The organism is Alicyclobacillus fructus, assembly GCF_017329605.1.
GTDB lineage: Bacteria > Bacillota > Bacilli > Alicyclobacillales > Alicyclobacillaceae > Alicyclobacillus > Alicyclobacillus fructus.
Genome location: NZ_JAFMTY010000006.1, coordinates 1 through 115343 on the forward strand (window position 1 = coordinate 1; position 115343 = coordinate 115343).

The window sequence follows — 115343 nt, forward strand, 5'->3', positions numbered from 1 at the left end:
AGGGGCCTGTCGGGCCTCCGCCAGGCACCAGACTCACTACGCCAGGGGTGGTCAACTTTTCGATTAGCAAAGTGGTCAACTTTTCGCTTGACAAACACAACAGTGTCGGCGTCGTTTCGAAATCAATTAGTCAGGAACACATTCATGTCGATTCTATCGTGGCCAGCTACAAGTGGATGACAAGTGCCCCGATTCGACATAGGGGCGGGGAATGCATCCCAACGATCAAGAATGGAGGCCGATGATTTTGAGGAACTCCCATCCGATGTTGTTGGGGATTTTACGACGGATGTTGACAACAAAGATTGTTTAAAACGGAAAGGAAAAAAGGAACGAGAGGATTTGTGTTATCTGTCCTATGGGCAACTACGATGTCAAAGTTGATGTCACAATCCACGATTCTTAGAACCTTAACGTTCTTAAAATGGTGCACTGGAATCTGCGAAAATAAAAAGCCCACCCCTTTCCCGGCGCCAACCATGTAAATCCCGGTTTGGGTGTCTCGCACATAGAGGGTTATATTAGGAGAAAAACCATTTCTCAGGCAAAGGTCTACGACGTAGTCAACGATCAAGGGAGCTGCACTGCGCTCCAGCATAATAAAGTTCTCGCTTGCAAGCTCACGAATGCAAACGGCATCTTGATTGGCGAGGAAATGTTCCGATGGCACGACAACTTGCAATGTGTTGTCTTGGACTCTTGTCCATTCGATGTTTGGCATGGAGTGCAAGCACACCGCAGACGTGAAGATGACGTCGACATCCCCCTCCATCAGAAGACGGTTGAGCTCACCGAAGTTACAGTTGACTAGTGAAAAGTCGAGATAGGGATGCCTTGATGATAGCGCTTTCAGAGCGTCGCCAAGCAATGAATTGTCAAACGAACCATGATAGCCAATGCGCAATGTACCTCTCACGTCCAGTTTGGTTTGTCGTATCCTCTCGGTCAAACTGTCACAGCGCTTAAGAATTTCGTGGCCCTCGTCAAGCAGAATGCGACCCGCTTCAGTCAATACAACTGCGTTTTTATTGCGTTGAAAGAGTTGAACACCAAGTTCATCCTCTAGGCTCGCAATTTGCCGACTCAAAGTCGGCTGTGAAACAAACAAACGTTCGGCAGCCTTCGTGAAGCTGCCACTCTCAGCAACAGCGATAAAGTATTTTAGGCTTAGTAAGTTCATTCGGATCACCCCTTGGTGCGCCCTTCCCTTGGGCTCATCCCATCCCTATCACCATCATCATACGCCCATGCTTGTTGCACTTCGAACTTGAATTTGGTTTCTCCATTTTCGAAGATTTGTACATCGATATCTACACGAAAACGCTGCTGTCAACACGGGGTGAAGTCTTTCTTGATGCTCAACAAGCCCATGCCGCACAAGGGCTCGTGATGGTGCAAAAGGCTTCTTTCGCAAAAACCGTCCCATCCGTCCTCGCAGAACCGAATGCCACACGCTTCGATGCATTCAAAAGCGGCTCGCCGTAAGGGACGATGTATCACGGCTGACCCCTCACGTGGTCCCCAACGCCCCCGAACCATCCTTTCGAATCGAATCTCGTTCGAAGACAAACCACGGTCCCTCAACAGCAAAATCCCTTGTGGCACAAGGGATTTCGGAACTTGCAGTATGATGGGCGTTGACGGACTCGAACCGCCGACCCCCTGCTTGTAAGGCAGATGCTCTCCCAACTGAGCTAAACGCCCTCTGGAGCTCCCAACCAGGCTTGAACTGGTGACCTCATCCTTACCATGGATGCGCTCTACCAACTGAGCTATGGGAGCATGAGCATATGGAGGGGAAGTTGGCAGGGGCGGCAGGATTCGAACCCACGACATGCGGTTTTGGAGACCGCCGTTCTACCAGCTGAACTACGCCCCTGCGCGGAAACTCGTGGAGGATGAACACAGTGCCACCCTCCACCGTCTGGAGCCAGCGACAGGAATCGAACCTGCGACCCACTGATTACAAGTCAGTTGCTCTACCTACTGAGCTACGCTGGCATTGTCGCGGCGAGGACTAATATAGCACGGGGCACCCCGGATTGTCAACCACCATTCGGCGCCAAATCCATCGCGGCCGACGCGCAGCATATTCCTCGCCTTTCCCCGCCTCACTCCGCCGATGCATCAGCCTCCGGGGCCGACTCCGGTTGCACCAGCGACACCGGACGCATCGGCGCAAATGTGGAAATCGCGTGCTTGTAAATCAATTGCTGCTTGCCGTCTGTCTCCACCACAATGGTGAAGTTGTCGAATGCGCGGACCAAGCCGCGGATTTGAAAGCCGTTCACAAGGTACACAATGACCGGGATGCGCTCCTTGCGCACCTGATTGAGAAATGTGTCCTGAATGTTGACCGACGACTTCGACATGCTACGATTCACTCTCCAATCTGCAGGTGCTGGATCTATTCGCACTCCACCACCCGATATCCTGCAAAAAGTGGTCGATAGATGCCCACAAACGCGCGATCTCGTCCTTTGGAAATTGCCCGTCCTCACCCTTGGCAAACCAGCGCACCCGCGGGTCGTGCCGGAACCAAGACCACTGGCGCTTGGCGAAGCGCCTCGTGCTCTGTTGTATGATGCGAATTGCTTCTTCCTCCGATACCGAACCGTTCAAATACGCAACCACTTCCTTGTACCCGATGGCCTGCATCGCAGTTCCTTCCACAGGCACGCCCGCTTGCAGCAGCCGCCTCACCTCATCCGCCAACCCACGCCGCCACATCGTCTCCACCCGCGCATCGATGCGTTTGTACAGCGCCTCGCGCGGCATGGTGATTCCCAACACCAGCGCCTCATATCGCCCCTGACGCGGCGTCCAATCGTAGTCGGCGGACATCCCGCGTCCGCGAAGCAGGGCTACCTCCAGTGCGCGAACAATCCGCTTGCGATCGTGAGGGTGGATCATCTTCGCCCGTTCCGGATCCCTCGCGCAGAGTTCCTCATAGAGCCGCTGCAATCCCTCTTCGTTCGCCCGGCGATCGAGGGCCGCGCGCAGCTCTGCATCCTCCGGCGTCTGCGAAAAGTCGAGATCGTCCAAGAGCGCGCGGACATACAGTCCCGTGCCGCCACACACCACGGGAAGCCGGCCTCGCGCGAGGATGTCGTCGATGACGCGATCGGCCTGCCGCTTCCACTCCGCAACCGTAAACTTCTCCGACGGGTCCGCGATGTCGAGAAGGTGATGCGGGACGCCGCACATCTCCTCTGGCCGAAGCTTCGCAGTGCCGATGTCCATGCCTCTGTAGATCTGCATGGAGTCCGCCGAGACGACCTCCCCACCGTACTTGAGCGCGATCTCGACACTGAGTTCGCTCTTTCCCACGCCCGTCGGCCCGACCACGCAGATCATCGGTTGTTTTTCGATCATCCCGGCCTCCTCCATACACCGTACGCGAATCGCCCGGTCGTGCGGTCGGGCTCGAGGCCAAGCGCCTCAAACACGCCGGACTTCGGGCGCTCCTTGACGATCACGGCTCGCCGCGCAACCCGCTTGGCTTCCTCCAATGCTTCTCGCGCAAGGGAAGCTTCCCAGGCGACGGGTCGAATGGGCCGCATGTGCGTGGATTCGCGGACAGGCTCGCGGAACATAGGGTCGAAGTAGACGACGTCCACGCTTTGGTCGGGCTGCGATCGCAGCCAGTCGAGGTGATCGCCATGAATCAGGTGGACCCTCTGCAAGAGACGAGCTTCGCGCGGGTGCGCTTCTGAACCGTAGGCCTGTACGGCGCGCAGGAGCCCGTACAGCACGGGAGAACGCTCGATCCCGACCATCCGCCCTTCCGGCCCCACCGCCGCCGCGAAGACCAGGGCGTCGGTGCCGAGCCCGATGGTTGCATCGACGACGGCGTCGCCCGGCCCGATCTCGGCGAGCGCGATGAGGCGATCGGATTCGCCTTGTTCGAGCCGCTTGAGCCGTTGGTGCGCCATGCTCGGATGAAAAAACAGTGGGTGCTCGACGCCCCGCACGTGGATCACGGCGGGATCGGCCGCCACGACGACCGCGTCCGCGTCTTGCAACAACTGGGCGAGGCTCCTTCCGCCACGGGGCACGAACGTGGCGCCAAACCATGTCGCCATCTCGGAAGCGCGAGAAACCTGAATGGGCGTGGGGCGCAACGAGGTGGTGACGACGATGCGCATCTGGGTTTCCTCCGCCTCTTTCAAAGGATCCTCCGAAACGACTTGGCCAAGTCCCGCTCCGTCATCCGCACGAAGATGGGGCGCCCGTGAGGGCAGTGGTACGGATCGCGGGCCCGCGCCAAACGGCGGCACAGCGCCTCCATCTCCGGCATGGTGAGGGGATCGTGCGCCTTGACGGCAGCCTTGCAAGCTCGGGTCGCCAGGCGATGCATGACGTCGCGCACGGTCCCGCGAGGGCCCATCGACGCGAGATCGTCGAGCGCGTCGCGCAGGAGAGCGGCGTAGTCCAATCCCTGCCACGAATCGGGAATGGTACGAACGACGACCGTGTGGGACCCGAATGGGTCAATCTCGAAACCGAGGGCTCCGAGCTCATCCCGGCGCGCCATGACGTCCTCGAAAGCGGACGGCGCGAGCGAGATCTCGAGCGGCGTGAGAAGCGGCATGGGTTGAGCCGCCCCTTGCTGCCAGGCGTCGAGCAGATCCTCATAGAGCACGCGCTCGTGTGCCGCATGCTGATCGATGATGTACAGGTGGTGCCCGTCCTCTGCCAGGATATACGTGCGCAGGGCCTGCCCAATGGGCCGAAGCCGCCAGTCCACGGGCCGCTCCTCTTGCTCGCCCGATGGGCAAGGGTCTGAGGCCACCTGAGGGTTCGCGCCGGTGTCCGCCTGTGCGGCCGAGGATTCGCGCACCGCGAGCGCGCGGTCCCATGCCTCCTTCGGCGGGACGGACCGGTCTTCGCGTTCACGCCAAGACTCCGAGCGATTCATCCGTTCGAATGAGCGCCCTTCGGCTCCAATGGGTGATCTGGTGCGGCCTTCACCCTGCGGGCGCACACCGTCTTCAGGAAGGTCCAAGGGCAGAGCGGCGCCCTGCGGCGCGCTCGCGCGCAAGCGCGGCGCGGCGGTGAGCATGGCGCGGTCCAAGGACGCGCGCACCGCGGATTCGACGAGATCGCACACGTCGCGCTCCTCGCTCAAGCGGACTTCCCACTTTTGCGGATGAACGTTCGGATCGACCAGGGTAGGATCCATCTCGAGGTACAGCGCGTAGACCGGGTATCGTCCCACCATGAGGCGCTCCCCGTAGGCGCGCTCGACCGCCTGCTGCACGGCGGGATTGCGTACTGGGCGACCGTTGATGAACAGGTACCCGTGTTGACGCGAGGACCTGGCCTGCGTTGGCCGCCCCACATACCCCCGCAGGGCGTAGTCGTCTGTGGCGCCCTGAACCTCGAGCAACATCCGCGCTTCGCCTACGCCGTAGAGCGCCGCCCACACGTCCCGCGCGTCGCCGCGCCCCGGCGTCTGGAACAGGACCTGGCGCTCCGTGCGGCACACGAACGCCACCTCGGGATGGGCGAGGCTTTCGCGCTGTACGACTTCCACGGATCGAGCCTGTTCGGTCTGTGCGCTGCGCAGATACTTGAGGCGAGCCGGCGTGTTGAAAAACAGGTCCCGCACTTCGAGCGTCGTGCCGAAGGGCGCGCCGACGGGCTCCGGCGGATGAATCTCGCCGCCTTCCACGCGTACCAGGACGCCGCTTTCTTCCCCACGCGCCCGCGTGACCAGCCGAACGCGCGCGACCGAGGCAATGGCCGCGAGGGCCTCGCCGCGGAAACCGAGCGTGCGAATGCGGGCGAGATCGCGGGGTTCGTGCACCTTGCTGGTGGCGTGGCGGTGAAAGGCCAGGACGGCATCGTCGGGCGACATGCCCTCCCCGTCGTCGACCACCGTGATGCTGGCGATCCCGCCTTCCGCGAGCGACACCTCAATCCGGCTCGCGCCGGCGTCGAGGCTGTTTTCCACGAGCTCCTTGACGCACGATGCGGGGCGCGCCACCACCTCCCCCGCGGCGATCTGATCCGCCATGACCTTTGGCATCACCTGGATCTTGCCCATCCGACGAGATCCCTCGCTTTCTCGGTGGCCTCGTGCAAGACCTGCATCGCCTCGAGCGGTGTCATGCGCATCACGTCGTAGCGCGCGAGCCAATCGACGAGATCGCGGTAAGGGCCCGCAAACAGGTCGAGCGCGACGGGCTCATGCTCGCGCACTGGAGTCTCCTGGCGGCGCATGTCGTTTGTGTTGGCCTTCGCGACGGCCACCTCGGGCTCGGCCTCTCTCGCGGCGAGCAGCTCCATGGCGCGCCGGATGACGCGATCCGGCAGTCCCGCGAGCCGCGCCACCTGAATCCCGTAGCTTCGGTCCGAAGGGCGCATCACCACCGTGTGCAGGAACCGAATGCCCTGCTCCGTCTCCTCCACGGCCATGGACTGGTTGCGGACGCAGGAGAATCGCTCCGAAAACGAGATGAGTTCGTGATAGTGCGTCGCAAACAGCGTCAGAGGTTTGTCCCGCCGCTCAGCCAGATCCTCCAGCACGGCCTCCGCGATGGAGAGCCCGTCGTAGGTCGACGTACCTCGCCCAATTTCGTCCAACAACACGAGACTTCTTCCGCTCGCCGCGCGCAAAATCTCGGCCAACTCCGTCATCTCGACCATGAAGGTGCTCTGGCCGCGGCTGAGATCGTCCGACGCGCCGATGCGGGTGAAGACGCGATCGACAATGCCTATCCGAGCCGACCGAGCTGGCACGTACGAGCCCATCTGCGCGAGGATAGCAATGAGCGCCGCCTGGCGCATGTACGTGCTCTTGCCGCCCATGTTGGGTCCGGTGAGGAGGATGATGGGCGTGTCCTGAGTGAGCACAAGGTCGTTCGGCACAAACGCTGAACCGATGGCCGCCTCCACCACCGGGTGTCGGCCTTCGCGGATTTCGATCCCGACCTCCTCCGTCAACTTGGGCCGGACATAGCCGCGCTTGACGGCCAGTTCCGCCAAGCCGGCGAGCACGTCGATGGTGCTCACGACCTCCGCGAACCGCTGCAGTTCGCCCGCCTGCTCCCGGACGCGATCGACCAACGACTCAAAGCGCGCGCGCTCGAGCTCCACCACCCGCTCGGCGGCCGTGAGCATGTCCGCCTCCCGCGCCTTCAGCTCCGGATGGGTGAAGCGTTCCCCTGCGGCGAGCGTCTGCTTTCGCTCGTAGTCCTCGGGCACAAGCGACAAATTCGCCTTGGACACCTCGATGTAGTATCCGAACACCTTGTTGTACCCGATTTTGAGCGACTTGATGCCCGTCCGTTCCCGCTCGTGCGCCTCAAACTCGCGCAACCATCTCCGCCCGTCCGACTGCAAGGACCGCAATCGATCGATCTCGGGATCGACGCCGTCCCGGAAGATGCCGCCCTCCGCCGCCGAAGCGGGCGGATCGTCCACCAATTCGCCACGGATGTGATCCGCGAACGGGCGAAAGTCGGGCAAGCCGCCGACGAGGTGTTCGAACAGTGAGGGCCCGCCCTTCGGCAACAGAGCGACAGCCGTTTGGCCCTTCTCAATGGCGTGGGCCAGTGCGAGGAGATCGCGAGGCGTGGCGCGGCCGATGGAACACTTGGCGAGCAGGCGCGACAGGTCGTGCATCCCCTTGAGCGATTCGCGGATCTCGGTCCGAAGCAGCAGATCGTCGGCGAGCGCCGCAACCGCGTCGAGCCGCTCCTCAATGGCTGCCCGGTCCACAAGCGGCCTGAGAAGCCACGTCCGCAACAAGCGCGATCCGGCCGCCGTCACCGTCTCGCGGATGACGTCGTACAGCGACATCCTTCGGTCGCGGCCGCTCCCCGCCGGAACCAGCTCCAGATGCTCGACGGTCCGCTCGGACAGCCACATGCGCCCCGGTTCCGAGAGCGGGCGCGGCGGCGCGAGATGCGTGAGCGGCGCCATCTGCGTATCGCGAAGGTATTGGAAGGCCATGTTGCACGCGGCCAGCGCGGGCGATCCCGCCCTCACGCCGAGCGCCTCCGGCGACGACACGCCGTAATGCACGAGAAACGCGTCTCCGGACGGACCGGGGACGCGCGTCACAACGGCTCCATGGCGATTCACCGATTCTTCGAGCCACGGCGGACAATCGCAGCCTGATGCGAGCAGAATCTCGCGCGGCCGGAACCTGGCGACGTGATCGCGCATGTCCTCCGCGCTTCCCGCCCCAAACCACACATCGCCCGCGCCGACATCGACGAGCGCAAGGCCGACTTCGTCACCCTCGAACGCGAGCGCCGCAAGATAGCGAGCGTCCGCTTGCTCGGTGACCGCCGTACCCGGCGTCACGATGCGCACAATCTCGCGGCGCACCAAACCCTTTGCGGTCTTCGGATCTTCGACCTGATCGCAAATGGCGACCCGAAACCCCTGCTCGATGAGCCGCTCGAGATACCCTTCGAGTGCGTGGTGCGGCACGCCGCACATCGGAACGCGCCCTGCTTCTCCCGCATCGCGCCCTGTGAGCGTAATGTCGAGCGCCTGGCTCGCGATCACGGCGTCCTCAAAAAACAACTCGTAAAAGTCACCCAGGCGGAACATCAAGAGCGTATCGTGCAGCTTCGACTTGATCTCGCGGTATTGCCGCATCATCGGCGTCAGGCTCACGAGTCGACCTCCTCATGCTCCGGCGCCCGCATGGCAGGAGCCTCCGCATCCGCCCGAACACCCGCCGCTGCCACAGACGCGCGGTCCCTGCTCGACGGGGAGCGTCCGGTGCAGTTCCGCCAGCATCACCAGAACGACCTCCTGCACGAGCCCGTTCAGTTCGTCCTGAGCCGCCTTGTATTGAAGGGCGACGGGGATGCCGTACAGGCGCTCCCACAGGGCGTCGATCTCCTGTTTCATCCGTTGATATTTCTCGTGGGATTCCCCGAGCCTGTCCCGCAGCGTCCACAGTCCGTTCGTCTTCTTCTTGAGCTCATCCAGCAGACGCTGTGCCCCTGTGTGGCGCTCCATTTTCGCACGCGCAGCCCAATAAGAGCGACACTCGTCCGACTGCCTTATCATCTCGGCAAGCTGGTCGGCCGCGGCCAAGATGGCGTCCGTGTCGACATGCGATTCCAGCGCAATCACGAGACCACCTCTTCCACCTCTGCGATCTCGCCCTTCAGGAGGAATGTCTGCGGCTCTGTCACGCGCACGTGGATGCGGCGCCCGATGAGCGACTTATCCCCGCGAAACAGCACGAGCTTGTTCGTCCGCGTGCGACCCGAGAGCACATCCGGATTCGTCTTGCTCTCCCCGTCCACGAGCACCTCGACCAGGGCACCGCGGAGCTTCTCGTTGTGCCGCCGGCTGATCTCGTTCTGGACCTCGTTCAGCCGCATGAGGCGCTCTTTCTTCTCCTCCATGGGCGTCTCGTCCTGCCAGCGCGCGGCCGGCGTGTTCTCCCGCGGCGAATAGATGAAGGTGAACGCGTTGTCGAATTCGACCTCCTGCACGAGCCGCAGCGTGTCCTGGAAATGCGCCTCCGTCTCTCCCGGGAAGCCGACGATGAGATCCGTCGTGATGGAGACGCCCGGAATCCTGTTGCGGATTTTTTCCACCAAGCGCAGGTAATACTCGCGCGTGTGGGACCGATTCATCCGCCGCAAGATCTCGTTGTTCCCCGATTGCACGGGCAGGTGGATGTGCTCCACGACATGCTCCGAGTCGGCAATCGCATCGATCAGTTCGTCGGTGAAGTTCCACGGATTCGACGTCGTGAAGCGGATCCACCCGATTCCAGGCACGCGGTTCACCTGCCGCAGGAGCTTCGCGAAGTTCGTGGTGCCGAGATCGACGCCGTAGTCGTTCACGTTCTGCCCGAGCAGCGTGATGTCCTGATATCCGTCGCGGACCAGTTCCGCCACCTCGCGCAACACATCCTCCGGGAGCCGGCTGCGCTCCACGCCGCGCGTGTAGGGCACGATACAGTAGGTGCAAAACTTGTTGCATCCATACTGAATGTTGACCCAGGCGCGCACGCGGTCCTTTCGCAATTTCGGCCAATCCTCGACCGTCTCCGGGGCGGTCTCCCACACCTCCATCACCGTCTCCTGGGACGCTCGGGCAGCCGACAGGAGCGCCGGCAGGCGATGAATGTTGTGCGTGCCGAAGACGAGGTCGATCCACGGATACTTCTCGCGAACCAGCCGCTGAACGCCCTTCTCCTGCGCCATGCAGCCGCACAGGCCGAAAACGAGCTCGGGGTTCTGCCGCTTGAGCGGCCGCAGCCGCCCGATCTCGCCGAACACCTTTTCTTCCGCGTTCTCGCGGACCGCGCAGGTGTTGAACAGGATGAAGTCCGCTTCCTCGGCCTCGGACGTCGGTTCATAGCCCATCGCCACGAGAAGGCCCGCCATGACCTCCGTGTCGTGTTCGTTCATCTGGCAACCGTAGGTCCTGATCAAAAACCGATACGGTTCCCCGTTCTTCTTGCGACCCACTCGGTGATCGCGCGTGAGCGCCTCGGCATCCAACGAGACGCGCACGGCTTGGTTTGGGCGGTGCGTCTGCCCAAACACCAGGCCCAGGCCCTTCTCGAGCCTGCCCTCACGCGCGAGGCGAATCAAATTCTCCATATTTCAACACTCCGTCGTCTGGAATGATGGTTTGCTTGTCTTGCACATCTAATCTTACATGATACCATAAGCAGTAAAGTGTATAAACGTGGTGAGGAGATTGCCGTGTCGGATAAAGTGAACGTTCCCACCTTTGAAGTGCACGTGGCATTTCGCGATCACCCGCTGGACGGCGCCGTGGTGGCGCCCAATAAAAAATCGTACGCCAGCGACTTCCCGGAGATCGACGAAATTCTCCAATCTCATCGGGCTCTGCTGGTGTACGACAGCAAATGGCATTATATTCCGATCCACCAAATCCAATATGTTACAAAAGGGAAACAACGGTTCTTGCTGCCATGGCCGCTGGTTTAGCGGGAGAGGCGGGCGAGATCGCACAAAATCTCGATCACGCCCGCGCTCGCTCCACGCGCGATGTCGGGCTCGTCAAATCGCATGGGCTTCGCGTTCGCTTCAAACAACCAAGGATGGCCCTCTTCGTCCAGTCCCACGTCGATGGACATCTCGCGGACGTGGCCTGGCATGGCGCGCTCTATCGCAGCTGCGGCGGCGCGGCTGAAGGAGACGAGCCTGCCGTCCACCTCGTCGCTGCGTGTGCCAAACACCTGGCGGAGAACGGTCCATCGGTCGGCGATATGGCCGCCATTGGGGACGTGACTCGTGATGCTCGTTTCACCGCTCACGCGGATGCCGTAACCCACGACTCTCCAGTGAGTCCCCGGGCGCTGCAGCAGCACGCGGGCGTCACAAGGCCGCCCGTGAAAACGGATGACAGGCACAGCCGCTTGGATCACGTACGCGCCCGGGAACCGCGCCCGACGGAGCGCATCCTCCAAGTCCTGAAGCGTGTCGGCGGTAAAATGTTCCGCTCGTTCCGCGCGTTGCGCCCACACGTCGTACGCGTTACCGCGGCGGTCCACTCGCACGATGCCGCGCCCAATGCTTCCGCCCACGGGTTTCAGATACACGGACGAGTGATGGCGCAAGAGTTCGAGCACCGACTCCAGACCCGTGAACCTGCGCGTTTCCGGAAGATGCCGGTCGAGCCCTGCGCGCTGCACGGCCTCGTACACCTTCGCCTTGTTGAAATATTGGTGGTTGAAAAACGGAATCCCCATCGCTTGCAGAGCCGCGCGAGCGCGTTGCACCGCCGCGCTCGCTTCGAGCGCCCGGTTGGGAATCCGGTTGTACACCGCGAGCGGCCGGGGCAACCACGCCGATTTCCAATTGCGGTAACCCAAGCGCACGTATCCATGCCAGGAAGCGCTGTCGGTCACAGATCGCGGCGTGATCACGTACACCAGGATCCCCTTTTTTTGTCCAGCCGCAATGATATCCCGAAAATACAGCCGCGATCCGGCAAACCCGGATGGGTGTTCGGCGGTGAGAATGGCAAAGGCAGGTTCAAGATGACGTTCACCGGTGACTTCTCCCCCCGCCTCGCACAGCAGGACATCCCCATGATATCGCTGACGCATGACCCACACCTCACGTGACGTGCCTGACTAGAGGCTTCGAACCGCCGAGGAAGCCACCCGCTTGGAACCCTGCGTGCGCCTGAGGGGCACGCCCCACTCCTGCCGAACATCCACCATCTCATCCCACGTCTCCCCGCGCTCGATCATGTTGAACAGCGGCTCGATGGCCTGCTGATACTGGGGATAGGCCGGATGTGCGCGGACGGCCTCGAGATTGCGAAGCAGGATGGGACGGAGCGTCTCCCGGTCGGCGTTGTAAAACGCAATTTGAAGCTGCGGCGAATAGATGTCGTAGAGCGGCAGCTCGCGGTAGTGACGGGCCACCAGGTGCGCCAAATGGAACGCGGCGCGAGTCGCCACTTGGCTGCACACGAAACTTGCGGGCGTCCGATACTCGAATCCTCCGTGCGATTTCTGGCGAACATCCCCGAGGAAACCGTACTTGGGGCGCCGCCACTGCGCGCGCACGGGATCCTCGACGGCCATGAGCGGCAGTCCGACGTAGTGATCGAGCGCACGCACCAACCGGGCACAAAGCGGAGGGCCGGAGAAATGAATGTGACCGCCGGTGCAATACGGGCGAAAGGGCGCGCTTCCGGCCCTCCACTCGACCCCCGGTCGATTGATGGTCTCGCTCGCCTCTTGCATCAACGCGCGCAGATTCTGAACCAGCCCATCGGGCGATGGATCGGGCGAAGGCCGAAGTTCCATCAAGGGCAGGCGTCGGCCATCGAAGTTGACGCTGCGGTCGTCGCAACCGATGTGGCCTTTGCGCGGAAAATACTTGCTCGCGAGCACCATCTTCCCCTGTGGATTTCTCAACATCAGCTCCACGTCCGCCCCCAGGGTGACAGACGGCGGGCCCGCTCTGCGCCACTCCTCTTCTCGCTCGACGAACCGCTGGATGGCGTCACGGTACAACTCCAGCAGACGCCCCTCGAGGATGGGCGCGGCGCTGACGTCCAGCACCTGGAGAAAGCCGCGATCGGACACGCCGATGGAGACGAGGCCGAAGTCAAGCCCCAAGGCGTGTAACGTGCGTGTGGCGAGGTACGTCGCTCGCCGCGTCTGCCCGTCGCCGTCCAGCGGCACTTCCTCGAATGAATCGTGAATCCGCGCAATGCGAGAGGACGTCCAGTCCACGCCCGAGTCGGAACGGAAGCAGCCAATCGGCACGAAGTCAAAAATGGGGATCCGGTATTGGCGGCTAAAGGAGGTCGGCATTCCTTCCCGGTTGACGCGCGGCGCGACGCGCACGCCGATTCGCCGAAGAAACTTGGCCATTTGCGCCCGGGACGCAACGCGGCGCTGGGCTTCGCTTCCGTTCAATACCGTCCCCTGAGCCGGATCGCTTTCCTCCATCATCCCCCATCGGACCAACACGTCTCGATCCGTCATCCGATTGCTCGCCGTGTACCTGGAGAGGCGAGGCACGCTTGCCATGAGCCGTCTGGCCGATGGCTGGTTCTTGAACAAAAGGTAGTACGCCATCTGCACTCCCCCCTGGTCCGGCGCGGGCTCACGACGGTTTCCGCGCGAGAAACAGCGCGTATTCGATCGGCCGCCGGAACGAGAGTTCGACCAAATCGTCGCGGCCGCTCGCCGACGCAGGTGCCTTGCGCGGCTTGGAATTGACCTCAATGACCCACACGAATCCGCGCCGGTCCACGCCGAGGTCGATACCGAGCTCCCCGAAGGTGCGGCCCGCCCCGGCCTCCACGGCCTCGGCGACAGCTTCGCCGAGCCGTCGAATCGAAGCCCGCACGCGCTTTTTCGCGTCGTCGGGGAGCGACCCGAGGGCGCGCTCCAGCGGCATCGCCCCCCCGCCGGTCGTGAGGTTGGACGTAAAGTCCCCTGATTTCGCGACGCGCGCGAACATCTTGGTGCGCTTCCATGCGCCGGTCCCGTCGCGCTGGAGCAGGATGCGGACATCGACCGGCCTTCCGTCCAACGCGACGAGATCGATACCCTGCTGCCAAATATACGGCCGCCGGCGCAATTGCGTGCGGAACATCTGCACGGCGTCGGCTGGCGAATGCGCCGCACCGCGGACCACGACTTCGCGCGATCGCTTCCACTCATACGACACGGAACCGTCCTTCTCGAGCTCGAAGCGGACGATGCCGAGGCCGAGGCTCCCGTGCAGAGGCTTCAGGAAGGTGACGGGATGACGGGCGATGAAGGCCGCGCCTTGCGCGAGGGACCGATGGCGGATGGTCTCGGGCAGGTGCGATCGCACAGGCGAACGCCGCAGCCACTCGTAGATCTGCCATTTGTCAAAAAATCCGTCGTTGAAGAACCGATCGCCGTACGCCGAAGATAGCGCTTGGCGAATGGATCGATAGGACTCGTTCCGCTCCAGTTTTCGGGAGACGAGCTGATCATAAATGACGTCCGGGAACGGATAGACCCGATCCACCCACCGGTTGTCGTGTCGCGTGAATCCGCGGATCCGCGACGCCTTGAGGTCCACGTCCGCAAGTCCGAACACGAACGCGTCCGCCCCGAGCGACTGCGCGATCTCGACCATGCGCCGAATGCCTGCCATCTGATCGGACTCTCGGAGCGTCTCCCGGCGATCGTCCCAACGAGGGTTATCGAGAATGCCAATGAGCGGCCGCTGCGCCATCTTCATCACCCCTCGCGCTTATCCGCCGCGGCGCTGTTGAACCTGGATAGCATATTCCAGTAGGGCCTCCAGTGACAGACGGTGCAAGCCCAGATCGAGTCGGCGCAACATCTTCCTCCCCGGGGTGGGATTCAGCTCGATGAAGTAGACGGCCCCCTCCTCATCGACCGCGAGATCCACGCCGACCTCGGCATACGAACCGAAGCGCTCGTACGCGAGGCGCGCGACCTCGAGGGCGACGTCATCCAATTGCTGCACCAGATCGCTCGCCGCACGCGCCCCGAACGCATCCGTCAGCGCGGATTGAGCGGTGCAAGGCTCGCTGCCCGTGTGAATGTTGGTCGTGACGGCGTGCGGCCTGCCGACGCGCGCGACCCTCGCAACGATGCGCGGATGCCTGGCGTCGCAGATGAGCCAGCGCAGATCAAACGGCCGGTCTCCCATGCGGGCCAGAGCGATGGTCTCCTGCGCGACGGACGGCAGCCAGGTTCCCGGCCACACGCGCGCGAGTTCAGACGCCATGTTTGCGAAGACGGGGTCCCCGCCCGTCGCCGGCCAAATTTCGATCCTGCCCTCCCGTCGGCGGACATGGTGAATCCCTTGGCCCTGACTCCCGTTCAGCGGCTTGATATACAGATCGCTTTGGCGGGAGAGGAGCGCGATCACGTCCTCGATGCGAGCGCACAGCCAGGTCCGCGGCAAGTGTGGTTTCAGCCGCTCGTGCTGGCGCAACCAGGTGTAGACCTTCCATTTATGCCCGCTCTGAAGCGGCAGTGTATGTAGAAGCCCTTGGCGGCGAAGCGCAACGAGTTCCCGCGCGGCCAACGCAGGCTGGCGGCGAAATACGCCCGAACGGCGGAGGACCACGCCGAGATCGGCGCACGCAGCCAGCGACCATCCTGTGCCCGTATGGACGTGGGCGCGTCCGGCCGAGAGATCGCCCGGCGTCAGAACCTGCACATCCACGCCGCGATCGCGTCCCAGGCGGGCGAGATCGGCGAACAACTGCGTCTGTTCGCCAAACTTACGGGACCCCGCATACGGACCGTCCACGTAGACGGTGAGCCGCGTGCCTGTGTTGTCGTCCATGCGCGCACCTCCTTTGGACACAAAGGGAGGGGGCGTCGGCCCCCTCGAACGAGCTCGCTTCTTCAGTCTTCGATCTCGACTTCCTCGACCTGGCTTTCCTCTTCGAAGAAGTCCACGTCCTTCTTCTCCGCGAGATCGACGGTCACGACACACAGCTTCGTTTGACCGATGACTTCGACGCCGAGCTCTTTCTCGACGCGCACCAAAACCTCGGAACCGTTGCCCGTAAGCGTGGCGTCAAGGCAATTGGGGCTCTGAACGACGTTCACGCGGACCTCGCGGCTGTCTCGGACGCATGCGTCGTCGATGTCGCGCAGGGCGATCTGTTCCGTGTACGTGACGGTCTCTTTGGCGATGGCCGTGTCGGTGTTGCCATTGTACGAGTACCATACATTGATATCGAACCGGCCCCGGACCTCCACGTAGTCGCCAACCAACTCCGCCTCGTACACGTGGTTCATGACCCAGCAGCCCCCGATCGTGCTCGGGCGGTGCGCCGGGCGAACCGTGTAGGTGGTTTGAGAATACTTGTTCCCGCGCCCGCACACTGCGTTGGCCATGATTTCCCGGTAGCTGAGGTCTTTGCTGGACAGCACCATGCGGCTACCTCCTCTGTGCAGAATCGAGCGGACCTGCGCTCGCAGGGATCGAACCGATTGCGAGGCAAGGAGCCAGGCGGGCGAAATGCCCGAAGGCTTCTGCCCAGTCGCGCTCACAGCACATCGTATGCATGGGCGAATGGAGGTGCGCCGCGGCAGAGGGTGGTGTGGAAAAATTGGGCGATGGCCCACGGAAGAGGGGTCAAGGGGCGACTCGAAGCGGAGTGGCCATGGACTGTCGCGATCAAAAAAGCCGCCTTTCGGCGGCGCGTCTGGTCAACACGGCGAGGTCGCCGGCAACTGGCGCATGAGGAAGGCTTCAAAGTTTCCAAAGAGGAAGGCCCGCGCGAGCTCTTCGCCGTACCGATCGCGGAGTCGCTCCGCGAACTCGCGATAATCGCGGCTCGCAGCCAATCCAGGGATGTCCGCCGACGTGCCGTCGAAGTCCGACCCGAAGCCCACGTGACGGTGTCCACCCAGATCGAGCACGTGATCCAGGTGGCGGAACACGTCTTCGATCCCGACGGGATCGGGCGCAACAAAGGAAGGCTGAAAGGTCAGCCCCAGCCAACCGTCTCGGCGAATGATCTCGCGAATCACGTCGTCCGTCAAATTCCGGCGGTGCGGATGAACCGCTCGCGCATTGGCATGCGACGCCATGACGGGCCCGTCCGTGAGTCGCAGAATGTCGCGCACGCCGGCGTCGTGCAGATGGGCGAGATCGATCCACATCGACAAGTGCTGCATCTCCCGGAGCACATCGCGCCCAGCGCGCGTCAGCCCTGCGCCGCGCAGTTCGCCGCAGCCGTCGGCGAGCTCATTGGCGTCGTTCCAGGTCAACCCCACGCCGCGGACGCCAAGTCGATGGAGCACGCGGAGGATCTCGACACTGCCGCGCAGACAGCCGCCGCCTTCGAGGGATAGAATGGCCGCCATCTGACCCTGCTGGCGGGCGGCTCGCAGTTCCTCCTTCGAACGCACCGCCCGCACATCCGCCAGGACGGCGATCTGTTGGTAGAATGCATCGATTTGTCTCAAAACCACCGCCAATTGCGTGTACGAATCAAGGGACGGATCGACGTACAGCGCGAACACTTGTGTGGCGACACCGCCCTCGCGCAGAGAGTGATAATTCGCCCGAAGTTCCGGCGTGTCGTCCAAAAAACCGACGCGGCCCTCCGCCAGCTTCATCAAAACATCGACATGCGCATCGGCCACAAGCATTCGCGCCACCGTTCGTCATCCTTTCTCAACGAGGCTCTACGAGCAGGCGAATGGCGGTTCGGTCTTCGCCGTCAATTTTGATGTCGGTAAAGGCGGGCACACAGATCAGGTCGATGCCGCTCGGAGCGACAAACCCTCGCGCAATGGCAACTGCCTTCACGGCCTGGTTCAGCGCCCCTGCTCCAATGGCCTGAATTTCTGCCGAACCTTGCTCGCGCACGACCCCCGCCAAGGCGCCCGCGACTGAATTGGGATTCGACTTTGCCGAGACTTTTAACACATCCACGGTGAAATGACCTCCTCTGTTCCGTCGGCAGTAGGACACTATACGATATTCGCCTCCAATCCCATTATGCCAACGGACAGGGGAGGTTCTCGGCGGGCGGCGAATCGCGCGCACGCGCCGCGAATTCGCCGTGTTCCCAGATGAATAAAAATAGGGCCAGCGCTCGGCTGCCCTATTTTGCGTATTCAACGGCTCTAGTTTCTCGAATTACCGTCACTTTGATCTGGCCGGGATAGTCGAGTTCATTCTCGATCTTCTTCGAGATCTCCTTCGCAACCAGCGCAGACTCAGCATCGTCGACCAATTCAGGTTTTACGATAATGCGGATCTCGCGACCCGCCTGAATGGCATAGCTCTTTTCGACACCTGCAAACGAATCCGCGATGTGTTCGAGTTTTTCCAGGCGTTTCATGTACACCTCGAGTGTCTCACGCCGCGCACCAGGGCGAGCGGCCGAAATGGCATCGGCTGCCGCGACAATCACCGAGATAGGCGACGTGAACTCCACATCGCCGTGGTGTGCGGCGATGCAGTTGATCACGACGGGATGCTCCTTGTACCGGCGTGCGAGATCGACGCCGATCTCCACATGGGATCCCTCCACCTCGTGCGTGACCGCCTTCCCGATGTCGTGCAACAGTCCCCCTCGGCGCGCAAGGGCAGCGTCCAAGCCGAGCTCGGAAGCCATCATTCCCGCGAGGTGCGCCACCTCGATAGAATGTTTCAGGACGTTTTGACCGTAACTGGTGCGGAAACGCAGCCGACCAAGAAGTTTCACCAGATCCGGATGCAGGCCGTGCACATTCGCGTCGAACGTCGCCTGCTCGCCCTGCTCGCGGATCACGTCTTCGATTTCGCGCCGCGCCCGCTCGACCATTTCCTCGATGCGCGCAGGGTGAATGCGCCCATCGGCCACCAGCCGTTCGAGCGCGATTTTCGCGATCTCGCGGCGAATGGGATCGAAACCAGACAGGATGACGGCTTCCGGCGTGTCGTCAATAATCAGGTCCACACCCGTGAGCGACTCCAGGGTTCGGATATTGCGCCCTTCCCGCCCGATGATGCGCCCCTTCATCTCGTCGTTCGGCAGATTGACCACCGTCACGGTGATCTCGGAGGCGTGATCCGCGGCGCACCGCTGGATGGCATTGGCGACAATGTCCCTCGCCCTGCGGTCTGCCTCTCGCTTCGCCTCCTGCTCAATCTGCTTGACCAACAGCGCCGCATCATGGCGGGTCTCGCGCTCGACTTGTTCGAGGATGAGCTGCCGAGCGCTCTCCCGCGTCAAACCGGAAATCCGCTCAAGTTCCCGGACCTGTTCTTGGCGCAGAGCCTCGGCCTCCTCCTTCAGCGCCTGAATGGCCATTTCTTCCCGGCGGAGCTCCTCGGTCTTCTGCTCCAGAACTTCGAGCTTCTTATCGAGCGCCTCCTCCTTTTGCAGGATGCGGCGCTCCATTCGCTGAATCTCGTTGCGTCGTTCGCGCAGCTCCTTCTCGGCCTCCTGCCGAATGCGGTGAGCCTCTTCCTTGGCCTCCAGCACCGCTTCCTTGCGGCGAGCCTCGACGTCCCGCTGCGCGGCCTCTATGATTTCCAACGCGCGCGCTTCCGCGGCGCCAATCTTGGCCTCGGCGACCATGCGCCGGACCACGTACCCCACACCTAAACCAATTCCCAAACAGACAAGCGAAACCACAATCAACAGCCAGACTGCGACTTCCAATGAGGCGCCTCCTTGCTCCGGTCGACGATCACCTGTTCGAAACCGAACCATGACGTCTTCGAGCTAGAGGCCGTAGGTGATACGCACTTTTATTCTACGTGTTGTTTCAAAACGGTGTCAAGAAAAGGCGATTAAGCCCATTCGCCGCCCGAGTCAGCCGCGAGGCGCTCGACGGCGCGCCGCACCGCCTGCCGCGCCACACCAGGCGAAAATCCCTTTCGCACCAGATGCGCCAGCGCCCGACGCTCAACCGCGTCCGCTTGGGGCACGTCGGTCTGGCGGCCTGCTGTGCGCCGCAGGTACTTTTCCGCCACCCTCAACGCGGCCTCCTTCTCGCGCTCGTCATCCACGCACGCCGCAAGCGATTGTTCCACCAACGCGGCGGGGGCTCCTCGCGCCCTCAGCTTGGCGCGCATTTCGCGCCGGCTTCGCGCGCCGGTCCAAGCTTCAACGCGATCGCGCACGAGCGTTTCATCGTCCACCAGGCCTTTGTCCCGCAACCGAGCCAGCGCCCCATCGACGATCTCAGGCTCCCAGCCTTTTCGCGCCAACGCCCGCCTCAACTCGCCTTCGAAACGCGGCCGGACTTCGAGCAACCTCAGCGCTTCGCGAAACGCTTGCGACACCCGTGCTCTCGATGCGATTTCGGCGTACTGCCCCGGCGACATCCTCATCCCCATCTTGAGGCCGCAATCCACCCAGTCCTCGGGCGTCAAATAGAGCGACGGCGCGCCTTCGAATTCGACGCAGAGGAAGGGCCGCCATTTACCGGTGGCCTCGCTGCGGCGGACGAGGACAATCGCTTCCTCATCAGAAGGCGTCCAATTCGTCGAATGCGTCATCATCCGCATCCTCCGCAGCAGCGGCGACCAGCGGCTTCGCCGGATTCACATGGAAGTATTCGCGAACCGCGGACTCAATCTGCTCGGCGATTTCCGGATGTTCCTTCAGGAATTGCTTGGCGTTCTCTCGCCCCTGTCCGAGCCGCTCCTCGCCGAAGGAGTACCAGGCGCCACTCTTCTGGACGACATCGATCTCCGTGGCGATGTCGATCAAGCTGCCTTCGCGGGAAATTCCCTCTCCAAACATGATGTCCACGTCGCATTGGCGGAAAGGCGGCGCCACCTTGTTCTTGACCACTTTGATCCGCGTCCGCGATCCCACCACGTCATTGCCCTGTTTGATGGCCTCGACGCGACGGACCTCGAGCCGAACGGAAGCGTAGAATTTCAGCGCGCGGCCGCCGGTTGTCGTTTCGGGATTGCCGAACATGACACCGACTTTTTCGCGAATTTGGTTGATGAAAATGGCAATGGTCTTGGATTTGCTGATGGCGCCCGCCAGCTTGCGCAAGGCCTGCGACATCAGCCGCGCCTGCAGGCCCACGTGCGAGTCGCCCATGTCGCCCTCGAGTTCGTTTTTGGGAACCAAAGCCGCGACGGAATCGACCACGATCACGTCCACGGCGCCGCTTCGCACGAGAGCTTCCGCAATTTCCAGCGCCTGTTCCCCCGTGTCGGGCTGAGAAATGAGAAGTTCATCGATGTTCACGCCAAGCTTCTGCGCATAGACAGGGTCCAGAGCGTGTTCAGCGTCGATGAACGCCGCCTGCCCCCCCAATTTCTGAACCTCAGCGACAACATGCAGCGCCACCGTGGTCTTGCCGGACGACTCCGGCCCGTAAATCTCCACGATACGGCCGCGCGGAAGTCCGCCGACCCCGAGCGCGATGTCGAGCGCGATGGATCCGGTCGGGACGGTCTCCACCGTCATCGCCGCGGCCTCGCCGAGCCGCATGATGGAACCCTTGCCGAATTGTTTCTCAATCTGCCTCAAGGCTTGTTCCAAAGCCGCCTTTTTGTCTCCCATGACCCACCATCCTTCAAGATCTCGGAAACGCGCTGCGCGAGCGCATGCCGCGCGGCGCTCGAACATCGAAGGTATTCGAGAACGCGTGCAGGAATCCTTCGATCAGATTGTACACGTTTCCGAGAAAAAAGCAAACAAATGTTCGCATCCATGAACGAACATCTGTCCCAAGCGCGACAAGAGCCGGCCAGTCGATGCTGTCCGGCTCCGATATCGCGCCTTCCGCGTCAGCGGCGCGAAGAACGCGGCTTCGCGGGCTCCAGGTTCACCCGCGTGCCGTTGATGCGGCTCTGGCGGAGCGCCTCGTAAACGAACGGCGCGCTCTCCTCTTCGACCTCAATGAAGGTGAACTTCTCGAACATATCGATGCGCCCAACGGCGTCACCCGGCACGCCAGCCTCTTCGGAAATGGCGCGGACGAAGTCCTGCGGGCTCATCCGGGCCGTGCGGCCGACGTTGACGAAAAACCGCACCATTCCGGGGCGTGCGCCCGTGTCGCCAAAATCGTATTCGTCGGACTCGCTGCGGCTGCCGTCCCCGGACGAAGCGAGCTTCAACAGAGCGGAAGCGATGTCGATGGGATCGTGTTCATCGACGAGACCACTCAGAATCGCGCGATAGGGGGCGAGGCCACCCTCGCGGATCACGTCGACGATTTTGCTCCTCCACATCTCCGCCTGCCGCTCCGCGACGTCCTCGAGGGACGGCACTTCGCGGACGGTAATCTTCTGCTTGATTTCGCGCTCAATCTGCTTCAGCAACTTGTATTCGCGCGGTGTCACCAGCGTGATGGCGAGCCCGCGCTTGCCCGCGCGCCCAGTGCGGCCGATGCGGTGCACGTACGACTCGGGGTCCTGCGGAACGTCGTAATTGATCACGTGCGTCACGTCGTCGACGTCCAGGCCGCGAGCGGCGACGTCCGTCGCGACCAGCAGCTCGATCTCGTTCTTGCGGAACTTCCGCATGACGCGATCGCGCTGAGCCTGGCTCAGGTCGCCATGCAACCCGTCGGCGAGATACCCGCGCGCGAGCAGCGCCTCGACGAGATCGTCCACGCCGCGCTTCGTGCGGCAGAAGATGATGCCAAGTTGAATGTCTTCGCTGTCCACAATGCGGCACAGGCTGTCCAGCTTATTGCGTTCCAGCACCTTGTAGCACACCTGGTCGATCTGCGGCACCGTCACCTCGCCGCGGTTGACCGTGATGTGCTGCGGGTCCCGCATGTAGCGAAGCGCAAGCCGCTTCACCTCGTTCGGGAAGGTGGCCGAAAACAGCATCGTCTGCCGATCGGTCGGCGTCTCGCGCAAAATGGCCTCGATGTCGTCAATAAAGCCCATGTCCAGCATCTCGTCGGCTTCGTCGAGCACCACCATGCGCACGCTGTTGAGCGACAAGGTGCCGCGGTGAATGTGATCGAGCACGCGTCCCGGGGTGCCGATCACGATCTGCACCCCCTGCTTGAGCGCCCGGATCTGGTGGACAATGGACTGACCTCCGTAAATCGGTACGGACCGAACCCGCTTGTACTTCGCGATCTTGCGGATCTCACCGGCCACCTGAATCGCCAGCTCGCGCGTCGGCGTGAGCACGATGGCCTGCACGTGCGGTTCGGTCGACACCCGTTCCACGAGCGGGATGCCAAACGCGGCCGTCTTGCCCGTGCCCGTCTGGGCTTGGCCGATCACGTCCCGGCCCTCGAGCACGACGGGAATACAAGCCGCCTGAATCGGCGACGGCTCCTCAAACCCCATATCGTGAATCGCCTGCAACACGCGGCGGTTCAAACCAAAAGACTCGAAAGATGACATACTCTCAACCTTTCTCTCCTCTGCCTGTCTTGTCTCTTCCCACATCAGAATCTCCATTCAACTCCTGCCACAGTCGCCAGAGCGCCTGTTTGCAGCTTCGAATCCGAATCTGCGCACGCGAGCCGCGAAGCCGAAGTTCGTAGACGCGCGAACCGCGAGGTCCTGCCACGCCCACGTACACGAGGCCCACCGGCTTTTCCGGCGTACCGCCTCCAGGTCCCGCGATACCCGTCACCCCGATGCCGTACGTCGCGCCAAGCCTCGCTCGCACGCCTTCCGCGAGTTCTCGCGCCGTCTGTTCCGACACGGCTCCGTACCGCGCCAAGGTCTCGGGCCGCACGCCGACCATCGACTCCTTCACCCGGTTGTCGTACGCGATCACGCCGCCGAGAAATGCGGCCGAACTGCCCGGCACATCCGTGATCATCTCGGCCAGCATGCCTCCGGTGCAGCTTTCCGCGACAGCCAACGTCGATCCACGCTCGGCGAGCCGCCTCAATACGACCGACGCCAGCGAATCGTCGTCCACGCCGTAGATGTACGGCCCGAATCGCCTGCGCAACTCGTCTTCCACCGGGCGAATGAGCTCCAGACACGCCTCTTCCGTCGGGCCAGACGCCGTGATCCGAAGAACCATCTCGCCCTCGCCGGCGTACGGAGCCACGGTCGGGTTGTCCTTGCATGTCAGATCGGCGATGCTCGCATCCACATCCGACTCGCCGATGCCGCAGAAATGGAGAATCCGGGAAACCAACTTGCGTGTGCCGCCAAAGTGGTCAACCAGGCGAGGAATCACGTAATTTTGCAGCATAGGACGCATTTCGAGGGGCGGACCCGGAAGAAGAAAGTAGTGCACGCCGTTGTCGAACACATACTGTCCCGGTGCGGTCCCGTTTGGATTCGGAAGCCATTCTCCGCCTTCAATGACGAGGGCCTGCTTCCGATTCTGCTCCGGCATGGGCCTGCCTCTTCGTTTGAAATAGGCCTCGACTTCCGCGAGCGCTTCCTGGGAAAGCAACAGCCGCCTGCCCAGAAACTTCGCCAGCGCTTCCTTCGTCAAGTCATCCTGCGTCGGGCCCAGTCCTCCCGTGGCGATCACGACGTTCGACCGCCGAGCCGCTATGGAGAACGTCTCGATAATCCGCGCCTCGTTGTCTCCCACCGCACTGTGATAGTACACGTACATTCCGTGCTTCGCAAGTTCCTGCGAAATCTCCCGCGCATGCCCGTTGTGGATCTGCCCTATCACGATTTCTGTGCCCACCGCAATCAACTCAGCCCGGCACGTCTCTGCCACGGCCAACGCCACCATCCCCATCCTGACAAGCGCGTCAAGAGGCGCGCGACAAGATCATCTCTCGGTTTTTCAGAAAGTAGTCGATCGCCGACACGACGGTCATGACGACCATCACATAGATCATGACCTGCGCGATCGGCACATTGATCACCGAAAAAGGGAAATTATTCAGCATCAAGAGAACAATGCCGACCATCTGCGCGGTCGTCTTCCACTTGCCCCACTGGCTCGCCGCCACCACGACGCCGTCGCCAGCCGCAATCAGGCGAAGCCCTGTCACCGCGAACTCGCGGCTCACGATCACAATGGCGACCCAGGCCGGCATCCGCTGCATCTGCACCAGAATGATCAGCACCGCCGAGACCAACAGCTTATCCGCGAGCGGATCGAGAAATTTGCCGAAGTTGGTGATCATCTTTCTTTTCCGCGCGATCCGGCCGTCGAGCGCGTCCGTGGCTGCCGCCGCGATAAAGACGAGCGCAGCCAGAACCTCGTTCAACGTCGTGGTCTGTCCGTGGAACGTCACAGAACCGACGTGAAATGGCACCAACAAGATCACGCAGACGACAGGCACCAGCAGAATTCTGGCCAGCGTAATCCGATTCGCCAGATTCAACGGCCCACGCCCCTCTTATCCGATTCGCACACTGGTCGCCAGTCACGAACGGTAGTTCGTAAATTGCAGCGGAACGTCCAAGTCCGCGTTCCGCAGCATCTGAATCACGGCCTGCAGGTCGTCGCGGCTCTTGCCGGAGACGCGGATTTGATCCCCCTGAATCTGCGCCTGCACCTTGATCTTGGAGTCCTTAATGAGTTTGGTGATCTGCTTGGCGTGGTCCGCGTCGAGGCCGTTCACAAGTTCCACCACCTGCCGCACCGTGCCCCCCGCCGCAGGTTCCACCTTGCCAGGCCGCAGCGCCTTGAGCGATACGTTCCGCTTGACAAGCTTGGTCTTCAAGACATCCATGAGCTGTTCGAGCTTGTACTCGTCGTCCGAAATCAACGTCAGCTTCTCGCCTTCCAGGCGAATCTCGCTCTTCGATCCCTTGAAGTCAAACCTCGTCTCGATCTCCCGGCGAGCCTGCTGAACCGCGTTGGACACCTCCTGCAGGTCCACCTTCGAAACAATGTCGAACGACGCCTCTTTGGCCATACTCCCGCTCCTCTACCACCAGTCTACGCTGAACCTTCTTCCTCGTCACCCTCGTTCGATCACGACGACGGGCGCCCACGTGATATTCGGCAACTGCACAGGCTGTCCATCGACCGTGATGGACACGCCCTGGACGTGACCCAGATGGAACGTCACGCTGTTTTGCGCCGAAAACGTCTTCGACTGGCCTTGATTGAGGATGACGTTCGGCGCCACAGCCTGCCCGTCCGCGGTCGCGCTGAACCACAGCTCACCTGAATTCACCGACACCACCACGCGGAGGTTTGCAGCGTGAAGCACCTTGTACGTATACATGCCATTGGCATACGGCAGGGCCACCACCGCCACCGATTGCGCCTGGCTGGCTGGCTTTGATGGCGGCTTCGACGTCGTCACCCGCTGGCCGGAAGGCTGGGTTGCGTGCGTCTTTGGCGGACTCGACGTGGTGGTGTTCGTCTCGTGCGCCCCGTGCGCGTGATGATGAAGCAGGACGTACAACCCGCCAACCACCACCAGAGCGCCGACGATGAGAAGCCCTTGTCCCACCCAGGATCCGACCGAGCGAACGGGCCGGTCGTACACTTCCCGCCGCGCAGATCCAGAGCGTTCCGAAGCCCGGGATCTGGTTCGCTCCATCTCGTTGAGAGACCTCGGCTCCACCATCCTGGCCGCCGGTTTGCGATCCGAGATCCGGCTGTCCGAGGTCAAAGGCGATTGCTCGCTTCGCGCTCCCTGCGGCGATCCCACGTCCTCGCCGCCGTCCACGTACTTTTCCAAGAGCTCACTTCCATCGAGACCCAAAACCTCGGCATAACTCCGCACAAAGCCACGCGCATACACGCGGCCGGGAAGCACGTCCCACTGTCCCGCCTCCAGCGCCTCGATGTAGCGCTTGCGGATTTTCGTCCGCTCTTCAATATCTTCGACGGTGAGTCCGAGCGATTCGCGCCTGGCGCGCAGAATTTGGCCCAACTGCTCGTGCACGCGTCGCCCTCCCTTGTCCAGTGACGTATCTATTCCTGAGCCCACGCGGTCGCTTCGTCTTCGAACATATCATAGCGAATTTCTTCCTGCGGATCTCGGCGCAATTCGATCAGCATGTCGAACAAGTCCCATGTGTAACGGGTTCGCCGCACGAAAATGTCCGGATGCTCGATCACGACCGGCGCTTTCATGCGCAGGATCTCATCCACGCATCGCATGTGCTCTTCGCCGCCCCGCATCACCGAGACGGCTCCATCGATGATGTAGACGAACGGCTCGGCTCGAAACGTGGCGGAAGGCAGTTCGCGCATGATGGTCTGTTTCAGAAGGGTGGAGGAGACAAACAGCCACCGCTTGTTTGCGTACACGCTCGCCGCCACCACCGCCTCCGTCTTGCCGACACGCGGCTGTCCTCGCACCCCGATGACCTGCCGCCCCGGCCGCTTCAGGATCTCGCCCAAAAAGTCGACCAAGACACCCAGTTCGTCGCGAACAAACCGGTACGTGCGTTTCTCTGTGTCGCTTCGTTCGATAAATCGCCCATGGCGAAGCGCCAATCGATCCCGCAACGTCGGCTCTCTCAGCGCCGTCACCTCGATGTCCTCCATGGACTCCAACATCGTCCTCAGGACGTCGAGGATATCCGGGCGATCCACGTCGATCAGGAATCCCCTTCCATACTCCGACACTCCTGATAATTGTACGATGTTGACCCCGAGCATGCCAAGCAACGAGGCGATGTCTCCCAACAAACCGGGGCGATCCCGGCGTATATGATACTGGAAATAGTATTCGGCCACGCCGTCTCAACCTTTCTCCACATCCTAGGACAGATGAAACGTGTTCTCGAGGTACGACCGCACGGTGTCAGGCAACGCCGCGAAGAGGGCATTCGCCTGTTGCGATTGTGCCTCCGCTCGCACCTGAAGCCCTGCCCACGCCGTCAGCACGGAAGCCGGCACCTGCTTGTCGTCCAGGGCGATGGACGACAGATCGAGCACAAGGTGTTCTCCGGGCTGCCACGAGCTCGAAGAGACCAGCCAACGGAACGCCCGCAGCACTTCGCTTTGAGCGAGATGGCCCGGCGCAATCGCACACCCGGACGCGCCGGCCGACCCGAAACAAACCCAGTTCGGCGCCACGCCGCGCAACATCTGCATCTCCGCAGGCGGCGCGCTCCCTCCGATGGCCCCAAGCTCCACCGCATACCCGTAGCTCGCCAGATTCTGCGATCCGGCCTCCGGCAACGCCATCACTCGAACCTCGGCGTTCGCCTGATACAGACCCGCAAAGAAAGCCTTTTGTTCAGTGGCGTTCGCACCACGTGGAACGTACACGAGCGTCGGCGCGCCGCCGTACACCGACGCGTTTGTCGAAGCAGACGTCACCGCCGTCATCCATTCGCCGCACAGCGCGCCGATGCTGTACGCGATGCCGACGGGATCCTGAGCGATTTCCGCCACGTTGTCCGAGGTCGACAGAGGGGCGGGATCGTCGCTGACCACGGCGAATCGCACCGAAGGATTCGCCGACGCGAGTTCATCGACGCCCGAAGCGACGGCGCTTGCGTCGTCGCAGACCAACATCACGCCTGTCAGGTGGCCCTTGGACAGCACCGCTTCCGCCTTCGAACGCCACGCGCTCGTCGGAACGTGCATCACGTCGACCGAAGTGGCGCCCGCGGTTGCCAATTCGGAAGCGGACGGTGCAAACGGAGGAGAACCCAGGATTTCCACAAGCACCGCAGGCTTGTCGACTGTCGGGCGCAAGGCCGCGAGATCAGGAGCGCCACAGCCCGCGACACCGGCCGCGGCGGCGCAAGTCGCCATGGCGATCCCCCACTGTCTTTTCACGATTGGCACCCAACTCCTTTGTACGAACTCCCGCAGACTTGGCTTCATCCTATTGTAAACCTTCCATCTGGGGTTGTCTCACTCAAGTGCGATCTCCACTCTTGCCTTTCAGGCTTCTCTCTTACATGATAAGGGTATACGAAAGGATGATGGAGCCGTGGGGGATCTGAACGGAGACCACGTGTCCGTTGCGAAGGCGTTGTATCAGCTCGACTTTTACTTGGAGCAGATCGACGCGCCGTTTGATATTTACGATCTATACGAAGAGGCATACCGCGAACAGCGCGGGAAGTACTACGACGAGAGCTGGCTCGACCATTTGGACGACCACCCGCACGTGCGCGAATCGCTCGACGAGAACTTCACGCTGCAGACCATCGTGGATGCGCTGCTCAGAACCGGCCACGAGCCCGTGGTTCGTGCGCTGATGCGTTCGTTTCGTCGAGAGCAGATCTCCGTCACGCAGCGGTTTATCGACGGCGCAAGCCGACAAAAGGGACGCCCATAGGCGTCCCTTTTGTCGTTCCGCATCTCGGCCATCCTCAGTTCGCCAAGGGTTTCAGTTCAATCCAGCAGGCGTCCTCCACTCCGCTGTCGTCTTGAGGCGAACTCTGCATAGCGTCCGCCAGGTCCTCACCCGCCGCCCGAGCGGCCAAATGCTCGTAAGCTTCCTTCCCGAGGCCTGCGGTCCCCACGATATTTCCGCCCTCCGTGAACGTAACCTCCGCCTCCGCAATGGGCTCGTTCAACATGTACAAATCGCCCAGATAGGCATCGGTGTCGGCGCGCATGTCGCGAAAAGCAGCGGTCGGACTGGGCACGCCGCCCGTCCCCGCCTCGACCTCCACCATGGCCGAAACCACATACTGGCCGTCTCCGCGGCCATCGGGCAAGACAGCGAGATCGTACAGGCCCGGGACGTCGGCCAGGCTCGCCGCTATCGTGTCGATCGCGGCATTGGATAACGCAGCATCGGCCACGGACGCGACCGCCCGCTGCCCCGCGCCGGCGCTCACGCGGGCAAGTTCCTTCTGCGAAAGCGCGTGTTGCAAACCCATGTACCCACAAACCGCGAGAAAGGCTACAGCCATGAGAGCCATCGACGATTTCTGGCGTGCCACCCGTCGTCCTCTCCTTGCGTTGAACTAGGACATGTATACGGAGTGGCGTGCACATCTATGCTTCATTCGGCCTGGTGTTGTCGCACGAACGACGCTTTGGCCTGCAGCCATTGATCTTTCGTGATGAGAACCTCTCGCGGCTTGCTGCCCTCGTAGGGGCCCACAATTCCGCTCTGCTCCATTTGATCGATGATTCGCGCGGCGCGCGAGTACCCGATGCGAAACCTCCGCTGCAACAGGGACACGGACGCCTGGCCCATGTCGACGACGAGATCGACCGCGTCCATGAACAGGCTGTCGAGCTCCGGCCCGTCCTCATCCTCAGGCTCGTCCTCGATGGCGGTGCTCAAATCCATGGTGTAGACCGCATGTTGCTGCGTCTTGACGTACTCCACCAAGCGTTCGATCTCGCGCTCCGACACGTACGCCCCCTGCACACGGGTGGGCTTGGCCGCGCCCACCGGGTAGTAGAGCATGTCTCCCCGGCCGAGCAGCTTCTCGGCGCCTCCCATGTCGAGAATGGTGCGGGAGTCCGCCATCGACGAGACCGCAAAGGCGATGCGGCTCGGAATGTTGGCCTTGATCAGTCCCGTGATGACGTCCACCGACGGCCGCTGCGTGGCCACGATGAGATGAATGCCCGCTGCGCGAGCCATCTGAGCCAATCGGCAGATGGCGTCCTCCACGTCGTGCGGCGCCACCATCATCAGATCCGCAAGCTCGTCGACGATCACGACGATGTACGGCAGCGGCTCGAGCCCCTCTTCGCGCATGATCTCGTTGAATCGGTCGACGTCCCGCGCTCCTCGCTCCGCCATCAGACGATAGCGGTTCTCCATCTCCTGCACAATCTTCTTCAAGGCGCCCGCCGCAAGCCGGGCGTCCGTCACGACGGGCGTCAACAAGTGAGGAATGCCGTTGTAGATGCTGAGCTCGACCATCTTGGGATCGATCATCATCAGTTTGACCTCATGAGGCTTCGCCCGCACCAGGATGGACGCGATCATCCCGTTGATGCATACGCTCTTGCCCGAACCCGTGGCGCCCGCCACCAACAGGTGGGGCATCTTTTGCAGATCCCCGACGATGGGCGCACCGGTGATATCTCGGCCGAGCGCAAGCGCCAGCTTCGCCGGGGAGGATTGAAACTCGGGCGACTCGAGCACTTCGCGCAGCGTCACGACGGCAATCTCGTCGTTCGGAATCTCGATGCCGATCACCGACTTTCCCGGCACTGGCGCCTCAATCCGGATGTCCCTGGCGGCCAGGGCAAGCGCGATGTCATCCTGCAGAGACAAGACGCGCGCCACCTTGACGCCGGCCGCAGGCTGGATTTCATAGCGCGTGACCGTAGGTCCGCGGTGAATCTCCACGACTCGCGCCTGCACGTTGAACGACTGCAGGGTCGATTGCAGCTTCTGCGCGTTTTCCTGCACGTTCGCAGCCGCCACAGGCGCGTGCTTGCCGGACGGCGGGTCAAACAGCGTCAGCGGAGGAAGCTGGTACGACTCGTCGTGAACCATCGGTCCCACTTCGTACTCGGGTACCACCGCCGCGCTTCGCTCATCCTCGCGGACAGGGGCAGCTTTTTTCCGCTCGCCTTTTGAAGGAAAGCGGACGACGAGCCCCTTCGCGTCCGGTTCCACGACGGGTTCCGTCGGATCATCCCACGGGGGAACGTCATTCTGGGGTTCGGAACGACTCGCCCGCGCCGCAAAATCGTGAATAATCGGCTCCGCCTCCACGGACGACTCTGCGGACTCCGCCTCTTCCAACACATCACCGTCGATCACGACCGAAGGCCGCGTGGCCCGCGGTGCGTCCTCCACCACCTCGGGTTCAGGATCTCTCTCCCGCCGGAACACCTGTCCGGCCTGCCGGCGGAGGTTCGACCACATCCGATCGAGCGCCTGCTCCGTGTAACGGGATCCGCGGCGCACGACGCTCACGAGCGACACCTGGAAGACCAGCGCGATTCCAATCAAGCCACCTGCGACAATGACGAGGCGCGGCCCCAACTCATACGTCTGGGGCGAATTAAACAAGAGATGCAAAAGTTGAAAGATCAAAAAGCCGATAAGGCCGCCGCCCGCGCTCGGGGGCGCCCCCGACGTCGGGTGAAAGACGTAGTTGCGCAGCGCCTGCAGAGCATTCCACTCGCTCGACCAGAAGTACGATTGAAGGCCTTGATCCGCGAGATTCGAGTAGAAGTTCATCTCAATGAGCGCCAGCATGCACAAAAGGAGGATCAGAAGCCCCAGATGGCGGCCGTCCCACACGAAGCGGCTTCTGCGCACCATCATGTAGACCGCCGCATACCCGACGAGAATCGGTATGAGGAAATACCAACTCCCGGCGAGATAGATGCTCACAACCGCCAAAAACTGGCCCACGAGGCCGAGACGCCCCAGAGCCAGCGCACATGCCGTGAGCATGGCCAGACCGGTGACTTCGTATTTGAGCACGTTCTTCTGCTGTTGTTTGCGAGCCAAGCCTCACCAGTCCCTTCGTTAGACTGATGATTCGACCCTTCTGTTGAAACTCCTGCCGCCGCTTAGCGAAGCGCCGCGCCCGGTTGCCACTCCGGCCTCAGGTAGTCGCTCACAACCGGGCTGATCAGCCGCACCACCCTCGGCGTCCCGTATTCGTCCCTCGCCACAATCAGTGTGCGATGCCCGTCCTTCCACTCCTCGAACCGAGGGCCCGGCCCCCACCAACCATTGTAAATCTCGTGTTCGGCCAACGGCGTCCAAAGCATCACTGGATCACCCCACTCTGCGTTACGGGCGCGATCCCTACGCCTTGCCTCGAATCCTTGCGTTCGCGAATCAAATCTTTCAATTTCCGCATCGCCTGACCCAGGCCGCCCACTTCATCGCACAGGCCGTACTTGACGGCGTCTCGGCCGACCACCGTGGTCCCGATGTCTTTCGCCATCTCGCCTGTGTTCAGCATCAGATGCCGAAACATGTCTTCCGAGATCCGAGAGTGTTCGACGACGAAACGGATCACGCGATCCTGCATCTTCTCGAGATACTCAAACGACTGTTGCACGCCGATGACAAGGCCGTTCAAGCGAATGGGATGGATGGTCATGCTGGCTGACTCCGCAATGAACGTGTAATCCGCCGCCACAGCGATGGGCACACCGATGGAGTGGCCTCCGCCGAGCACGATGGACACCGTCGGTTTCGACATCGATGCCACGAGTTCCGCGATGGCCAGGCCAGCTTCGACGTCGCCGCCGACCGTGTTCAGAATGATGAGCAGTCCGTCGATCTTGTCGCTTTCTTCGACCGCCACGAGCTGCGGAATGACGTGTTCGTACTTGGTGGTCTTGTTCTGAGGCGGCAGCACCATGTGTCCCTCGATCTGGCCGATCACGGTCAAACAATAGATGTCGCTCGTGACGACCGCCGCCGGTTCGCTCACGCCGAGGGATTCGATGGACGCCTGGGCGTCCTTCGCCTCTTGGCCATCCGCCGAGCCCGCGGCCCCGCCTTTCATCACGGCATCGTATGCTGACTTTGCGTCCATATTGGCATCCGCCTCCCGCCGTCCAAAGTATCGGCAAAGGCCGGCCAGTCCATACGCAGAGCGCTGTCGCAGGCGGGCGGCGTCCATCCGGGCGCCGCGAGCAAAGCAAAAACGGGGCTATCTCTGTCCCCGCCTAAGGAGCGGGTCATGGAGATAGCCCCGTGCTCGCATGCCAAACTCCCGGACGATCACGCCTCCATGATGATAGGCAGGATCATCGGGCGGCGGCGCGTCTGTTCGTACAAGTAACGGCCCAGCGTATCCCGCACCGCTGTCTTAAGGGAAGACCACTCGCTCACGTTGTCGGAGACCAGCTTGCTGAGCGTGCTCTCCACGAGGCGATTCGCCTCGTCGAGCAAGGCCTCCGACTCGCGCACGTAGACAAACCCGCGCGAGATGATATCGGGCCCAGACAAGATGTGTCCGGTCGTCTTGGACAGCGTGACGACCACCACCAAAATGCCATCCTGAGACAAAAGCTTCCGGTCTCGCAACACGATGTTGCCGACATCGCCCACACCGAGGCCGTCGATCATCACCGAACCGGCGGGCACCTTCCCGCCGAGGCGCGCGCGCCCATCCTCAAACTCGACGACATCCCCGATTTCCGTGATGAAGATGTGATCTGGCTGGATGCCGAGCTGAATGGCGAGATCGGCGTGAATGCGCTGCATGCGAAATTCGCCGTGAACCGGGAGGAAGTATTTCGGCCGGACGAGCTGCAACATCCATTTGAGCTCTTCCTGGCTCCCGTGTCCTGAGGCGTGTACACCGCGGTAAATGACATGAGCCCCTGCTCGGAACAGCTGATCGATGGTCCTGGCGACAAACTTTTCGTTGCCGGGAATCGGCGAACTCGCCAATACCACCGTGTCGCCAGGGACAATTTCGATCTTCCTGTGCGCGGCCCTCGCCATGCGCGTGAGCGCTGACATGGGCTCGCCTTGACTGCCCGTAGATAACACCACGACCTTCTCGGGGGGAAGCTTGTTGACCTCGTCTGGGTCGATCAGCGTGTCGGGCTGCGCCTCCAGGTACCCCAACTGCAGCGACGTCTGCACATTGTTCACCATGCTCCGCCCGACGATGGCGACCTTGCGCCCATGCCGCTCCGCCGCCCGAATCATGAGTTGCAACCTGTGAATATTGGACGCAAAGGTGGACAAAATCACCCGCCCGGGCGCTTGGCCGATGATCTCGTCGATCTTGACGCCGACCGTCATCTCCGACGGCGTGTAGCCGGGACGCTCCGCATTGGTGCTGTCGCCGACGAGCGCCAAAACGCCTCGCGCACCCCACTGCGCCAGCTTGTGAATGTCTGCATGCCGACCGTCGATGGGGGTCTGATCGAACTTGTAGTCGCCCGTGTGAATGACAATGCCTTCCGGGGTCTCGATGGCGAACCCGACGGTGTCCGGAATGCTGTGATTCACGTAGAACGGCGACACCGCAAATTGACCAGCCTGCACGCGCGACTTGCCGTCCATCACGACGAGCTTCACATCGTGTACGCCCGCCTCGCGCAACTTGTTCTCCACAAGTCCGAGGGTCAGCCGCGTGCCGTACACGGGCACGTTGATCTCTCGAAGAACGTATGGGAGCCCACCGATGTGATCTTCGTGTCCGTGCGTCAAAAAGATACCGCGAATTTTCTCGCGATTCTCGACCAAAAACGTGATATCCGGGATGACGATGTCGATGCCGAGCATGTCTTCGTCGGGAAACTTCAGCCCCGCATCGACCACGATCATGTCCTGCCCGTACCAATACAGGGTCATATTCTTTCCGATCTCCCCGACTCCGCCGAGCGGGATGATGGAAAGCCTCGATCTCGACCTTGGCATTTTGCACCTCCGTTACCATTCATATGGAATTCAGCGACACGATCACGACCCGCCCGTCCCGGTCTCTTTCGCACTTTCCCACGACATGCAAAAAAAGCCCGCGCACACCAAGGCCGTGTCTTTCTGTGCATCGAACGCGCTCAAGCGGACCAACCGACCCGTTCCCATCCGCTTTCACGCCATTCGTTGTCTTCGCCTTCGCGGATTCGATCCCTGAGGCGAATAAGCCGCACATGTCACTATCGGTGATATTATACTCCCGTTCCGATCCTGACACAACCATGGATTGCGCCAAGGTTCCGCCGCGCTCTTCCTTCCATCGGATACGCCCGCCGATCCAACAAAAAAGATGTAGTCTCGAATCAGAAATCATGCTACAATTAAGGTTGATTGAAAGCGCTTGCACTTGTGCGAGCGCCGCCCTATCGTTCTGGTGAGACCGCCGGAGCGGTATACTCAATGGGGAGGTCTCATTGCACATGGAACTGTTTACCCGCATGGCCCAATACGACTACGAGCAGGTGGTGTTTTGTTACGATGAGGCGTCCGGCTTGCGCGCCGTGATCGCCATCCACGACACCACGCTCGGCCCTGCGCTCGGCGGATGCAGGATGTGGACGTACGCGTCCGAGGAGGACGCGGTCGTCGACGCGCTCCGCTTGGCGCGTGGCATGACGTACAAGGCGGCAGCCGCCGGGCTCAATCTCGGCGGTGGCAAGACGGTGATCATGGGCGACCCGCGCAAGGACAAGAGTGAGGCCCTGTTTCGGGCCCTCGGGCGCTACATCCACAGCTTGGGCGGCCGCTACATCACCGCTGAAGACGTGGGCACGACCGTTCAGGACATGGATCTCATTCACCTTGAGACGCCTTATGTGTGCGGCATTTCGCCAAGCTACGGATCGAGCGGCAACCCCAGCGGCATGACCGCCCTCGGCGTATTTCGGGGGATTCAGGCCAGCGCCAAGCATCTGTACGGCACGGACGATCTCGCCGGGCGCCGCGTCGCCATTCAAGGGCTCGGCAGCGTCGGGTACGAGCTGGCTCGCTTGCTGCGAGGCGCGGGCGCCAATCTCCTCGTGGCCGACGTCAACCCGACTCAGGTGGAACGAGCGGTCCGTGAGTTCGGCGTGCAGGCGCTCTCCCCGCAGGACATTCTGAGCGCCGAGTGCGACATTTTGGCTCCGTGCGCGTTGGGCGCCGTGTTGAACGACGAGACCATTCCCAGGCTCAGGGCGCAAATCGTCGCCGGCTCGGCGAACAACCAACTGGCCGAGGAGCGGCACGGGGACATGCTTCATGAGCGCGGCATCCTGTACGCGCCGGATTACGTCATCAACGCGGGCGGATTGATCAACGTCGCGGACGAGCTGGAAGGATACCACCCGGATCGGGCGAGGTCCAAGGTGGAGCGCATTTACGACATCATGCTCGACTTGTACAAGCTCTCCGCCGAACGCGGCATTCCGACGCATCGGGCCGCGGACGAGATGGCGATGAGGCGAATTCAAACCCTGCGCCAGGTGCGAAGCACGCACCTGGGACACCACGAACCCGTAAGGCGCGGTCGATAAAGGGAGAGCGAGGCGCGGGAGCCCCCGCGCCTCGCTTTCATTCGCGGATTCACTTGGGCTGCATGCGCAGCGCGCCATCGAGACGGATGACTTCCCCGTTCAACATCACGTTTTCCACAATGTGCCGCGCCAAGAGGGCGTACTCGCGGGGGCGGCCGAGTCGCTGCGGAAAGGGTACCTGTTGTCCGAGGGACTGGCGTGCAGCCTCCGGCAGGCCCATCAGAAGCGGCGTTTCAAAGATGCCGGGCGCGATGGCCACGACGCGAATGCCGTAGGCCGACAGTTCTCGCGCCGCGGGAAGCGTGAGTCCCACGATGCCGCCCTTGGAGGCGGCGTAAGCCGCTTGTCCGATTTGTCCCTCGTATGCCGCGATCGACGCGGTGTTGATGATGACCCCTCTCTCCCCATCGTCCAGCGGAGGCGCTTCGGCAACCCGCGCGGCCACGAGCCGCATGACGTTGAACGTGCCGATGAGATTGATCTGAATCACGCGCGCGAAACTCTCGAGCGAATGCACGCCCCGCTTCGACAAGATCTTCTCCGCCGTCGCGATCCCGGCGCAGTTCACGGCGCCCCGCAAGACCCCTGTTTTCGCCGCTTGTTCCACGGCGTCGCGCACCGCGGCTTCATCGGTCACGTCGACGCGCACAAACGCCCCCCCGATTTCCTCTGCGACGCGACCGCCTCGTTCCTCGTGAATGTCGAAGATGACCACGTGTGCGCCGGCTTCGGCGAAGCCACGAGCCGTCGCCTCGCCGAGGCCAGAACCTCCCCCTGTCACAATGAACGTGGCTCCCTCAAGCCTCATCGCGTGTCCTCCTTGTCAGCCGATGCGTTCGATCACGGTCGCGTTCGCCATGCCCGCGCCTTCGCAGATGGCGATGAGCCCATAGCGACCGCCGCGATCCTCGAGCGCGTTCAACAACGTCGCCGCAATCCGCGTGCCCGTCGCGCCGAGCGGGTGTCCCAGCGCGATGGCGCCACCGTGCACGTTCACGCGATCCCACGGTGCGCCGATCTCCTTCTGCCAGCCGAGCACCACCGGCGCGAACGCCTCGTTGACCTCAAACAAATCGATATCTTCGACCTTTAACTTCGCGTTTTGCAACACCTTTTGGGTGGCCGGAATGGGACCGGTCAGCATGGTCACCGGGTTCACGCCCACCACGCTGAAGGCCACGAACCGGGCGCGCGGCCGCAACCCGAACTTCTCCGCCGTCTCCCGGCGCATGACAAGTGCAGCGCTGGCGCCGTCCGAGATCTGGCTCGCGTTGCCTGCCGTGATGAGCTCGAGATCGGGAAACGCCGGCTTGAGCGACATCATCTTTTCGAGCGACGTATCCGTGCGAATGCCTTCGTCTTCTTCGAACGATCCCGGCAGTCCGGCGAGCGAAAGCGGTACAGGCGCGATCTCGCGCCGAAACTTCCCTTGCCGCCGCGCTTCGGCCGCCAGCTGATGGCTGCGCAGGCCGAACCGGTCGAGATCCTCCCGCGAAAAGCCCCATTCCTTCGCCAACAGCTCGGCGCCGAGCGCCTGATCGAAGAACGATCGGTTGTACTGACGCATGTGATAACGCGCTTCCAGCGACTCGGTCATCGGCGTGCCATGCACGCCGATGGAACTCATCATGGGCACGCGCGACATGGCCTCCACGCCGCAGGCGATGGCCACCTCGTACGCCCCGCTCATCACGCCCTGCGCCGCGAAGTGGAGCGCCTGCAGGCTGGACCCGCATTGTCGGTCGATGGTGCACCCCGGCACCGACTCCGGCAACCCGGCCGCGAGCCACGCGTTGCGCGCGATGTTCACGGCCTGGTCCCCGATTTGCGTGAGACACCCGGCGATCACGTCGTCCACGGCCTCGGGCGGCAACTGGTTCCTCTCAACGATGCTCCGCAGCACGTGACCCAGCAAATCGACGGGATGCACGTCCTTCAGCGAGCCGTTTCTCCGCCCGATGGGCGTGCGAATGGCGTCGACGATCACGGCCTCGTACATGGCGTCATCCTCCCTGTCCCTCATTCAGCTTGCGGTGCCGCTTCCATTCCCGCTCGCGCAACTCGACCCGACGAATCTTGCCCGACGTCGTTTTCGGCAAATCCTCCACAAATTCGATGGCGCGCGGATACTTGTAGGGCGCGGTGATCTGCTTCACGTGTTCCTGCAGTTCCCGAATCAGTGCCTCGCGGCGCTCTCCGTCCGATTCCAATTCTCGATGCAGCGCGGGGTCCTTCAGCACCACAAACGCCTTAACAATGGCCCCCCGCACCTCGTCGGGGCTCGAGACGGCGGCGCACTCGCGCACCAAGGGGTGTTTGACGAGCGCATCCTCCACCTCGAACGGCCCAATCGTGTATCCGGCGCTGATGATGATGTCGTCCGCCCGGCCACTGAACCACAGGTACCCGTCTTCATCCTTCTCGGCGCGATCGCCCGTGATATACCAATCGCCGCGGAACTGAGCCTCGGTCCGCTCGGCATCCTTGTAGTAACCCTGGAAGAGCGCGGGAAAGCCGCGCCGCACCGCGATGTCCCCGACCTGTCCCGGAGGAAGCGGCCTGCCCTCCTCATCCACGATCTCGACCGCGCCTTCGACCGTCGGCAATCCCATGGATCCCGCGCGCATTTCCGTGTCGACGCAGGTCGCCACAAGCAGCGTGTTTTCCGTCTGCCCATAGCCGTCGCGCACGGTGATTCCGAAATGGCGCCGGAACGTGTCGATCACCTCGCGGTTGAGGGGCTCGCCAGCGCTCACCGCCTGGCGCAGCGACGAAAGTCGAAACCGCTCGAGCCCATCCACCTTGGCCATCATTCGGTATTCGGTCGGCGTCGCGCACAGCACGTGGATCTGTTCATCGTCGATCAGCTGGAGGAACGTCTCCGGATCGAAGCGGCCGCCGTAATGAAATCCCGTGGCGCCGGACATGAGCGTGGCGACAAACGGACTCCAAATCCACTTGGCCCAGCCCGGCCCGGCCGTGGCCCAGACGACGTCGTCCGGCTCAATGCCCAGCCAACGCTTCGCGGCAATGTGCCAGTGGGCGTGAGCCCAGCCGTGCACGTGCATCACGCCCTTGGGGTAGCCCGTCGTGCCGGAGGTGTAGGACAGAAAGGCGAGATCGTCCCGGCGCGTGGGAAAGCGATCCCACTCCTGCGACGCGCCGCGCACCAAGTCGTCGTATGCCAGCCAGCCGTCGCGCGTGCCCTCGACCACCACGCGCAACTTGACGAACGGAAGGCCGGCGACGGCCGCCTCCGCGCGTTCCGCCAGCGCAGAATGGGCGATCACGCCCTTCGCCTCCGCGTGCCGCACGCGGTAGGCGATGTCGTTCGGCATGAGCAACTCCGATCCCGGAAGAACGACCGCACCGAGCGAAAGAATCGCCAGATACACGGCGTACGTCTCCGGCCGGCGCGGCATCAGGACCAGCACGCGGTCCCCTTTTCGCAGGCCGAGATCGTGCAAGGACTGCGCCAAGCGGAGCGACTCGCGGCGCAAGTCGCCGTAGGTCCACGTCCGCTTCGCGCCGGCCTCTGAGCGCCATATGAGCGCGCGCTTTCCTTCGTCCCGGTTCAGGATGGCACCCGCGATGTTGAAGACCTCCGGCGCCACGAGCTGATTCCATGTGGCGGTGTGTGTCGGCTCCATATCCCAACGCTCCCCTCGAGGAACCTTCAGCCCGACTCAATTCGCGAACGGAATGGCAAGATGAATGGGTTCGAAGAACGCCTGAATCTCTTCCGATGGAACGCTCTCCACGCGATCGTGACGCCACTTTGGCTGCCGATCCTTGTCGACCAGCTGCGCCCGCACCCCTTCGACGAAATCGCCGCGGCGGATGAACTGAAGGGCGAGGCCGAGATCGGTCTGAAGCACCTCGCGGTACGTCGCATTTCTCGCGCGGCGAAGCGCCTCAAAGGTCACCGCGAGCGACAGTGGCGAGCGCTGGCGCAGCGTCTCGAGCGACTTGGCGGCAAACGGATCGCGCGATGCCCCTTCCTGGAGGCGCGCCAGGATCTCCTCAAGTGTGGGTGCGTCGAAGTACGCCTTCACACTTCGGAGCACAGGTTCGACCTGTTCCGGCTGGACCTTGGGCGGCACGAGTCGCGCCGCCAGCCAACGCTGCAACGCTTCGGCGCTGGCCCCCTTCTCGCCGAGCGCCGCCAGTTCCGCCTGAAAGGCCGGTCGATCGTGGCTTGGAAGCCAGGCGTTGGCCATTCCGGTTGAAAGCAACAGCCAACCGTCGACGGATTCCCCCGTGAGCGCCAGGTAGGGACCAAGCCCACCCTCCAAGCGGCTGAGCGCGTGACACATCCCGACGTCTGGGAAGAAGCCGATGCCGGTCTCCGGCATCGCAAAGCGGGTGCGATCCGTCGCGACCTTCCAACTCGCGCCATAGGTGAGGCCGACGCCGCCTCCCATCACAATCCCGTCCCACAGGGCGAGCACCGGCTTGGGATAGCGCACCACGCGATCATCGAGCGCGTACTCCTCCGAGAAGAAGGCGACCGCGGTGTCCAGATGGGGCTCATCTTTCGCGTCGTACAAGGCCCGGATGTCCCCGCCCGCGCAGAACGCGCGATCCCCTTCGCCGTACATCACCACGAGCTCAACGGATGGATTCCGCGCGATCTCGTCCAGGTACTGTCGAATGAGGCGGATCATCTCGAGGCTGAGCGCGTTCAACTGCTTGGGCCGGTTCAGCCCGAGCCAGGCCACCGTCCCCGTCTGTCGAAACAAGACGCTGTCCATAAGCCACCTCACTCCGGATGATCAAAACCAGCGCGTCGAAACGACCTTGCGACGCGTGAAGAACTGGACCAGTTCCTTGCCGTTTTCGCCCGTCACGCCGTAGAACGAGTCCTTGTGCCCGCCGAAGGGGAAGAAGGCCACCGGCAGAGGCACGTTGACGTTGATGCCGACCATGCCCGCGTCAATGCGATCCCGAAAGATCTGCGCGGCCTTCCCGCTCTGCGTGTACAGGATGGCTCCGTTGGCGTAGCGGGAGCGGTTCGCGATGGCGATGGCCTCGTCGAGATCGCGCGCGCGGACGACGGAGAGCACTGGGCCGAACAACTCCTCCTGCCACACGCGCATCTCGGGCGTCACATGATCCAGGAGGCACGGTCCCAAGTAAAATCCTTCGGGATGTTCGTCGATGGCCTTGCGCCCGTCGACCACGAGCCGCGCGGACATGGCCGCCTCGTCCACGTACGCCCGGACGCGATCGCGATGCTCCTTCCGGATGAGCGGCGTGACGTCCACACCCTCTTCGAAGCCGGAGCCGATTTTCATGCGGCGTGCGCCGTCCGCCAGCCGCTCCACGACCTCGTCCGCGACAGAGCCCACCGCCACGACGACCGACGTGGCCATGCAGCGCTGGCCGCCGTTGTGAAAGGCCGCCCGCAGGATGCCGTCGATGGCCGGATCGAGCACGGCGTCCTCCAGCACGACGGCGTGATTCTTCGCGCCGGCGAACGCCTGCACGCGCTTGTGGTGACGAGCCGCCGTCTCATACACGTAGGCCGCGGTCCTGGTGGAGCCGGTGAAGTTGACCGCAAGGATGTCGGGATGCGCCAGAATCGCGTCGACCGCTTCCTTGCCGCCGTTCACCGCCTGAAGCACGCCGGCGGGAAGACCCGCTTGGTGAAACATCTCGACGATTCGAAGCGTGGTCATCGGCGTCTGCTCCGACGGCTTCAAAATCAACGCGTTACCGGTGACGACCGCCCACCCCATGACCCAGAGCGGGATCATGGCTGGGAAGTTGAACGGCGTGATGCTCGCGACCACGCCCAAGGGATACCTGTAGTACGCCTGTTCCAGCCCCTCGGACACATCGGCCAGCGATTCGCCCATCATGAGCGTCGGCGCGGAGAGCGCATGTTCCATGCCCTCGATGCCGCGGTCCACCTCGGTCAACGCGTCCGCAAAGCTTTTGCCGTGCTCTGTCGTGATCATCCTGGCCAAGCTCTCCCGCTCCGACTTGAGCATGGCCAACACGTCGAACAGCACGCGGGCGCGCTTGATGACCGGCACTCGGCTCCAGGCCGCAAACGCGCGCTTCGCGCCTTCGACCGCCCGCGAGACATCCGCGTGCGACGAGAGAGGCGCCTCGGCAATCACCTCGCCAGTCGCGGGATTGTACACCGGCACGGCATGTTCGCTCGTCGCGTCCACCCACGATCCATCCACAAAGTTCTTGAGACGCTCCATGCAATTTCCCCTCTTCCCAGGCGATCACGCCCGTTGTTCGTTCTTGACATCCTGGATGTAGCGGTACATCGCGGCCATGTCGAGATCGGCGTAGCCTCGCTCGGCGGCGCTTTCGTACATGCGGATGAGCACATCGGTCATCGGCAGCTCGAGCCCTCTGGCGGCCGCCATATCCTTGGCAAGGTGCAGATCTTTAATCAAAAGCCTCGTGGTAAAGCCGGGCTCGTAGAAGTCCTTCGAGATGAACAGCTTCCAGTTGCGCTCGTAGATCCGGCTCTGTCCGTAGCTGACGTTCAAGATGGAGAACAGCTGCTCCAGGTCCATGCCCATCTCGCCGGCGAGCGTAAGCGCCTCGGCCACCGCCAGCGTGTAGTACCCAATGAAGTAATTGTTCACAAGCTTCACGACCGAACCGGCGCCGACGTCCTCGCTGATGTGAAACACGTTCTGGCCGATGAGGTCGAGGAGCGGTTTCGCGCGTTCGAAGGATTCTGTCGCACCCCCCACCATGACGGTGAGCGATCCGTCTACCGCCCGTTCGACGCCGCCGGATACCGGCGCCCCCAGGTAGCCGATGCCCCGGCTCGCGAGCGCTTCCGCCACGCGATGATTCACCTGCGGCGAAACGGTGCTGAAGTCGATCACCAATTGCCCCGGGCGCCCCTCGTTCACCACGGTTTCGCCAAACACCTGCGTCACCTCCGCAGGCCCCGGCAGGCTCGCGCACAGCACGTCCGCCGCGCGAACCACCTGCTCCACGGAATCGCAGGCCCTGCCGCCTTCGTTCGCGAACAACTCCCGCGAACGAGGCACGACGTCATAGCCATAGACCTCATAGCCGCCGCGCACCAGATTCAGGCTCATCGGGAGCCCCATCTTCCCGAGCCCCAAAAATCCAATCACCGGTTTTTCCATCGGTCTCTCACCTCACCGTATCCAATACATACTCTGCAATCGCCTGCAGTTGGACGATCTCGTCGGGATACGCCGGCATATCGAGCTTCACGCCCACGTGTCTCGCCGCCTCGCCGAGCGGAAGGAATCCGCAGCGCACCGCATCGGCGCACGCGACGGCGGCGAATTCCGCGCCGAGATCGCGCGCTGGTCCTTGCGCATCGTGGGCTATCGCGACGCGCACAAGCGCGGACTCGAGCGCGTACAGCCACATCTGGGCATCGGCCAGGCGGCGCACCAGCGCCTGGTGTTCGACCAACTTGTCGCCTTCGCGGGCAAGCGCCGCGTCCACCACCGCGTCGAGCCCTGCCGCCAAAGCCTGAGCCACTTGTTCGCCGGTTTCGACAGCCGACCGGAGTAAACCGATGGGCAGGCGGGCAGCGAGGGACGAAGGTTGGGCATCGGCCGGCGATGCGCTTGATGAACAAGCGCTTGTTTCCTTGCGGCGAGCGTGAAGAAAATCGCGTACCGCCGCCAGCCGGTTGATCTCATTGGTTCCTTCGAAGATGCGGGTGATCCGCGCGTCCCGGTACATGCGCGCGATCTCGTAGTCCTCCATGTACCCGTAGCCGCCGTGGATCTGAACCGCCTCGTCGATGACAAACGCCTGGACTTCCGTGGCGAGCACCTTGTTCAACGAGCAAGCCGCAATGCAGGACGACAATGCGGCCGCGACGCCGCGGGCCTTGTCCTCCGGCGACAGATCGGACCGAAGGGCGAGATCGAGCGCCTGCTTTTTCCCCGGAGCAAGCTCTCCAGCCGTGCGATACGCCGCGCTTCGCGCGACAAAGTAGCGCGCCGCCATGTACCCCAGCTTCTCCCGGATCATGCCAAACGAGGCGATGGGCACGCCAAACTGGCGGCGCTCCTTGGCGTAAGCTGCGGCAATCCGAAGGGCGCGCCGCGACTGACCCAGGGCGTAGAGCGCCATCTTGTGCCGGGCCAAATTGAGGACCGAGAGCGCAATCCGGTGTCCATGCCCCGGCGCGCCAAGCAGGGCGGACTCCGGCACCTCCACGTCGTCCAGGATGAGCGAAGCCGTCGGACTCGCGTGAATCCCGACCTTGTGTTCCTCCTTGCCGACCGACACGCCGGGTCGATCCCGATCGACGATAAACGCGGTCATGCCGCGATCGGCCAGCTGAGCAAACACGACGTAGACGCCCGCGACGCGAGCGTTCGAAATCCACTGCTTCTGCCCGGATAGGACGTAGCCGCCGCGGGCTTCGTTTCGCCGCGCGCTCGTCTTTCCGTGGAGCGCATCCGAACCCGCATTGGGCTCCGTCAACGCGTACGACGCGATGACTTCGCCCGAAGCGAGCTGAGGCAAATACGCCTCGCGCTGCGCCTCATCTCCGAAGTACAGAATCGGATGAAGGGCAACCCCGCTATGAATGTTGATGGATACGCCGAATCCCGCCGTTTCTCCCAGCGTTTCCGCCACGAGGAGCGACGACAAGGGATCGAGTGCCAGACCTCCGTACATCTCGGGCAGGTCCACCCCGATGAGGCCCAGCGCGCCGGCCTTCTGATAAAGCGCTTTCAGAGCGTCGATATCGCCCCCTTCGAGCGCGTCCATGCGGGGCAACACGTCGCGCTCCACAAACGATCGCGCCGTCTCCTCGATGAGATCGTGCTCGTCGCTCCGGCGCTCCGGTGTGAACGCGCTGTCCAGGCTCGGATGAAAGTCATGGGTGACATCCACCGTGCGACGCATCTCCCTCCGCGGAACCTCATCTGCAAGCGGTTTCAGACCGGTCATCACAAACGACTCGGCCCACCGCCTGATTCGGCTCGCGCACAACATTATGCAATCATTGCATAGATTCACTATAACCCGACGCGGCTCTGAGCGCAACCCATCGGCACAGCCGGCTCATCGCCGGCTGTGCACTTCGTAGATGAGAAACTTCAGGTAGTGCTGTTCCGGCGCGCCAGCGTTCTGCGGGTGGTCGCTCGCCGCCCGAGACTCGCGCACCACGCGCAGCACTTTGTGGGCGTCGACGGCCGCATCCAAGATGGTGTCGCGGAACCGCTCGGGCGACATGTGATAGGAACAGCTCGCCGTGACGAGAAAACCGCCCTCCCGGAGGATGCGCATGGCGCGCAGATTGATCTCCTTGTAGCCTCTCTGGGCGCTTTCGATCGACTGCCGCGACTTTGCAAACGCCGGCGGATCCAGGATCACCACGTCGTAGCGCATGCCGCGCGCGTCCTGCTCGCGCAGGTAGTCGAACGCGTTGGCGACCACAAAATCCGCCCGGTCGATCACGCCGTTGCGGCGGGCGTTTTCACGGGCAAGTTCCACGGCATCCGCGGAGATATCCACCGCGGTGACGTGCGCCGCGCCGTAGTGCAGCGCATGTACGGCGAACGCACCGGTGTGGCAGAAGCAATCGAGCACGCGGGCACCGTCGACCTCGTCGCCGCGCTCGCCGAACAATGCGCGCCGCGCCGTCCATCCCGTCATCAACGGGCGAATGGCAGCACGATTTTCCGATTGGTCCCAAAAATACCCCGTCTTTTGACCCTCTCGCAGATCCACGGAAAACGTGAGCCCATTGTCGATCACGTCGACCACATCCGGGACCTCGCCGTAGGCCGTCTCCACGCAGAGCGGCAAGCCCTCGAGCCCGCGCACGGGCACGTCGTTGCGCGCCAGAATGCCATGAGGCTTGTACACCTCGACGAGGGCTTCAAGGGCATGCGGCCACAGCCGTTCCATGCCGGCCGTCAGCACTTGGGCGACGAGCACGTCGCCGAATCGATCGACAACCAGCCCCGGCACGAAGTCCGCTTCTCCGTACACCGCCCGGCCATAGTGGAGCGCTTGCGGAGCGAAGCGGCGCCGATATTCGACCGCCTGCCGAAACCGCCGAACGAAGAACTCGACGTCAATTCGCTCGTTCTGGCGATACGTCAGCACACGCGCGAGAATCTGCGAAGCCGGATTCGCGTAGCCTCGAGCCAGAAAGACGCCCTGGTGATTCACAATGTCGACGAGATCGCCCGGAGCGAGCGGGCCGTCCACCCGCTCCACCTCCGAGCGGTAAATCCAGGGATGACCTTGTTCCAGGCGCCGCCTTCGATCGCGGCGCAGGACGAGGCGCGTTGGCAACAGGCCGTCTCTCCTCTCTCTCATGCGCTTGGTTCGACGACCCCGAGCGCGTTCAGAAGCGTGTAGAGATGTTCCCGGAGCGCCTTGGACGCCGGCACAAGGGGCGAACGGACGGAGCCCACGTCGATGCCGATGATGGAAAGCGCCTCCTTGACCGGCGCCGGACTCGCCTCCATAAACATGGCCTCGAAGATGGGCAACAACCTCGCGCTCCAGTACGCCGCTTCATCCACCTGGCCCTGCCAGAACAAATCCATCATGGTGCGGATCTGCCGGCCCACCACGTGCGCCGCGACGCTCACGACGCCCGCCGCGCCGATGGCGAGCATCGGCAGCGTGAACTTGTCGTCCCCGCTGTAAAGGAGAAAGTCGTCGGGCTTCTCGGCCGCGATGCGGAGGATCTGCGAAAAGTCGCCGCTCGCCTCCTTGAGCGCCACGACATTCGGAATCGCGGCGAGCTGAAGGGCCGTCTGGGGCTGCAGATTCACCCCCGTCCGTCCAGGGACGTTGTACAGCATGACCGGCAGCGTGGTCGACTCCGCGATGCTCGCGAAGTGCATGTACAGCCCTTCCTGCGAAGGCCGGTTGTAATACGGAGTCACGAGCATGACGCCCTGGACGCCGAGCCGGGCGGCTTCCAACGTGAGTTCGATGGAATCCTTGGTCGAATTGGTGCCGGTGCCCGCGATGACCGGAATTCGCCCGTCCACCGCGCGGAGCGTGGCATCGAACAGGCGCAGCTTCTCCGCGTGGCCGAGCGTCGGGGATTCGCCCGTCGTCCCGCACACCACGACCGCCGTCGTGCCCGTCTCAATCAGGTGGTCCACCAACCGCCTCAGCCGACCTTCGTCCAGCGCTCCAGTGGCGTCAAAGGGCGTGACCATGGCCGTGATGAGACTCCCAAAATCCATACGCATCTCCCCTGTTCAGGTTCCCGAAAGCTGAAAAGCGCGGTGAAGGGCGCGAACGGCGTCCTCCATCTGGCTGCCATCGACGAGCACCCAGATGGTGGTGTGGGAATCCGCCGACTGCAGGATCTCGATCCCGGCTTCCGCCAGGGCGTCGACGATGCGCGCCATCACGCCGGGAACGCCCATCATCCCCGCGCCGACGGCCGAAACCTTGGCGCAACCCGGCCGCGTCTCGACCCGGTACCCGAGCTGCGACAGGTGGTGGACGGCGGCGTCCGCCAACGCGTCCGGCACGGTGAACGCGACCTCCGACGGCGTCACCGAGATAAAGTCCACCGAGATGCGGTGTTCCGCCATCAGCCGAAAGATGGACGAGGCGCCGATGCCTTCGCCGCGCACGCGAATCTGCGTCACATTGGGCGTGTGCGCGATACCCGTGACATACCGATCCATGACGCGGCCATGCTCCAGATGCGCGGCGGCCTGCGTCACGAGCGTGCCGGGATCGTCGGACAGCGTGCTCCGGACCCGGATAGGCACGTTGCCTTGCATCGCCAGCTCGACGGCCCGCGGATGAATCACCTTCGCTCCCTGGTACGCCATGTTACAGATCTCAGTATACGTCACCTGGCGCAACTGGCGCGCGTCTTCCACGATGCGCGGATCCGCGGTCATAATGCCGGAGACGTCGGTGAAGATGTCCACCACTTCCGCCCTGAGGGCCACCCCGAGCGCCGTCGCCGTGGTGTCGCTCCCGCCGCGACCGAGCGTGGTCACATCGCCCGATTCGGTGCTGCCCTGGAATCCCGTCACGACGGCGATCTCGCCCGCCTCCAGCGCGGCGCGCAACCGCTCCGTCCGGACGTCGAGGATCCGCGCGTTGCCAAATTCCTCCGAGGTGACGATCCCGGCCTGCGCCCCCGTGAACACCCGCACGCGGTGACCGCGGGCGCGAAGCTCATGTGCAAACACCACCGCGGAGATGATCTCGCCGCAGCTCATCAGGAGGTCGCGATCGCGGGGATCCGGTGGGTGGCCCGCCCCATCGCCCGCCTCGAGCAGGCTCAAGAGCGTATCCGTCGCATACGGATCCCCGCGCCGCCCCATCGCCGAGACCACCACGGCGACCTGATATCCCTCGTTCAAGGCGCGCTCGACATGGCGATACGCCGCACGCCTCGTCTCCGGTGTCGCTACCGACGTGCCGCCGAATTTCTGCACCACAATCTTCACAACGGCTCGACTCCTTCGCTCAACCCGCCATCTCGATCAGCTTCTCGGCGATTTGTACCGCGTTCCACGCCGCGCCCTTCAGCAGGTTATCGGCGACGATGAACAGCAGAATCGTGTGAGGATCGTCGAGGTCCTGGCGAATGCGGCCGACGAACGTCTCTCCGCGGTTTTCGACCATGCGCGGATGCGGGTATGCGCAGGAGGCCGGATCGTCCACAAGCACGACATTCTCGGCGTTTGCGAGGCGCTCCCGGACCTCTGCCACACGCACAGGCTGGCGGAAACGCACCGCAACCGATTCCGCGTGGCCGTACAGGACAGGCACGCGCACCGCCGTCGGCGTCACGCGCAGCGACGGAAGCTCCAGAATCTTGCGCGACTCGTTGACGAGCTTCATTTCCTCTTTGGTGTAGCCGTTGTCGAGGAAGATGTCGCACTGCGGGATGACGTTGAACGCCATGGGCACGTGGCGATCCTGCTTGACCACGGGAAACACCGTGGTCACTTCGCGCTCGCCCGCTTCCGTCCGCTGGACTTCCTCGAGCAACGCGTCGATGGCCCGCTGCCCCATGCCACTCACGGCCTGGTAGGTCGAGATGGTCACGTGTTCAAGGCCAAACTCGCGCAGCGCGTGCAGGACGACGACCAACTGAATGGTGGAACAGTTCGGGTTGGCGATGATCCCGCGATGGTGCCGAAGCGCGTGCGCATTGACCTCCGGCACCACGAGCGGCACGTCTTCGCGCATGCGAAACGCCGATGAGTTGTCGATCACGACGGCACCGCGCTCGACGGCCACAGGTGCCCAGGTCTCGCTCGCCGAAGCGCCCGCGCTGAAGAGGGCGATGTCCACGCCGTCGAACGATTCAGGCCGGACGGCCTCCACCACGAGCTCCTGGCCGCGAAACGGAACGCGCGTTCCCGCCGATCGAGGAGACGCGAGGAGCCGCACCTCGCCAGCCGGAACGCCGCGGCGCTCCAGCGTGGACAACATCCGCCTGCCCACGGCGCCCGTGGCGCCGAGAATCGCGATGTGATAGCGCTCTTTTCTCTCCATCCCCAAACTCCTTCTCCCAAAATCCGCGCTCACGGCCTGTCTTCGCGCCAGCGTTCGATGAGCACCGGCTGCAATTGGCGCCCTTCGAGCGCGGCGGCGACCGTCTCCGGGATCAAACGCATGAGCGCAACAAGCGAATTCATTTTAACATGCGGCGCATCCTGGCCAAACGGCACAAAATAGACGTTCTTTGCGTTCATGAGCATGGCGATGTTGTACAAGCTCAAGCCTAGCCCATCGTTGGTGGAGATGGCAACCACGACAGGCCTACCATTGCGAAGCGTGGCCTTGGCGGCCATCAGCACGGGCGAGTCCGTGTTGGCATGGGCAAATCGGCTCAGCGTGCTGGCGGTGCATGGCGCAATCACGAACGCGTCGAGCGCCTTCGAAGGACCGAGCGGCTCCGCCTCAGGAATCGTGGTGATGGCCTGGTTGCCCGTGACTTCCTCAATCTTTCGGGCCCACTCGCCCGCCGCGCCGAACCGCGTGTCGGTGTGCATCACGTGATGGGAAAATACCGGCAGCACGCGCGCGCCGAGATCGCACAGCCGCTTGACCTCCGGAAAGATCTCCTCGTACGTGCAGTGACTCCCTGTGACGCCAAAACCGATGGTCTTTCCACTCAGGTCCATAACTCTTCCTCCTCGAACTCCGGTTCGTCGTCGTCCGCGAGCATGCGCGTGATGGACGCCGCGATGATCCGGCCGGCCGTCCTCGGCGCGACCAGGCCCGGCAAGCTCGGCGTGAGGATGGCCTTGATCCCGCGCCGCTCGGCGTAGCGGAAGTCGGTCCCGCCGGGCTTCGACGCGATGTCGATGATCACCGCTTCCCGCCGCATCCGCTTCAGCACGGCCGCCGGCAGAACCATGGCTGGAATGGTGTTGAACACGATGTCCGCGTCGTGCACGGCGTGCTCAATGTGTTTGAGCGGCACGGGAATGAGGGACTGCTCGTGAATCCGGGCGAGATCGCGCGGATCGGCCGCGCACACGTGGACGATGGCGCCCATGGCGTGGAGCTTGTGGGCGAGCGTCTGGCCGCAGCGCCCGAATCCCAATACGACGGTCTTCGCGCCGTGAAGGGTGATGTCAGTCTCCTGCATCGCGATGGCGATGGCGCCTTCGGCGGTGGGAATGGAGTTGAGAATGGCCACGTCGTCGAGCTCCATCAACTTCACCAGCCGGAGCGAGTACCGCTCGCACCACTCCTTGAGCACGCGGTGCGCGATGCCCGTGAAGACGAAGGTGCCGGGCCGCATGGCCTGAAAGTGCGACTCCTTCAACTCCACCGGTTGCGGCGCGAACGACGTGTCCACGCGCCCGTCATCCTCCATGCCGGCGACCGGCAACACGAGCGCGTCCGCCTGCGCGAACACCGCCTCGGTGGGCTCTGCAAAGGTCGTGTCGGCGAACGTCCGCCCGAGATCGGAAAAACCGATCAGCGTGGCGCTCGCGTCGTTGTCCGTGATCTGCGCGATCACTTCGAGCTGACGCCGATCGCCGCCGACAAAGACCAGGTGTTTCCCAGTGAGCATCGAGGGTCACCTCGCCATTGGCATGCGCCATAGCTTATGACGTCCGCCCACAAGGGGTGAGAACACAAAAAAGCCCGGGTGCTCGTTCGAACACCTGGGCCTTCTTCGTGGCGCGTCGAAAACCTACACCCGCCCCGTCGAGCCGAATCCGCCTGCCCCGCGCTCGGTGGGACCGAGGTAGTCCACAGGCACGAGACGGGCCACGTAGATCGGCGCGATCACCAGCTGGGCAATCCGCTCCTTTGGTTGCAGCACGAAATCGCGGCTGCCGTTGTGGCAGAGCGGCACGACGATCTCGCCCGTATAGTCGCTGTCGACGACGCCGACGCCGTTGGCGAGGGCGATGCCGTGCCTGGTGGCAAGGCCGCTTCTGGCATACACGAGCGCCACGGCATCGCGGCGAGCGAGTTGAATCGCGACGCCGGTCGGCACCGGCACGATGTCGCCCGGCCGGATGGTCACCGGCTCCTGAAGGCAAGCGCGGAGATCCATGCCGGCTGAGCCTTCCGTGGCGTACTGCGGCAGGTCGTCGGGCGACAAAAGCGGCGACACAATTTTCACCTTGACGTCGATCTCCAGGCGGCCGTTCACGAAGAGACACACACCTTCGCGGCGCGATCGAAGGCGAACTCGGCGAGGGGGCCCACGGCCGCCAACGCAAAGCCGTGGCTCAACACGTCCTCGGCGACGCGCTGAATGTCCTCGGGCGTGACCGCCTCGATCCCGGCGATGGTCTCTTCGATGGGCACATCCCGGCGAAGCAAAATCTCATTTTTGGCCAGACGGCTCATCCGGCTGCCGGAGCTCTCAAGGCCGAGGATGAGCGCCCCCTTCACCTGCCGCTTGGCCTTCTCGAGTTCGTCCTGGGAAATGGGTTCCTGCCACATGCGCGCCGTGACTCGCTGTACGAGATCGAGCACTTCTTCGGCGGTCTCGGGCGACGTGCCCACATAGATGCCAAACATGCCCGCATCCTGGTAACCCGTGTGGAACGAGTAGACCGAATAGGCCATGCCGCGCTCCTCGCGAATTTCCTGAAACAAGCGCGAGGATTGCGTACCCCCGAGCACGTTGTTCAGGAGCAGCAAGGGATACAACTCGCGCGACCCGGCAGGGTAACCCGGGGCTGCGAGACACAGGTGCACCTGTTCGATGTCCTTGTCCTCCGTCGTGATCGTCTTGTGAAAGGGCGGCGGCGCAAGCGAAGGCGCGACGGACGATCCGGCCTGCAGACCGCCGAACACCCGCTCCACCTCTCGAATGACGACATCTTCCGGCACGTGCCCGGCGACCGAAACCACCATGCGCTCCGGCCGATAATGCCGTTCCACATAGCGCACCAGATCTTCACGCGAAAACCGGAGCAGGTTTTCATCGCGCCCGAGAATGGTGTATCCCAGCGGGTGCTCGCCGTACACCCCGCGCGCGATGAGATCCATGACGAGCTCGTCGGGGGTGTCTTCGTACATGCGGATCTCCTCGATGACCACCCGCTTCTCCTTCTCCATCTCCTCCGGAGCGAAGCGCGAATCGGTCAGCATCTCGGCGAGCGTCTCGAGCGCGACGGAGAAGTGTTCGTCCAACACCCGCGCGTAAAAACACGTGAATTCCTTCGCGGTGAACGCGTTCACCTGGCCGCCGAGATCGTCAAACAGATGCGCCAGTTCCTTTGCGGAGTGGCGCGATGTTCCTTTGAAAAACATGTGCTCGAGAAAATGGCTGATGCCATTTTCGCTGTACGATTCGTAGCGAGATCCGGTCTGAATCCAAATGCCCAAGCTCACCGAGCGGATGGAGGACATCTCTTCCCCCACCACGCGGAGCCCATTCGCCAATGTCGTTCGGTATGTCAAACGCTAGGCCTCCTACATCACTGTTGGCGCGCTTGTGGCGGCGCCTTGCCGTCAGGAACGGAGCGTATCCCTCGCGAGCGTCGCCGGAGGCATCACCGCGGGCCGCTCGTCGACCACATCTTCCACGGTCTTCAACCGGTATCCCCGCGCCTCGAGCCAACGGATCACCGCCGGCAGCGCCTCGACGGTCGACCTCGTCGGATGCATCAGAACAAGCGCCCCGGGCTCGGCCCCCCGTTGCACCCGCTGCACGATGACTTCCGGCGGCGGATTCCTCCAGTCCACGGTGTCCGCGGTCCAGAGGATGGCGTACATGCCGCGCGACTTGGCGAGCGGCGCCAGCCGGGCATCGTACGATCCGGCAGGCGGAGCGATGAGGCGAGGTCGTCTGCCGGTGATGGCTTCGAGGATCCGGTTGGTCTCGTCGAGCTGCGCGCCGAGCTTCGCATCGGACAGCCGCCGAAAATCGGGATGTCCGGAACCGTGCGATTCCACCGCATGACCGTCCCGGGCCATGGAGCGGACGAGATCGGGAAACTTTTTCGCCCAAGCGCCATCCACGAAGAAGGTGGCCTTCACGTGCGCGTCGCGAAACACCTGCAGCATCTTCGGCACGTACGCCTCGCCCCACGACACGTTCACCATGAGCGCCACCGATTTTTCCTGCGCAGGGCCGCGATAGATCACGTCAGGCGGGAGATCTTGAAGCCGCACGGCCGGCGGCACGAGCCGCCAGACGAGGTGCACCGCTCCGTCGCCCGAACGTGCCGTCTCTCGTTCGCTGGCCGGGACGTCGAGCGCGAAGCCCGCCAGTCCCGGGATGTTGTGCCAGACGCGATCGCGCCGGGCGTCGACGGGCGGGCTGCTCCACGCGCGGCTCACGCCCTCCCACAGCCGCGCCGATGGAAGAGGCGCGGGGCGGGCAGGCGCCTGCGCGCGCACCGGGAGCGCGGCGCCCATCATCCAGGTGGACACGCCAACCATCAGACAAAGGCAAAGATGCCTGGCTTGCAACGAGCATCCCTCCATCCGCATCACGCGGATTAGGATGCCTCCACGCGCGGGCGGTCAATCACGGGTGGTTCCTGCGCGGCGCGGGCCTCGGACCGGCGCTGTGACCTTGATCCTTCCGCGACTGCCCGCCCTGCTGCGGTCCGCGGCCGGGTCCTGTCGACGAACGGGGCGGCTGCGGCGGCGCAGGCGGCTGCATCGCCTTCAGCACCTCTTTGCGGGACAGGTTGATTCGGCCCTGGCTGTCGATCTCGGTCACCTTGACCGTCAGGGTGTCGCCCACCTGGCACACATCCTCGACCTTCGCCACGCGATTCAGGTCGAGTTGCGAAATGTGCACGAGGCCCTCCTTGCCGGGCAGGATCTCGACGAATGCCCCGTACTTCTCCACGCGCGTCACCTTGCCCGTGTACGTGGCGCCGACCTCGACTTCGCGGACGATGTTCTCGACCATCTCGCGAGCCCGGTTCGCCTGTTCCGCATCGGTGCTGTGAATGTAGACGCGGCCGTCCTGCTCGATATCGATCTTGACGCCGGTCTCTTCGATGATCTTGTTGATGACGCGCCCGCCCGGGCCGATCACGTCTCGGATTTTGTCAGGGTGGATCTTGACGGTGATGACCCTCGGCGCAAACTTCGAAAGATCGGCGCGCGGTTCCGAGATGGCCTCCATCATCTTGCTCAAGATATACATCCGGCCTTCTCGCGCCTGCTTCAGCGCGCGCTCGAGAATGGAGCGGTCAATGCCGCTGATCTTGATGTCCATCTGCAGCGCGGTGACGCCCCGCTCCGTGCCCGCAACCTTGAAGTCCATGTCGCCGAGATGATCCTCAATCCCTTGGATGTCGCTCAGGATGGCGACCTGATCGCCCTCTTTGACCAGTCCCATCGCGATGCCCGCCACCGGCGCCTTGATGGGCACGCCCGCATCCATGAGCGCCATGGTGCTGCCACAGATGCTCGCCTGGGACGTCGAGCCGTTCGACTCGAGGATCTCCGACACCACGCGGATGGCGTATGGAAACTCCTCCGGGGAGGGGATGACGGGATCGAGCGCGCGCTCTCCCAGGGCCCCGTGGCCGATATCCCGGCGGCTCGGCGCCCGGAGGGGCTTCGCCTCGCCAACGCTGAAGGGCGGAAAATTGTAGTGATGCATGTATCGATTGGACTTCTCCAGCTCCAGGCCATCGAGCAGTTGCTCGTCGCCCATCGAGCCGAGGGTACAGACGGAAAGCGCCTGCGTCTGTCCGCGCGTAAACAGCGCAGACCCATGCGTCCGCGGCAACAGGCCCACCTCGCACGAGATGGGGCGAATCTCGTCCAGGCGCCTGCCGTCGGGGCGGATGCCCTCGCGCAAAATGGCCTCGCGCACCCGTTCCTTCAGGATGGTGTGCATGACTTCGGCGATGTCCGCCTCTTTCTCGGGGAACGCCTCCTTGAAGTGCTCCAACACTTCGGCGTTGAGGTTGGCGAGCGCCTCTTCGCGCGCGAGCTTGTCCGGGTTGCGAACCGCCGCGTTGACCTTGTCGGTGGCGTACTCGCGCACGGCGGCCTCAAGCTCCGGATCCACTTTGTGGAGTTCCACTTCGCGCTTCTTCACGCCGACCTTTTCGGCGAACGCGTTGATTTCATCGCAGATGGTCTGAATCACCTGATGGCCGTACAGGATGGCCTCGAGCACGACCTCCTCGGGCACTTGATTCGCCCCGGCCTCCACCATCACGATGGCGTCCTTCGTTCCCGCGACGACCAGATGCAGATCGCTTTTCTCCGACTGCTCGACGGTGGGGTTGATGACGAATTGGCCGTCCACAAGTCCCACGATCACGCCGCCAATCGGACCGTTGAAGGGAATGTCGGAGATGGTGAGCGACGCGGACGTGCCGATCATCGCAGCGATCTCCGGCGCGCAGTCCTGATCGACCGACAGGACGAGATCGACAATCTGGACGTCGTTCCGAAATCCCTCAGGGAAGAGCGGACGAATCGGCCGGTCGATGAGTCGAGACGCCAAGATGGCGTGCTCACTCGGCCTTCCCTCGCGCTTGATAAAGCCGCCGGGAATTTTCCCGACCGCGTAGAGCCGTTCTTCATAGTTCACGGTGAGCGGGAAAAAGTCGAGCTCCTTCGGCTCCTTCGACGCTGTCACCGTGGCCAACACCACGGTTTCACCGTACTGAACGTGGACCGCAGCCGTCGCCTGCCGGGCCAGTTTCCCAGTCTCCAGGACAAAACGCCGGCCCGCCACTTCAAACTCATGGCGAACCACCATGCATCTCCAACCTCCTGCCATCTCAAGCGGCGAAACGCCGCACGCCATGCTATGTACAAACGGGGGTCTTCCGCCACACATGCAAAAGAAGCGGGCCGAAGCCCGCCTCGTCTCAGTGGCGCAATCCGAGGGATTCAATCAACTGCCGGTACCGGTTGATGTCCTTCTTCCGCAGGTAATTCAACAGGTTGCGGCGACGGCCGATCAACTTGTAGAGGCCGCGGCGCGAGTGATGATCCTTCTTGTGAACGCGGAAGTGCTCCGTGAGCGAGTTGATGCGCTCCGTCAAAAGCGCGATCTGCACTTCCGGCGACCCGGTGTCGAGATCGTGCAACTGGTACTTTGCGATGATTTCCTTCTTCTTGTCCGATTCGAGCATGGAAATCCTCCTTGAACGTGAAAATCGCTGCATCGAAGAACAGGCCGGAGGCTCCTGATCCGCGGTGCAGTTCATCGTGTTGCGCACACGGTCATCACTATACCATATTGCCCAAAGCAATGCCAGTCGTAAGCGCCCGATCGGCCCTGACGCGATGACAAGCGAGGAAAGGCTGCCGCCTTAGGGGAGATCCCCGCGCGCCGCGCGTGCGGCGTCAAGGAAGAGACGGTCGCGCCCAGGGTCAAGCGGAAGGCAGACCGCTCGTCAGGCCGACCATGGAGCGCGCAGCCTCACAGTCGCGAGCGATTTGCCCTTTCAGCGCCTCCAGCCCGTCAAACTTCATCTCGTCGCGGATCCGGCGGAGAAACGAGACGCGAAGCGTCTTTCCGTACAAATCGCCGTCGAAGCCGAGCAAGTGCACTTCCAGCTGAAAGCTGCGGCCGTCGACCGTCGGACGGTATCCAGCGTTCAGCACGCCAAACGCGTGTGCCGAACAGGCGCCCTCGGCCTCTTCCACTTCCACAAACACGGCATAGACGCCGCTTTTGGGCAACACGTACTCGTCGATGCCGCCGAGATTGGCGGTCGGAAAGCCAAGGGTCCGGCCGCGCTTGTCTCCGTGGACGACTTGGCCCGAGATGACGTACGGCCTGCCGAGGAGGGCCAGCGCCGCCTCCACGCGTCCTTCGCGCAGGTGCTCGCGAATGCGGGAACTCGAGATCTTATGCCCGTGCTCTTCCACCGGCTCGACCACGTGCACGTCGAAGCCCCTGTTGCGGCCGAGATCGCGCAGCACGTCGACGGTGCCTTGCCCGCCGCGCCCGAATCGAAAATCGGGTCCGACCACCACGTGGCGCACCCGGAGCGGCACCAGATAGCCGTCCACAAAGGCCGCCGGCTCAAGCTGCTGAAACGGGCGATCGAAGCGAGCGACGTAAAACGCGTCGACGCCGAGTTCCTTGAAGATGCGGACCCGTTCCCTGCGAGGGGTGAGCCACCTGGCGTACTCCGGGTTTCCCGTCAACGCGTACGTCGGGTGCGGCTCGAAGCTCATCACGGCCAGCCGCTCGTCAGGTGCCTGCAAATCGCGCGCGGCGTTGAGAATGGCCCGATGCCCCAAGTGCACGCCATCAAATTTCCCGATGGCCAGAACCTGCGGCGCGGGAGAAACCGGTGCCTGGCCCTCCATGACCATCCATTCCACGGACTCATCCCCTCTTCCAAAACACCTTCTTCGGTCGAACGGCAGCGGGCTTCCGATCCATCGCCTCGCCGACGGCGGCCACCGTGCCAGCGTAAACCACGAGGACGAGATCGCCCGGCGACAGCGCCAGCGCCTCGCCCACTTCCACGGCCTGGCCGTTGGCGAGGCGCTCCATGGCTTCGCGCGAAGGATGCCAAAGCGGCAGGCCGTCCAGATACAGGAGCGGATCGCGCAAATGGAACGCCGGCTCGTCCGATGCCAGCCAGTCGTCGAGGGGAATCGCGTCTTCGATGCGCGCGCTGCCAATCGCGAGCCGGCGAAGCGACCGCATGTGCGCGGGCACGCCGAGCAACTCGCCGAGATCGCGGCACAGCGCTCGCACATAGGTGCCTTTGGAGCAAACCACGCGAAAACGGGCGACGGCGATCTCGCCCTCGTGCTGCAGCCCGTCGAGGGTGAACGCCCGGACGCGAACCGTCCGCTCGGGAAGTTCCACGCGCTTTCCCTGGCGGGCGAGATCGTAGGCCCGCTTGCCATCGACGTGGACCGCGGAATACTGCGGCGGCCGTTGTCGGATGTCGCCCGTGAGCTTGGAGGCGGCTTCCCGCACGGCGTCGAGGTGAAGATCCTTCGCGGACGCTTGCGCGATGACCTGGCCTTCCGCGTCGTCGCTGTCGGTCCCGACGCCAAAGACCACCGTGCCACTGTACTCCTTGTCGCCCTGGCCGAGGTACTCGAGCAGTCGAGTCACACGGCCCACGCAGATCATCAAAAGGCCCGTCGCCATCGGGTCGAGCGTTCCCGCGTGGCCGACGCGGCGCACGCCGAGCTTGCGCCGGACGCGATCCACCACGTCATGCGACGTCATCCCCTGTGGCTTGTCGACGAGCAACACGCCTTCTAGTTCTTGCACGTTTCATCCACTTCCCGCAAAGCGGCGATCACGGCCGCTTCCACGGCCCGTTTCGCCTCTTCCAAGGTGCCTTCGAGGACGCATCCCGCTGCGCGCGCGTGCCCTCCTCCGCCGAACCGCTGCGCGATGGAAGCCACGTCCACGCGCCGCTTGGAGCGGAGGCTCGCCTTGATCAGGCCGTCCGGGCGCTCTCGCAGCAACACGCCCACCTCGACCGTCTCCACGGAGCGCGCAAAGCCCACGAGGCCCTCGACGTCGTCCTCGCTGGCGTTGCACGACGCGAGCATCGCCTGGCTCACCAGGATGAACGCGTACCGGCCGTCCGGCGCAAGGGTCATGTCGCGCAGGGCGATCTGCAACAGCCTCATCTGCTCGAGCGTGCGCGCCTCAAGCGCGGGCTCTGCGATGTCGTACGGCTGCACGCCGCTCGCCAGGAGTTCGGCCGCGATTTGGTGCACCTCGCGCGTCGTGTTCGGATAACTGAACCCGCCCGTGTCGGTCAGGATGCCTGTGTAAAGACACTTGGCCAGATCGACGGCGAGGGGGATGTCGAGCGCCCGCGCCACGTGATAGAGCACCTCGCACGTGGCGGCCGCCTGCGGATCGACGCAAACCACCCATCCGTAGCCAGGATTGGTCTGGTGATGATCGATGTTCACCAACAACCGATCCGCCGCGAGAAGCGGCGCGACCGGCGCGAAGCGCTGTTCATCGGCGCAGTCGACCGCGACGACGTGCCGGAACTGGCGCGACGCGAAATCTTCGACCGCTTGGATGCGATCGTACATCGGCAGGAAGCGGAACCGCGGGGGCAATGCCTCTCCGGCCGCGATCGCGTATCGCTTGCCCAGCGCGTCCAGCATGTGCGCCACCGCCAGGGCGCTCCCCAGCGCATCACCGTCGGGCCGCTCGTGCGTGACAATCAGCCAGTCATCGAGGCTGCGAAGTGCCTCCGCAGCGCGCGCGATCGCGCCCTTGTCCCGTGGCTCGGGCTGCCAACTCGTCATTCCGTGACTCCCCTCGGCCGCTCAATCGTTCGCTTCATTCTCCTTCAGCGACTTCAGCACTTGCTCAATGCGCTCGCTGTACTCGCCCGACTCGTCGAGGCGAAACACGAGTTCCGGCGCGATGCGCATGTGCAGCCTTCGCGCGATCTCGCCGCGAATGAATCCCGCCGCTTTCGTCAGGACCCCGAGCGTGGCGTCCTTGTCGGCCTCCTGGCCGTACACGCTCACGTAAATCTTGGCGTGCTGGAGATCGCCCGAGACCTCCACGCGCGTGATGGTCACAAAGCCAATCCGCGGATCCTTCAAATCGTGCTGAAGGATGTCCGCGAGCTCCTTTTTCATCTGTTCGGCCACTTTCTGTGCCCGAATTCGCGTCAACGTTCACGCACCTCCACGGCGTTCGCCTCTCACACCCGCGCGACCTGTTCCATCGTGAACGCCTCGATCACGTCGCCCACCTTGATGTCGTTGAATTTCTCGATGGTCATGCCGCACTCGTAGCCTGCCGCCACCTCGCGCACGTCATCCTTGAACCGGCGCAACGACGACAGCTTGCCTTCGTAGATGACCACGCCATCGCGCACCACCCGCACGTCCGCGTCGCGCGGAATCCGCCCGTCCGTGACGTAGCAACCCGCGACGGTGCCCACCTTCGAGATGTTGAACGTCTCGCGCACCTCCGCGTGGCCGACGATGACCTCCTTGTACTCCGGCGCCAGCATGCCCTTCATGGCGGATTCGATCTCCGCGATGGCGTCGTAAATCACGCGATACAGGCGGATATCGATCTTCTGCTGCTCCGCCACGCGCCTTGCGTTGGCATCCGGACGCACGTGGAAGCCGATGATGATGGCGTTCGAGGCGGAGGCGAGCTGCACGTCGGACTCCGTGATGGCGCCGACGCCCTTGTGAATCACGCGCACCCGGACGCCCTCGACGTTGATCTTCTCGATGGACTGCACCAGCGCTTCGACCGAGCCCTGCACGTCCGCCTTCACGATCACGTTCAACTCGGCGACGTTGCCTTCCTTGATCTGGCGATACAGATCGTCCAGCGTGACGCGCGCCGTCGCCTGCATTTGTTGCCGCTCGCGCTCGAGGCGCCGCTCCACGACGGCGCGGGCGCTCTTTTCGTCGTCGTACACCACGAACAGGTCGCCGGCCTGGGGCACGCCGTTCAGCCCCTGGATCTCCACCGGCGTCGACGGCGGAGCTGCCTTCAGGCGCCGGCCATTTTCGTTCACCATCGCCCGGACGCGGCCGTACGTCGTGCCCGCGATCACGATGTCGCCCACCTTGAGCGTTCCATTCTGCACCAAAACCGTCGCCACCGGTCCGCGGCCGCGATCGAGCTTCGCCTCGATGACGGTTCCGCGCGGGCGCGCGTTCGGATTCGCCTTCAGATCCTGCATGTCGGCGACAAGCAGGACCATCTCCAGCAGGGTGTCGAGGTTCATCCGCTTGAGCGCGGAGATCTCGACGAAGACTGTGTCGCCGCCCCATTCTTCAGGGACCAGCCCGTACTGCACCAGTTCCTGCTTCACGCGGTCCGGGTTGGCGTCCGGCTTGTCGATCTTGTTGATGGCGACGATAATCGGCACATTCGCGGCCTTCGCATGGTTGATGGCCTCCACCGTCTGCGGCATGACGCCGTCGTCCGCCGCCACCACGAGAATGGTCACGTCGGTCACCTGAGCGCCGCGCGCGCGCATGGTGGTGAACGCCTCATGCCCAGGCGTGTCGAGGAACGTGATGAGCCGCCCGCCGATCTCGACTTGGTACGCGCCGATGTGCTGCGTGATCCCACCGGCTTCGCCGGCAGCGACGCGGCTCTCGCGCAGCGCGTCGAGGAGCGTCGTCTTGCCGTGATCGACGTGGCCCATGATGGTCACCACGGGCGGCCTCGGCACGAGCTCGGACGGATCATCGGGCTCCACCAGGAGTTCGAGCGCCTCCTCGTCCACCGGCTCTTTGACGTGCACGGTCACGCCGAGGTCGGATCCGATGAGCTCCATGGTATCCGTGTCGATGTCCTGGTTGATGGTCGCCATCACGCCGAGCATGAGCAGGCGCTTGATGATCTCGGCGGGCTCACGCTGCAAGAGCTTCGCGAACTCGCCCACCGTCATGGGGCCCTCGACCGTCACCTCGGTCGGCAGCGGCTTCTCCTGCTTGCCCGCGCGCCGCTTCTGAGCTCGCTGCAGCTTCGTCTCATTGAATTCCTCATGCCGCTGGTACCCTTCGCGCTCCTTGCGGTCCTTCTCCTTCCGCTGCGATCCCGGCGCCACAGGCTTCTGTTGCGCAGCCTGAGCGGCCACCACCTGCGGCGGACGAGGCGCGCGCGGAAAGCGCGAGCCGCCTCCATTCCCGGACGACGGACGCTGGCCATCCCGGCTGCGCGCATGAGCGCGATCGCCCTGGCCCTGCTGCCCCTGCGGGCGCCCCGCATACCCGGACCGATCCCGGCTTTGCCGATCTCCCTGACCGGTTCCCCCGTTCCGGCCGTGTCCGCCGTTTCCGCCGCGCTGACCTGCAGGCCGATCCGACCGGGGCCTATCGTCCCGGGAACGATTCGGAGAGCCCTCGCGCCGATCCCGGCCTTGCCCCTGCGCCGCGCCGCGATCGCGTCCACCGTCGCGCTCCCGCCGCGGTGGATTCGCCTGAGCGCTCGCGTGTTCCACGTCTCGTTGCCCCTGGGCTGCGCGATCGCGCCCGTTTGGCTGTCCTGACGGCGCACGGCTCTGCGCCTGTTCGGCCTGCGCCTCGGCCCTTGCCTTCTGTTGGCGCTCGCGCAATTCCTTCTCCATCTCCTGTGCACGCCTTTCTGCCGCACGACGCTTCACATCTTCAAAAAACTGTTCGACCTTCTGAATCATCTCATCGTCCATCACGCTCATGTGATTGGCGACGGGCACGCCGAGCCGATTGAGGATGGTCAAGATCTCCTTGCTCGACATGTTCATCTGCTTTGCGTACTCGTACACTCTCAGTTTCGTCAAACGCTCCACCTCCGTGGAATTCCCCAAGCCGCGCCACGACCTCGCGCGCAAATCCAGGCTCCACGACGGCAACGGCACCGGACGCATCCCGTCCAATGGCTCGACCGATCTCCGCTTTGGTCCCGAAACACACGACCTGAATGCCGTACGACGCCGCCTTGTCGATCAACTTCTTCCGGCCATTGTCTCCCGCGTCCTCCGCGATCATCACCAAGTGGGCCCGCCTCGTCCTCACGGCGTCCAATACGCGTTTCTGACCGTCGATCACGGCCCCAGCCCGGCGCGCCAGGCCGAGAAGCCCCAAGACCGCTTCTCTGTCAGCGCGCATCTCCGTCCCCCACCAGTTGGCGGCGCAGCGCGTCATGGATCTCCTGTGGAATGGTTGTCTTCAGCGCGCGCTCCAGCGCCTTTCGCTTCACTGCCACGTTGAGACACGCTTCGCTTGGGCAGAGATAGGCGCCCCGGCCGTTCCGCTTCCCGGTCGGATCCAACAAGATGTCACCGTCGGGCGTTCGAACGACGCGCGTGAGCTCCGACTTCGGTTTCATCTCCTGGCAGCCCACGCATTTGCGAAGCGGCACCTTCCTCACGCGATTCATGCGGCGCCCTCCCGATTCAGGGTTCGTTCAGCCAGTCGTCGCTCAGCGTGGCAAACTCGGGCTCCTCCTCGCTTGTGTCCTCGAGTTGATCGAGCAGCGAATGCGAGGCCACCTGCGATTCGCTCTTGATGTCGATCTTCCAGCCCGTCAGGCGCGCAGCGAGCCGGGCGTTCTGTCCCTCCTTCCCAATCGCCAGGGACAACTGATAATCCGGCACGATGGTCCTCGCCACGCGCTCGTCCTCGTAGATGTGGACGTCCAGCACCTTGGCGGGAGACAGCGCATTCGCCACGAAGGTCGCCGGATCCTCGCTCCACTCCACGATGTCGACCTTCTCACCGTTCAGTTCGTTGACAATCGCCTGAACGCGCGAGCCGCGAGCCCCAACGCACGCTCCGATGGGATCGACTTCCGGATTGCGCGAATGAACCGCGATTTTCGAACGAGAGCCCGCTTCGCGGGCCACGGCTTTAATCTCGACAATGCCCTCGTAAATTTCCGGAACTTCCAGTTCGAACAGGCGCCTCAGAAGCCCAGGATGCGTGCGGGACACGACAATCTGCGGCCCTTTCGATGTGCGCTCCACGCGCGCGATGAACACCTTCAGCCGTTTGCCGACCTGGAGCTTGTCGGAGGCCAGCTGTTCCGACTGCGGCAAGATCGCCTCCGTGTCGCCGAGATCGACGTAAGCCACGCGCGGCTCGAGCCGACTGACGATGCCGCTGACCACTTCCTCTTCGCGATCCGCAAACTTGCTGTAGATGACCGACCGTTCGGCTTCCTTCACGCGCTGCATGACGACCTGTTTTGCAGCCTGCGCGGCGATGCGCCCAAAGTCCCGCGGGGTCACCTCAATTTCGACGACATCTCCGATTTGGTAGCTTGGATTGATGTCGCGCGCCGCGTCCAAGGAGATCTCGAGGCGCGTGTCCTTCGGCTCCTCGACGACGGTTTTGCGCGCATACACGTGGACCTCGCCGGTATCTCGCTTCACCTCGACGCGCACGTTGGCCGCCGAGTGGAAATTGCGGCGATAACTCGCGATGAGCGCCGCCTCAATGGCCTCTAACAGGACTTCCTTGTCAATCCCCTTTTCCCGCGCCAACTGGTCTAGCGCTTCCAGAAAATCCACATTCATGACTAGGGAACCTCCCCTTCGCGAAATCTCGGGCGCGTTCGGGTCACCACTCCAGAGCCAGCCGCGCGTGCGCAATCTTTTCCATCGGCACCGTCAGCGTGATGGTCTTCGAGCGGCGCTTGATCTCAAGGATCAAACGTTCCCCGTCGTAGGAGACGAGCGTCCCCTCGTGCGTCTTGGCCCCCATAAGCGGCTCGTACAGCGACACGTGCACGTATCGGCCCACGGCGCGTTCGAAATCGGCCGGCCTCTTCAGAGGACGCTCCGCGCCGGGCGAAGACACCTCGAGGAAGTACGCGTTCGGAATCGGGTCCACGCGGTCGAGTTCTTCCGATAACTGCTCGCTTACGCGGCTGCAGTCGTCGATATCCACGCCTCCGGGCTTGTCGATGTACACGCGAAGGTACCAGTTCTTTCCCTCCTTCGTGTACTCGATATCCACGAGTTCGACCGCTTCCCGCTCCACGATGGGCAACACCAAGCGTTCAACGATCTCGGTCACGCGATCTTTCGTCACGCGTCATCCTCCCACATGCCGCTTGTGTCTCATTCCTCGCCTCGCGTACGCCAAAAAGTGCCGAGCATAAATCAAAGAGTGGGGGGGCCCCACTCTTGTCCGCACACGGTATACGAAGCCTGACGGAGCCAGTATATCACTGCCGTCCGGATTTCGCAACGTGAGGCGGCTTCCTTCGTTGTCTTGCGCCGGGCGACGTGCTATCGTGGTTACCGCAACCGTGCAAAGGAGGACGCCATGCGTACCATCACTCACGACCGATTGCGAAACGTCGCGATCGTCGCGCACGTCGATCACGGCAAGACGAGTCTCGTCGATCAAATGCTGCGCCAATCCGGTCTGTTCCGCGACAATCAGCAGATCGCCGAACGAGCGCTCGACTACAACGATCTGGAGCGCGAGCGCGGCATCACCATCCTCGCCAAGGCGACCGCCATCCCGTACGAATCGTACCGGATCAACATCGTCGACACGCCCGGGCACGCCGACTTCGGCGGCGAAGTGGAACGCATCCTGCGGATGGTAGACGGGATTTTGCTCGTGGTCGACGCGTTCGAAGGCGTCATGCCCCAGACGAGGTTCGTGCTCGACAAGGCACTCTCGGCCCACCTGGTTCCGATTGTCGTCCTGAACAAGATGGAACGCCCGAACGCTCGCCCTGCCGAAGTCATCGACGAAGTGCTGGAATTGTTCATCGACCTCGGCGCCTCGGACGAACAGCTCGATTTTCCCGTGATCTACGCGTCGGCCATCGAAGGGCGGGCGTCGACGGACCCGGACGATCTCGGCAGCGACATGAGGCCGTTGTTCGACGCCATTGTCCAACACATCCCGAGCCCGCGCGTCGACGCGGAAGGCCCCTTTCAGTGGCAGGCCACCATCATCGACTACGACGAATACTTGGGCCGCATTGGCATCGGCCGCGTCCACCGCGGCGCGATTCGCCAGGGACAGCCCGTGGTGCGGTTGCGCCACGCGGAGGACCGCGCGGAGGGACGCGTGCAAAAGTTGTTCGTCTACCAAGGTCTGCGCCGCACGGAGGTCGAGTTCGCCTCGGCGGGCGACATCGTCGCCATCGCCGGCATGCCGGACATCACCGTCGGCGACACGCTCGCCTCTCCGGATCGACCGGAAGCGTTGCCCGTCATCGAGATCGACCAGCCGACCCTCGAGATGACGTTCCACGTGAACGACAGCCCGTTTGCGGGCCGCGAAGGCCAACACGTCACGAGCCGCAAGTTGCGCGATCGCCTGTATCAGGCCATGGAGTCGGATGTGAGTCTTCAGGTCGAGGACACCGACGACGCTGACGCGTTCCTCGTGAAGAGCCGAGGAGAGTTGCACCTTTCCATCCTGATTGAGACGCTGCGCCGCGAAGGATACGAGCTCGCGGTATCCAAACCGCGCGTCATCGTCCGCGAGGAAGCAGGCAGACGCCTCGAACCCATCGAAGAGCTGGTCGCCGATGTGCCCGAAGATGCCGCGGGCGCCGTGATCGCGGAAGTGGGACTCCGCAAAGGCGAACTGATGGCCATGCATCCGGTGGGCCAAGGCGGCATGGTCAGGCTGGTCTTCCAAGTGCCGACTCGCGGGCTCATCGGCTTTCGGTCCCTGTTCCTTACGATGACCCGTGGGTACGGGATCATGCATCACCGCTTTCAGGATTACGCGGAATGGCGCGGACCCATCCAGGCGCGCCGGCAGGGCGTGCTCGTGGCGAGCGAAACGGGACTGGCGACGGCTTACGCCATCGGCAACCTGGAGGACCGAGGCGTGCTCTTCATCACACCGGGCACACCCGTGTACGAAGGCATGATCGTCGGCGAGCATAACCGCGAGAACGATCTCGTCGTCAACGTGACCAAGGAGAAACACCAGACGAACATTCGCTCCTCCACGAAGGAGGAGACGGTGAAGCTCAAGGCACCTCGGCTTCTTTCGCTGGAAGAGGCCATCACGTACATCGAGGACGACGAGCTTTGCGAGGTCACTCCCCAGTCCATTCGGCTTCGCAAGAAAATCCTCAACAAGAGCGAGCGAGAAAAACTCAAGCGGCGCCAGGGATGATCTGGCGCCGCTCGCGCGATTATGCCGGCGCGTACACCGGGTAGATGCCAAGCGTCACGATCTCGACCCCCTGCAGCTCCAGGAGCGCGCGCACCACAGAAAGCACGTGCTCGCCGCGATCGGCGTAGGGGAAAACGGAGGCGTCGAGGTAATACACATAGTTGCCGATGGCGTCGCCGACAGGGCGCGACTCAAGCCGCGTGAGGTTCAGATGCGCCGCGGCAAACGTGTGTAGCGCAAGCGCCAACCCCCCTGGGCGGTGAGGGACGCCGCGCAGACACAAAGATGCCGTCCAATCGGTCAGCGTCCAGCCAGGCTCAGCAAACTGGGTGCCTGGAAGCCCGACGACCGCAAAGCGCGTGACATTGCCCGCACGGTCCTCGAATGGCTCCGGAAGCACCGACAGGCCGTACACCCGCGCCGCGCGCTGACCGCCGATGGCCACCGCCCGGGCGCGTTCGCCCATGGCCACTTGGCGCACCGCTTCAGCCGTGCTCGACACCGCCACCTCCCGGGCGCGCGGAAAGTGGAGGCGAATGTGCTCCCTGCACTGGGCGAGCGCCTGAGGATGCGAAACCACCTCCTCCACCGCGTCCAAATCGGTCCCGTCCCGATAGATGGCGTAGTGATGAATGGGCAATGTGACCGCCGCAAGGATATGGCGCGGAACGCCCTCGCCATGCTCGCGCGCGAGCGCGTCCCACACCTGCCATACCGATCCCTGAATGCTGTTTTCGATCGGAACGCAGGCGAGCCTTCCCGACGACGCCCTCGCCGCGAAGATCTCGTCGAAGCTTTGCAGCGCAATTTGCCGCACCTCTTCGCCAGCGAGCAGGGCGGACGCGACGGCGTCCGCAGCTTCATGGCTGTGCGTGCCTTCCGGCCCCAGATACATCAATTCCCACGCGCCCACGCGGACACCCCACCTTCTCCGCATCAGCCTTGCGCTGGCTGGAACAGTTCCAACCTCTCCCCGTCAGGACCCGCGAAGAAGATGTATCGAGCGCCGTTTCTGAGCGTCGTGACGGTTTCGTCCAGAAACCGCACACCCTGATCGCGCAAGCGGGCGGCCTCGGCTTCAATGTCGTCGACCGTGATGGCCACGTGATGCACTTGTCCCTCATCGGGCAACTGGCTCGCGTAGCCTTCAATGAGCTCAATTTGCGCGCTTTGCCCAGGATACGAGAGAAACGCCAGCCGAATGCCCGGCGTGTTGTGCTCCAGCGTGCCGACGAGTTCCATGCCGAGAATCTTCGTGTAGAACGCGATGGAACGCTCCAGGTTCGACACCATGATTCCCGTGTGTTCCAGCTTGATCATCGCCATGACAAGCATCCCCCCTCAGAACAAGGAAAGCTGATTGGTTTCTGGAAGCCCCTCGAGACAGCCCAACTCCAAGAGCAGGTCGATCACGGCCCGGGACACCCGCGCCCGAGACTGGAGATCCTCGAGCGACAAAAACTCCCCCTGCTGAGCCGCCTCATACAGGTTGCGCGCAGCCGTCTCTCCGATGCCAGGGATGGCCGCGAACGGCGGCCTCAGCCCGCTCGCCTCCTCGTCGATCAGAAACTGCGTCGCGTGCGACTTGTACAGATCGATCGGCAAAAACCGATAACCGCGGGCCACCATCTCGAGCGCCACTTCGAGCACGGTCAAGAAACTTTTCTCTTTGGCCGACGCCGCATTGCCCTTCGCCTCGATCTCGTCCATCTTCTTTAAGATGGCCTCTCGTCCCGCCGTCATCACGGCCACATCAAAGTCGTCGGCGCGCACGCTGAAGTAAGTCGCGTAGAACGCGAGTGGGCGGTGGACCTTGAACCACGCGATGCGCACGGCCATGAGCACATACGCGGCCGCGTGCGCCTTCGGAAACATGTATTTGATCTTCTTGCCCGACTCGATGTACCAGTCGGGCACGCCGTGCTCGCGCATGTACTGCTCGTCCTCGGGCTTCACACCCTTGCCTTTGCGGATGCCCTCCATGATTTTGAACGCGCGTGCCGGATCGAGCCCCTTCTGGATGAGATACAGCATGATATCGTCGCGCGCGCAAATGACCTCTGACAGGGTCGCGATCTGTTCGCGAATGAGCGTCTGCGCGTTGTTCAGCCACACATCCGTGCCATGCGACAACCCGGAAATGCGCACGAGCTCGGAGAACGTCGTGGGCCTGGTGTCCTCCAGCATCTGGCGAACAAATCGCGTTCCAAATTCGGGGATCGCATAGGTACCCGTGGTCGAGCGAATCTCCTCCGGCGTCACGCCGAGTGGCCTCGTGCTTCTGAACAATTCGAGCACGTCCGGATCATCGAGCGGAATCGACTTCGGGTCCACACCCGTGAGATCCTGCAACATGCGAATCACGGTCGGATCGTCGTGCCCGAGGATGTCGAGTTTCAGCAGGCAATTCTCGAGCCCGGAATGGTAGTCGAAATGTGTCGTCAGGGTCTCGGCAGACGTGTCGTCCGCGGGATACTGGATGGGCGTGAAGTCGTAGATTTCCACGTAGTGAGGCACCACCACCTGGCCGCCGGGATGTTGCCCGGTCGTCCGCTTCACGCCCGTACAGCCTCGGACCAGCCGGTCGATCTCGGCGTTCCTCAGCACCAGCCCCCGCTCTTCGGCGAACTTTCGCACATAGCCATAGGCGGTTTTCTCCGCCACCACCGAAATGGTCCCCGCGCGGAACACGTGATCCTTCCCGAACAACTCCTCCGTGTATCGGTGCGCCCTTGGCTGGTACTCGCCGGAAAAGTTCAGATCGATATCCGGGACCTTATCGCCGTCGAAGCCCATGAACGTCTCAAACGGAATGTCCTGCCCGTCTTTGTGCAGTTTCGCTCCACACTTCGGACATGCCTTGTCGGGGAGGTCGAAGCCCGATCCGTATTCGCCGCGCAGGAAAAACTCGTGATAGTGGCACGACAAACACACGTAGTGCGGCGGGAGCGGATTGACTTCGGTGATGTCCGTCATCGTGGCGACGAGCGACGATCCGACCGAGCCGCGGCTGCCGACGAGATATCCGTCGCGGAGCGACTTCGTGACGAGCTTATGCGCGATCAAGTAAATGACGGCATAGCCGTGCGAGATAATGGCGTTGAGTTCCCGTTCAAGCCGCTGCTCGACCAGTTCAGGCAACGGATCGCCATAGATGCGCTTCGCCTTGTCGTAGGCCAACCTCCGGATCTCGTCCTCGGCCCCCTCGATGACCGGCGTGTGCAACTCGTCCGGGATGGGCTTCACATCTTCGCACAAGGCCGCGATGGCGCGCGGATGGTCGATCACGACCGCGCGGGCGTCCTCTTCCCCCAGAAACGCAAACTCCTCCAGCATCTCGTCTGTCGTGCGGAAGTACAGCGGCGGCTGTTTCGTGTCCATCTTCTGCGACTGGAGAAACACTTCGCGGAAGATGGCATCGTGTTCGTCGAGATAGTGCACGTCTCCCGTCGCGACCACCGGCTTGTTGAGTCGCTTGCCGATGTCGACAATCTGTCGCAAGAGCTCGCGCACCTGCTCAAACGACTGGACGACACCCTCGCGCACCAGCGGCTCGTAATGACTGACCGGCTGAATCTCCAGGTAATCGTAAAACTCCAGCAACGAGTCGATCTCGTCCTCGGACTTTCCGCGGAAGAACGCCTCGACGAGCTCGCCCTGCCTGCACGCCGTTCCAATCAACAGGCCCTCTCGATGGCGCGCCAGGGCACTCTTCGGGATTCTGGGCACCCGATGCAAGTACTGGGTGTGCGCGATCGACACCAGCCGGTAAAGGTTCCGCAATCCCTCGCGGTTTCGGACCAGCACCGTCGCGTGAAAGGGCCGGACGCGCGAGATGTCGATCTGGCCGCGGAGGTGGTTCAGGTCGAGAAGATTCCCAATCCCTCGCGCCTTGGCGTCCTTGAGCATCTGGATGAATACCTTGGCCGTTGCCTCGCTGTCCGCCAGCGCGCGGTGGTGATTGACCAATTCGACGGAAAACTTCTGCGTCAAGGTCTTCAGCTTGTAGTTCTTTTCTCCCGGGTAAAGCACGCGCGCCAACGCCAGGGTATCGATCACCGGCTCCTCCCAAGGCGCAAGCCCCAAACGCTCCGCGCATTGGTTCAAAAAGCCCACGTCAAACTCCGCGTTGTGGGCCACGAGGATGGCCCCTTGAGCGAAGCGCCGAAAACCATCAAGCGCTTCGGCCAACTTGGGCTGCCCTGCAACCATCTCGTTCGTGATGCCCGTCAACTCGACGATCTTCGGATCCAGGGACCGCTCGGGATCGATCAGCGTCGCATAGGTGTCGACAATCTGACCGCCTTTGACTTTGACCGCGGCGATCTCGATGAGTGTGTCCTCCCGCGCATTCAGACCGGTCGTCTCCGTGTCAAACACGACGTACACGGTCTCGTCGTCCAGCGGTCGGTCGCACTCCCGGTACACCAAGAGTCCGCCGTCGTCGACCACATACGCCTCCACCCCAAGCACAAGGCGAATGCCGTGCTTTTTGGCTGCTTGGTAAGCCTCGGGATACGCCTGACAAACCCCGTGATCGGTGATGGCGATGGCCTCGTGCCCCCATTCCGCCGCGCGTTTCACGAGCGCGGCAGCGCTCACGACGCCATCGAGCGCGGACATGGTGGTGTGAGCATGCAACTCGACGCGCTTCGTCTCCGCGGTGTCGATGCGCCGGGGCGGATCGTGCGGACGCATCGACTGCACCATGAACACGATTTCCTTGGCGTACGGATCAAACTGCACCTGTCCCTGGATCTTCACCCAGACGCCATCCGCAAGATGGGAGGTGGCTTGAAGATCTCGCTCCGACTGCACAAACATCTTGGCGGAGATGGAATCGGTGTGATCCGTGATGGCGAACTGAATCAGCGTGCGTCCGCTCGGAAGGGTCCTGCGATCAACGCCGAACACTTCACCCACGACCGTGGCGCGGCGCATCTCGTCGACGATCTCGCGGATGGAAATGGGCGCAGGTTCGTCATACATCTGTCCCACGCAAAGAGGATCGACGCCCTTGGACGCCTCGGCCTCAGCTTGATGCTCAGCCTCCCTGGCCTGCTCTCTCTGCGCTTTCGCCTCTTCCGCGAGCTGGCGGCGCAACCGCGCCTCCGCCTCCTGTTTCAGCTTTTCCCCGGCGGCCAGAACGTCCTCACAGGCCGTTTCGTCCACGCGGACCAGCACGGAAACGTCCAGGCCGAAGGCGCGCCTTGCCTCCTTCGCGAGCCAATCCCCCGCGCCCTTCTGCGCCAACTGTTCGGCAATCGGCTGGCTGGGCACGTGAATCTGGGCGACAAAGCGACCGGGCTCGTCCGAAGCGGCCACGTTGAGCCCCGCTTGCATCAGCCACTTGCCGGTCAATGGGGCCTGCTCCCCGTACAGCGCCACGAGCGCGCGCATTGCGCTTTCGGCCTCCACCGCTGAGACCTGGTCGAGCCGCTCCACCTCAATCCGCCACGCGCAGGAAGTGCCGAACGCCGATGCGCATAGTTCGTGAAGCTCGGCGAGATCGCGGTAAAAAGACAAGAACTCATCCGCACCGGCCCCGGAGGACACAAAGGGCGACTCCACGCGAACAAAGACCTCGCGGGTCGCCCTGCGCACGCGAACACGCCGAACCCGGGCAAGAGCCCGTTTCTGAACGGCGTTCACCGTGACAGCCATGTTTCCACCTCGCGTTCCCTGTTAGAACCAGTGCGTCACGTCGCGATACGTGATCACGACCGCGAACAGCATGACAATCGCAAAGCCCACAAAATGGACAAACCCTTCCTTTTCCGGATCCACCCGTCGGCCCCGAATCAGTTCGATGGCCATGAACAGAAGGCGCCCGCCGTCCAACGCGGGAATGGGCAACAGGTTGAACAGGCCGAGTCCCAGACTCAGCGCGCCTGTCACCGCGATGACGTTCCAAATGCCAAAGCGCACCTGTTCCGTGATCACGTGCGCAATGCCAACGGGCCCGGAGAGCGACTGGAACTGATGGTGGACGAACAAACCGACGTAGCCTTGGACGGTCATGGCAATATCTCGGAACAGCGCAGAGAATCCGGCCGGAACCGTGTGGAGAGGGCTGTGGGATATTTCAGCGTCGATCCCGATCATCGGCTCGCCGCTGACGACATGCGGCGTGACGACCACAGTGCGGGCGCCTTCGGGGCCTTTGACTTCGAGGACGAGCGGCTGAGGATGGCCGCCCCGCTCACCGTTCTGGGCCACTGCATTCACGAGACCTGCCCACGAGTGAATCGCGCGCCCGTCGACGGCCACAATCTCGTCCCCGGGCGCGAGCCCCGCATGCGCCGCCGGCGTTCCTGGCTCCACGTGGCCCACCGTGGTGGTGGGCACGCCCGTGTACGTATTGACGGCCGAGAACAGCACGCCAGCCAGGATGAGGTTCATGATGGGCCCCGCCAAGATGATGGCCGCACGCTGCCAGAGCGGTTTGCCGATCATCTGTTGATGCTTGGGAACCACAGGAATGGACGAGCGCTTGCCGAGCATGACGCGGGCGCCATCCATGACGGAATAGCGCACAAGTCCCTCGTCCGTCTGCAAGGTCATGGTCATCGCGTCGGTCAGATCGACGTCGCGCACCACGCCCGTCCTCGCATTCGGCAGATCCCGCGGCTCGCCGAGCACCGCGATGCGCCCGTGGTCGTCCAGCTCGTACGCGACCGCTTGGCCCACCGGAAACCAAGACTCCTGCGGAGCCTCACCTGCCAGCTGGACAAATCCGCCGAGCGGAATGAGCCTAAGGGAATACTCCGTCCCTCCGCGCACCACGGACACGAGTTTGGGACCGAAGCCGATGGCGAACACGGGAACCGCAACCCCGCAACGTTTCGCGACATAGAAATGGCCGAACTCGTGCAGCGTCACACATACCCCGAACACGAGCACAATCGCGACCGCCGCTTCCGCGTAAAACTCGAGGTGCGCTAAGATTGGCAACTGTTCATCCGCCCTTTGCCACGTAGTCTTCGGCCAGACGCCGCGCTTGCCCATCCGCGCGAAGGATGTCGTCAACAGACTGAGGCGTCTCGTTCGGAATGCGTTCGAGCACAGCCGCCACGACTTCGGGGATCCGCAAAAACGGGATCCGCTCACGCAAAAACGCATCGACGGCCACTTCATTCGCGGCATTCAGGACACAGGGGGCGATCCCGCCCGAACGACCCGCCTCCACCGCCAGCCGGAGACACGGGAATTTGTTAAGATCGGGCTCTTCGAAGTGAAGCGCGCCAACGCTCGCCAAATCCAAACGCGGCCAGGGCGCCCCGGTTCGCGCTGGATAGGTGATGGCGTATTGAATGGGCAAACGCATGTCGGCCGTCGCGAGCTGCGCCACCATCGAACCGTCCACAAACTCCACCATGGAGTGGACGATGCTCTCGGGATGTACAAGCACAGCTATCTTATCATATGGCACGCCGAACAAATGATGCGCTTCAATCACCTCAAGGCCCTTGTTCATCATCGTCGCACTGTCGATGGTGATCTTCTGCCCCATGCTCCAGTTGGGATGCCGCAGGGCGTCGCGGACGGTGATTTCCGCCATCCGTTCTCTTGGCCATGTCCGAAACGGACCGCCGGACGCGGTCAGAACCAGCCGGGCCACTTCCTCAGCGCGCCCGGACCGCAGGCATTGGTGAAGCGCGCAATGTTCACTGTCCACAGGCACGATCTCGGCGCCCGCGTCGCGCATCGCGCGCAAAATCAGGTCGCCCGCCGCCACCAGGCATTCCTTGTTGGCCAACGCCAGTCGCGCGCCACGGCCGACGGCCGCCAGCGCGGGCAGAATGCCGCGAGCGCCGACGACCGCATTCAGCACGACATCGGACGGATAGGCGGCGCACGCCACAAGTCCATCGTCCCCGACGACGATGTCCACCTTTTCCTCCCGGAGAAGCTCGCGCAACCGGCGCCCGGATTCCTCGTCCGCCACGCCCACGATCTTCGGCCGGTGCCGGCGAACTTGCTCCGCCAGCCGCTCGACGTTGCGCCCCGCTGCAAGGGCCACCACTTCGTATGTATCCAAATGCGACAGCACCTCGAGCGCCTGCACGCCGATGGTGCCTGTGCTCCCGAGAATCGCAATGCGCTTCATGTCGTCGCCTCCCCGGCCCCTTCTACAGCGAGCCGCTCAACACTGCGGAGATGAACCACAAAGCGAACGGAGCGGCAAACAGCAGGCTGTCAATGCGATCGAGGACGCCCCCGTGACCGGGCAACAGCCAGCCCGAGTCCTTCACGCCCGCCGCGCGCTTGTAGGCGCTCTCCACGAGATCGCCCATCTGCCCCGTCAAGGAGACCAAGAGCCCCACGGCCGCAAACACCCAAAAACCATATCGCGGAGCGGCGAGCTCGCCAAATGCCAGCGCGCCGAGGACAGCACCCGCCATGCCGCCCACGGCGCCGCTCACCGTCTTCTTCGGACTGATGGCCGGAAGCAGTTTGGGCCCCTGTACGAATCGCCCCACGAAGTAAGCCGTGGTATCGGACATCCACGCAGAGACCAGAAACATCCATATCCAAAACCATCCCTGCGGCAAGGCGCGAAGTCCGATGAGTGACACGCCGCCTGCGGCCAGGTAAAACGCGCCAAAGGCTGTCACCGCGTAGGTGCGCAAGTCGTTCGGCCTGCGCGTGAGCACCGGCAGCGTGAATACCACCGCCACGGCGAGGAATAAAATAGACGGGTGAAACGCCTGTCTCGGGAACCACTCGGCGAGCGTGATCGCGATGGCTCCAAACCACGCAGCCGGGTCGAACCACCGCTGTCCAAACATTTGGCAGAATTCGAGCATCCCGGCCAGCGTCGCTATCCACACGAGCCATCGCCAGCCGACGAGCCCTCCGAACAACAACACAAGCAGGACCACGAGCCCTGCGATCACAGCCGTGACGACCCGCTGCTTGAGCATCTGAATTGGACACCTACTCGATCGCGCCGAACCTCCGCTTGCGCTTCGCGTAATCGCAAATCGCCTGATAGAGATCCTCGCGCGTAAAGTCCGGCCACAACACGTCGGTAAACCAGAGTTCGGCGTATGCCGCCTGCCACAACAGAAAGTTGCTCAACCGAATTTCCCCACTGGTGCGAATGACGAGATCGAGCGGAGGCAGGCCCGCGGTGTCGAGGTAGCGGTCGCAAGCGGCCTCGGTGAGTTGCCCCACCGTCGCCCGCCCCTCCATCACCTCGCGCGCGTAGCGCTCCATCGCCGCCACGATTTCCATCCGCCCGCCGTAGTTCAGAGCGAAGTTGACAATCATGCCCGTGTTGTGCTGCGTGCACTGGATAGCCCGGCGAACGGTTTCCTGCGTATGCGCCGGAAGCCGGGAGATGTCGCCGATGAAGCGAATCTGCGCGTTGCGCCTGACCAACTCGTCGATCTCGCTCCGGAAGAATTGCTCCGGCAGCCGCATCAGGTAGTCGACCTCAGCCGGCGGCCTCTTCCAGTTCTCGGTCGAAAAAGCATACAGCGTGACGCACTCGATGCCAAAATCGTCACACGCGCGGATGGCCTCCCTCATGGCCAACATGCCCGCGTGGTGACCCGCAATTCGGGGAAGACCGCGCTTTTGCGCCCAGCGGCCATTTCCGTCCATGATGAGACCGATGTGCCGGGGCTTGATGTCGAGCGCTGGTTGCTCAACCGCCGCCGCACTGGCACGCTGCGAACGCCCAAAACCCTTGAACAAGGCTGGCATCCCCCTTAATCCAGCAACCTTGGAACTCAGACCTGCGTCACGTCCTTCTCCTTATCTTCCAACAGGCGGTCCACCTGTGCAATGGCTTTGTCCGTCAACTGTTGAACCCGATCCATCAAGCGGCGCACGTCGTCCTCCGAAATCTCGCCGGCCTTTTCCAGCTTCTTGATCTCTTCGTTGCCGTCGCGGCGAATGTTCCGGATGGCCACGCGCGCCTCCTCGGCCATCTTTCGCACCTGTTTCACCAATTCCTGACGACGCTGTTCCGTGAGCGCAGGTATCGTCAACCGAATGACGTTCCCATCGTTCGCAGGGTTCAACCCGAGATCGGACTTCTGAATGGCCTTTTCGATTTCGGACAGCATCGACTTATCCCAGGGGGAGATGACCAACAGCCTCGGCTCCGGCGACGTGACGCTGGCCACCTGGTTCACGGGCATCTGCGCGCCGTAATATTCCACCATGACGTGATCGAGCATGGAAGGGGCAGCGCGGCCAGCGCGCACGGTCGCGAATTCACGCCGCAGGTTCTGAATGGCCTTGTCCATCCGCTCTTGGAGATTTTGAATCAACTCCTCATGCATGCGCATCACCCTTTCCGACCAAGGTGCCGATCTTTTCGCCCATGACGGCGCGGAGAATGTTGCCGTCCTCATTGATATTGAACACGAGGATAGGAATATCGTTGTCTTTGCACAGGCTGGCGGCTGTCGAATCCATCACGCCGAGGCCCTGCTTGAGGACTTCCATGAAATCCAACTCGGCGTATTTGGTTGCCGTGGGATCCTTCTGCGGATCCGCAGTATACACCCCGTCCACGCCGTTCTTCGCCATGAGAATGACTTCCGCCTCGATCTCGGCCGCTCGAAGCGCAGCCGTCGTATCCGTGGAGAAAAACGGGTTCCCCGTCCCCCCGGCAAAGATCACGACGCGTCCTTTTTCGAGGTGTCGGATGGCGCGGCGGCGGATGTAAGGCTCAGCGACCTCCGACATATGGATAGAGCTCTGCACCCGCGTGGCCACGCCCAGCTTTTCGAGCGCATCCTGCAGCGCCAGCGCGTTCATCACGGTCGCCAGCATGCCCATATAGTCGGCGGTCGCCCGATCCATGCCCATCTGACTGCCCGTGGCACCTCTCCAGATGTTCCCCGCTCCGACCACAATGGCAACCTGGACGTCGAGCTTGGCCACATCCGCGATCTGCCTCGCAATGTCCCGGATCACGGCGGGATCGATCCCGAACCCATGGGCTCCGGCAAGCGCTTCTCCGCTCAGCTTCAGCACGATGCGGCGGTATTTTGGAATCGTCACACGGCCCCCTCCATTGTGCGAAAGTAGACGGCCAAAATGGCATGAAAGGGAACACGCGATGGTGTCCCCTCATGCGCCCCGCCTTACGACAAGCGAACCTGAGACATGACTTCTTCGACGAAGTTCGTCTCCTGGCGCTCGATCCCTTCGCCGACAACAAAGCGAGCGAATCGGCGGATAGAGATATTTTCGCCAATGGTCGCGATCTTTTCCTTGACCAAGGTGTCGACCGTCTTTTCGGGATCCTTGACGAACGGCTGCTCGAGCAGGCAGTTCTCCTTGAAGAATTTTTCGAGGCGCCCTTCCACGATCTTATCGACGACGTGTTCTGGCTTGCCCTCGTTCAGCGTCTGCGCGCGCAGAATCTCCCGCTCGCGCTCGATGACATCCTGCGGCACTTCTTCGCGTCTGACGTACTGAGGGTTGGAGGCCGCGATGTGCATGGCGATGTCCTTCACGAATGACCGGAACTCCTCGTTCTTGGCGACGAAGTCCGTCTCGCAGTTGACCTCCACCAGCACGCCAATGCGTCCGCCGCCATGGATGTAGGCCTCCACGACGCCTTCCGCAGCGATCCGCCCCGCCTTCTTGGCCGCCTGCGCCAGCCCGCGCTCGCGCAGGATGACGATGGCTTGTTCCATATCGCCGCCCGCCTCGGTCAGCGCCTTCTTGCAGTCCATCATGCCAGCGCCCGTGCGCTCGCGCAACTCTTTGACCATTGCTGCAGTAATCTCAGCCACCATGCTTCCTCCTCAAGCCACTGGTTCTTCTATGAATTCCGCGTCACGCGGCACAAAAAAGGTGACGAGAGCGCGACGCACCCGCCACCTTTCATCTCACGCGGTGGTCTCTTCTCCACCCTGTGTGCCTTCCAGCACAGCGTCCGCCATTTTGCTCGTCAGAAGGCGCACGGCGCGAATCGCGTCGTCGTTGCCCGGAATCACGTAGTCGATCTCGTCCGGGTCGCAGTTCGTGTCGACAATCGCGACGATCGGGATTCCGAGCTTCCGAGCCTCGGCCACCGCGATGCGCTCCTTGCGCGGATCGATAATGAAGAGCGCATCGGGCAGCTTCTTCATGCCCTTGATGCCGCCCAGGAACTTCTCGAGGCGCTCGCGTTCCTTCCGGAGCAGGATAACCTCCTTCTTCGGCAGAACCTCGAACGTCCCATCCTCCTCCATCTGCTCAAGCTCCTGCAGACGGCGGATCCGCTTCTGGATGGTGTTAAAGTTGGTCAGCGTGCCGCCAAGCCAACGCTGGTTCACGTAGAACATGCCGCACCGCTCGGCCTCTTCCTTGACGGCCTCCTGCGCCTGCTTCTTCGTGCCTACGAACAACACGGTGCCGCCAGACGCGGCGAGATCGCGCACAAAGTTGTACGCCTCTTCCACCTTGCGCACCGTCTTCTGCAGGTCGATGATGTAAATGCCGTTGCGCTCGGTGAAAATGTAGCGCGCCATCTTGGGATTCCAGCGGCGCGTCTGGTGTCCGAAGTGCACGCCTGCCTCGAGCAGCTGCTTCATCGAAATGATGGCCAAACCGGTTTCCTCCTTTTGTTTTCCCTCCGGACCGATCATCCGCAACGCCGACCCCATGGGCACCGGGCGCCGCATCCCGATCCGTGCGTATTCGTCTCAAAGGTACGCACCGCCCCATACTATACCACAGCCAAGCAAGCAGCGGCAACCGCCGATCCCTGCGAATCCACACGCAGCCCAGCTTGACCGAAAACGGACCATCGAGGGCCTATTGCACGCTTCCGCTCGATGGTCCGGCGCTTTTCAATAATTGCTCCACTTCGGCGACCTGATCCGGCGACACACCCAGGAGCTCCTGAATTTCGGCGGGCGATCGACCTTCGTGCAGCAGGTCCAAAATGGAGAAGTAAACGTGCTCGCGAGACACTGGATCCCCGTTTGGCGCGGCCGGAACCGCCTTCGTGTCCGTCTCGGCCTCATCCAGAGCCGGCATGGTGGCTGAAGCGTCATCTTCTGAAGGAGATGACGGGGGGACCCTTTCCAACGTGGACCGATCCGTCACAACCTTGCGGCGGGGCTTCGCGAGCACTCGGCTGGAAGGAGCCTCTCCCTCATGTGCGGGGAGCGGACGAGAAGCTTCCAGGAGGGACGTCAATCGGGCGACCGCCGCTTCGACCGTCTCAAGGCGCGCCTCAAGCTCTCGACTCCGCCGGTCCCACTCCTGATACAGATCTTCAAGCACCTGAATGGCAGTCTGAACATCCGCGCCGTGGTGGACATCCGCCGTCTGAGACGGTTTTCGGCGGGCGTGCGCCGCCGAACTGGACGACCAGCCTTTCGACAGTTCGCGGGGTTGAAGTTGCCCCGCGGCCCATCGAGCAAAGCCCTTTACGCCAGGGTGTGTCTTCCAAGCGCCGCTCACGGCGTACAGCAGGGCCAATAGCGCCACGCACACGAGCGCCAGGACCAGCGTCTCCCACACATTCAAGCCTCCTTGTTCGTACGCGTCACAATGTGCGAACGTCACCTCTGGCCGTTCGCACCACCAGCACACAGGATGGAAGTTCAAACCACAGCGTCCGCCCCTGGTTCCCGCCGATGTCCTTGCCGTCCACAGGGATGCCTCGCGCCGCCAGGTTCTTCTCCACCGCTGCCGCGTTTCGTTCACCGACGCGAAGGGCTTCCATTTTCACGCCTTGAAACATCTGTGCCCCGCCCGCGTATTTGGCTCGAAGGCGAAGTGCGTTCCCTCCCGCCTGCACGATCTCGCGGATCAGCCAATCAATGGCCGAGTCCGCGTACTTCTGCGGCACCTTGGTGTCTGGGGACGGTCTCTGCGGCAACATCACATGTGCCAGACCCGCCAGCTGGGACTGAGCATCGTAGATCACCACACCCACACAGGAACCGAGTCCCGCGGTCACGAGCCGCCCTGGTCCTCGCATGAGCGCTCCCTCGGCAATGCCTACCCGGATTTCGGTCTGATCCTCAACCACTCGGCATCTTTCCTCGCAGAATATCGAACAACTTTGCAGCGCTCTGAAAATCCGGGAGCAGGAAAAAGTGCGCTTGAATCTCTCGCCCTCCCTGCATAAGGCGCGTCGAGATGAGCAGCACCTGGTTTTCCTCGCCGCTCCCGTACATGAGCCCAATGTCGATCAGGGCGGACGCCATGTCGATGGCCACGGCCGGAATGGACTGGGTGATTCGAAATCCGCACAGATCCGAAATGGCGGCCACGTAAGCGCCCGACAGAATGTTGCCAACCTCGCCAAGCGCGGAATACTCCATTTCGCCGTAGGGATCTCCCGGCTCATGCCCTGGAATGAGTGCATCCACCAGGCGCTCCGCGCTTTCCGTGGACAGCACCACAAACATGTTGCCTGCGATCTCGCCTTCGATGCGAATGAAGACGGCGACGACGAGAGTGTCAGGGCCTCCCAGGACATCGACCACCTCGGCAAAACGACACAGCCGGGCATCGGTCACCGACATGCGCACGACGCCCCCCAACAGCCCGGAGAATGCCGTCGCGGCATGCCCCGCCCCGATGTTCCCAAATTCGCGAAGCGCGTCGAGATCGGCCGCGCTCAGGTCGTAGGGGTTCATCCGCGCACCAACTTTTCTACCTGTTTGAGTTGCTCCGCTTCTACGGCTGAGAAGACCCGTTCCAAGTTCAGAAGGACCAAGAGATCGTCGCCAAGTCGCGCGACGCCCCTGAGATACACCGCATCAAGGCCTCCCACGACCGGAGGCGGAGGCTCTACAGCTTCCGGCGGGATGTGGACCACGTCCTCGACCGCGTCCACCATCATGCCCACCACCATGTCCTCCACCTCCGCGACGACGATGCGGCGGTCCTCCTCGTCCGCTGAGCCGCGCCTCGATCCGACCCGCTCGGCGAGGTCGATCACGGGCACAATCGAGCCGCGCAGATGCATGACACCTTTGATAAAGCTCAGCGTGCGCGGCACGGGCGTGATGTCACCCACCCGTTCCACCGACCTCACCTGCGAGACATGCGCCCCGTACCGCTCGGGGCCCACGCGCATGACGACATACGAATCCACAGACGTCCCTCCCTCCGGCGCTATGCCGTATTGGCGATGGAACGCACATCAAGGATGAGCGATACCCGTCCGTCACCGAGGATGGTGGCGCCGGCGAACTCCTTCACACCCTGCAAGTACCGGCCGAGCGGTTTGTTCACGATCTCCAGCTCGTCAAGGACGTGATCGACCACAAGCGCCAACCTTCGCCTTCCGTCGCGGCACACCACCGCCGTCCGGGGATATCCGTCTCGGCGCGCCTCAAGGCCCAGTCGCTCGGCCAAATCCACGATGGGCACGATCCCCGCCGCGTCCGGCAAAACGGGGCGGTCTTGGACGTGGCGCACGTCGTCCTCGGTCATTCGACGCACTTCCTCCACATTCGCCGTCGGAATGGCAAACACCTGCCCGCAACACGCCACCAGGAGCGCAGGCAAGATGGCGAGCGTGAGCGGCAGTTCGATGATGAACGTCGTACCCACGCCTGCCGCGGACTCGACGCGGATCCGCCCGCCGAGCGCCTCGACCTTGTCACGGACAGCGTCGAGCCCCACGCCTCGACCCGAGATGTCCGAAACGCGTTCCGCAGTGCTGAACCCAGGCCGAAAGAGCAGCGCATACACCGATTCGTCCGGCATCTCGGCGCCCTCCTCAGGGGTGATCAAGCCCTTTTCCACCGCCGAATCGAGCACGCGGCGTCGATCAATGCCCCGACCGTCGTCCGCCACCTCAATGTACACATGGCCGCCTGACGCATAGGCGGACAGGCGGATCGTGCCGCGCCTAGGCTTCCCGCACGACTCGCGCACCTCGGGAGGCTCGAGGCCGTGGTCGGCGGCGTTGCGCAGAAGATGGACCACCACCTCGCCCATCTCCTCGAGGACGACGCGATCCATCTCGGTATCCAATCCCGTCATGACGAAGTCGAACTCACGCTGGAGACGGCGTTCCAAATCGCGCATCATGCGGGGATAGCGGTGAAAGACCGCTTCCACGGGAACCATCCTGAGTTCCATCAGCCCGTCCTGGATCTCACTCGTCAGGCGGTCCAGCCGCTCGACCGCTTCGCGCAAGGCGGGATCGTCGGACGAGGAAACCAAGGTGGCAAGCCGCGTCTTGGTGATGACGAGATCGCTCAAAGTGTTGATGAGCAGGTCGACCTTCCGCGCCGACACGCGGAGCGTCGGTTCCCGGCGCAGATCGGAAGAGGAGCGGGCGCCTTTCGCTCCCGATGGTGCCGCGTCTCGCCCGGGGCCCTGTGGTTCCTGGTGCGAGGTGCCCACCTTCTCCTCCGCGGGAGGGCGCAGGGTCGATACTTCGCAAGCCGCCACGTCCGTCACATCGAGCACGGCATGGCGGACCTGGTCGATCTCGCCCTGCGCGACGATCACGGCCGCGACCGCTTCCGTCGCTTCCACGCGGCCCGCCATGACCGCCTCTTCCTCAGGCCTGGCCGCAACCAGGGCGGCCATCTGCTTCAACGTTTGATACACCATGGCCAGCCGCACGCCGGGCATCACGCAATCCGGCACAAGGCGAATGCGAAGCTCGCACAACACCTTGCCCTCGGCTGCGGCCTGGCGCGCCAGCGAAGCTAGGCCACCGAGCGCACCAGCGCCCGTCTCCCCGACATCCGCGGCCGCCTCCTCGGACTGCAACACCTCGGCCAACGCGGCCAAGACGTCGTCGTCCGGTGCATCCGGCTCTCGCGCCGCGGCCGCGATCGACTGAAGCCTCGCTCGCATCCGGTCAACCGCCAGGAGGAGCACCTCGACGTGCCGCTCGCGAATCGTTCCGGGTTGTTCCCGCAACGAGCCCAGCAAGTCCTCCGCGCGGTGCGTCAGCTGAGCGAGGTGCGAAAATCCCATCGTGGCGCTCATGCCCTTGAGCGTGTGCGCGGCTCGGAACATGTCGGCCAGGAGATCTGGACGCGGACCCTCGCGCTCAAGGGTCAGACACCCCTCTTCGAGGCGATCGACGTGTTCCATGGATTCCGCCAGAAAAGCCTCTAGGTACTCGTCGTTCACAGCATTCACCTTCCGACTCGGCAGATCTCGGCCAGGCGGGCCGCGATGTCGTGGAGCGCGACCGTTTCATCCACCCATCCCGCCTCCCGCGCTCGCCGCGGCATTCCGTCCACGACGGCCGTCTCCGCAGCTTCCGCGATGGTGAAGCCGCCCGCTTCGCGAATCGCCCGGAGCCCCTCCACCCCGTCCCTCCCCATGCCCGTGAGCAACACGCCGACGGCGCGAACGCCCCGAACGCGAGCGACGCTCGCAAACAGCGCATCAATGGACGGCAGATACACGTCTTGAGGCGCAGGGGGCCGGACAGCGCAGCGAAGTTCCATCCCGCTCTGGAGGATTTCCGTCCTTTTGCCCCCAGGGGCCACGTAGCACTGTCCGGGTTCGACGAGATCGCCGTCCCGCGCCTCGCCGACCGCCCACGCACTCTCTCGGTTCAGCCGCTCGGCGAACGAGGCGGTGAACGCCGCGGGGAGGTGCTGCGCGATCATCACGGCACATCCGTCCAGAACCGGGAGATCCCGCAGGATCGCGGCAAATGCCGCCGGTCCGCCGGTGGATGCCCCCATGGCGACGATCACCTGCACGTGCCGCGCACCTTGGCTCAACGCACCGCACCTCTTCCATCGAAACCGGGGCCCACGCGATCCCGTATCCAGCGCGCCAACTGCCGATACCCCGCGGCGGCGGGCGATCCCGGCACGTGTTGCAGCAGAGGGCGCCGGGCCATCACACTCTGCGACAAAGCTGGGTCTTCACGGATCCACCCGGCGTACACGACCCGCATCTGCAAAAATCGCGCCGCCGCATCCACAAGTCGCTTGGCGGTGTCGTCCGCTTCGGCCCGAGATTGCGCGCGGTTGACCACAACCCAGGGTTCCCCGCGAAATCCTTTGACCCGCATCCACTTGAGCAGCGCGTACCCATCTGTGATGGCCGTCGGTTCGGGCGTCACGACACAAATGGGATTGGCGCCTTGCTTCAGCAGGCGCTCGGCGAGCGAATGCACGCCCGGCGCACAGTCCACGAGCACCCATGCGTAGCGCCCCGATACGCGCGCGATTCCGCTCCAAAGCCGCCCCCATCCTCCCTCGTCGATCTCGTCAAAAAACCGCCCGCTTCCACCCGCGAGCACGTCCACGTGCGGCTTCGGCGCAATCAGCGCCTCTTCAATGGCGGCGCCCAGGGCCACGTCGCCAAGTGTCAAGAGGGGCGTGGAGTCGAACAAGATCTCCACGTCCGCAAACCCCGCATCGGCATCGATCACGAGGACGCGCATGGCGTCCTCCGCAAACGCAAGCGCCAGATTGACGCACAAATTCGACTTTCCGACGCCGCCTTTCCCGCTCATGATGGCGAAAATGGGCGCGGCGGGTGGAACATCGCCTCCCCCTCCCCCGGCTTCCACGCCGTCTTGGCGGATCTCCCGATCCCTGAGCCAGGCCGACATCTGCTCTCTCAGGCGAGACGCCTGATCAGCCATCGCCGCCGACCTCCTTCCAGGCCGAGAGCAGGTCCCGCATCGACAGGATGTCGATGTCATCCGGGACGTTCTGCCCCGTGGTGACATACGCGACGGGCCTTTGGCAGAGGGCCACGAGGCTCGGCACCATGCCCACCGATTCGGTCTCGTCGAGCTTCGTAAAGATCAACTTGTCGACACACAGCGGCTTGGCCATGTTGGCAATTTTGACGGCATCGGCTGGTTTCGTGGCGAGCGAAATGACGAGCAGGACCTCGTCGGCCTCCACGGGGTCCAGCATGCGCTTGGTCTGTTCGATGGACGCGGGATTCAAGAAGTTTCTCCCCGCCGTGTCCACCAGGACGAGATCGCACGACGCAAGCGAAGCCAGCGCCGAAGGCACTTGTTCAGGTTCATCGGCGATGGCGATGGGCACGTTCAGAATGTCAGCGTACGTCTTCAACTGTTCGACCGCCGCGATTCGAAACGTGTCCGTCGTCAACAGGCCGACGCGGCGCTGGCCGGCGAGGACGTGAAGCGCGGCGATCTTGGCGATGGTCGTCGTCTTCCCGACACCTGTCGGCCCGACGAACGCGACGATCCGGCTGTCGCGGCGAATCGGAGACGGTTGAGCCAATGCGCCCAGATCGCCCTCAATGGCGTCGATCAAATCCTCCACGCTGCCGCCCCGCATCCCAGGTGATTTGGCGCCGCCGAGTGCCATCCGCGCCCACCGCTCAGCCAGCACCGCATCCACGCCCTCTGTCTGGAGGAACGCGTTCCAACGCTGGAGCGGCTTGTCCCCGCCCTCCTCGAGCGGCGCATCCTGCGCACGGGCATCCGCGAGCATCCGCTTGATTTCGGCGAGCTCATGGGCAAGCTGAGACCACGGTTCCGAACGGAGCGATGAGGCGGTCCGCTCACCCGGCTCGGCCATGGCCCTCTTGAGGGCCTGTCCGAAACTCGCGCCGGCACTCGCCGCGAGCTCCTCTCTGGCCGCGGCCATGACCTCGATCCTGCGCTCGCTCCGTAGGCCCAACCATTTGCGCACGCGAATCTGGCGCGTGCTCAGAATGACCGCGTCCTGCCCGAGTTCCCGCCGAATCGACGCGACGGCCTCGGGCATCTCCTTCACGACATAACGCCGGACGATCACGTCACATTCACCACCCCTCCGCTATGGATGGAGATCGAAGGATCGAGCTCGGCAAACGACAACACCGGCAGTTCCGGCACATAGCGGCGAACAAGACGGCTGAGAGGCAGCCGAATTCGCGGATGCACCAGCAATACAGGCGATTTGCCCGCGCCCTGCAACTCCGCAAAGTGCTCCCTGAGCTTGCGGAACACGGCCTGCGCCCTGGTGGGTTCCAGCCCTATCGACACGCCGCCGCCCTGCTCCACCACGGCCTGCTGCATTTCTCGTTCGAGCGCCGGATCGAACGTCAGCACCGTGAGCCCTTGTTCTCCCTGCGCGTACTGGGAACAGATATGGCGCGCCAGACGCTGACGAACCTTCTCCGTCAACTGATCCACGTCCTGGGTCTGACGTCCCGCGTCGGCGAGAGCCTCGAGAATGGTGACGAGATCGCGAATCGGCACGCCTTCCTCAAGAAGGTTACACAGCACGCGCTGAATGTGCCCCAAAGACAGCGTCCCGGGGTACACGTCTTCAACCACAGCGGGATGTGTCTGTTTCAAGTGGTCGAGAAGCTCCTTCACCTGTTGACGCCCGAGCAGCTCGTGCGCGTGGCGGCGCAACACCTCGGTGAGGTGAGTCGCCATGACGGACGGCGGATCGACCACGGTGTAGCCGCTCGCCTCGGCGCGCAGCTTCATTTCGCCCGTCACCCAGAGCGCGGGAAGCCCAAACGTGGGATCCTTCGTCGGAATGCCTTTGATTTCGGGGTTGTCGATCCCGGGACTCAACGCGAGCCAATGACCCATGAGAATTTCGCCGCGGGCGACCTCAACCCCTTTCAACTTGATGACATACTCCGTCGGCTTCAGCAGCACATTGTCTCGCAGCCGCACCATCGGCAGAACCACGCCGAGATCGGTCGCGAGCTGACGCCGAATCATGGCCACTCGCTCCATGAAATCGCCGCCCTGCCTCACGTCCACGAGCGGAATGAGGCCGTAGCCGAATTCGAATTCGACCGGCTCGACCGCGATGAGTTGGTAGACGTTTTCCAGCTTCTTCACCTCGGACCGCTTCTGCCTGACTTTTTCCTCTTCTTCACGCTTCATTTCCATCGCGCGTCGCCGCTCAGCGCGTCGAGCCATCAACGTGGCGCCGCCGGCAATGGGGATGACCGGCAAAATCCCAATGGGCGTGATGATGCCGAGCAGCAAAATCGCGCCACTGACGACGTACAGGGCCCGGGCGTAGCCGAATACCTGTTTCACCACATCGGCACCCATGTTTTGATCGGTTGCCGCACGCGACACCATGAGCCCCGTCGCTGTCGACAACAGGAGCGCCGGAATCTGACTGACCAGACCATCGCCCACGGACAGCATCGTGTACGTGTGCAGCGCCTGGCTGAACGAATCATGCTGCATGGCCACGCCGATGATCAGTCCGGCGACCACATTGATGGCGACAATCACCATGGAAGCAATGGCGTCGCCTTTGACGAATTTCGAGGCGCCATCCATCGCGCCGTAGAAGTCGGCTTCCTGCTGAATCTTCTCCCGCCGTCTGCGCGCCTCGGCCTCCTGGATCAGTCCTGCGTTCAAATCGGCGTCAATGGCGAGCTGCTTGCCGGGCATGGCGTCCAACGTGAATCTCGCCGCCACCTCGGCCACGCGTTCAGCACCGCGCGTGATCACCACGTACTGCACAATGATGATGATCAGAAACACGATGAACCCAACAACCGGGTTGTCGCCGATGACGAAGTTGCCGAACGTCTGAATGACAGCACCCGCGTTGCCCTGGCTCAGGATGAGTCGTGTCGTCGAAATATTGAGCGAGAGACGATAGAGCGTGGTCACGAGCAACAACGACGGGAAGATGGAAAACTCGAGCGGCTCGGACGTGTTCATGGCCACGAGGAGAATCGTCATGGACACGAACATGTTGAAAAGGATCAGCACGTCCAGAAGCGGCCGCGGGATGGGGATCACAATCATCACGATGGTCCAAAGGACGAACAGCATCACCATCAGATCGGTTCGTTTCAGCCATTTGGCCATCATCGCCCATCACCTCCGCCCCTTCGCGCGCATGCGATACACATAGGCAAGAACCTCCGCGACGGCCTGATACAAATCGGGAGGGATCTCTTGACCGATCTCGACCGTTCGATAGAGCGTCTGAGCGAGCGGCGGATTCTCGACGAGCGGAACTTGGTTTTCCTCCGCGCGCCGCCGAATCTCTTGTGCGACGAAATCCGCGCCCTTCGCCACGACTTGCGGTGCATTCATCGTCTCGCTCTCGTACTGAAGCGCCACCGCGTAATGCGTCGGGTTCGTGATCACCACATCCGCTTTGGCGACATTTTGCATCATGCGCTTCGAGGCGAGTTGCCGAGCCCGGCGGCGAACCGCCGATCGGACAAGTGGATTGCCCTCCGTCTCCTTCAACTCGTCCTTCAGGTCCTGCTTGGACATGCGCAGGCTTCGTTCGAAGTGATAACGCTGATACGCATAGTCCACGGCCGCGATCACGACCATCGCGCATGCCACCCGAATGGCGAGATTGAAGACGGATCGGCCGAGGATCGCTGGCACGGCCGCCAGCTCCACGGCGGAAAGGCTGATCATCTGATGCACGAGCGATGCCAGAGAGGTGTAGGCGACACCTGCGACGGCTCCGAGCTTCAGAAGGGATTTCAGCGTCTCCACGGCCCCTTGCAGACTCAAGATCCGGCGCCAGCCTGTGGCAGGTGATATCCGCTGAAAGTCTGGCAGCAAGAGCTGCGGTACAAACAGCGGGCGAACCTGCATGAGCGCCGCGGCGAGCCCGATCACGACCGCCACCGCGGCTACCGGCAGGAGCATTCGCGCGGCCGCCATCACTTGCACCAGCATCAAGGAGCGCACGTTTTCGACCGTCCAGCTCTTCAATACGGCGTCGCCGAGATCGCGCTGAATGAGGCTTTCCCATTCCCCCCAGACCACAGGACCCAGGACGCGCAGCGCCACCATCACGGCCGCAAAGGCCAGAGCCGACGTGAGCTCGGGACTCCGGGCCACGCGGCCTTCCTTCCGAGCCTCCTGGCGTCGCCTGGGCGTGGCCCGTTCGGTCCGCTCACCCGCAGCAAATCGCTGGAGTTGCAGCGTATGCATCCTTCACCCTCCGACCACGCGCATGACACTTTGCAGACTCAGAAACACCACGGTCCAAAGTTGCCGAAACAAGCTCACGGTCACCGGCAACGCGACGGCGAACGAAGCGAGCCCGATGAACACCTTGGCCGGCAGCTCAACGACAAAGGCGTTCATCTGTGGCACGGCGCGGGCGAGCAGCGCGAACGTGACATCGCAAAGGAGCAAACTCGCAAACACAGGCAGCGCAACATCGATGCCCATGATCATCACGGTGGACATCGTCTGCGTACAGAGCGCAATCCAGTCCGTCGGAAGGTGCCAGTCGGCGACGGGCACCAGCCGGAATGACTCAAGCAACGCACTGGACAGTCCCTCGAGGCCGCCCATGCCAATGAACAACAGCGAAAACCATACGTTGTAGACGTTGCTGAACACCCCGGCCTGTTCGGCGAGGCCCGGCATCGACAGATCCGCCACCGCCATGCCGATCTGCAGATCGACGAGCTGGCCTGCGATATGAATGGCATTGAAGATCCAGGTCGCCACGAAGCCGAGCAGCACGCCGACGATCGCTTCCAGCGCGAAATCAACCACGAAACGCGCCGGATCACTCGCAATATCGGGCACCTGCGTGTGGACGACCGGCACGGCGAACGCCGCCAACGCAAGCGCAAGCGCCACTTTCGCGACATTGGGCCAGTAAGCGCTGGACCACAGGGGCCCGGCAAGAATCATCCCGCTTGCCCTCGCCGCCATGAGCAGGAATAGGTTGAAATGCTGGAGGACGTCGTTCATCGTTCACATCACGTATTGCATCAGGTTGCCAAGAATCGAGTTCGTGAAATCGATGAGATTCTGCAGCATCCAGGGTCCAAAGGCCAACAGGGCGATCACGACGGCGATGATTTTCGGGATAAACGCCAGCGTCTGCTCTTGGAGTTGGGTCGTGGCCTGAAAAATGCTGACGATGAGCCCCATCGCCAATCCGAGCAACAACACCGGAGCTGTGATTTTGACCACGAGCCACATCACTTGGGCCGCAAGGCCAATCACGTACGTGTCCGTCATCCGGCTTCCTCCTTGCACTATCCGGCGTAGCCAGCGAGCAGCGACTTGACGACGAGGTACCAGCCGTTGACCATCACGAACAACAGAACCTTGAACGGAAGCGAAATCATGACAGGCGGAAGCATCATCATGCCCATGGACATGAGCGTGGTCGACACCACGAGATCAATCACGAGAAATGGAAGGTAAATCATGAAGCCAATCTGGAATGCCGTCTGCAATTCGCTCAACGTGAATGCCGGCACCAGCGCCGACATCGCGATGCGCTCGGGATGGCGTTCCATCTCAGGCGTCAACGTCTCATGGCGATAGGCGAGAAACAGTTCGAGGTCTTGAGACCTCGTCTGTTTGGCCATAAATACCTTGAACGGATCCTCGGCTCGTTCAATGGCGACGGTCTGTGAGATCTGGCCTTTCAGATAGGGCTGGAGCGCCTGAACGTTGGCCTGTTGCAGCGTGGGTTGCATCACAAACAACGTGATGAAAAGCGCAAGCCCGACCAGCACCTGATTGGGCGGAGACGTCTGCAGCGAAAGCGCGTTGCGCACAAACGACAGGACGACGATGACGCGCGTGAAGCACGTCATCAGGATGAGCGACGCCGGTGCGAGGGTCAGCGCTGTCAACAGCAGCACAATCTTGACCGTGTTGGCCACCGACGCCGGACCCGAACCCCCGACAGACACGCTGACGCCCGGAATGGACGGAACGCTCGGCGTTGTCTGTGCATAGACCCACGGCGGATGGAGAACGAAGCCGAGGATCCCCACGCACAGCGCGACGCACGCCACGCCGACGAACCACAGCCGCCGGCCCCACTCCAGCTTCATTCGTCCCGCCGCCTTTCTCTCAACCGATCCAAGGCCTCGCGCAGCGCTGCCCCGAACCCTTCTGCGTCCTCGGGTTCGGGCACCTCGGCGACCCAATCGGGGTATTCGTCCGTGACATCCGCCAAGAGACGCACATCGTCTCCGACGCCGATGAGATACAGCTTGCCACCCACGCGCACGACCTGGACCGACTTGTTGGGCGCCACCTGGCGCGCGGCGACCACGTCGATCTGTCCACGCGATGCCACGGCCACTCGCCTGCCCAGCACCCGGAACAACAGGACGATGAGCAGCAAAATGACCACGAGCGCAATCACGAGTTGCACATACGCCCACAGCCCGCCGTTTGCCGCGAGCGGGCCGGACTTCGCCGCCATCACGGTGCGTGGATGAAGGAGCATGAACACGGGTGGAATCAGGGCGCTCCCTGCCCACCAGATGGCCGTCCGCCTTCCGCTCAAGCGCATCACCGCAGCGCCTTCTGCACCGCTTCGATGACGCGATCGGCCTGAAACGGCTTCACAATGAAATCTTTCGCGCCCGCCTGAATCGCCTCGATCACCATCGCCTGCTGGCCCATTGCCGAGCACACAATGATCCGCGCGTTGGGATCGATCTCCCGGATGCGCTTGATCGCCTCAATTCCATCGACTTCAGGCATCGTAATATCCATCGTGACAAGATCGGGGCGAAGCTCTTGATAACGTTCCACCGCCTGCGCGCCATCCGCCGCTTCTCCTACGACCACGTGCCCGTTTTTGGTCAGAATGTCTTTGATCATCATCCGCATGAATGCGGCGTCGTCCACCACCAGAATGTTTGCCATTGCCGTGAGCCCTCCCACCTGATGTGCCGCCTTTACGGCCGCGGATCAATTCGTTTGTCAGCCTGGATGATATCGGTGACGCGCACGCCAAAGTTCTCGTCGATCACGACCACTTCGCCGATGGCAATTTTCTTTTGGTTGACGTAGATGTCCACAGGTTCACCGGCCAGCTTATCCAGTTCCAAGATGGAGCCCGGAGCGAGTTCAAGGATCTCGCGGATGAGCTTTTTCGCCCGTCCCAGTTCCACCGTGACGTTGAGCGGCACGTCGTACAGCAGCGACAGGTTGGCCGAGGGCCGGGTGTCGCGAGACGAGCCTCCCTTGTCGAATTCGGGAAACGCCGGGCGACGAATCGCGACGCTTGGCTCTTCACCCTCGGACTTGCGGTTCGCGGTCTCCGCGCCAGAAGCGTTCTCCTCGCGCGGTCCCGCCGCTGTCGAGGTTTCAGCGCCCACCGCGTCTTCTTTCGGTGTTTCGGACGCGATCGCCTCGGTATGTACGTTCATCGACCGCACCAACTCGCGAGCGAACGGGACGGGCATCAGTTGCATGATGTGCGAATCGATGAGCTGGTGCACATGCAGGCGGAACTCGACGTTGACGAGATCCTCCGCTGTGCCGAACGCAGCCTGCGCCTCATCCTGAGTAAAGGTCACCACGCGAACCGAAGGCGGAGAAATGTTGATGTAGCGCCCAAACAACTGACTCATCGCCGTGGCCGCGCTGCCCATCATCTGGTTCATCGCCTCGCCCACGGCGCTGAGCTCCAACTCTCCGAGTTCGCCTGCCGGCTCGTCATGCTGGCGGCCCATCATCAGGTCCGCGATCCGCCTGGCGTCCTCGAGTTCGATGGCCAGGGCGTTCGTCCCCTGAAGTCCTTCCGTGAAATCCACCTGTACCAACACATACGGGGTCGGAAATCGGCTTTCGACCTCCGATCGCGGAATCACGGTCACGACCGGGGTCGTGATGTCGACGCGCCGGCCGAGCAGAGATGAGAGCGAAGTGGCCGCCGAGCCAAAACAAATATTTCCTATTTCCCCGAGAACATCGATCTCCTGCGCCGTCAATCGTTCCCGTCGGTCCAGACCGGGATCCTGCTCCAAAGCTCCGCCGGCCTTCAACAGCGCATCGATCTCGTCCTGCGACAGCTTCATGTCGTCATCCACGATCGGCATCCGCCTCCCACTGACCCACGATCTTCACGGCGTACACGCGATTTCGCTTGCCCACGCTTCCCCAGAACGCCGGCCGCCCGTCGACGTAAACGAGCGCCGGATCGCGAATCGTCTGGCGCAACACGATGGTGTCGCCCTCGCACAGGTCCAAAATCTCCCGAACCGTCAAGTCCGCCTGCCCCAATTCCACCCGGACGTCCACGGGCACGCTGAGCAACTTTGCGCGCAGCTCATCGTTCACCTGCCGCTTGCCGCGCTGAAAGGCCGGATCCATGTAGTACCGATTGCTGAGCTTGGACAGCACAGGTTCGATGGTCGCATGCGGAATGCAAAGGTTGATAAGTCCCGATGTTTCGCCCACGCGGAGACTGATGGTCACGACGAGCACGGTCTCATTGGGCGTGGTGAGCTGCAAAAATTGCGGGTTGCTCTCCAACGAGACGAACGCGGGATCGAGATCGATCACGGTCTTCCATGCCTCCGCCAGGATGGACGGCATTTGTTCGAACAGCCGGCGGAACAAGATGACCTCGATGTCCGTCAGTTCGCGAACGCGGTAGGGCCCCGCGCTGTCCCCGCCCATGTACTTGTCCAACATGGCAAACACGACCTGCGGATTCATCTCCATCACCATGCGCCCTTCAAGTGGGTGCATGTCGTAGAGCTGCAGGACGGTGAGTGGCGGGATCGAACGAATGAATTCGTCATACGGCACCTGGTCGACCGATTCAACCTGAATCTGCGGAACGGACCGCAGTTGTCCCGACAGGTGGCTTGTAAGCAACCGGCAGAAGTGCTCGTGCATGCGCCGCAACACGCGCAGATGATCCTTCGAAAAACGCATGGCCCGGCGGAAATCGTACACCCGAACTCGTGGCTGGTCATGGTCCCGTTGCTCCGAGGCGGGATCGATCTCGCCCGTGCGAATGGCGTACAAAAGCGCATCAATTTCGGACTGGGAAAGCACGTCGGACACCCTCTCACCCCCTCACTGGACCAAGACTTGCGAAAGATACGCCGCCGTGACCTTCCCGTTAGGAAGCAAACGGTTGACTTGACTGACAATGGTCGACTTCAGGCGATTCAGGCCGGCGTCGGTCCGAAGTTCATCCGATGTGAACTCGCGCATGATGCCATTGACGGCGTCCGAAATCTGCGGCTCCATGAGATTCAATTCGTTCTTTGTACTCTTCGAATCCGCCTGCAAGGTCAGCGTGAATTGAATAATGCCGCTGCCCGCGAGATTGGTGGTCATCTGCGGCAAGGTGACCTGCAGGTCTGCCAACTCCTTGGCGGATACCTTCGGCGGGGCCCCGCCCGCTCCATGATGCTTCTTGGCGTACAGCACATAGCCGATGGCCGCGCCAGCGACCACGACGATGCCGATCACGATGATGAGCATCGCGCGCACCGCTTTTTTCATGCCCCGCCCTCCTTGTCGCGAACGGGCGCCGTCACGAGGCCAATCCGCCGATACACCTCAATCATTTTTGACGCAATGGTCTCCGGATCCTCTAAGACGACGTATTTGTGTCCGTTGGTCAGCGTCACGACGGAGTCCGGTGTCACCTCGATCGTTTCGATGTGCAGTGGATTGAGCCACACGACGGTCCCATTTAATCGCGTCAAAGCAATCATGCGCGCATCTCCCCAGGGCGCGGTTCGGCCGCGCCCTCATTCGCCTCACGAGTTCTTCATGTTAACAAGCGCCTGGAGAATCGCGTTGTCTGTGCCGATCATGTGGGTGTTTGCCACATACGCGTTCTGTGCGACGATCATTTCGGCAAACTGTTGCGAAAGGTCGACGTTCGATCCTTCCAATTCTCCAGATGCAAGCGTCCCATACGATCCCTGGCCAGGCGTCCCGTACGTCAGGCTTCCAGCCGCGGGGCTCGACGCATCAAACAGGTTGTCCCCGACCTTCACAAGCCCCTGTGGGTTCGGAACCTGGGCCAGCGCGAGGTAACCGATAACCTCTGTTTTGGTCGTCGACGTCGACTCATCGAAAATCGTTGCCGTAATGGACCCGTCCGCTCCGATGCTGACATTCGAAACGGTGCCCGAAGTTATGCCCGCCAACTGATACACGTTCATGGGCGTCGACGGCGCGGTAGGGCTGGACGGTTTGCTCTTGTATCCCTCAGCAATGACACCGTTCGGAAGCACCAAATACCCCGCGCTATCCACACTAAAATTCCCCGCTCGAGTCAGGTACGTGTTCGTTCCCTTCGTCACCACGAAAAACCCGTTGCCCTGGATGGCGACGTTCGTCGGCACGCCCGTCGTCTCGTCGGGACCTTGCGACATGTCCATCTGCGTCGCCGCAACCTGCACGCCGAGTCCCACCTGTTCGGGATTGGTTCCGCCTACGCCCGTGGATCCAGTGGTGCCCGCGGATCCAGCGGTGCCCACCGACATGGTCTGGCTCAACAGGTCCGCAAACTGGACGTTCGACTGCTTGAAACCCACCGTCTCTACGTTCGCGATGTTGTTCCCCACCACGTCGAGATCGGTCTGAAACGCCTGCATGCCTGAGATGGCCGAATTCATCGAGCGCAGCATGTTTAATTCCCTCCTGTGGCGCCGTCTCCCGGAGTTCCGCCGTTCCCTCCGGGCAGGCCTCCTATCGGTCCAGCCTGGAAACGAAGACGACGCTGTCGATTTGAGTGACAATGGGATGTTCCGCGGGATGGAGCGCGGTCACCAAGGTCCGCGACGGCAAGTGAACCACAAAGCCCACATTTCCCATCACCATGTACGTATCCCGCGCGCCTTTTGCCTCGGCCTGCTTTGCCGCCTGTTCCATGGCAAGCCAATCCGAGGACGTCAGCGATATCCCCCGTTCCGCCATCCGGTTGCCCGCGTGCTGACTGACGTTCCACGGCCCAAGCGCGCTCTGCATCGCCTGCCGGAATGCGCTTCTGCCTGAGCTCGAGGTCGAACTCGAGGTCGCCACACTTTCCCGAGACCGAACCTCTCCCCACGACCACGAAACCGGTTCGATCACGACATGCCGACCACCTGCGTCAACGGGTACGAATTGCCGTTGACGACAACCTGCGGCGCTCCATTCGTCATCGACACCGACGACACCGTTCCCTGCACCTGATTGCCACTTGCGTCCTGAATCGTGACCGAAGCGCCAATCAGACTGTGCGCCATCAGCAAACTCATTTCACTTTCCAGATTCTGAACAGCGCTCAGCACCTGCGCGTCCGTCTGCGCCACCTGTGTCATCTCTTCGAGCGCGCTGAACTGCGCCAGTTGGGCCAGCATCTGTGTGTTATCAACAGGATCCAACGGATCCTGATTTTGAAGTTGGGTCACCAGCAGTTGCATAAAGTCGTTTTCATTCAGTGCATTCAGCCCCGTCTGCGAAGTGCTGGCTCCGGAAGCGCTAGCCGACCCGGTCGCAGCCGTCGTGCTCGCGCCCGATACCGGTGAAGTCGACGCATTGACGGATGAAACGGAATTGACCGTCACAATCTCCCTCCTCACGCGTAGAGATGGATGAGCGATGTGGGCTCCGCGTCGTGAACGAGATAACCGGTGCGGATCGATCGGCTGTTTTCAGATACGTCCGAAGTTCCTGTCACCGCCTCTCCACCATCGCGCTCCCGCCTGCTGCCCTGATCTTCGCCCGCGTCGGTGGCAAGACCGACGCTCGCTTCACTCACCGACACCCCCGCCTGCGTCAACTGTTGAATGAGAGCCGGAAGTTGATCGGCGAGAACCGTGGCGCCTGCTGGCGTCGAAGCGACGAGCTGAACCGCCACGCCGTCATCCGTGTGATGGACGACCACCTGAACTGCACCAAGCTCCTTGGGTTCGAGTGCAACCGTCAACGTCTTGGCACCGTTGTGGTCACCGACGGTAACCCAGGTCTGAATTTGCATCCCGAGACCCGTGGGTGTGGACACAGGCACCTCTCCCGGTCTCGCGACCGATGCCGTCTGGAAGGCTGTACTTTCCGCCACGTGCAACGACCCCAGAGCCAGGCTCGCGCCGCCCGTTTCGTCGAAAGACGGTGATGCGACATGGTTTGCTGGCACCGAATCAGGAGAACTGAGCACTCGATGCCGACTGAGACGCACCTCGGGGGCTGAGCCGCCTTGGCGGGTCGCGTCAGGCGCAAGGGACGAGACCGGGTCTCCGGTATGAGAACCACGGTTTTGCTCCTGGTGCGCGGGATCACCCGTCATTCGGATGATGGTCTGCGCCACCTGTTGCGTATCGCGAGCGTCCACCGTTGCGTGTCCGACCAGATGCATATCGGCTGTGGCATCGCTGCTTCTAGCCTGCACACCCTCTGTCGAGATAGGCCAGCGTTCATCCACCGGCGGATGCTTGACGGACGCGTTCGCCTCAAACGCCGCAGGCACGCTTCGGCCCATGCCGACATCCGGGACGGGGGACGCCGAGATCGCCATCTCCTTCTCTCGAGCCGCGTCAGCCTGGAATGGAACAGCATCGCGGGTCGCGGTGGTGATGGACTCGCGGCCTAGGTACGGTTTGCGGTCGAAGGCGTTGTCCGCGCTCCTTGCGGATGTATGATTCGCCGGTAGCATCGGCGAGACCATGTCCGCGCTGAGCGACGCAGCTTGGGCGAAAACCTCCGCCCAAAAGTCGGCGCCGTCCATCTTGCTCTTCCGCCTTGGACTGGCCTTTCCCCCAGCGGTATCCACCTTGTCGGCCGCGACAGACACGTGCGCAACGTCCACGATTTCACCTCCCTTCGCGAGTTCAACGGTTAAGGAGACCCTGCCACATTGGCTGTGCTATTCGCCAGCGACGCAATCTGGCTGTCGCGCGCAGCTTGTTGTAAGAGGGCGCTCGCAGTGGCCGGAGGCAGCGCCTGCAGAATCGGCCCCGCAGCGTCCGGGCTGAGCGACTGGATGGCCCAAGCGGCCTGCGCGGAAGACATGTGCTCGAGAACCTGAGCTGCGGCGGCCGGATCCATTTGCGCCAGGACCTTCGCCTCCGACGCGCCTTGGCGTTGACCGCTCGAGATGGATGCGAGCTGTCCCCGCAGCGTCCGCACCTGATCGCGCAACGAAGCTGCCTGCTCTCGCGCGGCGGCCAGTTGGTCATTCAGCGAGGCCACCTGCGATTCGAGCGACTGGATTTGAGACCGCTCGATGGCTATGGTCTGGCGAAGCGCCTGATCTTGCGCAGAGGACGATGAACTCGTCTTATGACCGAACAGGTGTTGCAGGTCCTGCCACACGGGCACGCCGAGAACCACAAGCACCGCCGCAATGGCTACAGCAGCGACGACGAGCGGTACGAAGACCAGCAACAGAACCGTCAACACCTTGCGGCCAGCACCCGTTTTCTCCTCATCGATTGGCTCGACTTCCCCGGGCTTCTGGCTACCACCGCGCGGAGCACGGCTCGCCGCTCGGTCTCCGCCTTGCGTGGCGGTCCTAGTCCGCCTTCCATCCGACTTCGCCTCTGTCGTCACCGAAGATCGCTTGACTTCCACGAGCGTCGCGCCTCCCGCATCACGACGTGTTCGTCCAATTCGGCCTGCCACGCGCGTTGCCTGCGGCCTCGCTGCTCTTCGTCCAGGCGGATCCTCAGGCTCTTCCACGTCTCGGCCTCTCTGTGCCGCAAGGCAAGTTCGCTTCTCTTGCCCTCGGCTTCCTCTGCGCGAACCTGCCACTCGGCTTCGTATCGGCCTTGCAATTGCTCGAGCCTGCGTGCAAACGCGTCCAGAACGTACCAATCCCCCGCCTCACGGAGATCGGCCACCTCGGTCAACACTTGTCGCAAACGTTCTTCCGTCTGTCTCAGGCGATCCGCCATTTCGTTTCGAACGCGCTCGGCGGCGGCATATTCCCGTTCGGAGAGTGCGCGACGAAGTGATCCAATAAACTCCAACCTTCTCGCCAACCGATGCATGGAGTCGTTCATGCCGTTCCCTCCGTTCCCCCCGCGATGCGCATCAATTGCTCGACGGCGCCTTCGAAGGCAACCGTTTCACCTTTCCTTTGGCGGAGAAATTCGAGGATTTCCGGCATGTGCCCGATGGCTTCGTCCGCAGCCGGATCGGTGCCCTGCCGATACGCGCCGATCCGCAGCAGATCCTCGACCTCCGCGTACCTCGCCATCCATTCGCGTACGCGCTCGGCCGCGAGCCGATGAGCTTCGCCCGCGATGGAGGGAAATAACCGAGAGAGACTCTGCAATACGTCGATGGCTGGAAACTGACCTCGGTTGGCGAGAGAACGCGAGAGCACGATGTGCCCATCCAAGATGCCTCGCACCGCATCCGCAATGGGGTCATTGAAATCGTCCCCCTCGACGAGCACCGTGTAGACCGCCGTGATCGCGCCGCAGATCCCTGGTCCCGCCCGCTCGAGAAGCACTGGGAGCTTGGCGAACACACTGGGCGTATATCCTCGCGAGGACGGAGGCTCTCCCAGCGCGAGCCCCACCTCACGCTCCGCCATCGCGAACCGCGTGAGGGAGTCCATCATGAGCGTCACATGCATCCCCTCATCGCGGAAATGCTCGGCGATGGCCGTAGCGACAAAGGCGGCCTTGCTCCGCACGTACGGCGGATCGTCGGATGTGGACACCACCACCACGCTGCGCCGCAGCCCTTCCTCGCCGAGATCGTCCTCCAGGAACTCCCGAACCTCCCGCCCACGCTCGCCGACGAGCGCGATGACGTGGACGTCCGCTCGCCCCCCGCGCGCCATCATGCTGAGAAGTGTGCTCTTCCCCACGCCGCTGCCGGCGAACAACCCCACCCGCTGCCCGCGCCCGATGGTGAGCAGGGCGTCGATGGCCTTCACGCCAGTCGCGTACGGGCTGTCGATCCGTCCGCGGCGCAACGGTGAAATCGCAGGCGCGTCCACCGGCCGCTTGACGAACGGCCCCTCCAATGGGCCCTTGTCATCGATGGGCTCTCCGAGCCCATTCAACACGCGCCCCACCAGACCAGGCCCACAGCGAACCTGAAACGTCTGATCCAGAAAGTGAACGGGCGATCCCGGCGACACATCCGGCAGGGGACCCAGCGGCACAACATACAGGCGACCTTCGCGAAATCCAATCACTTCGCCCATTCCCTGGCGCCTGTCTCCCACGAGTTGACAGAGTTCCCCAAGCGACGCCGTGGGGCCCGAGACCTCGAGCGTGGTCCCAATCACGCGTTGAATGCGACCCACGCGCCGGACGAGTCGCCTGCGCTCGACTTCCCGGACGACCAAGTTCCTCCAGTCGCGGTCATTCGCCATGGGGAAAAGCCTCCGCCAGCTCCTTCAACACGCGCGACAGTTCCTCCACGCGGACTTCCATTCGCGCATCGATGACCACGCCATCCGACGCAACCACGCAGTCTCCGGGTTGCAGCGATACATCGGGCACCACCTGGATGGAGACCGTACCCCCGTGCCGCAACGCGATGGCCGGACAAGCATCGCGCACTGCTTCCGCGTCGGACGGATGCACCCGCACGTACACGGTGGACGCCGCGATCACCTGCCCCAGGAGTTCGTCGACCACTTTGGCCACGTCCGCGGGAGAAAAAGCAAGTTCGCGTCGCAGAAGGCGCCTGACAGCTGCCACAGCGACTTCCGCGATCCATGACCGCTGGTCCTGAATTCGGCGCATATGATCGCGGCGAAGCTCCTGCGCCAGCTCGTCCAACTGTGCCTGCCAATGCGCCTTGGCCTGCGCCAGTTCAAGCTCGGCCACGCGGCGTCCCTCGCGAATCCCCTCTTCCCGCCCAGCTTGTTCCGCAGCCTCGATGCGCCGCTCCGCTTCTTCCCGCGCTTCTTCGAGAAGGGCCGAAGCCCTTTCCGTCGCCTCCGCGATGATTCGCCGCGCCCTAAGCTCCGCATCCGCCAGGATGCTCGAAGCGACCTGCATCCACGGAGCTTGGTGCGATGTCGGGTCGGCAGTACCACTCGCGACTTCGACCTGAGCGTCCGTCAGCTCCGCGTCCGAAAACGGCGGAATGGGAATCGAGTCCGCGTAAGGCTCAATTCGGCCCCGCTTGACGACACTAGACAATGATGTCGTCACCTCCTCCGCGTGACACGACGATCTCGCCCAAATCTTCAAGATGCCGAATCACGGCGACGATGCGCTGCTGAGCATCCTCGACGTCGCGAAGGCGAACGGGCCCCATGTACTCCATGTCTTCTTTGAACTGCTCGGCCATGCGCTTGGACATGTTGTTGAAGATGACCTCCTTGACGTCCTCCCTGGCGACGCGAAGCGCAAGCTGCAAGTCGCGCGCGTCCACCTCGCGAATGACGCGCTGAATGGCCTTCGAATCGAGAAAGATGATGTCCTCGAACACGAACATCCTTTTCTTGATTTCATCAACAAGTTCAGGATCCCGCGCCGCCAACGATTCAAGAATGGTCTTCTCCGTCGCGCGATCGACCCCATTCAGGATCTGCACAATCGCCTCGATACCACCCGCCTGCTGGTTGTCGACACTCGCCATGGTGGAAAGCTTGCTTTCCAAAATCTCTTCCACTTCGGCCACCACATCGGGCGAGGTCCCCTTCATCGTGGCGATTCGCCGAGCCACTTCCGCCTGAAGGTCCGCCGGCAGGGCGGACAGGATGGCCGCCGCCTGACTGGGCTCCAGGTAAGCGAGCACGAGCGCAATGGTCTGCGGATGTTCATCCTGTAGGAAACTCAGGATTTGACTGGGGTCCGCCTTGCGCGCGAAATGGAACGGCCGAACCTGCAGTGACGACGTCAACCGCGCCAGCACCTCCTGAGCGCCCTGTGAACCGAGCGCTCGTTCCAGCACCTCGCGCGCATACTCGATACCGCCGGTCTGGATGTAGTCCCGGGCCATGGCCAGATCGCGAAATTCTTCGAGAATGGCTTCGCGCTGTTCCATCCCCACCTTGTTGACGTTGGCGATCTCGAACGTGAGTTGCTCCACCTCTTCGGGCGAAAGGCGCTTCATGACCTGGGCGGCCACTTCCTGGCCAAGCGCGATCATGAGCACCGCCGCCTTCTGTCTCCCGGTCAACGACGATCGCCGCTGCACCTCTACCGCCTCCTGTCTCGATGATGGATGGCGATCGCCTCATTCGGACAGCCACGTCCTCAGCAAGCTCGCGAAGTCGTCGGGTCGATGCTGCGCCAAATGCGTCAGTTGATTGCGAAGGACCTCTTCTTGCGTCAAAGGAAGCTCTTCAAGCGGCTGTTCGAAGGCTTCCCCAGCTGGAATCTCAATTACTTCTCCGGCAGGTCGCCGGCGCCGCCGCATGAAGAAATAACCCGCAACCACGACGCCTCCAAGAAGGAGTCCTCCCAGCGCGTACACCCACGTCCGCCCACCGGGCGCAGCGGGTACCGCCTGCAGCGAACTGGCAAACGGGACCGCGGAAACGCTAACGACATTCTTGCCCTGCGATGGCGTGGATCCCAGCACGCTCTGCACGAAATTGCGAATCTGCGCTTCGACGGCGGGGGTAATGCTCTTATCGTTGCTGTTTAACAGCACGCCCACCGAATAGCCCAACACCTGCATCGGATCGGCGGTCGTCTGCTGATTTTGATAGCTGTACGCGTAGTTGGTGATGGTGTTGGACGACGTGGAATTCGTCGCTCCACCGCCCGATGCCCCATAGGTGCTGTTCAGGTTCGGGTTGCTCCCGGCCTGGCCAGCCGCGCCCCCTGGCGAACCGCTCGACGTCTGCGACTTCTGGACCTCCTGGCTGGTGATGAATCCCGTGCTAGATCCAGGAGCGTTGATCAGGGTGTGCGTCGTCGTCTGGGTCTGATTGAACGTGACGTTGGCATGCACCACCACGACGGCGTTCTGCGCGCCCACGATTTGCTGCAAGCCCGAAATGAGCGTCTGTTGCAAATCGTTCTCGAGCTTTTCTCGCATCGCGAGCTCTGAAGACGCGACACCCGCACCTGACGAAGAGCCAGACGACGTGATGTCGCTCGAAAGCACGTTGCCGTACTGGTCCACGACGGTGACATTCCCCACGGTGAGCCCCGGTACGGAGTGGGCGACCAACTGTTGGATACCGTACACCTGTGCAGAAGACAGTTGCACGCCCGGACCAAGGTCCACAAACACCGACGCCTTGGCATCCGTGGTGGGCTGCGTCACAAACAGCTGCTGCTGCGGCATCACGATATGCACCTGAGCGGACTCGACGCCGTTGATGTCGCTGATGGTCGTCGACAGGCTCTGCTGGAGCGCGTTCAGCACCTGCAGATTGAACTGGTCCTGGGTTTCCCCGAGCGATGTCGTGATTCCGGAATAGGCGTCGTAACCGCTCTGGGGCAAGCCCGCCATCGCCAGCTGAATTCGCGCCTCATCCGCATCACGCGCAGGCACCAGAACGGCCGTGCCCTGAATCTCGTTTGGGATTTTTAGCGTATCCAGTTCCTGCTGAACCTGGCCAAGAGACTTATCATCCAGGCCCTCCATGATGGTCACGTAATGTGGCCGACTCGCCGTAAATACCACCACCAGAAGGGCCGCCAAAAGCGCAGCCGCCGCGATCATCACGTTGCGGCGCGATCGCGCTGGAAGCCCCGCCCATTTCGTCCGAGCCTGGTTCCAGAAGTTTCGCAGGGCTTCGTTCAACGCATCTCACCCTATCCCCCTCGTGATGAGTTAAATCTGCATGTTCATCAAGGTCGTGTACGCCTGCTGAACCCGCGTCGCCACCTGGGACAGCATGTTCACCGCGAGCGAAGCCTGCGTCTCCGCGATCATCAAGTCCGCAGTGGACACCTCTCCTCCGCTCGCGTACTCCACGGCCAAGTCATCGGCGCGTGATGCCAGCTGATTGACCTCATCCAAGGCCTTTCCGAGATAGTCCGAAAAGCTCATCGCGCCACTTGACCCCCCCGTCGCGGAAGTCAATCCGGACTGGGTGTTCCACGCGGCCGCTGCTACAGGGACAATCATCCGCCATCCTCCTCACTTGCCGATGCCGAGCGCGGTCAACGCCATTTGCTTGGCGGCGTCGAACGCCGTGGCGTTGGCCTGATACGCGCGCGTCGCCTGAATCAAGTCGATCATCTGCGTCGTCAGATTGACGTTCGAACTCTCTACATAGCCGTTGACGGCATCGGGACTCGACGGATCGTAAATGAGTTGAAACGGGCTCGTATCCTGAGTGATGCCGGTCACTTCCACGCCGCCGCCGATCCCCTGGACCACCTGTCCAAAGGCAGTCTGAAAGGAGACCTGGCCTGATACCGGCGCGAAGTTGACGATCTCGGCCCTGTAGGGTCCCCCCTGCGGAGTTCGCGTGGTGTTGACGTTGGCAATGTTGTTGGCGATGACATTGAGCCACAGTTGGTTCGCCGCGAGCCCGCTCGCCGAGATATTCATGCTCGTGTTGTCAAACATGGAACTCAGCTCCCCATGATGGCCGTCCGCAGGCGATTCAGCCGATCCGAAAGATCCTGCACCAGCGTGTCGTAGCGCACCTGGTTTTCAGCCATCAGCACCATTTCCTCTGTGACGTCCACGTTGTTTCCGTTGCTGTTCACGGTTGTGGACGTATCGGTATACACGACAGGCGTGACATCTGGCAATGCGCTCGTGTCGAGGCTCGGCTGTCCCGCATCGCTAGGAATCCGATCCTGGCCAAATCCAGTTCCTGTGCCGTTCGCGAGAGCGCTCTGAAGCAGGGTCTCGAACGCCACATCCTGGCGCTTGTACCCGGGTGTCCCCGCATTCGCGATGTTGTTTGCATACACCGCCTGGCGGAGCGTCGATGCGTCGAGAGCACTCTGCATCAGTTCAAACACCGTCATGGCCCTTTGCTCTCCTCCGACAAAATTCGACGAACTTCAGATCGAAACTACAAATTCGTCGCAATGAGTCGGAATCCTGCTCGCCGCAGTTAAGTCTTTCTTATGGATCTCGTGACGAGGTTCGGTTGACTCCACACATCCATCAAAAACAAAAAAAGGATGGCACCAGCGGAGCTGGCCCATCCAAAAGGCGATTTCGCCTCAAAGGATGAATTGACTCAGGTCTCGATTTTGCACAATGTCGCCGAGCTTCTCATCCACGTATTCCTTGGTGATTTTGATTTCGCCGAGGCGAATTTCGGGGGCCTCGAACGAGAGATCCTCCAGCACTTTCTCCACCAAGGTGTGCAAACGCCGAGCGCCGATGTTCTCGGTTTCCTCATTGACCTTCTGCGCCATTTCAGCAATTCGCTCGATGGCCTCGTCCGTGAATTGCACGCGAATCCCCTCGGTTTCCAGCAAGGCCGTGTACTGCTTGATGAGCGAGTTCTCGGGTTCCCGCAGGATGCGGACGAAGTCCTCCTTGGTCAACGGTTCCAGTTCCACCCGGATCGGAAAGCGACCCTGCAACTCAGGAATCAGATCCGAAGGTTTCGCGACGTGAAAGGCTCCCGCACCGATGAACAGCATGTAGTCGGTCTTGACCGCTCCGTACTTCGTGGAGACGGTCGATCCCTCGACAATCGGGAGAATATCTCTCTGAACCCCTTCCCGCGACACATCCGGTCCGTGTGTCTCGCGCCCAGCGATTTTATCCATCTCATCGATGAAGATGATGCCGTGATTCTCCGCGCGGTAAATGGCCTCGGCCGTCACCGCGTCCATGTCGATGAGTTTCTGGGCCTCCTCCTGCGTGAGCACCTTCCTGGCCTCTCGCACGGTCATTTTCCGCTTTTTCGTGGACTTCGGAAGCAGGTTGCCGAGCATCTCCTGGAGGTTGCCGAGCCCCTCCGCCCCCATGCCAGGGATGAATCCCAGCGCCATGGGTCCCGCCTGCTCTTCCACATCGATTTCTACGTAGTGGTCCTCGAGCGCTCCCATGAGCAGCTTCTGCTTTACGCGGCGGCGCTCTTCTCTCACTTGGTCCGAGGACGGCTCCTGAGGCCTATCTGCCGCGAACCCCCCGCTGAACAGCATCTCCAGCGGATTCCTCGCGCGCGATCTCGCCCCCGGATCCGGCACCAGCGCCTCGACGATGCGGTCGTTCGCCCGCGCTTCCGCCTCACCCTTCACGCGTTCGGCATGTTCGGCTTTCACCATCCGAACCGCGGTCTCGACGAGATCTCGGACCATGGACTCCACGTCGCGCCCAACGTAGCCCACTTCCGTGAACTTCGTGGCCTCCACCTTGATGAACGGAGCGCCAACCAGTTTGCTCAGCCTCCGAGCGATCTCCGTCTTTCCCACGCCCGTGGGGCCGATCATCAGAATATTTTTCGGTGTCACCTCGGCCTGCATGTCGGGTGACAATTTCGAGCGGCGATACCGGTTCCGAAGCGCGATGGCCACCGCCCGCTTCGCCTTCTTCTGACCGACGATGTATCGGTCGAGATATTCGACAATCTCCCTTGGCGTCAACTCTCGCTCATTGGGCATGAGCCATCCCCCTATACCCCAACGGTCTCCAGCACGATCTGGTCGTTCGTGTACACACAAATTTCCGAGGCAATGACAAGCGCCTGCCGCGCGATCTCGGCAGGTTCCAGTTGCGTGTTCCGCGCCAGCGCACGGCCCGCCGCAAGCGCATAGCCCCCACCCGAGCCAATGGCGCAGATGCCATCGTCCGGTTGAATGACTTCGCCGCCGCCCGACACGATCAGCAGATCCCGCGCATCCATGACGATCAGCATCGCTTCCAGTTTCTGAAGAATCTTGTCGGATCGCCACTCCTTCGCGAGTTCGACCGCCGCGCGCGGAAGATTGCCTTGAAATTCATCCAATTTCTTCTCAAATTTCTCGAACAAGGTGAACGCATCGGCGACCGATCCCGCAAACCCCGCCACCACGCGATCGTGATACAACCTTCGCACCTTGCGCGCACCGTGCTTCATCACCATGCTGTTGCCAAATGTGACCTGGCCGTCGCCAGCCATGGCTCCGCGCCCGTCTCTCAGCATGGCGAAAATCGTCGTGCCGTGCATCTCATATCCCATCTTCGTTCGACTCCCGTTCCTTTGTCGCTCGCCGCGCACGCGGGTGTGCCGCGTAGTACGCACGCGCCAACTGTTCGCGGCTGGTGTGCGTATAAATCTGCGTGCTCGACAGACTCGCGTGCCCCAGCAGTTCCTGAACGCTGCGCAAATCCGCTCCGCCGTTCAACATGTGGGTCGCAAACGAATGCCGAAGGCCGTGCACGTGAATAGCTCTGAGTCCCGGGACCTCTTCGATTCGCCGCTCCAGCACTCGCCGCACGCTGCGATCCGTCAAACGGCCGCCGCGGCGATTGATGAAGACGGCGGACTCCTTGGCCAGTCGATCGCGAAGCGGAAGGTAACGCCGAAGCGCGTCGACCGCGCGGCGCCCGACGATCACGTACCGCTCACGTCCGCCTTTGCCGAGCACGCGGGCGAACCCGGATGTCAAGTCGAGATCGCCCACATCCAGGTTCACGCATTCGCTCACGCGCACACCTGTCGCATACAGGAATTCTAACAGCGCTCGATCTCGCAAGGCCAAAAAATCGGACCCGGCAATGTGATCGATAAGCGCCGCCGCCTCTTCCTCGTGCAGAAACCTTGGGAGACGCCGATCCCGCTTCGGAAGCCGGACATTCTCAGCGATGCCTCCCTGAATCCATCCTCGTTCCGAGCAGAACCGAAGAAAACTCCTGAGGCACGAAAGCCTCCTTGCGACGCTGGCTTTCGCCGCCCCGCGCGCCAACATCTCACTCGCGTGCGCGCGCACGTCGCGAACGGAGAGCGCCTCCAGTTGGTGAACGCCGTGATCGCCCAGCCACTTCGCGAAGGCGGCGAGGTCCTGCCGATAGCTGCGCACTGTGCGAGGGCTCATCCGCAGTTTTGCGTCATCCAGAAACGCCTGCACTGCATCCGCGACGGAAAGGGTCACACTCGCTCCAACTCCCGCATGAACATCTGGAGGTCTTCCAACGCCCGCGCCGCATACCGCTCGTAACGCGCCTTCTTGTCTTTGACCGGAGGTTCGAGCGGAGGAAAAATGCCAAATGTGGCATTCATGGGCTGAAATCCATTCGGTGAGGCGTGCGTGATGTAGTGCGCCAGGCTGCCCATCGACGTTGTCGGAGGAAAGACGAGCGCGTCCTGACCGGCAGCCACTCGAGCTGCGTTGATGCCCGCAATGAGTCCCGAGGCGGCGGATTCCACGTACCCTTCCACGCCCGTCATCTGTCCCGCGAAAAACAGCGTGGGCCGCACCTTGGCCTGATACGTGGGCAGAAGCGCCGCGGGGCTGTTGATATACGTATTCCGATGCATGACGCCGTATCGCACAAATTCGGCCTGCTCAAGCCCCGGAATCATGCGGAACACCCGCTTCTGCTCGCCCCATTTCAGGTGGGTTTGAAAGCCCACCATGTTGTAGAGCGTGGCGGCCGCGTTGTCCTGTCGAAGTTGAACCACCGCAAACGGACGCTTTCCGGTCCTTGGATCGCGAAGCCCCACGGGCTTCATCGGACCAAACAGCAGCGTCTGCTTGCCTCGCTTGGCGAGCGCCTCGATGGGCATGCACCCTTCGAAATACCGTTCCTCTTCGAAGTCTTTCAGTTCCGCGCATTCGGCGTGAATCAGCGCGTCGTAAAACGCCTCGAACTCTGCCTCGGTCATGGGACAGTTGAGATAGGCGTCGTCTCCCTGGTCGTATCTTGACTGGAAAAACACCTTGGACATGTCGATGGACTCCTTGGTGACAATGGGAGCGGCAGCGTCGTAGAAGTACAGATCTCCATGCCCCACCAGACGTCGAATATCTTCCGAGAGCGACGCCGATGTGAGGGGGCCAGTTGCGATCACGACCACGCCCTCCTCAGGAATTCGGCTGACTTCCTCGCGCACCACCGTGATATTCGGATGCCCGGCGACCAGTTCCGTGACGCGTTGCGAGAACCCGTCGCGATCGACGGCAAGCGCGTTCCCCGCAGGGACCGCGTGCGCGTCCGCAGCGCGCATAATCACGGAATTGAGCCTGCGCATCTCCTCCTTGAGAAGGCCGACCGCGTTCGTGATGCTGTTCGAGCGCAACGAATTGGTGCAGACCAGTTCGGCAAATCGATCTGTATGGTGGGCCGGCGTCATCTGAATCGGACGCATCTCGTACAGCTTCACCTTCGCTCCTCGATTTGCCGCCTGCCACGCGGCCTCCGAGCCTGCAAGTCCGGCGCCAATCACCGTCACCTCTGCCATCACACCACCTCCTCATTTTGCCTGCGCTTCCGAGGCGACCATCGGGTGCGCCTTTTCATTGCTGCAAACGATGATCGACTTCCCTTTGCCGCCCTTTTCGATCATCGGATGTCCGCACACCGGACACACTTGTCCCGTCGGGCGCTGCCACAAGACGTAATCGCACTCGGGATAGCCGCTGCATCCGTAGAACAGCTTGCGCGATTTTCCCCGCCTTTCGACCAGAGGTTTCCCACACTTTGGACACGGAACGGGGATCTCCTTCAGAATGGGCTTGGTGTTCCTGCACTCCGGAAACCCAGGACACGCGAGGAACTTTCCATACTTGCCGGTCTTGTAGACCATGAGGCGCCCGCACTTTTCGCAGGGGACATCCGAGACCTCGTCCTTGAGCTCGACGTGTCCCAGAGCACTCTCCGCCCTCTTCAAATCCTTTTCAAAGTCGTGATAAAACTGATCGAGCAACTCGATCCAGTTCGCGTCGCCCTCCTCGACTTTATCCAGGCGGCTTTCCATGTCGGCCGTAAAAGACACGTCGATCAGCTGTGGAAAATGTTCCTTGAGGATGTTCACCACCACTTCGCCGAGTTCGGTCGGCACGAACCGCTTTTGATCGAGCACGACGTATCCGCGCTTCAAAAGGATGTCGATGGTGGGTGCATACGTGCTTGGACGGCCAATGCCCAGTTCTTCCATCGTTTTGACCAACGACGATTCCGTATAGCGCGGAGGCGGCTGAGTGAAGTGCTGCTCGGGCTTCCACTCCTTCACCTCGACCACGTCACCCTCCGTGAGAGGCGGGAGAAGCTTGCCCTCTTCTTCGTCCGCGTCATCGTCGCGGCCCTCCGTGTAGAGCGCCATGAATCCGGGAAAGCGCACAACCGAACCGGTTGCGCGAAACCACGCGCCATTTGCCTCCAGATCGACCGACGTCGTATCGAGGACGGCCGACTCCATCTGGCTCGCGACAAAGCGCTCCCAGATGAGTTTGTAGAGCCGATACTGATCTCGCGACAAGTGAGGTTTTAACTGTTCCGGGTGGCGCATCACGGACGTCGGGCGAATGGCCTCATGTGCGTCCTGGGCGTCTTCGCTCTTGGCATACTGCCGCGGCTTCTCGGGCACATAGTCATCGCCAAACGATTGGCGAATGTAAGCCCGTGCCTCATTCTGCGCTGATTGAGCGATGCGAGTCGAATCCGTGCGCATGTACGTGATCAGACCGACCGTACCTTCGCCCGGGACATCGAGGCCCTCATACAGCTGCTGAGCAATCTGCATGGTCTTGTACGCGCGAAACCCCAGCTTCCGAGCCGCCTCCTGCTGCAGACTGCTCGTCGTAAACGGCGCGGCCGGATTTCGCTTCCGTTCCGACTTCTTCACGTGCCGCACCGTCAGCGCGTGACCTTCCACGCGCGCCAGAAGCTCGCGAACGGCAGCCTCGTTTGGAAGCGGTGTCTTTTCCTCGCCGTATCCATAAAACCGTGCCACGAGCTTCTTGCCGCGAACCTGACCGTGCGCGTCCACGGTCCAGTACTCCTCGGGCTGGAAAGCCCGGATCTCGTTTTCGCGATCCACGATGAGCCGAAGTGCCACCGATTGGACACGGCCCGCTGAGAGCCCCTTTTTCACCTTTCTCCACAGCAATGGGCTCAATTTATAACCCACAAGTCGGTCCAAAATCCGCCGGGTCTGCTGGGCATTGACGAGATCGAGATTGATTTTGCGAGGGTGCTGAAACGCCTGCTTCACCGCATCCTTGGTGATTTCGTGAAACACCACGCGACAATCGTCATCGGGATTGAGATCGAGCAAATGCTGCAAATGCCACGCGATGGCCTCCCCCTCGCGATCGGGGTCGGCCGCAAGATACACCTTCTTGGCCTTCTTGCTCGCCTCGCGCAACGCCTTGATGACGTCGCCCTTTCCGCGAATGGTGATATATTTCGGTTCAAACCCATGTTCCACATCGACACCGAGTTGGCTCTTCGGCAGGTCTCGCACGTGGCCCATGGAAGCTTTCACCGTATATTTGTTCCCTAAATATTTCCCTATCGTCTTCGCCTTGGCAGGCGACTCGACGATGACCAGATAGTCTGACACGCCACGATCCTCCATTCGTCGCAGCCTTGGCAAACCCTGTCCTTGGTTCAAACCATATTATCACCGGGATCCTTTCGTTTGCAAACCGAGGTGGTACCCCCTGGGTCTCCGGCGCTCTCGGGCCGAGCAAATCGCCGCTAGACCAAAGCGGCTGTTGGCACCAAAGTTCCAGTTGTGCTTCAGGCTTGGTGAATGGTAACGTGAAGGCAAAGGCCGGTGATACCGGCTATCCGGTGGCAAGGTGGTTCACATCCTTATGAAGATAGGTACGCACCATGGGAAATTCCATGCGGATGAAGTGTTCGCTGTAGCTATCGTAAAGCAGATTTACCCAGATGCGCAGATCGTCCGAACGCGAAATAAGACTCTTTTGGCCCAGTGCGACCTGGTGGTGGACGTCGGGGGAGGCCCGTATGATCATCATACGGTGCAAAAAGTCCATCGCCAGAACGGCATTCCCTACGCTTCGGCCGGCCTCATCTGGCGGGACTACGGTGATCGCTTCTTGGAAAAACTCGGCGTGGAACGCGAAGAGGATCGCGCACAAGTCTGCAACAACATGGACGACAAACTGTTCCAGGCCATTGACGCCATCGACAACGGCATCGATCTGGAGCGCGACATGCGCATCAAGGGGATCTCCGAACTGGTGGGTTCCTTCAACCCGCCTTGGAACTCTCCGGAAGACGAAAACCAGGCGTTTGAACGTGCCCTGAACTTTGCGACGCAGATCCTGATGAACTACGCGCAGCACGAGATCAGCCGCATTCAGGCCATTGAGATTGTCAAGACGGCGTATGCGAACCGCAAGGAGCCTGAACTGCTGGTGCTGCCCACCTGTTGCCCATGGACGGAAACGCTTCTTGAAATCGATGTGGCCGGAGAAGTGCTGTACGTCGCATTTCCAGATAAAACAGGCCAGTATCGACTCCAAGTGGTTCCGAAAGGACCTGGAACGTTTGAGGCGCGCAAGCCCCTGCCGATGGAGTGGGCGGGAAAAGAGGGGGACGAACTCATCTCGGTTTGCGGAGTGGAAGATGCGGTGTTTTGCCACCCAGCGCGTTTCATCGCAGGTGCGGAGACGCTCGACGGGATTTTGCGAATGGCTGAAGAGGCTCTCTCAGCCGAGCCATCGAATTTGTGACGAACCGTTCAACCTATGTGAGGAGCCAGAGTCAGTCCATGACCCTGGCTCTACGGTCCGCTTCATTTGGCGAAGACGAGATCGCCAATCTGAGTGACCACGGGCTGTTGCCAAACCCAGCTGTCTGCCGGTGTCTGGGAAGGATTGTAGAACACCAACGCCCCAGGCACGACGTCTTCGCCCTTCAGCACGTCGAGGGCCGCCTCTACGTTCTGCGCATCCGGTTGAGAATAGATATAGCCATTCGCGACGCTTTCAAATTGATAGTGACCGTCGCTCACTTGAAACACGACCTGCTGCACCGTGTTCCCGTATCCGCCCGCGGCGATGCGATGCATGATCACGTCACCAACCGCGATTTGAGCTTGAAGCGATTCCCCTCCAGCCTCCGCGTGAATGACGTGTTCCAGCCAGTACAAGTTGCTGCTGGTGGCGGGCATGGATGCGGCAACATGGGCCTTTGCGACGTCTGAAGAAGAGCTCACCGGAACTCGGACCATGGAACCGATGGCAAGATTGCGCGGGTTGACGCCGGGATTGGCCGCCAACATCGCATTCATCGAGACTCCGTGCCGTTTTCCGATGAGAAAGAGCGTGTCTCCGGGCTGAACCGCGACATCCTCGACGTCAGGGACGCGGACCGCACTGCCGACCTGCAAGTTGAGGGGATTGACATTGGGGTTTGCCCACTCCACAAGCTGCACGGGCAAACCGTGGGCATGCGCGATCGTCCACAGCGATTGCCCAGGTTCCACAGTGACGGTATCCGCAAAGACGCTGGACACGCCTAAAACCGCGGTCAAGGCTGTCGCACATCCCGCGACACACCAAGATCGAACGTTCATTTCATCCATCCTCTCGTTTACGCCTCCGAGGTTAGTTGTCGGGTTCGGGTAACGAGTCCCCTTCGCGCCTGATGGCGCGATTCACCCCAAGGCACAAGGGCCTTGCATCCCCCGTACGCGCCTGCGCGCGATTCGGCAAAGTTCTGGACGACGTCGATCATATCAACGTGCGCGCGGGGCGGAAACCCAAATTTCTTGACAATGCAGGGGACGGATCGCGAGTTGGCCTACTTCGTGCCATTGGTGGGCCGCGAGATGATCACCAGCGTACCGTAGTCCGAGAGTTGCCAAACGCGCTGGGCGGCGCTGATGGGCAGTTCGACACACCCCGCGCTTTGAGGGATGCCATACGTTGGGCGACGGAACCCATGCACGGCCTGCTCGCCGTAGAAAAAACTCACGTACGGCACGTGTTCGACCCGGTAAGGCCGTCCGCTGGGGCCGATCCCCTGCATCGTCTGCTCTCGGCTCCGCAGAAAGATGGCATGCACACCGGGCTGTGTGGGCGCTGCAGGTACGCCGGTACTGCAAAGAGAACGAAACACCACGCCACGACCATCCTCCCAAACCCACAACCGTTGAGGGATAGACGGATCGACGATGACGGATCGGTACGGTTGGCCAGCCGTGAGATGGAGAGCCGCCGCGAGCTCGAGCGCGCGCCGGACCCTGGGCCCGGTGTAGCCGTCGACGCGCAGGCCGTGATCTGCTTCAAACCGCATCACGGCACCCTTCGTC

Annotated in this window: 112 protein-coding genes, 4 tRNA genes and 1 riboswitch (1 of these 117 running past the window's edge); of the genes, 5 read left to right on the top strand and 111 right to left on the bottom strand. The window is 62.4% G+C overall.

Translation table 11 applies throughout. The annotated features are described in order from the left end of the window. Positions 1–280 precede the first annotated feature (280 nt). The 12 genes from J3481_RS04115 to miaB form a co-directional block, all read right to left on the bottom strand. Positions 281–1180, bottom strand: coding sequence for a LysR family transcriptional regulator (locus tag J3481_RS04115; RefSeq protein ID WP_206830714.1), 900 nt, complete (start codon positions 1178–1180; stop codon positions 281–283). A gap of 451 nt (positions 1181–1631) precedes the next feature. After that, positions 1632–1704 (bottom strand) — tRNA-Val (locus tag J3481_RS04120). A 2-nt stretch (positions 1705–1706) separates the two neighbouring features. Next, positions 1707–1782, bottom strand: a tRNA-Thr gene (locus tag J3481_RS04125). A 21-nt stretch (positions 1783–1803) separates the two neighbouring features. Then, positions 1804–1879 (bottom strand) — tRNA-Trp (locus tag J3481_RS04130). Positions 1880–1925: 46 nt separating this feature from the next. After that, positions 1926–2001: transfer RNA gene (locus tag J3481_RS04135), tRNA-Thr, on the bottom strand. 110 nt (positions 2002–2111) lie between these two features. Next, positions 2112–2372, bottom strand: a complete 261-nt coding sequence (gene hfq / locus J3481_RS04140) for an RNA chaperone Hfq (protein WP_206830715.1) — start codon at positions 2370–2372, stop codon at positions 2112–2114. A 1-nt stretch (position 2373) separates the two neighbouring features. Beyond that, positions 2374–3375 carry a tRNA (adenosine(37)-N6)-dimethylallyltransferase MiaA gene (gene miaA, locus J3481_RS04145; RefSeq protein ID WP_206830716.1) on the bottom strand — a complete coding sequence of 334 codons (1002 nt, stop codon included), beginning with the start codon at positions 3373–3375 and terminating at the stop codon, positions 2374–2376. Then, positions 3372–4148, bottom strand: a complete 777-nt coding sequence (locus tag J3481_RS04150; protein ID WP_236011148.1) for a class I SAM-dependent methyltransferase — start codon at positions 4146–4148, stop codon at positions 3372–3374. Before J3481_RS04150 ends, miaA begins: the two co-directional genes overlap by 4 nt. A gap of 20 nt (positions 4149–4168) precedes the next feature. After that, the gene (mutL, locus tag J3481_RS04155) at positions 4169–6052 is read right to left on the bottom strand and encodes a DNA mismatch repair endonuclease MutL (protein ID WP_236011150.1); all 1884 of its coding nucleotides are present in this window, start codon (positions 6050–6052) and stop codon (positions 4169–4171) included. After that, a complete protein-coding gene (gene mutS, locus J3481_RS04160; RefSeq protein ID WP_206830718.1) occupies positions 6034–8637 on the bottom strand; it encodes a DNA mismatch repair protein MutS in 2604 nt (867 codons plus the stop codon). The genes mutL and mutS overlap by 19 nt, the downstream gene beginning before the upstream one ends. A 12-nt stretch (positions 8638–8649) precedes the next feature. Next, positions 8650–9105 carry a RicAFT regulatory complex protein RicA family protein gene (locus J3481_RS04165; protein WP_328702034.1) on the bottom strand — a complete coding sequence of 152 codons (456 nt, stop codon included), beginning with the start codon at positions 9103–9105 and terminating at the stop codon, positions 8650–8652. Next, a complete protein-coding gene (gene miaB, locus J3481_RS04170; RefSeq protein WP_206830719.1) occupies positions 9102–10595 on the bottom strand; it encodes a tRNA (N6-isopentenyl adenosine(37)-C2)-methylthiotransferase MiaB in 1494 nt (497 codons plus the stop codon). Before miaB ends, J3481_RS04165 begins: the two co-directional genes overlap by 4 nt. Before the next feature lie 105 nt (positions 10596–10700). Here miaB and J3481_RS04175 point away from each other — a divergent pair, with 105 nt between their 5' ends. Continuing rightward, positions 10701–10949 (top strand): hypothetical protein, encoded by a 249-nt coding sequence (locus tag J3481_RS04175; protein WP_206830720.1) that lies wholly within the window; start codon positions 10701–10703, stop codon positions 10947–10949. Here the strand turns inward: J3481_RS04175 and J3481_RS04180 are convergent. The 17 genes from J3481_RS04180 to J3481_RS04260 form a co-directional block, all read right to left on the bottom strand. Next, a complete protein-coding gene (locus tag J3481_RS04180; protein WP_206830721.1) occupies positions 10946–12073 on the bottom strand; it encodes a YheC/YheD family endospore coat-associated protein in 1128 nt (375 codons plus the stop codon). The genes J3481_RS04175 and J3481_RS04180 overlap by 4 nt on opposite strands. A gap of 27 nt (positions 12074–12100) precedes the next feature. Further along, positions 12101–13564 carry a putative amidoligase domain-containing protein gene (locus tag J3481_RS04185; RefSeq protein ID WP_206830722.1) on the bottom strand — a complete coding sequence of 488 codons (1464 nt, stop codon included), beginning with the start codon at positions 13562–13564 and terminating at the stop codon, positions 12101–12103. A gap of 28 nt (positions 13565–13592) precedes the next feature. Next, positions 13593–14702, bottom strand: a complete 1110-nt coding sequence (locus tag J3481_RS04190; RefSeq protein ID WP_206830723.1) for a YheC/YheD family endospore coat-associated protein — start codon at positions 14700–14702, stop codon at positions 13593–13595. An 18-nt stretch (positions 14703–14720) separates the two neighbouring features. Beyond that, positions 14721–15791 carry a YheC/YheD family protein gene (locus J3481_RS04195; RefSeq protein ID WP_206830724.1) on the bottom strand — a complete coding sequence of 357 codons (1071 nt, stop codon included), beginning with the start codon at positions 15789–15791 and terminating at the stop codon, positions 14721–14723. Between the two features lie 62 nt (positions 15792–15853). After that, the gene (gene cotE / locus J3481_RS04200; RefSeq protein WP_206830725.1) at positions 15854–16390 is read right to left on the bottom strand and encodes an outer spore coat protein CotE; all 537 of its coding nucleotides are present in this window, start codon (positions 16388–16390) and stop codon (positions 15854–15856) included. A 276-nt stretch (positions 16391–16666) separates the two neighbouring features. After that, positions 16667–17614, bottom strand: a complete 948-nt coding sequence (locus J3481_RS04205; RefSeq protein ID WP_206830833.1) for a dipeptidase — start codon at positions 17612–17614, stop codon at positions 16667–16669. A 25-nt stretch (positions 17615–17639) separates the two neighbouring features. Then, positions 17640–17900 (bottom strand): stage V sporulation protein S, encoded by a 261-nt coding sequence (locus J3481_RS04210; RefSeq protein ID WP_008340016.1) that lies wholly within the window; start codon positions 17898–17900, stop codon positions 17640–17642. Between the two features lie 172 nt (positions 17901–18072). Beyond that, positions 18073–19620: a ribonuclease Y gene (gene rny, locus J3481_RS04215; RefSeq protein WP_206830726.1), complete on the bottom strand. Its 1548-nt coding sequence runs from the start codon at positions 19618–19620 to the stop codon at positions 18073–18075. 131 nt (positions 19621–19751) lie between these two features. Then, the gene (locus tag J3481_RS04220) at positions 19752–20465 is read right to left on the bottom strand and encodes a regulatory protein RecX (RefSeq protein WP_236011152.1); all 714 of its coding nucleotides are present in this window, start codon (positions 20463–20465) and stop codon (positions 19752–19754) included. Beyond that, the gene (gene recA / locus J3481_RS04225; RefSeq protein WP_206830728.1) at positions 20431–21489 is read right to left on the bottom strand and encodes a recombinase RecA; all 1059 of its coding nucleotides are present in this window, start codon (positions 21487–21489) and stop codon (positions 20431–20433) included. The genes J3481_RS04220 and recA overlap by 35 nt, the downstream gene beginning before the upstream one ends. Positions 21490–21716: 227 nt before the next feature. Continuing rightward, a complete protein-coding gene (locus J3481_RS04230; RefSeq protein WP_206830729.1) occupies positions 21717–23297 on the bottom strand; it encodes a DEAD/DEAH box helicase in 1581 nt (526 codons plus the stop codon). Positions 23298–23301: 4 nt separating this feature from the next. Beyond that, positions 23302–24615: a competence/damage-inducible protein A gene (locus J3481_RS04235; RefSeq protein ID WP_206830730.1), complete on the bottom strand. Its 1314-nt coding sequence runs from the start codon at positions 24613–24615 to the stop codon at positions 23302–23304. Positions 24616–24628: 13 nt separating this feature from the next. Beyond that, complete coding sequence (pgsA, locus tag J3481_RS04240; protein ID WP_206830731.1) at positions 24629–25210, bottom strand: CDP-diacylglycerol--glycerol-3-phosphate 3-phosphatidyltransferase; 582 nt, start codon at positions 25208–25210, stop codon at positions 24629–24631. 42 nt (positions 25211–25252) lie between these two features. Then, positions 25253–25747 (bottom strand): YajQ family cyclic di-GMP-binding protein, encoded by a 495-nt coding sequence (locus J3481_RS04245; RefSeq protein WP_206830732.1) that lies wholly within the window; start codon positions 25745–25747, stop codon positions 25253–25255. 45 nt (positions 25748–25792) lie between these two features. After that, positions 25793–26731: a helix-turn-helix domain-containing protein gene (locus J3481_RS04250; RefSeq protein WP_206830733.1), complete on the bottom strand. Its 939-nt coding sequence runs from the start codon at positions 26729–26731 to the stop codon at positions 25793–25795. A 29-nt stretch (positions 26732–26760) separates the two neighbouring features. After that, the gene (locus J3481_RS04255) at positions 26761–27531 is read right to left on the bottom strand and encodes a DUF3388 domain-containing protein (protein WP_206830734.1); all 771 of its coding nucleotides are present in this window, start codon (positions 27529–27531) and stop codon (positions 26761–26763) included. Positions 27532–27555: 24 nt separating this feature from the next. Then, positions 27556–28584, bottom strand: coding sequence for a hypothetical protein (locus J3481_RS04260; protein WP_328702035.1), 1029 nt, complete (start codon positions 28582–28584; stop codon positions 27556–27558). Between the two features lie 157 nt (positions 28585–28741). On the opposite strand from J3481_RS04260, the gene J3481_RS04265 reads away from it, so the two are divergent. Further along, positions 28742–29092 (top strand): hypothetical protein, encoded by a 351-nt coding sequence (locus J3481_RS04265; RefSeq protein ID WP_206830736.1) that lies wholly within the window; start codon positions 28742–28744, stop codon positions 29090–29092. Between the two features lie 34 nt (positions 29093–29126). Here the strand turns inward: J3481_RS04265 and J3481_RS04270 are convergent, their stop codons facing one another. From J3481_RS04270 to J3481_RS04290, 5 genes are all read right to left on the bottom strand, one after another. Beyond that, positions 29127–29705, bottom strand: coding sequence for a hypothetical protein (locus J3481_RS04270; protein WP_206830737.1), 579 nt, complete (start codon positions 29703–29705; stop codon positions 29127–29129). Positions 29706–29767: 62 nt separating this feature from the next. Then, positions 29768–32197, bottom strand: coding sequence for an FtsK/SpoIIIE family DNA translocase (locus J3481_RS04275; protein ID WP_206830738.1), 2430 nt, complete (start codon positions 32195–32197; stop codon positions 29768–29770). A gap of 62 nt (positions 32198–32259) precedes the next feature. Beyond that, entirely contained in the window at positions 32260–32463 is a 204-nt protein-coding gene (locus J3481_RS04280; protein WP_206830834.1) for a YlzJ-like family protein, read from the bottom strand. Continuing rightward, complete coding sequence (locus J3481_RS04285) at positions 32463–33242, bottom strand: ClpP family protease (protein WP_206830739.1); 780 nt, start codon at positions 33240–33242, stop codon at positions 32463–32465. The genes J3481_RS04280 and J3481_RS04285 overlap by 1 nt, the downstream gene beginning before the upstream one ends. A 188-nt stretch (positions 33243–33430) precedes the next feature. Further along, a complete protein-coding gene (locus J3481_RS04290) occupies positions 33431–35086 on the bottom strand; it encodes a ribonuclease J (protein ID WP_206830740.1) in 1656 nt (551 codons plus the stop codon). Between the two features lie 473 nt (positions 35087–35559). Here J3481_RS04290 and J3481_RS04295 point away from each other — a divergent pair, with 473 nt between their 5' ends. Continuing rightward, entirely contained in the window at positions 35560–36660 is a 1101-nt protein-coding gene (locus J3481_RS04295; RefSeq protein WP_328702036.1) for a Leu/Phe/Val dehydrogenase, read from the top strand. A gap of 49 nt (positions 36661–36709) precedes the next feature. Here the strand turns inward: J3481_RS04295 and J3481_RS04300 are convergent, their stop codons facing one another. The 27 genes from J3481_RS04300 to rimP form a co-directional block, all read right to left on the bottom strand. Continuing rightward, positions 36710–37468: a 3-hydroxyacyl-CoA dehydrogenase gene (locus tag J3481_RS04300; RefSeq protein WP_206830742.1), complete on the bottom strand. Its 759-nt coding sequence runs from the start codon at positions 37466–37468 to the stop codon at positions 36710–36712. Positions 37469–37483: 15 nt separating this feature from the next. Then, entirely contained in the window at positions 37484–38659 is a 1176-nt protein-coding gene (locus J3481_RS04305; RefSeq protein ID WP_206830743.1) for a thiolase family protein, read from the bottom strand. Positions 38660–38663: 4 nt separating this feature from the next. Then, positions 38664–40310: an acyl-CoA synthetase gene (locus tag J3481_RS04310; protein ID WP_206830744.1), complete on the bottom strand. Its 1647-nt coding sequence runs from the start codon at positions 40308–40310 to the stop codon at positions 38664–38666. A 36-nt stretch (positions 40311–40346) separates the two neighbouring features. Beyond that, the gene (locus J3481_RS04315) at positions 40347–41414 is read right to left on the bottom strand and encodes an enoyl-CoA hydratase/isomerase family protein (RefSeq protein WP_206830745.1); all 1068 of its coding nucleotides are present in this window, start codon (positions 41412–41414) and stop codon (positions 40347–40349) included. A gap of 21 nt (positions 41415–41435) precedes the next feature. Continuing rightward, entirely contained in the window at positions 41436–42878 is a 1443-nt protein-coding gene (locus J3481_RS04320; protein ID WP_206830746.1) for a CoA-acylating methylmalonate-semialdehyde dehydrogenase, read from the bottom strand. A gap of 24 nt (positions 42879–42902) precedes the next feature. Next, positions 42903–43793: an NAD(P)-dependent oxidoreductase gene (locus J3481_RS04325; RefSeq protein WP_206830747.1), complete on the bottom strand. Its 891-nt coding sequence runs from the start codon at positions 43791–43793 to the stop codon at positions 42903–42905. A gap of 7 nt (positions 43794–43800) precedes the next feature. Continuing rightward, complete coding sequence (locus J3481_RS04330) at positions 43801–45537, bottom strand: acyl-CoA dehydrogenase family protein (protein WP_328702037.1); 1737 nt, start codon at positions 45535–45537, stop codon at positions 43801–43803. Positions 45538–45708: 171 nt separating this feature from the next. After that, positions 45709–46974, bottom strand: a complete 1266-nt coding sequence (locus tag J3481_RS04335) for a class I SAM-dependent rRNA methyltransferase (RefSeq protein WP_206830748.1) — start codon at positions 46972–46974, stop codon at positions 45709–45711. Continuing rightward, positions 46971–47861, bottom strand: coding sequence for a 4-hydroxy-tetrahydrodipicolinate synthase (dapA, locus tag J3481_RS04340; RefSeq protein ID WP_206830749.1), 891 nt, complete (start codon positions 47859–47861; stop codon positions 46971–46973). The genes J3481_RS04335 and dapA overlap by 4 nt, the downstream gene beginning before the upstream one ends. 15 nt (positions 47862–47876) lie before the next feature. Next, positions 47877–49094, bottom strand: coding sequence for an aspartate kinase (gene dapG / locus J3481_RS04345; RefSeq protein WP_206830750.1), 1218 nt, complete (start codon positions 49092–49094; stop codon positions 47877–47879). Between the two features lie 19 nt (positions 49095–49113). Next, entirely contained in the window at positions 49114–50151 is a 1038-nt protein-coding gene (locus J3481_RS04350; RefSeq protein ID WP_206830751.1) for an aspartate-semialdehyde dehydrogenase, read from the bottom strand. A 29-nt stretch (positions 50152–50180) separates the two neighbouring features. Further along, positions 50181–50783 carry a dipicolinate synthase subunit B gene (locus tag J3481_RS04355; protein ID WP_206830752.1) on the bottom strand — a complete coding sequence of 201 codons (603 nt, stop codon included), beginning with the start codon at positions 50781–50783 and terminating at the stop codon, positions 50181–50183. Then, a complete protein-coding gene (gene dpsA / locus J3481_RS04360; RefSeq protein ID WP_206830753.1) occupies positions 50774–51685 on the bottom strand; it encodes a dipicolinate synthase subunit DpsA in 912 nt (303 codons plus the stop codon). The genes J3481_RS04355 and dpsA overlap by 10 nt, the downstream gene beginning before the upstream one ends. Positions 51686–51808: 123 nt before the next feature. Beyond that, on the bottom strand, positions 51809–52258 hold the full coding sequence (dut, locus tag J3481_RS04365) for a dUTP diphosphatase (protein ID WP_206830836.1): 450 nt from the start codon (positions 52256–52258) through the stop codon (positions 51809–51811). Positions 52259–52272: 14 nt separating this feature from the next. Then, positions 52273–53538: a M16 family metallopeptidase gene (locus tag J3481_RS04370; RefSeq protein WP_206830754.1), complete on the bottom strand. Its 1266-nt coding sequence runs from the start codon at positions 53536–53538 to the stop codon at positions 52273–52275. Between the two features lie 51 nt (positions 53539–53589). Continuing rightward, the gene (locus J3481_RS04375) at positions 53590–54552 is read right to left on the bottom strand and encodes a polysaccharide deacetylase family protein (RefSeq protein WP_236011156.1); all 963 of its coding nucleotides are present in this window, start codon (positions 54550–54552) and stop codon (positions 53590–53592) included. A 58-nt stretch (positions 54553–54610) separates the two neighbouring features. Beyond that, complete coding sequence (locus J3481_RS04380) at positions 54611–56821, bottom strand: polyribonucleotide nucleotidyltransferase (RefSeq protein WP_206830755.1); 2211 nt, start codon at positions 56819–56821, stop codon at positions 54611–54613. Between the two features lie 112 nt (positions 56822–56933). Next, positions 56934–57200 (bottom strand): 30S ribosomal protein S15, encoded by a 267-nt coding sequence (rpsO, locus tag J3481_RS04385; RefSeq protein ID WP_206830756.1) that lies wholly within the window; start codon positions 57198–57200, stop codon positions 56934–56936. Positions 57201–57441: 241 nt separating this feature from the next. Continuing rightward, positions 57442–58395 carry a bifunctional riboflavin kinase/FAD synthetase gene (locus J3481_RS04390; protein WP_236011178.1) on the bottom strand — a complete coding sequence of 318 codons (954 nt, stop codon included), beginning with the start codon at positions 58393–58395 and terminating at the stop codon, positions 57442–57444. Between the two features lie 13 nt (positions 58396–58408). Beyond that, positions 58409–59317, bottom strand: a complete 909-nt coding sequence (truB, locus tag J3481_RS04395) for a tRNA pseudouridine(55) synthase TruB (protein ID WP_206830758.1) — start codon at positions 59315–59317, stop codon at positions 58409–58411. Then, a complete protein-coding gene (locus J3481_RS04400; protein WP_206830759.1) occupies positions 59305–60324 on the bottom strand; it encodes a DHH family phosphoesterase in 1020 nt (339 codons plus the stop codon). Before J3481_RS04400 ends, truB begins: the two co-directional genes overlap by 13 nt. Positions 60325–60345: 21 nt before the next feature. Next, positions 60346–60702 (bottom strand): 30S ribosome-binding factor RbfA, encoded by a 357-nt coding sequence (rbfA, locus tag J3481_RS04405; protein WP_206830760.1) that lies wholly within the window; start codon positions 60700–60702, stop codon positions 60346–60348. Positions 60703–60731: 29 nt separating this feature from the next. Further along, complete coding sequence (infB, locus tag J3481_RS04410) at positions 60732–63287, bottom strand: translation initiation factor IF-2 (RefSeq protein WP_236011181.1); 2556 nt, start codon at positions 63285–63287, stop codon at positions 60732–60734. Then, positions 63202–63651: a L7Ae/L30e/S12e/Gadd45 family ribosomal protein gene (locus tag J3481_RS04415; RefSeq protein ID WP_236011158.1), complete on the bottom strand. Its 450-nt coding sequence runs from the start codon at positions 63649–63651 to the stop codon at positions 63202–63204. The genes infB and J3481_RS04415 overlap by 86 nt, the downstream gene beginning before the upstream one ends. Next, a complete protein-coding gene (gene rnpM, locus J3481_RS04420; protein WP_206830762.1) occupies positions 63641–63922 on the bottom strand; it encodes an RNase P modulator RnpM in 282 nt (93 codons plus the stop codon). The genes J3481_RS04415 and rnpM overlap by 11 nt, the downstream gene beginning before the upstream one ends. Before the next feature lie 16 nt (positions 63923–63938). Further along, positions 63939–65060, bottom strand: a complete 1122-nt coding sequence (gene nusA, locus J3481_RS04425) for a transcription termination factor NusA (protein ID WP_206830763.1) — start codon at positions 65058–65060, stop codon at positions 63939–63941. Positions 65061–65103: 43 nt separating this feature from the next. Further along, positions 65104–65577, bottom strand: coding sequence for a ribosome maturation factor RimP (rimP, locus tag J3481_RS04430; RefSeq protein ID WP_206830764.1), 474 nt, complete (start codon positions 65575–65577; stop codon positions 65104–65106). A gap of 237 nt (positions 65578–65814) precedes the next feature. On the opposite strand from rimP, the gene typA reads away from it, so the two are divergent. Next, on the top strand, positions 65815–67644 hold the full coding sequence (gene typA, locus J3481_RS04435) for a translational GTPase TypA (protein WP_206830765.1): 1830 nt from the start codon (positions 65815–65817) through the stop codon (positions 67642–67644). 19 nt (positions 67645–67663) lie between these two features. On the opposite strand, the gene J3481_RS04440 is transcribed toward typA, so the two are convergent. The 48 genes from J3481_RS04440 to topA form a co-directional block, all read right to left on the bottom strand. After that, positions 67664–68557: a prephenate dehydratase gene (locus J3481_RS04440; protein WP_206830766.1), complete on the bottom strand. Its 894-nt coding sequence runs from the start codon at positions 68555–68557 to the stop codon at positions 67664–67666. A gap of 23 nt (positions 68558–68580) precedes the next feature. After that, positions 68581–68970 carry a VOC family protein gene (locus J3481_RS04445; RefSeq protein WP_206830767.1) on the bottom strand — a complete coding sequence of 130 codons (390 nt, stop codon included), beginning with the start codon at positions 68968–68970 and terminating at the stop codon, positions 68581–68583. A 15-nt stretch (positions 68971–68985) separates the two neighbouring features. Further along, complete coding sequence (locus J3481_RS04450; RefSeq protein ID WP_206830768.1) at positions 68986–73308, bottom strand: PolC-type DNA polymerase III; 4323 nt, start codon at positions 73306–73308, stop codon at positions 68986–68988. A 21-nt stretch (positions 73309–73329) separates the two neighbouring features. After that, positions 73330–74598, bottom strand: a complete 1269-nt coding sequence (locus J3481_RS04455) for a M50 family metallopeptidase (RefSeq protein WP_206830769.1) — start codon at positions 74596–74598, stop codon at positions 73330–73332. Positions 74599–74602: 4 nt separating this feature from the next. After that, the gene (locus J3481_RS04460) at positions 74603–75754 is read right to left on the bottom strand and encodes a 1-deoxy-D-xylulose-5-phosphate reductoisomerase (RefSeq protein ID WP_206830770.1); all 1152 of its coding nucleotides are present in this window, start codon (positions 75752–75754) and stop codon (positions 74603–74605) included. Positions 75755–75776: 22 nt separating this feature from the next. Further along, the gene (locus J3481_RS04465; protein ID WP_206830771.1) at positions 75777–76571 is read right to left on the bottom strand and encodes a phosphatidate cytidylyltransferase; all 795 of its coding nucleotides are present in this window, start codon (positions 76569–76571) and stop codon (positions 75777–75779) included. 13 nt (positions 76572–76584) lie between these two features. After that, positions 76585–77349: an isoprenyl transferase gene (locus J3481_RS04470; protein ID WP_206830772.1), complete on the bottom strand. Its 765-nt coding sequence runs from the start codon at positions 77347–77349 to the stop codon at positions 76585–76587. Positions 77350–77384: 35 nt separating this feature from the next. Next, positions 77385–77948: a ribosome recycling factor gene (gene frr / locus J3481_RS04475; protein WP_407929317.1), complete on the bottom strand. Its 564-nt coding sequence runs from the start codon at positions 77946–77948 to the stop codon at positions 77385–77387. Further along, positions 77935–78669 carry a UMP kinase gene (gene pyrH / locus J3481_RS04480; RefSeq protein ID WP_206830774.1) on the bottom strand — a complete coding sequence of 245 codons (735 nt, stop codon included), beginning with the start codon at positions 78667–78669 and terminating at the stop codon, positions 77935–77937. Before pyrH ends, frr begins: the two co-directional genes overlap by 14 nt. Positions 78670–78752: 83 nt before the next feature. Further along, positions 78753–79409: a translation elongation factor Ts gene (gene tsf / locus J3481_RS04485; protein ID WP_328702038.1), complete on the bottom strand. Its 657-nt coding sequence runs from the start codon at positions 79407–79409 to the stop codon at positions 78753–78755. 96 nt (positions 79410–79505) lie between these two features. Further along, complete coding sequence (gene rpsB, locus J3481_RS04490) at positions 79506–80207, bottom strand: 30S ribosomal protein S2 (protein ID WP_206830776.1); 702 nt, start codon at positions 80205–80207, stop codon at positions 79506–79508. 208 nt (positions 80208–80415) lie between these two features. After that, entirely contained in the window at positions 80416–81129 is a 714-nt protein-coding gene (locus tag J3481_RS04495; protein ID WP_206830777.1) for a hypothetical protein, read from the bottom strand. 25 nt (positions 81130–81154) lie between these two features. Continuing rightward, entirely contained in the window at positions 81155–81643 is a 489-nt protein-coding gene (locus tag J3481_RS04500) for a chemotaxis protein CheD (protein ID WP_328702039.1), read from the bottom strand. Further along, positions 81636–82256: a chemotaxis protein CheC gene (locus J3481_RS04505; protein ID WP_206830778.1), complete on the bottom strand. Its 621-nt coding sequence runs from the start codon at positions 82254–82256 to the stop codon at positions 81636–81638. The genes J3481_RS04500 and J3481_RS04505 overlap by 8 nt, the downstream gene beginning before the upstream one ends. Further along, positions 82253–82717, bottom strand: coding sequence for a chemotaxis protein CheW (locus J3481_RS04510; protein WP_328702040.1), 465 nt, complete (start codon positions 82715–82717; stop codon positions 82253–82255). The genes J3481_RS04505 and J3481_RS04510 overlap by 4 nt, the downstream gene beginning before the upstream one ends. Before the next feature lie 20 nt (positions 82718–82737). After that, positions 82738–84723, bottom strand: coding sequence for a chemotaxis protein CheW (locus tag J3481_RS04515; protein WP_206830779.1), 1986 nt, complete (start codon positions 84721–84723; stop codon positions 82738–82740). Between the two features lie 5 nt (positions 84724–84728). Next, positions 84729–85328, bottom strand: coding sequence for a CheB methylesterase domain-containing protein (locus tag J3481_RS04520; RefSeq protein ID WP_206830780.1), 600 nt, complete (start codon positions 85326–85328; stop codon positions 84729–84731). Next, on the bottom strand, positions 85325–86203 hold the full coding sequence (locus J3481_RS04525) for an AAA family ATPase (protein WP_206830781.1): 879 nt from the start codon (positions 86201–86203) through the stop codon (positions 85325–85327). Before J3481_RS04525 ends, J3481_RS04520 begins: the two co-directional genes overlap by 4 nt. Further along, on the bottom strand, positions 86196–87338 hold the full coding sequence (gene flhF / locus J3481_RS04530) for a flagellar biosynthesis protein FlhF (protein ID WP_206830782.1): 1143 nt from the start codon (positions 87336–87338) through the stop codon (positions 86196–86198). Before flhF ends, J3481_RS04525 begins: the two co-directional genes overlap by 8 nt. Beyond that, a complete protein-coding gene (gene flhA / locus J3481_RS04535; RefSeq protein ID WP_206830840.1) occupies positions 87335–89383 on the bottom strand; it encodes a flagellar biosynthesis protein FlhA in 2049 nt (682 codons plus the stop codon). The genes flhF and flhA overlap by 4 nt, the downstream gene beginning before the upstream one ends. Positions 89384–89392: 9 nt before the next feature. Further along, positions 89393–90478, bottom strand: coding sequence for a flagellar biosynthesis protein FlhB (flhB, locus tag J3481_RS04540; RefSeq protein WP_206830783.1), 1086 nt, complete (start codon positions 90476–90478; stop codon positions 89393–89395). 3 nt (positions 90479–90481) lie between these two features. Further along, positions 90482–91255: a flagellar biosynthetic protein FliR gene (locus J3481_RS04545; protein ID WP_206830784.1), complete on the bottom strand. Its 774-nt coding sequence runs from the start codon at positions 91253–91255 to the stop codon at positions 90482–90484. Between the two features lie 3 nt (positions 91256–91258). After that, positions 91259–91528: a flagellar biosynthesis protein FliQ gene (gene fliQ, locus J3481_RS04550; RefSeq protein ID WP_206830785.1), complete on the bottom strand. Its 270-nt coding sequence runs from the start codon at positions 91526–91528 to the stop codon at positions 91259–91261. Positions 91529–91545: 17 nt separating this feature from the next. After that, on the bottom strand, positions 91546–92358 hold the full coding sequence (gene fliP / locus J3481_RS04555; protein ID WP_206830786.1) for a flagellar type III secretion system pore protein FliP: 813 nt from the start codon (positions 92356–92358) through the stop codon (positions 91546–91548). Beyond that, the gene (locus J3481_RS04560) at positions 92355–92825 is read right to left on the bottom strand and encodes a flagellar biosynthetic protein FliO (protein ID WP_206830841.1); all 471 of its coding nucleotides are present in this window, start codon (positions 92823–92825) and stop codon (positions 92355–92357) included. Before J3481_RS04560 ends, fliP begins: the two co-directional genes overlap by 4 nt. Next, positions 92825–93184: a response regulator gene (locus tag J3481_RS04565; protein WP_206830787.1), complete on the bottom strand. Its 360-nt coding sequence runs from the start codon at positions 93182–93184 to the stop codon at positions 92825–92827. Before J3481_RS04565 ends, J3481_RS04560 begins: the two co-directional genes overlap by 1 nt. Before the next feature lie 32 nt (positions 93185–93216). Further along, positions 93217–94362 carry a flagellar motor switch phosphatase FliY gene (gene fliY, locus J3481_RS04570; protein WP_206830788.1) on the bottom strand — a complete coding sequence of 382 codons (1146 nt, stop codon included), beginning with the start codon at positions 94360–94362 and terminating at the stop codon, positions 93217–93219. Then, positions 94346–95338: a flagellar motor switch protein FliM gene (fliM, locus tag J3481_RS04575; RefSeq protein ID WP_206830789.1), complete on the bottom strand. Its 993-nt coding sequence runs from the start codon at positions 95336–95338 to the stop codon at positions 94346–94348. The genes fliY and fliM overlap by 17 nt, the downstream gene beginning before the upstream one ends. A gap of 12 nt (positions 95339–95350) precedes the next feature. Continuing rightward, complete coding sequence (locus tag J3481_RS04580) at positions 95351–95785, bottom strand: flagellar basal body-associated FliL family protein (protein WP_206830790.1); 435 nt, start codon at positions 95783–95785, stop codon at positions 95351–95353. Beyond that, positions 95782–96000, bottom strand: coding sequence for a flagellar FlbD family protein (locus J3481_RS04585; RefSeq protein ID WP_206830791.1), 219 nt, complete (start codon positions 95998–96000; stop codon positions 95782–95784). The genes J3481_RS04580 and J3481_RS04585 overlap by 4 nt, the downstream gene beginning before the upstream one ends. A gap of 45 nt (positions 96001–96045) precedes the next feature. Then, on the bottom strand, positions 96046–96924 hold the full coding sequence (locus tag J3481_RS04590) for a flagellar hook-basal body complex protein (RefSeq protein ID WP_206830792.1): 879 nt from the start codon (positions 96922–96924) through the stop codon (positions 96046–96048). Between the two features lie 61 nt (positions 96925–96985). Further along, positions 96986–97369, bottom strand: coding sequence for a hypothetical protein (locus tag J3481_RS04595; RefSeq protein WP_206830793.1), 384 nt, complete (start codon positions 97367–97369; stop codon positions 96986–96988). Then, positions 97366–97845 (bottom strand): flagellar hook capping FlgD N-terminal domain-containing protein, encoded by a 480-nt coding sequence (locus J3481_RS04600; RefSeq protein WP_206830794.1) that lies wholly within the window; start codon positions 97843–97845, stop codon positions 97366–97368. The genes J3481_RS04595 and J3481_RS04600 overlap by 4 nt, the downstream gene beginning before the upstream one ends. Before the next feature lie 11 nt (positions 97846–97856). Then, complete coding sequence (locus J3481_RS14935) at positions 97857–99083, bottom strand: flagellar hook-length control protein FliK (RefSeq protein ID WP_206830795.1); 1227 nt, start codon at positions 99081–99083, stop codon at positions 97857–97859. A 29-nt stretch (positions 99084–99112) separates the two neighbouring features. Further along, positions 99113–99847: a MotE family protein gene (locus J3481_RS14940; protein WP_206830796.1), complete on the bottom strand. Its 735-nt coding sequence runs from the start codon at positions 99845–99847 to the stop codon at positions 99113–99115. After that, the gene (locus J3481_RS04615; RefSeq protein ID WP_206830797.1) at positions 99823–100278 is read right to left on the bottom strand and encodes a hypothetical protein; all 456 of its coding nucleotides are present in this window, start codon (positions 100276–100278) and stop codon (positions 99823–99825) included. The genes J3481_RS14940 and J3481_RS04615 overlap by 25 nt, the downstream gene beginning before the upstream one ends. Further along, positions 100275–101609, bottom strand: a complete 1335-nt coding sequence (locus J3481_RS04620; RefSeq protein WP_206830798.1) for a FliI/YscN family ATPase — start codon at positions 101607–101609, stop codon at positions 100275–100277. Before J3481_RS04620 ends, J3481_RS04615 begins: the two co-directional genes overlap by 4 nt. Further along, a complete protein-coding gene (locus tag J3481_RS04625) occupies positions 101599–102387 on the bottom strand; it encodes a FliH/SctL family protein (protein ID WP_206830799.1) in 789 nt (262 codons plus the stop codon). The genes J3481_RS04620 and J3481_RS04625 overlap by 11 nt, the downstream gene beginning before the upstream one ends. After that, complete coding sequence (fliG, locus tag J3481_RS04630) at positions 102380–103390, bottom strand: flagellar motor switch protein FliG (protein WP_206830800.1); 1011 nt, start codon at positions 103388–103390, stop codon at positions 102380–102382. Before fliG ends, J3481_RS04625 begins: the two co-directional genes overlap by 8 nt. Before the next feature lie 39 nt (positions 103391–103429). Continuing rightward, positions 103430–104953 (bottom strand): flagellar basal-body MS-ring/collar protein FliF, encoded by a 1524-nt coding sequence (fliF, locus tag J3481_RS04635; protein ID WP_206830801.1) that lies wholly within the window; start codon positions 104951–104953, stop codon positions 103430–103432. Positions 104954–104983: 30 nt separating this feature from the next. Next, on the bottom strand, positions 104984–105280 hold the full coding sequence (locus J3481_RS04640; protein WP_206830802.1) for a flagellar hook-basal body complex protein FliE: 297 nt from the start codon (positions 105278–105280) through the stop codon (positions 104984–104986). A 12-nt stretch (positions 105281–105292) separates the two neighbouring features. After that, the gene (gene flgC, locus J3481_RS04645) at positions 105293–105727 is read right to left on the bottom strand and encodes a flagellar basal body rod protein FlgC (RefSeq protein WP_206830803.1); all 435 of its coding nucleotides are present in this window, start codon (positions 105725–105727) and stop codon (positions 105293–105295) included. Between the two features lie 5 nt (positions 105728–105732). Next, complete coding sequence (gene flgB, locus J3481_RS04650) at positions 105733–106137, bottom strand: flagellar basal body rod protein FlgB (protein ID WP_206830804.1); 405 nt, start codon at positions 106135–106137, stop codon at positions 105733–105735. A 201-nt stretch (positions 106138–106338) separates the two neighbouring features. Continuing rightward, positions 106339–107733 carry an ATP-dependent protease ATPase subunit HslU gene (hslU, locus tag J3481_RS04655; protein ID WP_206830805.1) on the bottom strand — a complete coding sequence of 465 codons (1395 nt, stop codon included), beginning with the start codon at positions 107731–107733 and terminating at the stop codon, positions 106339–106341. Between the two features lie 11 nt (positions 107734–107744). Continuing rightward, positions 107745–108290: an ATP-dependent protease subunit HslV gene (gene hslV, locus J3481_RS04660; RefSeq protein ID WP_206830806.1), complete on the bottom strand. Its 546-nt coding sequence runs from the start codon at positions 108288–108290 to the stop codon at positions 107745–107747. Beyond that, positions 108280–109203 carry a tyrosine recombinase XerC gene (locus tag J3481_RS04665; protein ID WP_206830807.1) on the bottom strand — a complete coding sequence of 308 codons (924 nt, stop codon included), beginning with the start codon at positions 109201–109203 and terminating at the stop codon, positions 108280–108282. Before J3481_RS04665 ends, hslV begins: the two co-directional genes overlap by 11 nt. Further along, positions 109200–110513, bottom strand: coding sequence for a methylenetetrahydrofolate--tRNA-(uracil(54)-C(5))-methyltransferase (FADH(2)-oxidizing) TrmFO (gene trmFO / locus J3481_RS04670; RefSeq protein WP_206830808.1), 1314 nt, complete (start codon positions 110511–110513; stop codon positions 109200–109202). The genes J3481_RS04665 and trmFO overlap by 4 nt, the downstream gene beginning before the upstream one ends. A gap of 12 nt (positions 110514–110525) precedes the next feature. Continuing rightward, on the bottom strand, positions 110526–112616 hold the full coding sequence (gene topA / locus J3481_RS04675) for a type I DNA topoisomerase (RefSeq protein WP_206830809.1): 2091 nt from the start codon (positions 112614–112616) through the stop codon (positions 110526–110528). A gap of 256 nt (positions 112617–112872) precedes the next feature. Here topA and J3481_RS04680 point away from each other — a divergent pair, with 256 nt between their 5' ends. Beyond that, positions 112873–113760: an MYG1 family protein gene (locus J3481_RS04680; RefSeq protein ID WP_206830810.1), complete on the top strand. Its 888-nt coding sequence runs from the start codon at positions 112873–112875 to the stop codon at positions 113758–113760. Between the two features lie 62 nt (positions 113761–113822). Here the strand turns inward: J3481_RS04680 and J3481_RS04685 are convergent, their stop codons facing one another. Together J3481_RS04685 and J3481_RS04690 are read right to left on the bottom strand one after the other, a co-directional pair. After that, positions 113823–114605, bottom strand: a complete 783-nt coding sequence (locus J3481_RS04685; protein WP_206830811.1) for a cell wall hydrolase — start codon at positions 114603–114605, stop codon at positions 113823–113825. Positions 114606–114610: 5 nt separating this feature from the next. Further along, positions 114611–114753, bottom strand: a riboswitch (cyclic di-AMP (ydaO/yuaA leader). 79 nt (positions 114754–114832) lie between these two features. Next, positions 114833–115343, bottom strand: partial view of a L,D-transpeptidase family protein gene (locus J3481_RS04690; RefSeq protein ID WP_328702041.1) — the 3' portion only. The gene runs 218 nt beyond the window's last position; 511 of the gene's 729 nt are visible here — the last part of the coding sequence; the start codon falls outside the window, past its right edge; the stop codon is at positions 114833–114835.

Excerpts from the sequence above, each read along its gene's own strand:
- J3481_RS04115 (WP_206830714.1), bottom strand. The coding sequence starts at position 1,180 with ATGAACTTACTAAGCCTAAAATACTTTATCGCTGTTGCTGAGAGTGGC.
- hfq (WP_206830715.1), bottom strand. The coding sequence starts at position 2,372 with ATGTCGAAGTCGTCGGTCAACATTCAGGACACATTTCTCAATCAGGTG.
- miaA (WP_206830716.1), bottom strand. The coding sequence starts at position 3,375 with ATGATCGAAAAACAACCGATGATCTGCGTGGTCGGGCCGACGGGCGTG.
- J3481_RS04150 (WP_236011148.1), bottom strand. The coding sequence starts at position 4,148 with ATGCGCATCGTCGTCACCACCTCGTTGCGCCCCACGCCCATTCAGGTT.
- mutL (WP_236011150.1), bottom strand. The coding sequence starts at position 6,052 with ATGGGCAAGATCCAGGTGATGCCAAAGGTCATGGCGGATCAGATCGCC.
- miaB (WP_206830719.1), bottom strand. The coding sequence starts at position 10,595 with ATGGAGAATTTGATTCGCCTCGCGCGTGAGGGCAGGCTCGAGAAGGGC.
- J3481_RS04180 (WP_206830721.1), bottom strand. The coding sequence starts at position 12,073 with ATGCGTCAGCGATATCATGGGGATGTCCTGCTGTGCGAGGCGGGGGGA.
- J3481_RS04185 (WP_206830722.1), bottom strand. The coding sequence starts at position 13,564 with ATGGCGTACTACCTTTTGTTCAAGAACCAGCCATCGGCCAGACGGCTC.
- J3481_RS04190 (WP_206830723.1), bottom strand. The coding sequence starts at position 14,702 with ATGGCGCAGCGGCCGCTCATTGGCATTCTCGATAACCCTCGTTGGGAC.
- J3481_RS04195 (WP_206830724.1), bottom strand. The coding sequence starts at position 15,791 with ATGGACGACAACACAGGCACGCGGCTCACCGTCTACGTGGACGGTCCG.
- cotE (WP_206830725.1), bottom strand. The coding sequence starts at position 16,390 with ATGGTGCTGTCCAGCAAAGACCTCAGCTACCGGGAAATCATGGCCAAC.
- J3481_RS04205 (WP_206830833.1), bottom strand. The coding sequence starts at position 17,614 with ATGCTTGTGGCCGATGCGCATGTCGATGTTTTGATGAAGCTGGCGGAG.
- J3481_RS04220 (WP_236011152.1), bottom strand. The coding sequence starts at position 20,465 with ATGATGACGCATTCGACGAATTGGACGCCTTCTGATGAGGAAGCGATT.
- recA (WP_206830728.1), bottom strand. The coding sequence starts at position 21,489 with ATGGGAGACAAAAAGGCGGCTTTGGAACAAGCCTTGAGGCAGATTGAG.
- J3481_RS04230 (WP_206830729.1), bottom strand. The coding sequence starts at position 23,297 with ATGTCATCTTTCGAGTCTTTTGGTTTGAACCGCCGCGTGTTGCAGGCG.
- J3481_RS04235 (WP_206830730.1), bottom strand. The coding sequence starts at position 24,615 with ATGGGGATGGTGGCGTTGGCCGTGGCAGAGACGTGCCGGGCTGAGTTG.
- J3481_RS04245 (WP_206830732.1), bottom strand. The coding sequence starts at position 25,747 with ATGGCCAAAGAGGCGTCGTTCGACATTGTTTCGAAGGTGGACCTGCAG.
- J3481_RS04280 (WP_206830834.1), bottom strand. The coding sequence starts at position 32,463 with ATGCTTTGGACGCCGTTGGCCGAACACGAGATTTACAATGGTTGGTGG.
- J3481_RS04285 (WP_206830739.1), bottom strand. The coding sequence starts at position 33,242 with ATGGACGCAAAGTCAGCATACGATGCCGTGATGAAAGGCGGGGCCGCG.
- J3481_RS04290 (WP_206830740.1), bottom strand. The coding sequence starts at position 35,086 with ATGCCAAGGTCGAGATCGAGGCTTTCCATCATCCCGCTCGGCGGAGTC.
- J3481_RS04300 (WP_206830742.1), bottom strand. The coding sequence starts at position 37,468 with ATGAGGCTTGAGGGAGCCACGTTCATTGTGACAGGGGGAGGTTCTGGC.
- J3481_RS04305 (WP_206830743.1), bottom strand. The coding sequence starts at position 38,659 with ATGTACGAGGCCGTGATCGTCGACGCCATTCGCACGCCCATCGGGCGG.
- J3481_RS04310 (WP_206830744.1), bottom strand. The coding sequence starts at position 40,310 with ATGGAGCCGACACACACCGCCACATGGAATCAGCTCGTGGCGCCGGAG.
- J3481_RS04315 (WP_206830745.1), bottom strand. The coding sequence starts at position 41,414 with ATGGACAGCGTCTTGTTTCGACAGACGGGGACGGTGGCCTGGCTCGGG.
- J3481_RS04320 (WP_206830746.1), bottom strand. The coding sequence starts at position 42,878 with ATGGAGCGTCTCAAGAACTTTGTGGATGGATCGTGGGTGGACGCGACG.
- J3481_RS04325 (WP_206830747.1), bottom strand. The coding sequence starts at position 43,793 with ATGGAAAAACCGGTGATTGGATTTTTGGGGCTCGGGAAGATGGGGCTC.
- J3481_RS04335 (WP_206830748.1), bottom strand. The coding sequence starts at position 46,974 with ATGAGAGAGAGGAGAGACGGCCTGTTGCCAACGCGCCTCGTCCTGCGC.
- dapA (WP_206830749.1), bottom strand. The coding sequence starts at position 47,861 with ATGGATTTTGGGAGTCTCATCACGGCCATGGTCACGCCCTTTGACGCC.
- J3481_RS04350 (WP_206830751.1), bottom strand. The coding sequence starts at position 50,151 with ATGGAGAGAAAAGAGCGCTATCACATCGCGATTCTCGGCGCCACGGGC.
- J3481_RS04355 (WP_206830752.1), bottom strand. The coding sequence starts at position 50,783 with ATGGACCTGAGTGGAAAGACCATCGGTTTTGGCGTCACAGGGAGTCAC.
- dpsA (WP_206830753.1), bottom strand. The coding sequence starts at position 51,685 with ATGCTCACTGGGAAACACCTGGTCTTTGTCGGCGGCGATCGGCGTCAG.
- J3481_RS04380 (WP_206830755.1), bottom strand. The coding sequence starts at position 56,821 with ATGGTGGTTCGCCATGAGTTTGAAGTGGCGGGCCGGCGTTTTGTCCTG.
- rpsO (WP_206830756.1), bottom strand. The coding sequence starts at position 57,200 with ATGCTCGAATCGGACAAGAAGAAGGAAATCATCGCAAAGTACCAGTTG.
- J3481_RS04390 (WP_236011178.1), bottom strand. The coding sequence starts at position 58,395 with ATGGTCATGGAGGGCCAGGCACCGGTTTCTCCCGCGCCGCAGGTTCTG.
- J3481_RS04400 (WP_206830759.1), bottom strand. The coding sequence starts at position 60,324 with ATGACGAGTTGGCAGCCCGAGCCACGGGACAAGGGCGCGATCGCGCGC.
- infB (WP_236011181.1), bottom strand. The coding sequence starts at position 63,287 with ATGAACATGTCGAGCAAGGAGATCTTGACCATCCTCAATCGGCTCGGC.
- J3481_RS04415 (WP_236011158.1), bottom strand. The coding sequence starts at position 63,651 with ATGCGCGCTGACAGAGAAGCGGTCTTGGGGCTTCTCGGCCTGGCGCGC.
- rnpM (WP_206830762.1), bottom strand. The coding sequence starts at position 63,922 with ATGAATCGCGTGAGGAAGGTGCCGCTTCGCAAATGCGTGGGCTGCCAG.
- nusA (WP_206830763.1), bottom strand. The coding sequence starts at position 65,060 with ATGAATGTGGATTTTCTGGAAGCGCTAGACCAGTTGGCGCGGGAAAAG.
- typA (WP_206830765.1), top strand. The coding sequence starts at position 65,815 with ATGCGTACCATCACTCACGACCGATTGCGAAACGTCGCGATCGTCGCG.
- J3481_RS04445 (WP_206830767.1), bottom strand. The coding sequence starts at position 68,970 with ATGGCGATGATCAAGCTGGAACACACGGGAATCATGGTGTCGAACCTG.
- J3481_RS04450 (WP_206830768.1), bottom strand. The coding sequence starts at position 73,308 with ATGGCTGTCACGGTGAACGCCGTTCAGAAACGGGCTCTTGCCCGGGTT.
- J3481_RS04460 (WP_206830770.1), bottom strand. The coding sequence starts at position 75,754 with ATGAAGCGCATTGCGATTCTCGGGAGCACAGGCACCATCGGCGTGCAG.
- J3481_RS04465 (WP_206830771.1), bottom strand. The coding sequence starts at position 76,571 with ATGCTCAAGCAGCGGGTCGTCACGGCTGTGATCGCAGGGCTCGTGGTC.
- frr (WP_407929317.1), bottom strand. The coding sequence starts at position 77,948 with ATGCGCATGCATGAGGAGTTGATTCAAAATCTCCAAGAGCGGATGGAC.
- J3481_RS04505 (WP_206830778.1), bottom strand. The coding sequence starts at position 82,256 with ATGAACCCCTACGACCTGAGCGCGGCCGATCTCGACGCGCTTCGCGAA.
- J3481_RS04525 (WP_206830781.1), bottom strand. The coding sequence starts at position 86,203 with ATGGCTGATCAGGCGTCTCGCCTGAGAGAGCAGATGTCGGCCTGGCTC.
- flhA (WP_206830840.1), bottom strand. The coding sequence starts at position 89,383 with ATGGCCAAATGGCTGAAACGAACCGATCTGATGGTGATGCTGTTCGTC.
- flhB (WP_206830783.1), bottom strand. The coding sequence starts at position 90,478 with ATGCATACGCTGCAACTCCAGCGATTTGCTGCGGGTGAGCGGACCGAA.
- J3481_RS04545 (WP_206830784.1), bottom strand. The coding sequence starts at position 91,255 with ATGAACGACGTCCTCCAGCATTTCAACCTATTCCTGCTCATGGCGGCG.
- fliQ (WP_206830785.1), bottom strand. The coding sequence starts at position 91,528 with ATGACGGACACGTACGTGATTGGCCTTGCGGCCCAAGTGATGTGGCTC.
- fliP (WP_206830786.1), bottom strand. The coding sequence starts at position 92,358 with ATGAAGCTGGAGTGGGGCCGGCGGCTGTGGTTCGTCGGCGTGGCGTGC.
- J3481_RS04560 (WP_206830841.1), bottom strand. The coding sequence starts at position 92,825 with ATGCGCTTGAGCGGAAGGCGGACGGCCATCTGGTGGGCAGGGAGCGCC.
- J3481_RS04565 (WP_206830787.1), bottom strand. The coding sequence starts at position 93,184 with ATGGCAAACATTCTGGTGGTGGACGACGCCGCATTCATGCGGATGATG.
- fliY (WP_206830788.1), bottom strand. The coding sequence starts at position 94,362 with ATGCCGATCGTGGATGACGACATGAAGCTGTCGCAGGACGAGATCGAT.
- J3481_RS04580 (WP_206830790.1), bottom strand. The coding sequence starts at position 95,785 with ATGAAAAAAGCGGTGCGCGCGATGCTCATCATCGTGATCGGCATCGTC.
- J3481_RS04585 (WP_206830791.1), bottom strand. The coding sequence starts at position 96,000 with ATGATTGCTTTGACGCGATTAAATGGGACCGTCGTGTGGCTCAATCCA.
- J3481_RS04590 (WP_206830792.1), bottom strand. The coding sequence starts at position 96,924 with ATGCTGCGCTCGATGAATTCGGCCATCTCAGGCATGCAGGCGTTTCAG.
- J3481_RS04615 (WP_206830797.1), bottom strand. The coding sequence starts at position 100,278 with ATGAACGACTCCATGCATCGGTTGGCGAGAAGGTTGGAGTTTATTGGA.
- J3481_RS04620 (WP_206830798.1), bottom strand. The coding sequence starts at position 101,609 with ATGGCGAATGACCGCGACTGGAGGAACTTGGTCGTCCGGGAAGTCGAG.
- J3481_RS04640 (WP_206830802.1), bottom strand. The coding sequence starts at position 105,280 with ATGATTGTCCCTGTAGCAGCGGCCGCGTGGAACACCCAGTCCGGATTG.
- flgC (WP_206830803.1), bottom strand. The coding sequence starts at position 105,727 with ATGTTTGACAACACGAGCATGAATATCTCGGCGAGCGGGCTCGCGGCG.
- flgB (WP_206830804.1), bottom strand. The coding sequence starts at position 106,137 with ATGACGGTGTTTGAACTGATGCAGAGTGCTCTCGACGCATCGACGCTC.
- hslU (WP_206830805.1), bottom strand. The coding sequence starts at position 107,733 with ATGCCCAATGAGCGAGAGTTGACGCCAAGGGAGATTGTCGAATATCTC.
- hslV (WP_206830806.1), bottom strand. The coding sequence starts at position 108,290 with ATGGGATATGAGATGCACGGCACGACGATTTTCGCCATGCTGAGAGAC.
- trmFO (WP_206830808.1), bottom strand. The coding sequence starts at position 110,513 with ATGGCAGAGGTGACGGTGATTGGCGCCGGACTTGCAGGCTCGGAGGCC.
- J3481_RS04680 (WP_206830810.1), top strand. The coding sequence starts at position 112,873 with ATGAAGATAGGTACGCACCATGGGAAATTCCATGCGGATGAAGTGTTC.
- J3481_RS04685 (WP_206830811.1), bottom strand. The coding sequence starts at position 114,605 with ATGAACGTTCGATCTTGGTGTGTCGCGGGATGTGCGACAGCCTTGACC.